At 64.1% G+C, this 115,343-nt stretch carries 95 protein-coding genes and 2 tRNA genes (2 of these 97 only partly in view); 55 read left to right on the forward strand and 42 right to left on the reverse strand.

What is annotated here, in order from left to right; translation table 11 throughout:
- Nucleotides 1–96, forward strand: the final stretch of a protein-coding gene (locus M2337_RS08485; protein ID WP_264588593.1) for a glycoside hydrolase family 9 protein. 2,370 nt of this gene lie to the left of the window's left edge; 96 of the gene's 2,466 nt are visible here — the last part of the coding sequence; the start codon falls outside the window, past its left edge; the stop codon is at nucleotides 94–96.
- Nucleotides 97–313: 217 nt separating this feature from the next.
- On the opposite strand, the gene M2337_RS08490 is transcribed toward M2337_RS08485, so the two are convergent.
- Complete coding sequence (locus M2337_RS08490) at nucleotides 314–910, reverse strand: 2-dehydro-3-deoxy-6-phosphogalactonate aldolase (RefSeq protein WP_264572215.1); 597 nt, start codon at nucleotides 908–910, stop codon at nucleotides 314–316.
- A gap of 46 nt (nucleotides 911–956) precedes the next feature.
- Complete coding sequence (locus M2337_RS08495; RefSeq protein ID WP_264569865.1) at nucleotides 957–1,967, reverse strand: sugar kinase; 1,011 nt, start codon at nucleotides 1,965–1,967, stop codon at nucleotides 957–959.
- A 142-nt stretch (nucleotides 1,968–2,109) separates the two neighbouring features.
- On the opposite strand from M2337_RS08495, the gene M2337_RS08500 reads away from it, so the two are divergent.
- The 4 genes from M2337_RS08500 (at nucleotide 2,110) to M2337_RS08515 (ending at nucleotide 6,319) form a co-directional block, all read left to right on the forward strand.
- Nucleotides 2,110–3,210, forward strand: coding sequence for a fumarylacetoacetate hydrolase family protein (locus M2337_RS08500; RefSeq protein WP_264569866.1), 1,101 nt, complete (start codon nucleotides 2,110–2,112; stop codon nucleotides 3,208–3,210).
- Nucleotides 3,207–3,971 (forward strand): SDR family NAD(P)-dependent oxidoreductase, encoded by a 765-nt coding sequence (locus M2337_RS08505; RefSeq protein ID WP_264569867.1) that lies wholly within the window; start codon nucleotides 3,207–3,209, stop codon nucleotides 3,969–3,971. The genes M2337_RS08500 and M2337_RS08505 overlap by 4 nt, the downstream gene beginning before the upstream one ends.
- 1 nt (nucleotide 3,972) lies before the next feature.
- Nucleotides 3,973–4,833, forward strand: a complete 861-nt coding sequence (locus M2337_RS08510; RefSeq protein ID WP_264569868.1) for an SMP-30/gluconolactonase/LRE family protein — start codon at nucleotides 3,973–3,975, stop codon at nucleotides 4,831–4,833.
- Between the two features lie 67 nt (nucleotides 4,834–4,900).
- The gene (locus M2337_RS08515; RefSeq protein WP_264569869.1) at nucleotides 4,901–6,319 is read left to right on the forward strand and encodes a sugar porter family MFS transporter; all 1,419 of its coding nucleotides are present in this window, start codon (nucleotides 4,901–4,903) and stop codon (nucleotides 6,317–6,319) included.
- Nucleotides 6,320–6,380: 61 nt separating this feature from the next.
- On the opposite strand, the gene M2337_RS08520 is transcribed toward M2337_RS08515, so the two are convergent.
- The 4 genes from M2337_RS08520 to M2337_RS08535 all read right to left on the reverse strand — a co-directional run bounded on the left by M2337_RS08520 (nucleotide 6,381) and on the right by M2337_RS08535 (nucleotide 11,623).
- Nucleotides 6,381–7,454, reverse strand: a complete 1,074-nt coding sequence (locus tag M2337_RS08520) for a LacI family DNA-binding transcriptional regulator (protein WP_264569870.1) — start codon at nucleotides 7,452–7,454, stop codon at nucleotides 6,381–6,383.
- Nucleotides 7,455–7,717: 263 nt separating this feature from the next.
- Nucleotides 7,718–9,028, reverse strand: a complete 1,311-nt coding sequence (xylA, locus tag M2337_RS08525) for a xylose isomerase (RefSeq protein WP_264569871.1) — start codon at nucleotides 9,026–9,028, stop codon at nucleotides 7,718–7,720.
- A 28-nt stretch (nucleotides 9,029–9,056) separates the two neighbouring features.
- The gene (gene xylB / locus M2337_RS08530; protein WP_264569872.1) at nucleotides 9,057–10,505 is read right to left on the reverse strand and encodes a xylulokinase; all 1,449 of its coding nucleotides are present in this window, start codon (nucleotides 10,503–10,505) and stop codon (nucleotides 9,057–9,059) included.
- 5 nt (nucleotides 10,506–10,510) lie between these two features.
- Complete coding sequence (locus M2337_RS08535; RefSeq protein WP_264572216.1) at nucleotides 10,511–11,623, reverse strand: glycoside hydrolase family 43 protein; 1,113 nt, start codon at nucleotides 11,621–11,623, stop codon at nucleotides 10,511–10,513.
- Between the two features lie 260 nt (nucleotides 11,624–11,883).
- Between M2337_RS08535 and M2337_RS08540 the strand changes: the two genes are divergently transcribed.
- On the forward strand, nucleotides 11,884–13,545 hold the full coding sequence (locus M2337_RS08540; protein WP_413716193.1) for a glycoside hydrolase family 43 protein: 1,662 nt from the start codon (nucleotides 11,884–11,886) through the stop codon (nucleotides 13,543–13,545).
- A 19-nt stretch (nucleotides 13,546–13,564) separates the two neighbouring features.
- Nucleotides 13,565–15,931 carry a glycoside hydrolase family 95 protein gene (locus M2337_RS08545; protein ID WP_264569873.1) on the forward strand — a complete coding sequence of 789 codons (2,367 nt, stop codon included), beginning with the start codon at nucleotides 13,565–13,567 and terminating at the stop codon, nucleotides 15,929–15,931.
- On the opposite strand, the gene M2337_RS08550 is transcribed toward M2337_RS08545, so the two are convergent.
- The 4 genes from M2337_RS08550 to M2337_RS08565 all read right to left on the reverse strand — a co-directional run bounded on the left by M2337_RS08550 (nucleotide 15,915) and on the right by M2337_RS08565 (nucleotide 25,310).
- The gene (locus tag M2337_RS08550; protein WP_264569874.1) at nucleotides 15,915–18,584 is read right to left on the reverse strand and encodes a glycoside hydrolase family 3 C-terminal domain-containing protein; all 2,670 of its coding nucleotides are present in this window, start codon (nucleotides 18,582–18,584) and stop codon (nucleotides 15,915–15,917) included. The genes M2337_RS08545 and M2337_RS08550 overlap by 17 nt on opposite strands.
- Nucleotides 18,585–18,630: 46 nt before the next feature.
- A complete protein-coding gene (locus M2337_RS08555; RefSeq protein WP_264569875.1) occupies nucleotides 18,631–20,634 on the reverse strand; it encodes a right-handed parallel beta-helix repeat-containing protein in 2,004 nt (667 codons plus the stop codon).
- A 162-nt stretch (nucleotides 20,635–20,796) separates the two neighbouring features.
- A complete protein-coding gene (locus M2337_RS08560; protein WP_264569876.1) occupies nucleotides 20,797–22,341 on the reverse strand; it encodes a tryptophan halogenase family protein in 1,545 nt (514 codons plus the stop codon).
- A 65-nt stretch (nucleotides 22,342–22,406) separates the two neighbouring features.
- Nucleotides 22,407–25,310, reverse strand: coding sequence for a TonB-dependent receptor (locus M2337_RS08565; protein WP_264569877.1), 2,904 nt, complete (start codon nucleotides 25,308–25,310; stop codon nucleotides 22,407–22,409).
- A gap of 364 nt (nucleotides 25,311–25,674) precedes the next feature.
- Here M2337_RS08565 and M2337_RS08570 point away from each other — a divergent pair, with 364 nt between their 5' ends.
- The 5 genes from M2337_RS08570 (at nucleotide 25,675) to M2337_RS08590 (ending at nucleotide 31,709) form a co-directional block, all read left to right on the forward strand.
- Entirely contained in the window at nucleotides 25,675–26,364 is a 690-nt protein-coding gene (locus M2337_RS08570; protein WP_264569878.1) for a SapC family protein, read from the forward strand.
- 13 nt (nucleotides 26,365–26,377) lie between these two features.
- On the forward strand, nucleotides 26,378–27,394 hold the full coding sequence (locus M2337_RS08575; RefSeq protein ID WP_264569879.1) for a cupin-like domain-containing protein: 1,017 nt from the start codon (nucleotides 26,378–26,380) through the stop codon (nucleotides 27,392–27,394).
- A 38-nt stretch (nucleotides 27,395–27,432) separates the two neighbouring features.
- Nucleotides 27,433–28,521, forward strand: coding sequence for an alpha/beta hydrolase (locus M2337_RS08580; RefSeq protein WP_319799429.1), 1,089 nt, complete (start codon nucleotides 27,433–27,435; stop codon nucleotides 28,519–28,521).
- The gene (locus tag M2337_RS08585) at nucleotides 28,518–30,473 is read left to right on the forward strand and encodes an NPCBM/NEW2 domain-containing protein (RefSeq protein ID WP_264569880.1); all 1,956 of its coding nucleotides are present in this window, start codon (nucleotides 28,518–28,520) and stop codon (nucleotides 30,471–30,473) included. Before M2337_RS08580 ends, M2337_RS08585 begins: the two co-directional genes overlap by 4 nt.
- Before the next feature lie 366 nt (nucleotides 30,474–30,839).
- Complete coding sequence (locus M2337_RS08590) at nucleotides 30,840–31,709, forward strand: OmpA family protein (protein WP_264569881.1); 870 nt, start codon at nucleotides 30,840–30,842, stop codon at nucleotides 31,707–31,709.
- 78 nt (nucleotides 31,710–31,787) lie between these two features.
- Here the strand turns inward: M2337_RS08590 and M2337_RS08595 are convergent, their stop codons facing one another.
- The 6 genes from M2337_RS08595 to M2337_RS08620 form a co-directional block, all read right to left on the reverse strand.
- Nucleotides 31,788–32,597 (reverse strand): FadR/GntR family transcriptional regulator, encoded by an 810-nt coding sequence (locus M2337_RS08595; RefSeq protein ID WP_264569882.1) that lies wholly within the window; start codon nucleotides 32,595–32,597, stop codon nucleotides 31,788–31,790.
- A 120-nt stretch (nucleotides 32,598–32,717) separates the two neighbouring features.
- Complete coding sequence (locus M2337_RS08600) at nucleotides 32,718–34,289, reverse strand: alpha-N-arabinofuranosidase (protein ID WP_264569883.1); 1,572 nt, start codon at nucleotides 34,287–34,289, stop codon at nucleotides 32,718–32,720.
- Nucleotides 34,290–34,371: 82 nt separating this feature from the next.
- A complete protein-coding gene (locus tag M2337_RS08605) occupies nucleotides 34,372–36,318 on the reverse strand; it encodes a sialate O-acetylesterase (RefSeq protein WP_264569884.1) in 1,947 nt (648 codons plus the stop codon).
- Nucleotides 36,319–36,402: 84 nt separating this feature from the next.
- Nucleotides 36,403–37,335, reverse strand: coding sequence for a Gfo/Idh/MocA family protein (locus M2337_RS08610; protein WP_264569885.1), 933 nt, complete (start codon nucleotides 37,333–37,335; stop codon nucleotides 36,403–36,405).
- Nucleotides 37,335–38,327 (reverse strand): AraD1 family protein, encoded by a 993-nt coding sequence (gene araD1 / locus M2337_RS08615; RefSeq protein ID WP_264569886.1) that lies wholly within the window; start codon nucleotides 38,325–38,327, stop codon nucleotides 37,335–37,337. Before araD1 ends, M2337_RS08610 begins: the two co-directional genes overlap by 1 nt.
- Nucleotides 38,328–38,399: 72 nt before the next feature.
- The gene (locus M2337_RS08620) at nucleotides 38,400–39,932 is read right to left on the reverse strand and encodes an aldehyde dehydrogenase (NADP(+)) (RefSeq protein WP_264569887.1); all 1,533 of its coding nucleotides are present in this window, start codon (nucleotides 39,930–39,932) and stop codon (nucleotides 38,400–38,402) included.
- Nucleotides 39,933–40,214: 282 nt separating this feature from the next.
- Between M2337_RS08620 and M2337_RS08625 the strand changes: the two genes are divergently transcribed.
- The 4 genes from M2337_RS08625 (at nucleotide 40,215) to M2337_RS08640 (ending at nucleotide 46,765) form a co-directional block, all read left to right on the forward strand.
- Nucleotides 40,215–41,591, forward strand: a complete 1,377-nt coding sequence (locus M2337_RS08625; protein ID WP_264569888.1) for a cation:proton antiporter — start codon at nucleotides 40,215–40,217, stop codon at nucleotides 41,589–41,591.
- 333 nt (nucleotides 41,592–41,924) lie between these two features.
- Nucleotides 41,925–42,185: a hypothetical protein gene (locus M2337_RS08630; protein WP_264569889.1), complete on the forward strand. Its 261-nt coding sequence runs from the start codon at nucleotides 41,925–41,927 to the stop codon at nucleotides 42,183–42,185.
- Entirely contained in the window at nucleotides 42,182–43,351 is a 1,170-nt protein-coding gene (locus M2337_RS08635) for a hypothetical protein (RefSeq protein ID WP_264569890.1), read from the forward strand. Before M2337_RS08630 ends, M2337_RS08635 begins: the two co-directional genes overlap by 4 nt.
- A gap of 108 nt (nucleotides 43,352–43,459) precedes the next feature.
- Nucleotides 43,460–46,765, forward strand: a complete 3,306-nt coding sequence (locus M2337_RS08640; RefSeq protein ID WP_264569891.1) for a DEAD/DEAH box helicase — start codon at nucleotides 43,460–43,462, stop codon at nucleotides 46,763–46,765.
- Nucleotides 46,766–46,896: 131 nt separating this feature from the next.
- Here the strand turns inward: M2337_RS08640 and M2337_RS08645 are convergent, their stop codons facing one another.
- Nucleotides 46,897–47,100 carry a helix-turn-helix transcriptional regulator gene (locus tag M2337_RS08645; protein ID WP_264569892.1) on the reverse strand — a complete coding sequence of 68 codons (204 nt, stop codon included), beginning with the start codon at nucleotides 47,098–47,100 and terminating at the stop codon, nucleotides 46,897–46,899.
- Between the two features lie 268 nt (nucleotides 47,101–47,368).
- Nucleotides 47,369–47,614 carry a hypothetical protein gene (locus tag M2337_RS08650; RefSeq protein ID WP_264569893.1) on the reverse strand — a complete coding sequence of 82 codons (246 nt, stop codon included), beginning with the start codon at nucleotides 47,612–47,614 and terminating at the stop codon, nucleotides 47,369–47,371.
- Nucleotides 47,615–47,775: 161 nt separating this feature from the next.
- On the opposite strand from M2337_RS08650, the gene M2337_RS08655 reads away from it, so the two are divergent.
- Together M2337_RS08655 and M2337_RS08660 are read left to right on the forward strand one after the other, a co-directional pair.
- Complete coding sequence (locus M2337_RS08655) at nucleotides 47,776–48,360, forward strand: hypothetical protein (protein WP_264569894.1); 585 nt, start codon at nucleotides 47,776–47,778, stop codon at nucleotides 48,358–48,360.
- Between the two features lie 14 nt (nucleotides 48,361–48,374).
- On the forward strand, nucleotides 48,375–48,665 hold the full coding sequence (locus tag M2337_RS08660; RefSeq protein WP_264569895.1) for an RNA polymerase sigma factor: 291 nt from the start codon (nucleotides 48,375–48,377) through the stop codon (nucleotides 48,663–48,665).
- Here the strand turns inward: M2337_RS08660 and M2337_RS08665 are convergent.
- Nucleotides 48,627–48,911, reverse strand: coding sequence for a conjugal transfer protein TraD (locus M2337_RS08665; RefSeq protein WP_264569896.1), 285 nt, complete (start codon nucleotides 48,909–48,911; stop codon nucleotides 48,627–48,629). The two genes, M2337_RS08660 and M2337_RS08665, sit on opposite strands and share 39 nt — an antisense overlap.
- Before the next feature lie 22 nt (nucleotides 48,912–48,933).
- On the reverse strand, nucleotides 48,934–49,236 hold the full coding sequence (gene traD, locus M2337_RS08670; RefSeq protein WP_264569897.1) for a conjugal transfer protein TraD: 303 nt from the start codon (nucleotides 49,234–49,236) through the stop codon (nucleotides 48,934–48,936).
- A 171-nt stretch (nucleotides 49,237–49,407) separates the two neighbouring features.
- On the opposite strand from traD, the gene traA reads away from it, so the two are divergent.
- The 6 genes from traA to M2337_RS08700 all read left to right on the forward strand — a co-directional run bounded on the left by traA (nucleotide 49,408) and on the right by M2337_RS08700 (nucleotide 61,773).
- On the forward strand, nucleotides 49,408–52,425 hold the full coding sequence (gene traA, locus M2337_RS08675; RefSeq protein ID WP_264569898.1) for a Ti-type conjugative transfer relaxase TraA: 3,018 nt from the start codon (nucleotides 49,408–49,410) through the stop codon (nucleotides 52,423–52,425).
- Nucleotides 52,422–53,135 (forward strand): DUF6118 family protein, encoded by a 714-nt coding sequence (locus M2337_RS08680; protein WP_264569899.1) that lies wholly within the window; start codon nucleotides 52,422–52,424, stop codon nucleotides 53,133–53,135. The genes traA and M2337_RS08680 overlap by 4 nt, the downstream gene beginning before the upstream one ends.
- A 330-nt stretch (nucleotides 53,136–53,465) precedes the next feature.
- On the forward strand, nucleotides 53,466–54,239 hold the full coding sequence (locus tag M2337_RS08685; RefSeq protein ID WP_264569900.1) for a nucleoside 2-deoxyribosyltransferase: 774 nt from the start codon (nucleotides 53,466–53,468) through the stop codon (nucleotides 54,237–54,239).
- Nucleotides 54,240–54,352: 113 nt separating this feature from the next.
- Nucleotides 54,353–55,477 carry an ATP-binding protein gene (locus tag M2337_RS08690; protein ID WP_264572219.1) on the forward strand — a complete coding sequence of 375 codons (1,125 nt, stop codon included), beginning with the start codon at nucleotides 54,353–54,355 and terminating at the stop codon, nucleotides 55,475–55,477.
- A 74-nt stretch (nucleotides 55,478–55,551) separates the two neighbouring features.
- Nucleotides 55,552–60,795: a hypothetical protein gene (locus tag M2337_RS08695; RefSeq protein ID WP_264588616.1), complete on the forward strand. Its 5,244-nt coding sequence runs from the start codon at nucleotides 55,552–55,554 to the stop codon at nucleotides 60,793–60,795.
- 3 nt (nucleotides 60,796–60,798) lie between these two features.
- Nucleotides 60,799–61,773 carry a DUF3800 domain-containing protein gene (locus M2337_RS08700; protein ID WP_264569902.1) on the forward strand — a complete coding sequence of 325 codons (975 nt, stop codon included), beginning with the start codon at nucleotides 60,799–60,801 and terminating at the stop codon, nucleotides 61,771–61,773.
- Nucleotides 61,774–61,890: 117 nt separating this feature from the next.
- Here M2337_RS08700 and M2337_RS08705 read toward each other — a convergent pair whose 3' ends face one another.
- The 6 genes from M2337_RS08705 to M2337_RS08730 all read right to left on the reverse strand — a co-directional run bounded on the left by M2337_RS08705 (nucleotide 61,891) and on the right by M2337_RS08730 (nucleotide 67,400).
- Nucleotides 61,891–62,928, reverse strand: coding sequence for a GNAT family N-acetyltransferase (locus M2337_RS08705; RefSeq protein WP_264569903.1), 1,038 nt, complete (start codon nucleotides 62,926–62,928; stop codon nucleotides 61,891–61,893).
- Between the two features lie 260 nt (nucleotides 62,929–63,188).
- Nucleotides 63,189–64,418, reverse strand: coding sequence for a tyrosine-type recombinase/integrase (locus M2337_RS08710; protein ID WP_264569904.1), 1,230 nt, complete (start codon nucleotides 64,416–64,418; stop codon nucleotides 63,189–63,191).
- A 164-nt stretch (nucleotides 64,419–64,582) separates the two neighbouring features.
- Nucleotides 64,583–64,657 (reverse strand) — tRNA-Glu (locus M2337_RS08715).
- A gap of 164 nt (nucleotides 64,658–64,821) precedes the next feature.
- Nucleotides 64,822–64,897 (reverse strand) — tRNA-Ala (locus M2337_RS08720).
- A gap of 191 nt (nucleotides 64,898–65,088) precedes the next feature.
- Nucleotides 65,089–66,546, reverse strand: a complete 1,458-nt coding sequence (locus tag M2337_RS08725) for a DEAD/DEAH box helicase (RefSeq protein WP_264569905.1) — start codon at nucleotides 66,544–66,546, stop codon at nucleotides 65,089–65,091.
- Nucleotides 66,547–66,854: 308 nt separating this feature from the next.
- On the reverse strand, nucleotides 66,855–67,400 hold the full coding sequence (locus M2337_RS08730) for a hypothetical protein (protein ID WP_264569906.1): 546 nt from the start codon (nucleotides 67,398–67,400) through the stop codon (nucleotides 66,855–66,857).
- A gap of 206 nt (nucleotides 67,401–67,606) precedes the next feature.
- On the opposite strand from M2337_RS08730, the gene M2337_RS08735 reads away from it, so the two are divergent.
- Nucleotides 67,607–68,401, forward strand: coding sequence for a response regulator (locus tag M2337_RS08735; RefSeq protein ID WP_181559218.1), 795 nt, complete (start codon nucleotides 67,607–67,609; stop codon nucleotides 68,399–68,401).
- On the opposite strand, the gene M2337_RS08740 is transcribed toward M2337_RS08735, so the two are convergent.
- Entirely contained in the window at nucleotides 68,398–70,059 is a 1,662-nt protein-coding gene (locus tag M2337_RS08740; protein ID WP_264569907.1) for a CHASE domain-containing protein, read from the reverse strand. The genes M2337_RS08735 and M2337_RS08740 overlap by 4 nt on opposite strands.
- Before the next feature lie 106 nt (nucleotides 70,060–70,165).
- On the opposite strand from M2337_RS08740, the gene M2337_RS08745 reads away from it, so the two are divergent.
- From M2337_RS08745 to M2337_RS08765, 5 genes are all read left to right on the forward strand, one after another.
- Entirely contained in the window at nucleotides 70,166–70,669 is a 504-nt protein-coding gene (locus M2337_RS08745; RefSeq protein WP_264569908.1) for a Dps family protein, read from the forward strand.
- A 122-nt stretch (nucleotides 70,670–70,791) separates the two neighbouring features.
- Complete coding sequence (locus tag M2337_RS08750; RefSeq protein ID WP_264569909.1) at nucleotides 70,792–70,965, forward strand: NepR family anti-sigma factor; 174 nt, start codon at nucleotides 70,792–70,794, stop codon at nucleotides 70,963–70,965.
- Nucleotides 70,966–70,996: 31 nt separating this feature from the next.
- Nucleotides 70,997–71,536, forward strand: a complete 540-nt coding sequence (locus tag M2337_RS08755; RefSeq protein WP_264572220.1) for a sigma-70 family RNA polymerase sigma factor — start codon at nucleotides 70,997–70,999, stop codon at nucleotides 71,534–71,536.
- 111 nt (nucleotides 71,537–71,647) lie between these two features.
- Nucleotides 71,648–72,013 carry a response regulator gene (locus tag M2337_RS08760; protein ID WP_264569910.1) on the forward strand — a complete coding sequence of 122 codons (366 nt, stop codon included), beginning with the start codon at nucleotides 71,648–71,650 and terminating at the stop codon, nucleotides 72,011–72,013.
- Nucleotides 72,014–72,163: 150 nt separating this feature from the next.
- Entirely contained in the window at nucleotides 72,164–72,433 is a 270-nt protein-coding gene (locus tag M2337_RS08765; RefSeq protein WP_181559224.1) for a GlsB/YeaQ/YmgE family stress response membrane protein, read from the forward strand.
- A 63-nt stretch (nucleotides 72,434–72,496) separates the two neighbouring features.
- Here the strand turns inward: M2337_RS08765 and M2337_RS08770 are convergent, their stop codons facing one another.
- From M2337_RS08770 to M2337_RS08780, 3 genes are all read right to left on the reverse strand, one after another.
- Nucleotides 72,497–74,740, reverse strand: a complete 2,244-nt coding sequence (locus M2337_RS08770) for an EAL domain-containing protein (RefSeq protein WP_264569911.1) — start codon at nucleotides 74,738–74,740, stop codon at nucleotides 72,497–72,499.
- A gap of 276 nt (nucleotides 74,741–75,016) precedes the next feature.
- A complete protein-coding gene (locus M2337_RS08775; RefSeq protein ID WP_264569912.1) occupies nucleotides 75,017–77,134 on the reverse strand; it encodes a peptidase domain-containing ABC transporter in 2,118 nt (705 codons plus the stop codon).
- Nucleotides 77,135–77,788, reverse strand: coding sequence for an HlyD family secretion protein (locus M2337_RS08780; protein WP_264569913.1), 654 nt, complete (start codon nucleotides 77,786–77,788; stop codon nucleotides 77,135–77,137).
- A gap of 446 nt (nucleotides 77,789–78,234) precedes the next feature.
- On the opposite strand from M2337_RS08780, the gene M2337_RS08785 reads away from it, so the two are divergent.
- Both M2337_RS08785 and M2337_RS08790 read left to right on the forward strand, forming a co-directional pair.
- Nucleotides 78,235–79,680, forward strand: a complete 1,446-nt coding sequence (locus M2337_RS08785; protein ID WP_264569914.1) for an FAD-binding oxidoreductase — start codon at nucleotides 78,235–78,237, stop codon at nucleotides 79,678–79,680.
- A gap of 125 nt (nucleotides 79,681–79,805) precedes the next feature.
- On the forward strand, nucleotides 79,806–80,579 hold the full coding sequence (locus M2337_RS08790; RefSeq protein WP_264569915.1) for a glycosyltransferase family 25 protein: 774 nt from the start codon (nucleotides 79,806–79,808) through the stop codon (nucleotides 80,577–80,579).
- On the opposite strand, the gene M2337_RS08795 is transcribed toward M2337_RS08790, so the two are convergent.
- Entirely contained in the window at nucleotides 80,576–82,522 is a 1,947-nt protein-coding gene (locus M2337_RS08795) for a PAS domain-containing sensor histidine kinase (RefSeq protein ID WP_264569916.1), read from the reverse strand. The two genes, M2337_RS08790 and M2337_RS08795, sit on opposite strands and share 4 nt — an antisense overlap.
- 231 nt (nucleotides 82,523–82,753) lie before the next feature.
- On the opposite strand from M2337_RS08795, the gene M2337_RS08800 reads away from it, so the two are divergent.
- The 4 genes from M2337_RS08800 to M2337_RS08815 all read left to right on the forward strand — a co-directional run bounded on the left by M2337_RS08800 (nucleotide 82,754) and on the right by M2337_RS08815 (nucleotide 89,785).
- Nucleotides 82,754–84,154 (forward strand): aldehyde dehydrogenase, encoded by a 1,401-nt coding sequence (locus tag M2337_RS08800; protein ID WP_264569917.1) that lies wholly within the window; start codon nucleotides 82,754–82,756, stop codon nucleotides 84,152–84,154.
- Nucleotides 84,155–84,669: 515 nt separating this feature from the next.
- The gene (locus tag M2337_RS08805) at nucleotides 84,670–85,962 is read left to right on the forward strand and encodes a flavin-dependent oxidoreductase (RefSeq protein WP_264569918.1); all 1,293 of its coding nucleotides are present in this window, start codon (nucleotides 84,670–84,672) and stop codon (nucleotides 85,960–85,962) included.
- Complete coding sequence (locus M2337_RS08810; RefSeq protein ID WP_264569919.1) at nucleotides 85,959–86,423, forward strand: DUF3237 domain-containing protein; 465 nt, start codon at nucleotides 85,959–85,961, stop codon at nucleotides 86,421–86,423. Before M2337_RS08805 ends, M2337_RS08810 begins: the two co-directional genes overlap by 4 nt.
- Nucleotides 86,424–86,578: 155 nt before the next feature.
- Nucleotides 86,579–89,785 (forward strand): autotransporter domain-containing protein, encoded by a 3,207-nt coding sequence (locus tag M2337_RS08815; protein ID WP_264569920.1) that lies wholly within the window; start codon nucleotides 86,579–86,581, stop codon nucleotides 89,783–89,785.
- A 42-nt stretch (nucleotides 89,786–89,827) separates the two neighbouring features.
- Here the strand turns inward: M2337_RS08815 and M2337_RS08820 are convergent, their stop codons facing one another.
- The gene (locus M2337_RS08820) at nucleotides 89,828–90,199 is read right to left on the reverse strand and encodes a winged helix-turn-helix domain-containing protein (RefSeq protein WP_264569921.1); all 372 of its coding nucleotides are present in this window, start codon (nucleotides 90,197–90,199) and stop codon (nucleotides 89,828–89,830) included.
- Between the two features lie 109 nt (nucleotides 90,200–90,308).
- Between M2337_RS08820 and modA the strand changes: the two genes are divergently transcribed.
- Genes modA through M2337_RS08835 form a run of 3 tightly spaced genes read left to right on the forward strand, consistent with a single transcriptional unit; the run spans nucleotide 90,309 to nucleotide 92,478 of the window.
- Nucleotides 90,309–91,091, forward strand: a complete 783-nt coding sequence (modA, locus tag M2337_RS08825; RefSeq protein ID WP_264569922.1) for a molybdate ABC transporter substrate-binding protein — start codon at nucleotides 90,309–90,311, stop codon at nucleotides 91,089–91,091.
- A gap of 6 nt (nucleotides 91,092–91,097) precedes the next feature.
- Nucleotides 91,098–91,763, forward strand: coding sequence for a molybdate ABC transporter permease subunit (modB, locus tag M2337_RS08830; RefSeq protein WP_264569923.1), 666 nt, complete (start codon nucleotides 91,098–91,100; stop codon nucleotides 91,761–91,763).
- Complete coding sequence (locus tag M2337_RS08835) at nucleotides 91,756–92,478, forward strand: ABC transporter ATP-binding protein (RefSeq protein ID WP_264569924.1); 723 nt, start codon at nucleotides 91,756–91,758, stop codon at nucleotides 92,476–92,478. The genes modB and M2337_RS08835 overlap by 8 nt, the downstream gene beginning before the upstream one ends.
- On the opposite strand, the gene M2337_RS08840 is transcribed toward M2337_RS08835, so the two are convergent.
- Nucleotides 92,475–93,047: a TetR family transcriptional regulator gene (locus M2337_RS08840; RefSeq protein WP_264569925.1), complete on the reverse strand. Its 573-nt coding sequence runs from the start codon at nucleotides 93,045–93,047 to the stop codon at nucleotides 92,475–92,477. The genes M2337_RS08835 and M2337_RS08840 overlap by 4 nt on opposite strands.
- A gap of 72 nt (nucleotides 93,048–93,119) precedes the next feature.
- Here M2337_RS08840 and M2337_RS08845 point away from each other — a divergent pair, with 72 nt between their 5' ends.
- Nucleotides 93,120–94,169 carry an aromatic ring-hydroxylating dioxygenase subunit alpha gene (locus M2337_RS08845; protein ID WP_264569926.1) on the forward strand — a complete coding sequence of 350 codons (1,050 nt, stop codon included), beginning with the start codon at nucleotides 93,120–93,122 and terminating at the stop codon, nucleotides 94,167–94,169.
- Nucleotides 94,170–94,179: 10 nt separating this feature from the next.
- Here M2337_RS08845 and M2337_RS08850 read toward each other — a convergent pair whose 3' ends face one another.
- Nucleotides 94,180–95,064 carry a helix-turn-helix domain-containing protein gene (locus tag M2337_RS08850; protein WP_264569927.1) on the reverse strand — a complete coding sequence of 295 codons (885 nt, stop codon included), beginning with the start codon at nucleotides 95,062–95,064 and terminating at the stop codon, nucleotides 94,180–94,182.
- 92 nt (nucleotides 95,065–95,156) lie between these two features.
- On the opposite strand from M2337_RS08850, the gene pobA reads away from it, so the two are divergent.
- Both pobA and M2337_RS08860 read left to right on the forward strand, forming a co-directional pair.
- Nucleotides 95,157–96,323 (forward strand): 4-hydroxybenzoate 3-monooxygenase, encoded by a 1,167-nt coding sequence (pobA, locus tag M2337_RS08855; RefSeq protein WP_264569928.1) that lies wholly within the window; start codon nucleotides 95,157–95,159, stop codon nucleotides 96,321–96,323.
- A gap of 156 nt (nucleotides 96,324–96,479) precedes the next feature.
- On the forward strand, nucleotides 96,480–97,121 hold the full coding sequence (locus M2337_RS08860) for an RBBP9/YdeN family alpha/beta hydrolase (RefSeq protein ID WP_264569929.1): 642 nt from the start codon (nucleotides 96,480–96,482) through the stop codon (nucleotides 97,119–97,121).
- Nucleotides 97,122–97,148: 27 nt separating this feature from the next.
- Here M2337_RS08860 and M2337_RS08865 read toward each other — a convergent pair whose 3' ends face one another.
- Both M2337_RS08865 and M2337_RS08870 read right to left on the reverse strand, forming a co-directional pair.
- Nucleotides 97,149–97,898 (reverse strand): SDR family NAD(P)-dependent oxidoreductase, encoded by a 750-nt coding sequence (locus M2337_RS08865; RefSeq protein ID WP_264569930.1) that lies wholly within the window; start codon nucleotides 97,896–97,898, stop codon nucleotides 97,149–97,151.
- A gap of 96 nt (nucleotides 97,899–97,994) precedes the next feature.
- Nucleotides 97,995–98,171, reverse strand: a complete 177-nt coding sequence (locus M2337_RS08870) for a hypothetical protein (RefSeq protein WP_264569931.1) — start codon at nucleotides 98,169–98,171, stop codon at nucleotides 97,995–97,997.
- Nucleotides 98,172–98,255: 84 nt separating this feature from the next.
- On the opposite strand from M2337_RS08870, the gene M2337_RS08875 reads away from it, so the two are divergent.
- The gene (locus M2337_RS08875) at nucleotides 98,256–99,908 is read left to right on the forward strand and encodes an alpha-glucosidase family protein (protein WP_264569932.1); all 1,653 of its coding nucleotides are present in this window, start codon (nucleotides 98,256–98,258) and stop codon (nucleotides 99,906–99,908) included.
- 220 nt (nucleotides 99,909–100,128) lie between these two features.
- Here M2337_RS08875 and M2337_RS08880 read toward each other — a convergent pair whose 3' ends face one another.
- Nucleotides 100,129–100,875 (reverse strand): glutathione S-transferase family protein, encoded by a 747-nt coding sequence (locus M2337_RS08880; RefSeq protein WP_264569933.1) that lies wholly within the window; start codon nucleotides 100,873–100,875, stop codon nucleotides 100,129–100,131.
- Nucleotides 100,876–100,925: 50 nt separating this feature from the next.
- On the opposite strand from M2337_RS08880, the gene M2337_RS08885 reads away from it, so the two are divergent.
- The gene (locus M2337_RS08885) at nucleotides 100,926–101,792 is read left to right on the forward strand and encodes an SDR family NAD(P)-dependent oxidoreductase (RefSeq protein ID WP_264569934.1); all 867 of its coding nucleotides are present in this window, start codon (nucleotides 100,926–100,928) and stop codon (nucleotides 101,790–101,792) included.
- A gap of 44 nt (nucleotides 101,793–101,836) precedes the next feature.
- On the opposite strand, the gene M2337_RS08890 is transcribed toward M2337_RS08885, so the two are convergent.
- Entirely contained in the window at nucleotides 101,837–102,748 is a 912-nt protein-coding gene (locus M2337_RS08890) for a TauD/TfdA dioxygenase family protein (RefSeq protein WP_264569935.1), read from the reverse strand.
- Nucleotides 102,749–103,047: 299 nt separating this feature from the next.
- On the reverse strand, nucleotides 103,048–103,461 hold the full coding sequence (locus M2337_RS08895; RefSeq protein ID WP_181559247.1) for a hypothetical protein: 414 nt from the start codon (nucleotides 103,459–103,461) through the stop codon (nucleotides 103,048–103,050).
- 629 nt (nucleotides 103,462–104,090) lie between these two features.
- Here M2337_RS08895 and M2337_RS08900 point away from each other — a divergent pair.
- The 5 genes from M2337_RS08900 to M2337_RS08920 all read left to right on the forward strand — a co-directional run bounded on the left by M2337_RS08900 (nucleotide 104,091) and on the right by M2337_RS08920 (nucleotide 107,570).
- On the forward strand, nucleotides 104,091–105,569 hold the full coding sequence (locus M2337_RS08900; protein WP_264569936.1) for an aldehyde dehydrogenase: 1,479 nt from the start codon (nucleotides 104,091–104,093) through the stop codon (nucleotides 105,567–105,569).
- 11 nt (nucleotides 105,570–105,580) lie between these two features.
- Nucleotides 105,581–106,462, forward strand: a complete 882-nt coding sequence (locus M2337_RS08905; RefSeq protein WP_264569937.1) for a hypothetical protein — start codon at nucleotides 105,581–105,583, stop codon at nucleotides 106,460–106,462.
- 17 nt (nucleotides 106,463–106,479) lie between these two features.
- A complete protein-coding gene (locus tag M2337_RS08910) occupies nucleotides 106,480–106,977 on the forward strand; it encodes a DUF3237 domain-containing protein (RefSeq protein ID WP_181559250.1) in 498 nt (165 codons plus the stop codon).
- A gap of 156 nt (nucleotides 106,978–107,133) precedes the next feature.
- Nucleotides 107,134–107,340, forward strand: coding sequence for a hypothetical protein (locus tag M2337_RS08915; RefSeq protein WP_264569938.1), 207 nt, complete (start codon nucleotides 107,134–107,136; stop codon nucleotides 107,338–107,340).
- Complete coding sequence (locus M2337_RS08920; protein ID WP_181559252.1) at nucleotides 107,337–107,570, forward strand: hypothetical protein; 234 nt, start codon at nucleotides 107,337–107,339, stop codon at nucleotides 107,568–107,570. The genes M2337_RS08915 and M2337_RS08920 overlap by 4 nt, the downstream gene beginning before the upstream one ends.
- Nucleotides 107,571–107,588: 18 nt before the next feature.
- On the opposite strand, the gene M2337_RS08925 is transcribed toward M2337_RS08920, so the two are convergent.
- Genes M2337_RS08925 through M2337_RS08935 form a run of 3 tightly spaced genes read right to left on the reverse strand, consistent with a single transcriptional unit; the run spans nucleotide 107,589 to nucleotide 110,689 of the window.
- Nucleotides 107,589–107,993, reverse strand: a complete 405-nt coding sequence (locus tag M2337_RS08925) for a nuclear transport factor 2 family protein (protein WP_264569939.1) — start codon at nucleotides 107,991–107,993, stop codon at nucleotides 107,589–107,591.
- Complete coding sequence (locus tag M2337_RS08930) at nucleotides 107,990–108,940, reverse strand: SDR family oxidoreductase (RefSeq protein ID WP_264569940.1); 951 nt, start codon at nucleotides 108,938–108,940, stop codon at nucleotides 107,990–107,992. The genes M2337_RS08925 and M2337_RS08930 overlap by 4 nt, the downstream gene beginning before the upstream one ends.
- A 54-nt stretch (nucleotides 108,941–108,994) precedes the next feature.
- Nucleotides 108,995–110,689, reverse strand: a complete 1,695-nt coding sequence (locus tag M2337_RS08935; protein WP_264569941.1) for an alkaline phosphatase family protein — start codon at nucleotides 110,687–110,689, stop codon at nucleotides 108,995–108,997.
- Between the two features lie 57 nt (nucleotides 110,690–110,746).
- Here M2337_RS08935 and M2337_RS08940 point away from each other — a divergent pair, with 57 nt between their 5' ends.
- From M2337_RS08940 to M2337_RS08965, 6 genes are all read left to right on the forward strand, one after another.
- Entirely contained in the window at nucleotides 110,747–112,894 is a 2,148-nt protein-coding gene (locus M2337_RS08940; protein WP_264569942.1) for a protein-disulfide reductase DsbD family protein, read from the forward strand.
- Between the two features lie 2 nt (nucleotides 112,895–112,896).
- Entirely contained in the window at nucleotides 112,897–113,640 is a 744-nt protein-coding gene (locus M2337_RS08945) for a TlyA family RNA methyltransferase (RefSeq protein ID WP_264569943.1), read from the forward strand.
- 114 nt (nucleotides 113,641–113,754) lie between these two features.
- Complete coding sequence (locus M2337_RS08950; protein WP_264569944.1) at nucleotides 113,755–114,303, forward strand: TspO/MBR family protein; 549 nt, start codon at nucleotides 113,755–113,757, stop codon at nucleotides 114,301–114,303.
- 38 nt (nucleotides 114,304–114,341) lie between these two features.
- A complete protein-coding gene (locus tag M2337_RS08955; RefSeq protein ID WP_264569945.1) occupies nucleotides 114,342–114,620 on the forward strand; it encodes an accessory factor UbiK family protein in 279 nt (92 codons plus the stop codon).
- 187 nt (nucleotides 114,621–114,807) lie between these two features.
- On the forward strand, nucleotides 114,808–115,314 hold the full coding sequence (locus tag M2337_RS08960) for a YbjN domain-containing protein (protein WP_181559260.1): 507 nt from the start codon (nucleotides 114,808–114,810) through the stop codon (nucleotides 115,312–115,314).
- Nucleotides 115,301–115,343 carry the 5' portion of a pyrroline-5-carboxylate reductase family protein gene (locus M2337_RS08965; RefSeq protein WP_264588594.1) on the forward strand. The gene runs 797 nt beyond the window's last position, so 43 of the gene's 840 nt are visible here — the first part of the coding sequence; the start codon lies at nucleotides 115,301–115,303; its stop codon lies beyond the right edge, outside the window. The genes M2337_RS08960 and M2337_RS08965 overlap by 14 nt, the downstream gene beginning before the upstream one ends.

The raw sequence follows: 115,343 nt of genomic DNA on the forward strand, positions 1-115,343 counted from the left end.
TTCTTCTGGGGACAGAATGAATATGTGATCTCCGCCGGTGCAGGATTTATCGAACTGGCGAACGCTGCGCATGAGTTGGCGAACCCGGAGCGGTAATCAGGGCTGAGACCGACCGCCCTTCAACCGTCACCCCGGGCTTGACCCGGCGTCCAGCTAACATTTTTGGGGCGCCCGTTTCGCCCGGCAAGATCGTGGCGGGAGGTCGGTCTGGAAAGAAAGCTGGACCCCGGGTCAAGCCCGGGGTGGGGGTGGGGTGTCAAACCCAGCAGTTATCTGTCAGTCAGCGCTTGCGTGACACGCCCCCCACAGGCGCTCAGTTCTCGAGCGCGCGCCAAGCTGCCACCATGGCATCGGCCCGCTGGCGGACCTGTGCTGCGTCCAGCCCGGGCTGATAGATCGATGATCCAATGCCGAACCCAGCCGCACCAACGCTGCGCCATGTGGCCATATTGTCCGGCCCGATGCCGCCCACCACCAGCACCGGAATGTCGGCGGGCAGCACCGCCTTCATTGCCTTGAGCGCCGCCGGGCTGTGCATCTCGGCGGGGAAGAGCTTGAGCGCATCGGCGCCAGCATCGATAGCGGCGAAGGCCTCGCTCGGGGTTGCGATGCCGGGCATGGAAAGCAGGCCGAGCGCCTTGGTGCGGCGGATCACCTGCGGGTTCATGTTGGGCGAGACGATGACGCGCCCGCCCGCCTGCGCGACCTGAACGACCGCGTCCACGCTCAGCACGGTACCGGCCCCGATCAGCGCGCCGCCGGGCAGGCGGGCGAGGGCGGCGATGCTCTCCAGCGGGCGGGGCGAATTGAGCGGCACCTCGATGCAGCGCAGGCCCGCCTCGATGAGCGCCGCCCCGATGGCGGGCGCCTCCTCGGGGGTGAGGCCGCGCAGGATCGCCACAAGCGGCATGTCGGCGATCTGATCGAACCACTGTGTCACAGGGATGCTCGCTTTCTCATCGGCGGACGTCGCCGGTTTGGCCGGGGTGGAATGCGGCGAGTTCCTCCGCGCTGATCGGGCTGAAATCGCCATGAACGAAATGATTGAGCACACAGAGCGCCAGACCGCGCTCGGCTGCGGTGGCGATGCCGGCATCGATATGCGCGATCACACCGGCGGCGAATGCGTCCCCGGTGCCGATCCGGTCGACGATCCCAGCGACTTCAACAACTTGCGTCTCGAAGCTGTCATCCGGTGTATCGAGGCGGGCGCAAAGGTGATGGAGCCCGGCATGGGTGACCACGCGATGGGTGGAGGCGATGTGGCGCAGATTGGGGAAGCGCGCGAAGGCTGCCTCGGCTGCGGCGCGGCGTCTGTCCACGTCCTGCGCATCGAAGGACTGGCCGAGCAGCATCGCAATGTCCCGCGCGCTGCCGAAGAACAGATCGGCCATCTCGACATGGCGGGCGAGGATCGGCGCGGGATTGTCGCACCAGCTTTCCCACAGCGTCGCGCGGAAATTCCCGTCGAAGGAGATCGGGATACCAGCAGCCTTTGCCGCCGCCATCGCCGCGAAGGACAATTTGTGGGCCTCAGGCGCAAGGGCGGGGATGATGCCGGAAAGATGCAGCATGGCCACGCCCTCCAGCGCCGCGGCCCAGTCACAACGCTCGGCGGGGGTGATCGCGAAGCTGCTGCCGGCGCGATCATAGCTGATCGCGGGTGCGCGCAGGCCGCTCCCCGGCATGAGATAGAATAGCCCCATCCGCCCGGGCGCGCGCTGCAGATGGCGCACGTCCACGCCGGGCCGGCGCAATGCGTCCAGCGCTGCATCGCCGACCGGCCCCGGCGGTAGCGCGGTGAGAAACGCGCTCGGCACGCCCAGCCGCGCCAGCGCCACTGCGACATTGGCTTCCGCGCCAACGAATCGCGCATCCAGCCGCTCGCTCTGGAACAGGCTCTCGCCGGGTACGGCGGAGAGGCGGAGCAGCAGTTCGCCGAAACAGAGGATGGGGCCGGGTGTCATCGTGTCTCTTGTCAACGCGTTAGAGGCACAGGAGTAGCCCCTCTTGACAAACAAGCGCAATAGCTCTTGATAGCGCTAACACACAGGGGCGCCCTCGGGGGGCGAGGGAGAGGAAGTGATACATCCAGAAGAGTCCGGCCCGATGCTGCCCGTCGATTGGGAAGAGGGCATGTTTCTGGGGCGAGCCGATTTTGGCGATGGCCCGAGCCCCGTGCTCGTCCGCCAGGGCGAACTGCTCGATATGGCGCACGTCTGGCCGACCGTCTCGGCCCTTGTAGAAAGCGGCGATTTTTCAGGCGCTGGCGGCACGTCGCTGGGCCGTTTCGATCCTGCATCCACGCGCTTGCTCAGCCCCGTCGATTTGCAATGCGTCAAGGCTTGCGGCGTGACCTTCGCTTTGTCCGCCATCGAGCGGGTGATCGAGGAGCGGGCGCGGGGCGACTGGAGCCGGGCGGCCTCGATCCGCGAGCGGCTTGAGTCGCGCATTGGCGGACAAATCCGCTCCGTCCAGCCCGGTACGCCGGAAGCCGCCTCTCTCAAGGAGGCGCTGATCGAGGACGGGCTGTGGTCGCAATATCTGGAGGTCGCCATCGGCCCGGATGCGGAGGTGTTCACCAAGTCGCCGGTGCTCTCCACTGTCGGGCCGGGCGCCGTGATCGGCATCCGTTCGGATTCTGCGTGGAACAACCCCGAGCCGGAGATCGTGCTACTGGCGGACAGCCTCGGCGCCGTCGTCGGCGCGACGCTGGGCAATGACGTCAATCTGCGCGATTTCGAGGGCCGCTCGGCCCTGCTGCTCGGTAAGGCCAAGGACAATAACGCCTCCTGTTCCATCGGCCCGCTGGTGCGATTGTTCGATGACAGCTTCAGCATCGATGATGTGCGCCGTGCCGCAGTGCGGCTGACCATCGCCGGAGAGGATGGGTTCGTGCTCGAAGGCGTGAGCAACATGGCGGAGATCAGCCGCGATCCGCTCGATTTGGTGCGCCAGACGTTGAGCGAGCATCAATATCCCGATGGCTTTGCGCTGTTCCTCGGCACGCTATTCGCGCCCGTGCAGGACCGCGACGAGCCGGGGCGTGGCTTCACCCACAAGGTGGGCGATGTTGTCACCATCGCGTCCGATAAGCTCGGGCGCCTGGTCAATCGGGTCGTCACCTCGCGCGATGCACCACCCTGGCAGCTGGGTATTGGCGCCTTCTACGCAAATCTGCAGCGGCGCGGTCTTCTGGAATCGGCATGAACAAGTCTGAGCAAACACAATACGCCGTCTATCCCAGCCTGGCGGGCAAGAACGTGCTGGTCACCGGTGGGGCGACCGGGATCGGGGCGGCTATCGTCGCGGCGTTTGCGGGCCAGGGCGCGCATGTCGCCTTCCTCGACTTCAACGACATTGCCGGCGCCGATCTGGCGCGTGCGCTGAGCGGCGCGCGCTTTCGCCATTGCGACCTTCGCAACGTCGCCGAGCTGGAGCGGACCGTCCGCGCGCTGGAGAGCGAGATGGGCGGGTTCGACGTGCTGGTCAACAATGCCGCCAATGACGACCGCCATCGCTATGACGAGGTGACCGCCGATTATTGGGACGAGCGCATGGCGACCAACCTGCGCCACCAGTTCTTCGCCGCGCAAGCCGTGGTTCCGGCGATGCGGGCGCGGGGCGGCGGTGCCGTCATCAATCTGGGCTCGGTGAGCTGGCATCTCGGCATGTCCGAGTTGGTGCTCTACCAGACCGCGAAGGCCGGCGTGGAGGGCATGACCCGCGCGCTGGCGCGTGATCTGGGCGGCGACAATATCCGCGTGACCGCCATCGTGCCGGGCAATGTCGATACCCCCCGCCAGAAGCAGTGGTATACGCCGGAAGGTGAGGCGGAGATCCTGCAGGCGCAATGCCTCCCGCGCCGCATCCAGCCGCGCGATGTCGCCGCGCTGGCGCTGTTCCTCGCCTCCGATGACGGCGCGCTGTGCAGCGGGCACGAATATTTCGTCGACGCAGGCTGGCGCTGAGATGCAGCCGGAGCCGATCCTTCCCCTGGGCATGACGCTCGGCGAAGGGCCGGTCTGGTGGGACGATGCCTTGTGGTTCGTCGATATCAAAGGGCACCGGCTGTATCGCCATGTGCCGACCACCGGCGCGCTGGCGGTATGGGATGCGCCGGACCAGATCGGCTGGGCGTTGCCTACGCGCAGCGGCGACATGATGACCGGCGTGCGCACCGGCCTGCATCGGTTCGATCCGCAAAGTGGCACATTTTCGCTGTTCCACGATCCCGAGCCGCATCTGCCCGGCAATCGGCTGAACGACGCCGCCACCGATACTCAAGGGCGGCTGTGGTTCGGCAGCATGGACGACAGCGAAGCCGCCCAGACCGGGTGCCTCTATTGCCTCGCCGGCGGGCAGTGCGCCGCCACGGTCGTGCCTGCTGTCGAGATCACCAATGGCCCTGCCATCAGCGCAGATGGGCGCACGCTTTATCACACCGACACGCTTGGCCGGAAAATCTGGAAAGTCCCGGTCGATGAGAACGGCACGGTCGGCGCGGGCGAGCTGTTCATCACCATCGAGAATGGTGCGGGCTGGCCCGACGGCTCCGTGCTGGATAGTGAGGGCTGCCTGTGGGTCGCCTTGTTCGGCGGCTGGGGCGTGCGGCGCTACGATCCGCAGGGTCGGCTGATGCAGACCATCTCCTTCCCGGTCGCCAATGTCACCAAGATAGCCTTTGGAGGGCCGGATCTGCGCACGGCCTATGCCACCACCGCGCACAAGGGGCTGGATGCTGCCGCGCGTGAGGCACAGCCGTTGGCCGGCCACGTTTTCGCATTCGATCCCAAGGTTGCAGGATTGCCGGTTACCCCGGCAGATATTTGACAGAAGAAACGCCGTCCCGGCCTCGGCTGGAGTCGGCAGAATTTTTGAGAGAGAGGAGGGGCTCGGCATGAGCGCTGAAACGCACGCCATCGGGCGAACCAACATCGGGTTCATATTCGCCATCGTGGCCATCGCCACCATTGGTGGCTTCATGTTCGGCTATGATTCCGGCGTGATCAACGGCACCCAGAAGGGGCTGGAATCCGCGTTTGACCTGGGCGCGCTGGGCATCGGCATCAATGTCGGCGCCATTTTGGTCGGCTCCGCGCTGGGCGCGTTTCTCGCCGGGCGCATGTCCGACCTCATTGGCCGTCGCGGCGTGATGATGCTGGCCGGCCTGCTCTTCCTCATCAGCGCGCTTCTGGCCGGTGCGGCCGGGTCTTCGGCGATGTTCATCGTGGCGCGGATCATCGGCGGCCTCGGCGTCGGCGCGGCCAGCGTGATTTCGCCGGTCTATATCTCCGAGGTGACGCCAGCCTCGATCCGGGGGCGCCTCTCCAGCATTCAGCAGGTGATGATCATCACCGGCCTTACCGGAGCATTCGTCGCCAACTTCGTGCTGGCGCGCTATGCCGGCGGCTCGACGGCGACCTTGTGGTTCGATCTGCCGGCGTGGCGCTGGATGTTTCTGCTGCAGGCGATCCCGGCGGCCATCTACATCCTGGCGCTGCTGATCATTCCCGAAAGCCCACGCTATCTGGTGGTCAAGGGCAAGGAAGAGCGCGCCCATGCGGTTCTCTCGCGGCTGTTCGGCCCCGAGGAAGCGACGCGCAAGGTGAGTGAGATCCGCGACAGCCTCGCTGCCGATCACCATCGCCCCCGCCTTTCCGACCTGATCGACAAGACGACCGGGCGCATCCGGCCGATCGTGTGGACCGGCATCGGCCTTGCGATCTTCCAGCAGTTCGTCGGCATCAATGTGGTCTTCTATTATGGCGCCACCTTGTGGGAGGCCGTCGGCTTCTCGGAGGATTATGCGCTGCAGACCAACATCCTCTCCGGCGTGCTCTCCATCGGCGCCTGCATCGCCACCATGTTCCTGGTGGACAAGATCGGCCGCAAGCCGCTGCTGCTTTTTGGATCGGCGGGCATGGCCGTCACGCTGGCGATCGTGGCCTATGCCTTCTCCACGGCGGTCACGGGCGCCGATGGCGGCGTGGTGCTGCCGGGCAGCAATGGCATCATCGCGCTGATTTCGGCCAATCTCTACGTGATCTTCTTCAACCTGAGCTGGGGGCCGATCATGTGGGTGATGCTGGGCGAGATGTTCCCCAACCAGATCCGCGGCTCGGGCCTCGCGGTGGCGGGGCTGGCGCAGTGGCTGGCGAACGCTCTCGTTTCGGTGAGTTTCCCCTCGCTGGTCATCAGCCCCGGCCTTGCGGTGGCCTATTTCGGCTATGCCTTCTTTGCCGCCGTCTCCTTCTTCTTCGTCCGCGCCATGGTGCGCGAGACCAAGGGACGGGAACTGGAGCAGATGGAAGGCTGATCGCTCACCCGACAGCACGCTCGGCCCGGTCACGCTTAGGCGTCGCCGGGCTGTTCGCTTTTCAGGGCTTGGGCTGGGGCGGGGGGCCGTCGCTCTCGCGCGCAATCAGCGTGTAGGGCGTCACGACATGCGGGTGGTCCACGCCCTTCGATGAGGCGTTGCGCATCCGGATTTCCCGGGTCAGCAGCGCCACCGCCTGCTGCGCCATATCGGTGATCGGCTGGCGGATCGTGGTCAGCTCCGGCCAACTGGTGAGCGCCAGAGCGGTATCGTCGAAGCCGCAGATGGTCAGCATTTGCGGCACATCGATGCCGCGCCGGTGCGCGACGGTCAGCGCAGCTGCGGCCATATCGTCGTTGGAAGCGAAGATCGCCGTCGGCGGCTCGGGCAGGTCGAGCAGGCGCGTGGCTGCCTCCAAGCCGGAGCGGAAGGTGAAGAAGCCCTGCTCGATCAGCTCGGGCTGCGGCGCAATGCCGTGCTTCTCCAGCGCGGAGCGATAGCCCTCCAGCCGTTCGGCGCTGGCCGTCTGGTTGGGGTGGCCGGTGATGAAGCCGATGCGGTGATGCCCGAGCAGGATCAGGTGATCGGTCATGGCGTGGGCCGCCGCCTTGTCATCGATGCTCACCGAGAGCGCCCAGTCCGGCGCGCGCCCGGTGGCGACCGCGACGACCGGCACGCCGGCGCCTTCCAACACGGCAAGGACGGAGGGGGAATCGCTCAGCGGCGGGGGCAGGACGATCCCATCCACCCGGCCCTTGAGCAGCGCTTCGATGGCCTTGTCCTCTGCGCCTTCCTCATTGCACTCCTTGACGATCAACTGCGCGCCGGTGCGGCTGGTCTCCGCCAATATGCCGACCAGAAACTCACTGAGATAGGCAAAGCTCGGGTTGGAGTGGAGCAGCCCGATGCGCGTGTCCTCCCCGCCGGCAAGCGTGCGAGCGGCGATATTGGGCGCGTAGTTCAGCTCCGCGATCGCGGCCTCGACCGCCAGGCGTTTGTCCTCACGGACGTTGGTGCCCTTGTTGATCACGCGGCTCACGGTCATCGGCGAAACGCCGGCCAGGCGGGCGACATCCTCGATCTTGGGGCCAGAGCTCTGCCGACGGGACGAGCGGGAACTGCGGTTGGTGACCATCGCCTGACTTGTTCGCCTTCCTATCCGGAACCGGGCGAGACCTCTCCCAATATCGTGCGGTCACCGCAACAGATAAGATGAAGGGGGCGATCTTGCTTTGGCTCCGCGTCGTTATCGTCTCGTCGTACCGATCTAGGGGCACGGCAATTTCGGTTTCGTTAGCGCCTGGGCGACAAGATAGCAAAAAAAGAGGTGGCCGCCGGAGCGACCACCTCATCAGTAACCTGACCCGGCGAAGAGGAAGCGCCCGGGTCCGGCATGGCTCAAATGAAGCGATTGACGAGATTTTCGATCCGCTCCTGCCGGCCGGAGGCAGGCTTGGGGTCGAGCGCGCGGGTCACGGCCAGATCGGCGATCCCGGCGAGGTCGAGCGCGGCGATCTCCTTGCCGAGCGGGCCATCCCAGCCCGCATAGCGCTGATTGCGCAGGGCATCGATGCGGCCATCCTCGATGATCGCGGCGGCATTCAGCAGGCCACGCGCCACCGTGTCGATGCCGCCGATATGCCCGTAGAACAGGTCCACCGGGTCGATCGACTGGCGCCGGACCTTGGAATCGAAGTTGAACCCGCCCGTGGTGAAGCCGCCGGCGCGGATCACCTCGATCATCGCCACGGTCAGTTCTTCCACCGAGTTGGGAAACTGGTCGGTATCCCAGCCATTCTGATGGTCGCCGCGATTGGCGTCGATCGACCCGAAGACACCCAGTGCCGCTGCCGTGGCCAGCTCATGCTCGAAGGTATGGCCGGCGAGCGTCGCATGGTTCGCCTCGATATTCACCTTCACCTCATTCTCGAGGCCATAGCGCTTGAGGAAGCCGTAAACGGTGGCCGTATCGAAATCATATTGATGCTTGGTGGGCTCGTGGGGCTTGGGCTCGATGAGGATCGTGCCGGAAAAGCCGATCTTGTGCTTGTGCTCGACCACCAGCGTCAGGAAGCGGCCGAAATTATCGAGCTCGCGCTTCAAGTTGGTGTTGTGCAGCGTCTCATAGCCCTCACGGCCGCCCCACAGCACATAGTTGACGCCGCCCAGGCGATGCGTCGCCTCCAGCGCATCGCGCACCTGCATGGCGGCGAAGGCATAGACTTCCGGGTCCGGATTTGTCGCGGCGCCGGCAGCAAAGCGGGGATGGCCGAACAGATTGGCGGTGCCCCACAGCAGCTTGCGCCCGCTCGAAGCCTGCAGTTCCTCCAGATGATCGATGGCCTCGGCGAGGTGGCGGCGATGCTCGGCCACGCCTTCGGCCTGCGCCATCACGTCGACATCGTGGAAGCAGTAGAAGGGGACATCGAGCTTCTTGAAGAAATCGAAGGCGACCGCGCGCTTCTGATGGGCGGCCGCGCTGTCATTGGCGCCAGCATGCCAGGGGCGGTTGAAGGTGCCGGCGCCGAACACGTCCGAGCCCGGCCAGCAGAATGCGTGCCAGAAGCACACGGCAAAGCGCAGATGATCCTCCATCCGCTTGCCGAGCACGACGCGATCCTTGTCATACCAGCGATAGGCCAGCTCGTCGTCGGTATCCGGGCCTTTATAGGCGATGGGGGCAATGTCTGCGAAATAGTCGGTGGCCATCAGGCGCTCCCTGTCGGTTTCAAGAATCTCAGCTCTGTGCGGCGCGAATGGCCGGGTAGGCGCGGCGGAAGGCCTCGCGCTTGGGCGCCAGTCGTTCGGCGGTCAGCGGGTCGGGCTCGATCACATGGGCGATCGGCGGCGTCGTGCAGATGTCGGCGGGTGCGCCGCCGGTTACGCCGATCTGCGCCAGGCGGGCCGCGCCCATCGCCGGACCGACTTCACCGCCCTTGAGGTAATTCAGGCGCGTGCCGAGTGCAGCGGCGATGATCTGGCCCCAATAGCGCGACCGCGCGCCGCCGCCGATCACGGCCAGTTCCTGCACATCGCTGCCGGCGTCGCGCAGCGCATCCAGCCCATCGGCAAAGGCAAAGGCAACGCCCTCCAGCACCGCCTGCGCCAGCCGCTCCGGCCCGCTATCATGATCGAGATTGAGGAAGGCGCCGCGCACCTGCGGGTCGTTATGCGGTGTGCGTTCGCCTGAGAGATAGGGGAGGAAGAGTTCCGGTCCGCACGCGGGGCCAACGGACTCCGCGCGGGAAAAGAGGTCGGCGGCGCCGGCTGCACCGGAGAGGCGTGCAGCAAAGTCTATGCACGACGCCGCCGACAGGTGCACGGCCATCTGATGCCAGTGTGCAGGCAGGCAGTGACAGAAGGCGTGCACGGTTCGGTCTGGATTGGGTTTGAACTGGTCGTTGGCGATGAAGATTACGCCCGATGTGCCGAGGGAAAGCAGCCCGTCGCCATCGCTGACGATGCCGATGCCCGCAGCGCCGGCGGCATTGTCGCTGCCCCCCGCGGCAACCGGAACGGGGGACATGCCCCAAAGCTGAGCGACATCCGCCCGCAACGTGCCGGTCAGCTCCGTGCCCTCGTACAGCGCCGGCATGTGCGCAAGGCTGAGGCCGGTCGCGTCCAGCAGTGCTTCCGCCCAGCGCCGCCCGGCGACATCCAGCCACAAGGTGCCGGCAGCGTCGGACATATCCGTGGCTTTGTCGCCGGTCATTTGCAGGCGGATATAGTCCTTGGGCAGCAGCACGGTGCGTGTGGCGGCGAAGGTCTCCGGCTCGTGCCGGGCGACCCAGGCGAGCTTGGGCGCGGTAAAGCCGGGCATGACGATGTTGCCGCCGATCGTGCGGAATGCGTCGGTCTTGTCTTCCAGCGCGATGCATTCGGCGTGGCTGCGCCCGTCATTCCACAGGATTGCCGGCCGCAGCGGCTGGTCGCCGGCGCCGAGTAGCGTGGCGCCGTGCATCTGGCCGGCGAGCCCGACGCCCAGCACGGCGCGCCGCACGGCGGGGTCGATGGCCTGCACCGCTGCGGTGGTCGCAGCCCACCACGCGGCCGGGTCCTGCTCGGACCAGAGCGGTTGCGGCCGCTGCACGGTGAGCGCTGCCGTTCCCTGGCCGACAACGGCGCCATGCTGGTCGATGACGACCGCTTTCACGCCGGAGGTGCCGATGTCGATGCCGAGGAACATGCCGGTCAGTCGCGGAACGGATTGATCGTCTGGATCGTGCCGTCGGCGTTGAAGGTCAGCTCGGTGACCTTCACGTTGCGCAGGTGGTTTTTGCCGCTCAGCTGCGTGTCATGATAGAAGAGCCAGGTCTTGCCGCCCCAATCCACGATGGAATGGTGGGTGGTCCAGCCCTGCACCGGTTCCATGATCTTGCCGCGATAGGTGAACGGACCATAAGGCGTCTTGCCCGTGGCGTAGACGAGGAAGTGCGTGTCGCCGGTCGAGTAGGTCAGGTAGTAAGTGTCGCCGCGCTTGTACATCCATGTGCCCTCGAAGAAGCGGCGATCATGGTCGCCACCAAGCAGCGGCTTGCCTTTTTCGTCGAGGATCACGGCATCGCGCGGCGCTTCGGCATAGCTCCTCATATCGGCCGACATTTTAGCGACCTTGGGCATGAGGGCCGGCTGGTCGTCGGCCTTGAGGTCGGTCACGCCGACCGCGGCATCATATTTGCCTTTGGCCCAGTTCTGCAGCTGGCCGCCCCAGATGCCGCCGAAATACATGTAGCTGGTCCCGTCCGTGTCCGTGAACACATTGGGGTCCATGGAGAAGCTGCCGGTAATCGGCTTGGGCTCGGCCTTGAACGGACCCATGGGCGTGCTGCTGGTCGCCACGCCGATGTGGAAGATGCCGTCCTTGTCCTTGGCCGGGAAGTACAAATAGTAGGTGCCATTCTTGAACGCGGCGTCGGGTGCCCACATCTGCTTGGCTGCCCAGGGCACATCCTTCACGTCCAGCGCGACCGGGCCGATCTTCACCGGGCCGCCGATCTTGTCCATCTCCAGCACGTGATAGTCATGCATGGCATATTGGTTGCCCAGGTCATCGTCCGGGATGCCGGCGTCGACATCATGGCTGGGATAGACGTAGATCTTGCCGTTGAAGACATGGGCCGAAGGATCGGCGGTAAAAATCTCCGTCACGAGCGGCTGGGAGAGGAAGCGCTTGCCGTCAGCTGAGATGCCATCCGATTCATGGGCCGCGCCAGTCGCGCCATTGTTTGCAGCGGCCGGTTCATCCGAGGAGCAGGCGGAAAGGGCGGTGGCGAGACCAAGCACGACAAAGCTGGTCCGGAACATCGGGACTTTCGACAAGGGGGCTCTCCTTCGTTTATCTTGCGCGCCGCTTATGACGATGTGGCGTCGTTAAGGTAGCGCTACCATTATGGATGTAGGGCGGTCAAATGGATTCCGCTCGCGCATGATTTTGTCCTGTTTGAAAGAGGATAGGTGCTCCTGCAGATAAACAGGGCTGGGCAAGAAGAAATGGGAGCGCTACCATTATGGCTCAGGGCAGCGAATCCGCACAGGATCAGCGTGGCGCCAAAAGGAGAGGGACAATGGAGATCGCGGCGGGACTGTGGGCGCGTGGGTGGATGGCCGCAGCGCTGGCCTTGATGCCCGCGGCGGCATGGGCAGGGCCGGAGGCCCGCTTTGCCAGCTTCGATTATGACGGCCAGTCCATCGAGCAGGTAACGGTCAAGCCCGGCGCCTACCGCAACCCCATCCTCTCAGGCTATTATCCCGATCCCTCGATCACGCGGGTGGGGGATGATTATTATCTCGTCACCTCATCCTTCGCGCATTTTCCGGGGCTTCCGGTCTGGCATTCGAAGGATCTGGTGAACTGGACGCAGATCGGCAATGCGATCGACCGGCCAGATCAGCTCAACCTTGCCGGCCGGGGCGTGTCCGAGGCCGTGTTCGCGCCGGACATCAGCTTTCATGATGGCACCTTCTACATCGTCAACACCTGCGTGGGATGCCGGGACAATTTCGTCATCACCGCCAAGAACCCTGCCGGCCCCTGGTCCGACCCCATCTGGCTACCGTTCGAGGGGATCGACCCGTCGATCTATTGGGAAGGCGACAAGGCCTATATCGTCAACAATCGCGGGCCGGATGAGACGCCGCGCTATGAGGGGCACCGCGCGATCTGGATTCAGGAATATGACTGGCGGGCCGGCAAGATGGTCGGGCCGAGCACCCAGCTCGTCAATGGCGGGGTGGACCTGAGCAAGAAGCCGATCTGGATCGAGGGGCCGCATATTCTGCGCAAGGATGGCTGGTATTATCTGACTGCGGCCGAAGGCGGCACCAGCGTTGATCACTCGCAGGTGGTGTTCCGCTCCCGCAAGCTGCGCGGACCTTATGTGCCGCACAAGGATAACCCCATCCTCACCCAGCGCGACCTCGACCCCGCGCGGCTCGATCCGATCACCTCCGCCGGCCACGCCAAGCTCGTCCAGACCCCGGCAGGTGACTGGTGGGCAACCTTTCTGGCGGTGCGGCCTTATGCCGACAACTATTACAATATCGGCCGCGAGACCTTCCTGCTGCCGGTCCAGTGGAAAGACGGCTGGCCGGTCATCCTGCCGCATGGCGAGACGATTCCGTTCGCGCCCAAGGCGCCCGCGCTGTCTCCACAGGTCCGGCCGCCGCTGCCGACCAGCGGCGATTTCGCGTATGCCGACAGCTTCGAGGGCGACCAGCTGGCCATGCAATGGGTTGGCGTCCGCACGCCGGATCACCCGTTCTATCGGCTGGAGCGTGGCGATCTGGTGCTGGCCAGCGCCGCACCGCTCGGTGACAAGGCCGGAACGCCCGCCTTCCTCGGGCGGCGCCAGCAGCATCATGTCGCGACGATGCGCACGGTCGTGACCTTCTCGCCGGAGCAGGAAGGCGACCGCGCCGGCCTTGCCGCGATGCAAAGCGACGATGCCTGGCTGTTCTTCGGCCTTACGCGCCTGAACGGCCAGGATGCGATCACGCTGTATACTCGCGCCAAAGGGAAGGAGCAGCTGGTCGCCTCCGCGCCTATCGCCAACCGGAGCCCGATGACTTTGACGATCCGCGCGAACGGGGGGACCATGTCCTTCCACTATGCCGGGGCAGGGGGCATGGGCCGGCTCGCGGCGGATTTGGATGCCCGGTTCCTCAGCACACAGGATGCCGGCGGGTTCACCGGCACCATCGTGGGGCCTTATGTCTGGACCCGCTAGCCGAAAGGACCGCTGAGCGATGGTCACGCGCCGCGATGTGCTCGAAGGCTCGCTGCTGCTCGCCGCCAATGCCTGTTTGCCGGGCGCCGCCGTGGCCGCGTCCGAGAGCGACAGACCCTTGCGCGACCGGCTTTGGTATCGGCGCCCGGCGACAGAATGGACGCAGGCCCTGCCGGTCGGCAATGGCCGGATCGGCGCGATGGTGTTCGGCGGCGTCGGCACCGAGCGGCTGCAACTCAACGAGGATACCTTATGGTCCGGCGGGCCTTATGATCCGGTCAATCCCGCTGCCCGTGCCGCCTTGCCGGAGGTGCGCAGGCTGATCGCGCAGGGAGATTACGCGCAGGCGCATGACCTCGCGAACCGCACCTTGATCGGCCAGCCGGTCCAGCAGATGGCCTATCAGAGCTTCGGCGATCTGTTGCTCAGCTTGCCGGGCGCCGCGTCCGCTACAGTCCCTGACGATTATAGGCGCGTGCTCGACCTCGACAGCGCCACGGCAACGACGACGTTCACGCTGGCGGGCACGCGTCACCGCCGCACGGTCTTCGCGTCCCCTGTCCGTCAGATGATCGTGCTGCGCCACGAGGTTGATGGCCCGGCGTCGCTCGATCTCGATATCGGCTTTGCGCCGGCGCAGGAGGCGCAGGTGAAGGCTCGCGACGGGCTGCTGCTCATCCGGGGGCGCAATCGTGGCGCGCATGGCGTCGACGGTGCGCTGAAGCTGGCAGGGCTGGTGCGCGTGATCCCGGAAGGCGGCTCGCTCACCGCGCAGGGCGATCATCTGGCGTTGCGTGGCGCGCGGGCAGTGACGGTGCTTATCGCGATAGCGACGAGCTTTCGCCGTTTCGACGATGTCTCAGGCGGCCCGGATGCGCTCGTGCGCAACTGGATGGTCGATGCGATGGCACGCAGTTACGATCAATTGCACAGCGAAGCGGTCACCGCTCACCGTCAGCTTTATCGCCGCGTCGAGATCGACCTTGGCGATGACAGCGCCGGCGCGCTGCCCACCGATGAGCGCGTGATCGCCGCGCAGAGCCGCAATGACCCCGGCCTGGCGGCGCTCTACTTCAATTATGGGCGCTATCTGCTGATTGCCTCGTCGCGCCCCGGCTCCCAGGCAGCGAACCTGCAGGGCATCTGGAATGAGAGCATCGATCCGCCTTGGGGATCGAAATACACGATCAACATCAACACGCAGATGAATTACTGGCCGGCCGAGATCACGGCCTTGCCCGAATGCACCGAGCCGCTGGTGCGGATGGTGCGGGAGTTGGCGGAGAGCGGCGCCCGCACTGCGCGGGAGATGTATGGTGCGCGCGGCTGGGTGGCGCATCATAACAGCGACATCTGGCGCGCCACCGCGCCGGTGGATGGCGCGCGCTGGGGCCTGTGGCCGACGGGCGGGGCGTGGCTGTGCACCCATTTGTGGGATCACTGGGATTATGGGCGGGACAAGACCTTCCTGCGCGATGTCTATCCGCTCATGCGCGGGGCGGCGCTGTTCTTTGTCGATACGCTGCAGGTCGATCCCGAGACCGGCGCTCTCGTTACCAGCCCGTCGCTCTCTCCGGAGAACGCCCATCATGGCGACATCGCGATCTGCGCCGGGCCGGCGATGGACCAGCAGATTTTGCGCGACCTGTTCGACCAGACAGCGCAGGCCGCCGATTTGCTCGGCATCGACAGCGCGTTCGCGGCGGAGCTTCGCGCCTTGCGTCGCCGTCTCGCGCCGGATCGCATCGGCGCGCAAGGGCAGTTGCAGGAATGGCAGCAGGATTGGGATGCGCAGGCGCCCGAGCCGGACCATCGCCACGTCTCGCATCTCTACGGGCTGTTCCCGAGCCAGCAGATCGATCTGGACGACACGCCAGCGCTCGCGGCGGCGGCGCGCCGCTCGCTGGAATTGCGCGGGGATCTCGGAACGGGCTGGGCGACGGCCTGGCGGATCAACCTGTGGGCGCGGCTTGGCGATGGCGACCGCGCCCACCGCATCCTGCGCTTTCTTCTCGGACCGGAGCGGACTTATCCCAATTTGTTCGATGCCCATCCGCCTTTCCAGATCGACGGCAATTTCGGCGGCACCGCTGGCATCGCGCATATGCTCATGCGCAGCCGGGGCGACGAGATCCATCTCCTGCCGGCTCTGCCCTCGGCTTGGCCGACCGGCGCGGTGCGGGGGCTGCGGGCGCGGGGCGCCTGCAGCGTCGATTTCAGCTGGGCGCAGTCCCGGCCGCGCACGCTCACACTCACCAGCGCGATCGATGCTGAGCGGACCGTCCGCTTCGGCAGCCAGCGCGTGATCGTGCGGCTGACGGCTAGCCGCCCACAGCAGGTCGACGTGAGCGGCTGGCTGGGCCTCCCGCCTATTTCGGCAGGGTGACGCCGGTGGCGATGGCAAAGTCCGCGCTTTGCACCGGCAGGCCACTATCGGGCTGAGCCGAGCCGACCGACACGCGATACGCACCGGGGAAGACCTGCCGCACGCCCTCCAGAGAGACCGCGCTCAAATCGCGCGGCGAGAGATCGAAGCTGATCTGGCGGGATTCACCGGGCTTTAGCTCCACGCGCTGAAAGCCACGCAAGGCGATACGCGGGGTGCCGGGCACATCCGGGAAATCGAGATAGAGCTGCGCCACCTCTTCGCCCGCTCGCTGCCCGCTATTGCGCACGGTGGCCGAGACCCGCACGCCTTGCGCGGCATCGCCGGAAGTCTGCACCCGCAGCGGCTCATATGCGAATTGCGTGTAGCTCAGCCCATAGCCAAAGCCATAGACCGGCGTGCCGGTGAAGTAGCGATAGGTCCGGCCGGCCATGCTGTAATCGCCGAAGGGCGGCAGCTCATCCACGCTGCGATAGAAGGTGAGGGGCAGGCGCCCGGAGGGATTGGTCTTGCCGGAGAGGACATTGGCGACCGCGAGGCCGCCATTCTGCCCCGGATACCAGGCCTCCACGATGCCCGCCGCATGGTCCTTCGCCCAGGCGAGGTTGATCGGGCTGCCGTTCATCGCCACGATGACCAGCGGCTTGCCCAGCGCGCGGGCCTTTTCCAGCATGTCAAGCTGCTCGGCAGGCAGATCGAGCGTGGTCTTGTCGCCTCCCTCGAAGCCCGGCACCTTCACCGGCGTTTCCTCGGCTTCGAGATCAGAAGTGAGGCCGACGACCGCGACGATCACGTCCGATTGCGCCGCAGCAGCGGCAAGCGCCGCATCGGCATCGGGCGAAACGCGCTTCCACATCAGGTCGATGCCGGTATTGATGTGCGAGGTCATCATGATCTCGATCGGGTAGCGCTTGCCCTTCTCCAAGGTCAGCGTCTTCATCGTCGGCAGGCTGTTCCAGCGCGAGTTTTTGAGGTCCACGAACGGCTTGCCGACGAGCAGCATCTCGCCGTTGGAGCCGGACAGGCCGAGCCGGTAGGTGCCGCTCTCCGGCGGCACGAGGAAGCCGGTCCAGACCACGCGGTGATGGTCGGAGACGTTCGCCAGATCGAGGCTGCGCCCGGCCACATCGGCCTCCCTGCGGGTCACGACCGGCTTGGTCTGGAAGGTCATCGCCTTGGTTGCGCTGTCGAACGTGCCCGGCGCGAAGCGGGCCGGCGGCGTCTGCGTGGGATTATAATAGCGCGCCAGCAACCCCGGCTTGCCATCCGGCGCGACGAGCGCCGTTGTCGGTACGCGGTCGCCGTCGGTAAAGGTCTCGGCGAAGGGGGCATGGTGGATCGTCGCGCCCGGCATCGCCTGACGAAGCCCCTCCAGCACGGATATCGGCGGGCCGGAGAGCGTAGAAGAATAATTGCCGCGCAGCACGCGGGTGGCATCCGCCAGCGGGCCGATGACGGCAATGCGGGCATCGGGCTTGAGCGGCAGCGCGCCATCATTTTTGAGCAGCACCAGGCTCTTTTCGGCGGCCTTCAACGCCAGCGCATTGTGGTCCGGCGCGCAGATGACGGATGGTGCGATGGCCGGGCGCGGCGCAAGACCGGGCAGGTCACCATTGCGCAGGCGTGCGGAGAACAGCCGCACGAGCGCGGTGTCGACATCGCTCTGGGTGATGAGATTGCGGTTCAAGGCATCAAGATAGGGCTGTCCAAGCCCGGCGGTGTCGCTCAGCGTCGCGCCATTGCACTCGCTATCGACTCCCGCGCGCATCGCGGCGGCGACGGCGGTGGCGGCATCCGGCGCGTAATGATGATTGCGGTTGATATCGGTCACCGCATCGCAATCGGAGACGACATAGCCCTTGAAGCCCCAGGCATCGCGCAGGTGTGTCTTGAGCAACTCGTCACTGGCGCACGCCGGCTGCCCGTTCACGCGGTTATAGGCGCACATGATCGATCCCGCTTGGGCGTCCACGATGGCGGCACGGAAGGCGGGCAGATAGGTGTCCTCCATATCATGGCGAGAGACGTAGACATTGGCGTGATGGCGCGTCGATTCCGGGCCGCTGTGCACGGCATAATGTTTGGGCGTCGCGATGATGTTGGGCCGTGCCGGGGCCGGCCCCTGCATGCCGGTGATGAACGCCTTGCCGATCTCGGCCGTGAGGAAGGGATCCTCGCCATAGGTTTCCTGCCCGCGCCCCCAGCGCGGATCGCGGAAGATGTTGATGTTGGGCGACCATGTGTCCAGCCCCGTGCCGATGCGCCCCAGGCGTCCGGTCTGCCGCGCCAGCGTGTGCAGGCCGCGCATTTCGACACTGATGATGTTGGCGACATCATGGACCAGCGGCGCATCGAAGGTGGCGGCGAGGCCGATCGGTTCGGGGAAGTTGGTGGTCGGCAGCGTGCCCATCGCGCCATGCAGCGATTCCGTCCACCAGTTGTAGCCGGGAATACCAAGGCGCGGGATCGCGGGCGCCACGTTGAGAAGCTGGTCCGCCTTTTCCTGCGGCGTGAGCTCCGCCACGATCTCCGCCGCCTGCCGCTCCGACTGCGCCATGACCGTGCCGGCGTCGTCCGTCTGAGCGGCCAGCGGCAAGGCGAACGCTGCAGCACCGGCGAGAATGAGGGCGCGTAGGGAGGGAGCGGCGGTCATGATCTGTCTCCAGCGTCTGAATCGGCGAAAGGATGGGGAAGGGCGGTCATGGCGCGGTGCCGTCCATCTGGACCCCGGCACGGGCGATGACGGCGCGCGCCTCGGGCGGCCAGGCCTGCCCGTTGACGGCAATGTTATCGGCGAGGTGGTTGTTCAGATAGGCTGACCAATTGCCATTGGCCTTGCCGCTGTTGAACCAGTTACCGGTCGCAAGATTGTTCAGATTGGTTCGGCGCGGCCGGGCGTCGTCCTGCGCATTGAGGTTCACCCATAGGCCGACGCCGTCGATGACATTATGGCGGACGGTGACGTGGCGCGAGCCTTCGTCCAGATAGACGCCGATGCCGCCGGGCACGTCATAAATGTGGTTTTCTGCAATCAGTGCGCCCGGATCGGCGGAGAGATGGTAGATCGCGCCGCCGTCCGGAAACCAGCGTTTCACGCCGTGAACGCGGTTGCCGAAGATCACCGTGTCGCGCAGGATCGTCGGCGTCTCATAGATGCGATTGCCGGGCTGGTCATAATAACCGCGCGCCCGCGTCATATAGGCGGTGTTGCCGCCGGGATCATTGGTCCCCCAGCCCCAGCCGACATCAATGCCATCATAAGGCGCATCGGAAACATCATTATGCAGGATGAGCGTGGCCGAGGCGTAAGTAACCAGAATGGCGGCCTGCTCGCGATAATCCTGCGATACCGTCTCGATGTGATTGTTGCGGATAACGATGTCGCGGACGGCCAGATCCGGTCTTGAGGGATGGTGGGCATCGACGGTCGTGCCCCCGACCATGATCGCCCCGCCAGCCAGCGGGCCGAAGCGCGAGCCACTGACCTCGATCGACTGCGCGGCAAGCCCGGGGCCGCGCATATTGGCTTCCGGGTTGTTGCCGATGCCGAGCGCGATCTGCCCCAGTTGCGCGAAGGTGACATTGCGGAACGTGATGCGGCGCGCGGCGGAAATCTGCACGGCGGCGGGCTGCTGGCGCCAGTGGTTGCGTTGCGCCTCGAACGCGGCACAGCCCCAGCTGCAATCGCGAATTGGATCGGCGGGATAATTGAAGATTTCGCCTGCGAGATAGCTCCCGCTCTGCTGGCTGGCATAGCCCTCGGCGCTGCTCGGCCCGCGCCAGCTTGTGTGGCGGAAGGCCAGCCCCTCGAAGAGAATGTCCGACACCGGCGCCTCCGCGCTCCCGGCGATCGTGATGAGCGCCTCCCGTCGCGGCACCACGATCTCATGGGCCTCGGGCGACTGGCCATCCTGCGGCTTGTAGTAGAGCACGCCTTTCGCCGGATCGGCGTACCAGTCCCCGGATGCGCGCATGAAGGCGAGTGCATTGGCGATGAAGAAGCGGGCCTTGTTCCCGGAGACCGGCTTGGCAAAGGTGTCGTAGCCGATCAGATTGTTCCGCCAGCCCGGCTGCTTGAGAAGAATGCGGTCGCCCTCGATCCGGTCGATGACGGCCCGTCGATCGGTGAAGAAGCCGGTGTTCTCCACCTCCATGCGGCTCTGGTCCGGCAAGCTGGCGAGAAAGCGCCACGCCGGATCGACGATTTGGATGCCCCAATCGAAAAAGGCGAAGGCGCTACGGGGCGCCTCGACAGCGGCGCGATGGGCGAGGCGGCCATCGACCCATAATTGGCGCGGATCGCTGCCCTTGCCGATCGACGCCGTCCAGATGTTGCGATCGCGGTCGGCGAGCGTCCAACCCTGCACGATCGACCCGCCGGAGAGCGTCGGCTGCGCGCCCGGCGCGGCTTCCCAGCGGACGATATGGCCGGCATGGCCGCCATCCTCCGCGCCAAAGTGCAACGGCGCGTCGAGGGAATAGACGCCGTCGGCGAGCTGGACGGTGACCGGCCTGTCGCGGTTCAGCCGCCGCACCGCCGCCTGCGCCTGCCCCAGCGTGCCGAACGGACGCGCGGCGCTGCCGTCGCCCGTCTCTGCGCCAATCGGCGCGACATGCAGCACCACCGGCTTGGCCTCCGGTCGCGGGGATATCTGCACATTGGCGAAGGCATCTTCCGAATTGGGTGCGCCCCGCGCAGGCATCGCGGGGATGATAGGCGTAGGCGGCAATTGCGCGGCGACCACGCACGGCCATCCGCAGATCAATGCGATCAGGACGCGAAGTGGTGGAAGAAAGGTAGCGCTACCCAATAAGCGTGGGACGTGGGGCCGAATGCCGGAAGCCTGTCTCATGCCCCCAAAAGCTCAGACGGGCTGGAGGCCGTAGTCGCGAATCTTGCGCAGCAGATCGCGATGGCGCGGGAGGCTGGTGCGCAGCCGGTCGGTCTGGCGGCTGTTCTCGCGTATCGCCTGCATGGCAACGGCGGCCTCGGGCGTCAGCGTTTCCGGTGCGACTTCTGTGCGGAAGCCCATGCCGTACAGCACATATTGGTAGCTCGCGGCGGGGAAGACCTCTTCGATGCGATCGAACTCGTCATGGAACCAAGGTGACTGGTAGCGCCAGAGGTGCAGCAGGTCCTGCAACCGGTCCGGAATGGTCTCCGGCAGCAGATTGTCGCGCCAGAAGGCGCTGTCGGTGCGTTTGGTCAGCACATAATGTAGCTTGAGGAAATCGATGATCCGGCCCCAGCGATAGCTGGTGGTCTCATTGAAACGCCGGGCGATGATGTCCATCACCTCGCGGCAGGCCGGCATCTGCTCGGCGATCATCTTGGCGGAGAGTTCCACTAGCACGATGGCGGAGGCTTCCAGCGGCTCGAGGAAACCGGCGGCGAGACCGACCGCGACGCAATTGCGCTTCCAGAAGATTTCGCGGTGACCCGAGCGGATGTCGATCTTCCGCAACGGAAAGTCCGCGCCCGCCGGGCCGAGATAGGTGCGCAGCTCGCGCTCGGCCTCGTCCTGCGTGATGTGGCGGCTTGAATAGACATGGCCGATGCCACGGCGAGAGGGCAGGCCGATGTCCCAGATCCAGCCGGCGCTTTGTGCGGTGGAGATCGTGTGCGTCGCGACCGGGCTGCTCTCGCTCTCATAGGGCAGTTGCACGGCCAGCGCGGTGTCGCAGAACAGGATGTCGCCGCAGTCTTTGAATGGCACGCCCAGCGCATCGCCGAGCAGCAGGCTGCGAAAGCCCGTGCAGTCGATGAACAGATCGCCTTCGATTTCGCCGGCCTGCTCGGTGTCGATGGCGCGGATGTCGCCATCCTCCGCCAGCAGCACTTGCCGCACATCGGCCAGCACATGCCGCACGCCCAATGTCTCGCAGCAATGGCGCTGGAGGAAGGGCGCGAACTTTCCGGCATCGAGATGATAGGCGTAGTTGGCGGCGCCTTCATATTCCGCCGTGGTGATGGACTTAGGCCCCAGATTCTCGTCGCAGATCACGCCCTGCGGACACACCGTGTCGCAAAAGCTCTGGCCCTTGCCGTTGGCGAGCCAGTGGGGGACGAGATTGACCCGGGCAAAACCCTCCGGGAGGACGAGCGGGTGATAATAGCCGTCGTCGGCCGCGCCGGTGGTCCAGCGGTTGAAGCGCGCGCCCTGTTTGAAGGCCGCGTCGCATTCGCGGAAGAAGTCGGTTTCGGATACGCCCATGGTCTTGAGCGTCGAGCGCAAGGTGGGCCAGGTGCCTTCGCCAACCCCGATGATCGGCGTGTTCGGCGATTCCACCAGCGTAACGGTGAAGCTGTGCGGGATGCGGCCACGATGTCTCGCCGCGATGATCCCAGCCGTCAACCATCCGGCGGTACCGCCGCCGACGATCACGATATTCTTGACCGGATGAACCATGACCACTCACATGAACGATGCGGGGGAGCGCAGGAGTGCGCTCCCCCGGCAAGAAGTCAACCCGATCAGTACTTCACGCGGACACCGGCCGAGAAGCGGCGTCCGTAGGAGAACACATCCAGCGTCTGATTGCTGAACCGCCCGTGCGTGCTGTAGGTCGAATTGTTGAGGTTGTTCGCCTCGACAAAGACCGTCGCGAAAGGCGTGACGTCATAGCTGGCCGAGGCATCGATCTGCAGTTGCTGATCGACATAGACCGGTTCCGCACCGAAGGTGCCGCCCTGATCCTGACCGAGCCGGACCAGATATTCGTCACGCCAGTTGAGGGCGCCACGGATCTGGAAACCGTCCTTGTCATAGAAGGCGATCAGGTTGGCCGACTTGGCAAGGCCGGTGATCGAGAAGGCCGAGCCGTCCGTGCTGGTGGGATCGTAGTTGCGATTGCTCCACGGGAAGGTGGCATTGGCCTGGAAGCCGAAGCCGCTCTCGCCAAAGACGTGCTGCACAGCGATTTCCACGCCCTTCACGGTGGCTTCCGGCCCGTTGACCTGGCTATTCACGTTGAAGCGCGCAATCCGGCCGGTGCTGGGATCGATTGCATCGTCGATCGACTGCACCGACACACCGCCGACCACGAAGTTGGTGATGTGCTTGAGGTAGAAGTTGGCCGAAACATAGGAGTTCCGCTGATAGTACCACTCTGCTGCCGCATCGAAGTTATCGGAGAGATACGGCTTGAGATCGGGGTTGCCGCCACTGGCCGAGAGGCTGCCCACGCGCAACGTTCCCAACGTGACGGTAGGACGCAGCGCGGCGAGGCCCGGGCGGGTGAGGGTCCGCGAAGCACTCATGCGCAGCAGGAGGTTGGGCATCACCTCCAGCTTCGCATCGAGGCTGGGCAGGAGGAAGGTGTAGTTGGAACTGCGCGAGATGGTCGTCGGATCGGAGAAGCCGTTGGTCCCCAAAGCCGGGTTCGGCTGGATGAGGGTCGGATCGCCCGACGGGATGGACAGGCCCAGCAGACGGCGCCCGATCGCGTTCGAGGTCAGATGCGTGCCTTCATGCCGCAGACCGGCCGTCAGGCTGAACGGCATGCCGCCCAGATCGGTGTCGAAGGTTGCCCGGAAGAAGATGGCATAGGTCTTCTCGCGGATTTCATACACGCTCGCCGGATCGAGCGTCGGTGCCACCGATCCACCCGAGGCTTCGAGCAGCTTGTAAACCTGATACGGATCATAGACGATGACCGAAGGCCCGAGATTGCCCTGATAGCCGGGGATCCAGTTCGCGGTGCTGATGATGCCCTGATAGACGCTGGCCGGCAGTGGCGCGATGCCGCCGCTTGATCCACCGGGGCGTCCGGAAGGCGTGCCATAGCCCGAGCGGCTGGCGAACACGCCATTGCTGAACGTGCTGGTGTTCTCGCCGTACAGCTTGTCTTCCATATACTGGCCACCGAAGGCCAACTTCACATTGTCCTGATCCCAGCGGAGCACGGCCCGCAATTGCTTGACGGTGTCGGCATTGTAGGGCGCGCCACGGACAATCACGTGCGAACCGATCACGCTCGTGTCGGTAAAGCGCGAGACATTGCCTGCCGGACCAATGTCGTGGATCTGCGGCAGATAGTCCTTGCTGGGCCCGAGGATCGTGACGCCGGTATTGGCTCCCAAGATGGTGGTGCCGCCAGCATTGGTGCCACCGTAACCGATGTCCATGCTGTCATTATAGCCGTTCCGGCCCGGATTGCGGGTGCTGCGGGAAATGAAGCCGTCAACGTCCAGCTTGAGATTCTCGCTGACATCCCATTTGACGTTCGCACCGATGGTGTTCGTCTCAAGAATGGTGCGGGTATAGTTTGCGTTGAAGTCCATCGGTGTGCCGAATTGCGAGAAATCGACGACCGTGCCGTTCTCGTCATACTTGACGTTGCGCAGGTCACTGCCGTTGAACCAGGCGGCATAGCCGAACGCATTGCTGTGCACGGTCTGACGGCTGAAATTGTCATCCACCGTGATGAGCAGATTGTCCGAAGGCTGCCACTGCAGGGCGATACGCGCATCGAGGCGCTCGTCCTTGGTATGGATCTGCTCGATGCCGGTTTGCTGCGGGAACCAGTTCAGCACCGAATTGCGATTTGAGGGCGTCGCCCAGGCGGCGCTGGTCGCATCGCTGGTCGGCGTGCAGGTCGGCACGTTCGGGCCGGCCTGACAGGGTGCGAAGTTGGCGCCGATCCAGCCCGGTACGAACACGCGGTTAGAGGTGGTGTCCGTGCGCTTGTAGTTGACGTTGCCGAGAATGCCGATGGTGTCATCCGCGAACGTGTTGGAAATCAGCAGGCCGGCAGACGGCGTCACATCCTTGCTGCGCGACTGGTACGAGCCGGAGGCGCGGCCGATGACCTGGAAACCCGGACGGTCGAACGGCTTGGGCATCTCCACATTGATGAAGCCGCCGATGGCGCTGGTGGAGAGTTCGACATTGGGCGTCTTGTAGACGTTCAGCCGCCCGACGAAGTCCGAGCCGATGGTCGTGAAGTCGACACCGCGGTTGCCGATGGCGGTGGAAATGTGGCGGCCATCGACCAGCGTGTCGATGAAGTCGCCGCCAAAGCCGCGGATGGTGACGCCGTCCGCCTCGCCACGGCGACCGTTGCGCTGCACGGAGACGCCGGGCAGGCGCTGCAGGGCAGCCGCGACGTTAGGATCGGGGAACTTGCCGATGTCCTCGGCCGAGATCGCTTCCACGACGCCGGCGGACTCGCGCTTGATGTCGAGATTCTGCTGGAGCGAGGCGCGGTAGCCGGTGACGATGATGTCTTCAGTCGATGCGCTCTGGGGCGCTGCGCTGCTTTGGGCCATCGCCGGTGCCGAGACGATCAGCGCCAGGGCACTGGGGGCGCCGAGCAGGACCGCCTTAAGAATTGCAGGACGATTGAGATAATCGAAGTTAGGCTGAATGCCTTTCATAACCCCCTCCACTTGTAATCATCGAACGGCTCCGCTGGCCGGTTTCCCGGACAGAAGACGCCACGAAACGGCATTGCTGCCGCCGGTTTTCACATGATGCGGATAAAGTGGTCCCTTGTCGGCGTGACACGTCACGCTTACACCCTCTCCAGACATCGTGTTTTTCTATGCTTGAACGTTAGTGCGAAAAGGTAGCGCTATCAAGCTCAAATTTTCGGTGTATATATGGCCCACCAAAGGGCTGGATTATTGACCGGAAACGTCCGATTCCTGCGGTGGATTGCAGCGATTGGAATTGCGGTGCGGAGAACGGCGTCAAGAAGCGCGCTCCCGCCATCGCAATAAAAATGAGGAGAGGGATGGCATGGAAGCAGCACTCGAAATTCTGGATTCGCGGGCCCATCGGCACCTGCGCCTGGGCGCAATTTCGGCGGAAACGCGCAATTTCGTGCCGGTCCTGCCGTCGGAATTTGCGGCGGCTGCGGCGGTCTGCCCGATTCTCTTTGCGAAGAACCCGGAAACCGGCGCTTTCTATGTCGGTGCCCTGTTCGGCTTCAAGGAAGGCGAAAATCTGCTGGTCGACTCGCATTCCGGCAAGGCGCCGTTCCGCTCGCTCGATGAGCAGCGTGAGGCCTTTTTCGTCTCCGGCGAGAATATCGCGATCGACCGGGCCAGCCCGCGCCTGAGCGAAGTGTCCGGCGAGCCTTTGTTCGATGAGGATGGCGGGGCGACATCGACCACGCGGCATATGCAGCGGTTGCTTGGGCAGATTGTCGCCGGCCAGCAGGAGGCCGAGCGCTTCATCGCCACGCTCAATCGCCTGGGCATCATTCAGCCGATCGATATCTCGCTGCGGTTCGACGATGGCGAAACCATTGAACTGGCGGGCTTGTACACGGTCAGCCTCGATCGGTTGCACGATCTTGACGATGCCAGCGTGCTGGCGCTGTTCCGCAATGGCGATCTTCAACTGGCTTATTGCGTCGCGGCGTCGCTCAAACAGGTCCCGGTGCTGGCCGAGCGTCGCAACCAGATGCTGACCCGGGCGGGTTGATCGGAGAAGTTCGATGGCCGCCGCCATTGCCGAACTGGACCAGGAGGCACTCACCGACGCCGGCGCTTTTCGGCGCCTGCTGGTCGAGCCCTGCCGGCCTGCGGTCATTCGCGGCCTGTGCGCCGATTGGCCCGTCGTCCGTGCGGCGGCGCGGGCGGACGGTGCGCTCGCGGACTATCTGGACCGTTTCGCCACGGACCGGCCGGGAGAAATCTTCGTCGGCGCGCCGGACATTGCCGGGCGCTATTTTTACGACGATGGCCTGGAGGGCTTCAATTTCGAGCGGCGCGAGGTGCCTCTGCGCGAGGGCTTGCGGCAGATCCTGGCGCGCGCCGAGACCTCCGGCGATGGCACGGTGTATATGGGCTCGCTGCCGACCAGCAGCTATGTGCCGGGCTTTGAGGCGGACAATGCCCTGCCATTCATGCCGCAGGGCGTGGTGCCGCGCATCTGGCTGGGCAACGCATCCCATGTGAGCTGCCATTACGACACGTTCGAGAATCTCGCTTGCGTGGTGGCGGGCCGGCGGTGCTTCACGCTGTATCCGCCCGATGCGATTGGCGACCTGTATGTGGGGCCGATCGACCACACCTTGTCCGGTCCGCCCGTCAGTCTCGCTGCTTCGGCGCCGGAGGGCGATCCCCGTTACCCCCGCATGGCGCAGGCCCGCGCGCGGGCCGTTACGGTCGAGCTTCTGCCGGGCGATGCGCTCTACCTCCCCAAATTATGGTGGCATCAGGTGGAGGCGACAGCGCCGTTCAACATGCTCGTCAACTACTGGTGGGATGCCTTCTCCGCCGGCCCGGATGCGCCGATGACGGCGATGATGCTGGCAATGATCGCCATCGCCGAGCGTCCGGCGGCTGAGCGGGAAGCATGGCGCGCTTATTTCGATCATTATGTTTTTCAGCGCGACGGGCATCCGCTTGCCCATCTGCCGGAGGCGCAGCGCGGACTGTTGGGGCCGCTGCGGCAGGGGAATTACGCGCGCATCCGGGCGCTCGTCATGCAGCAATTGCGCGGCGGCTGACTGGCGCCGCTGATAATCACCAAAACAGGAGGATGGGGATGACCATGAAGACAAGCGCAATTCACGCGGCCCTGCTGGCAGGTCTGTGCCTGGCGATGCCTGCCGCGCCGGCTCTGGCGCAGGTTGCCACCAACGCGCCGGCGCCGGTGCCGGGCGCGCCGAAGGTGACGCTCGAGCGTATCAAGGTCCATTCCCCGGCCATCGCAGGGAATCTGGAAGGCGAGTCTGCCGATCGCGATGTCATCGTCGTCCTGCCGCCCAGTTATGCCGCCAATCGGGCCAAGCGATATCCGGTCGTCTACGCTCTGCACGGCTATTCCATCGGCGCTGAGCAGTGGATCGGCGAAATCCATGTGCCGCAAGTGATCGAGGGTGCGCTGGCCAAGGGCGCGCAGGAGATGATCCTGGTCTTCCCGGACAGCAAGACCATCCACAATGGCTCGATGTACTCAAGCTCGGCGACAACCGGCGACTTTGAGCGGTTCATCTCGCACGATCTCATCGCCTATATCGACAGCCACTATCGCACGCTGGCGAGTCCGCAGAGCCGGGGCCTCGTCGGCCATTCCATGGGCGGCTATGGCGCGGCGCGGATCGGGATGAAGCACGCCGCTCAGTTTGGCGCGCTCTATCTGATGAGCCCATGCTGCCTGTCCGCGCGCGACGCCTTCGCGCTGGATGCGGCCGGGCTGGCGCAGGTGGCGGCGATCAAATCACCGGCTGACTCGGCGAATTTGCCATTCCCGCTGCGGGCGCAGCTTGCGGTCGGCGCGGCCTGGTCGCCCAACCCCAAGAAGCCGCCGCTCTATCTCGATCTCCCAAGCGGCGATGAGGCGCAGCGCAATGCCATTCTGGCAAAATGGGCGGCCAATGCGCCATTGGCCTTTGTCGACCAATATATCGGTGCGCTCAAAGGCTATGCCGCGATCGCGATGGACGTCGGTGATCAGGATAGTCTCAAGACCGACACCGAGACGCTGCACAAGGTCCTCGATTCCTACGGCATCGCGAACAGCTTCACCCTGTACGAGGGCACGCATACCAGCCATGTCGCGTTCCGATTCCAGGACCATGTGCTGCCGTTCTTCAGTACGCATCTGGTTGCCAAAGCCGGCGCGGCCCGATGACCCTCAGACATGCGTCCCGTCTGTGGCTGGCGGTAGGGGCGGCAGCGGCGGCGTTGGCAGCGATCCAAGCTGGCGCCCAGACAACCCCCGCCGCGTCGCCGGATGCCGCCCGCAGCGCTATGGTTGATCCGCTGGCGCCCACGGGGCGCTGGAGCATCTACAGCGGCGGGCATGCACCGCTGCCGCCAATGGGCTGGAACAGCTGGAACGCCTTCACCAGTGATATCGATGAAGCCAAGCTGATGGCCTCGGCCCGGGTAATCGTGGAGAGCGGCCTCGCCGCAAAAGGCTATCGCTACATCAACATCGATGATGGCTGGTGGCTCAAGCGCCGCCAGCCGGATGGGCGGATGCTGATCCGGACCGAGACTTTTCCCTCGGCGGCGATCGCAGGCGGCGGCAACAGCTTTCGGCCGCTCACCGACAAGCTGCACGCCATGGGCCTCAAGGCCGGCATTTATTCCGATATCGGCCGCAATTCCTGCGGGCAGGTGTTCACATCGACCTTCCCCAACCAGCCCGAAGGCACGGTGCTGGAGCGCGAAGTGGGCCTTTACGGCCATGTCGATCAGGACATCGCGCTCTACTTCAAGGAATGGGGCTTCGACCTCATCAAGGTCGACGCCTGCGGTATTCGCGGGCTGCCACCCAGCGACCCGCGCGTGAAGGCAGGGCAATATCGCGGCCTCCATCCGCTGATCGACGTGGAGTCGCTCGGGCGTACCGACATTCCGGCCGTCAAGGCGCTGTATGACGAGGTGCGGCAGGCGCTGGAGCGACATAATCCCGACCAGGATTATGTTTATTCGCTGTGCCTGTGGGGATCGGCGGACTCGCGGGCATGGTCCCGAACGGTCGGCAACATGTCGCGCACCAGCGAGGATATCTTCCCCACCTGGAGCCGGATGCTGCACAATCTCGACAGCGTCGCGCATCGCCCGCTTTATGCTCACCCCGGCTCCTGGAACGACCCCGACATGCTGTTCGTCGGCACCGGGGACTTCGACATGACCAACCCCGTCCGTGCGCGCTCGCACATGGCGCTGTGGGCCATGGTCAATGCCCCGCTGATCATCGGCTATGATCTGCGCAAGGCCTCGCCGCAGATGCTGGCGATCCTCGGCAATGAGCGGATCGTCGCGCTCAATCAGGACCCCGCAGGCAATCAGGCGGTGCTCGCCTTCGATTCGCAGGACGTGCAGATCTTCGTGAAGGCGCTTGCCGATGGCGACAAGGCGGTCGCGGTTTTCAACCGCACGGCAGCGCCCGCCAAGGCGGTGCTGACGGCGGATCATCTGAAGTTCGCGACCAGTGCGCCGGTCAGGCTCACCGATCTCTGGCAGGGCGCAGACCGTCAGTTCACGGGCGAGCAAGCCCTCGACCTCGCGCCGTATGAGACGCTGATCTTTCGCGCAAAGGGCGCGCGGCGGCTCGTTGGAGGGCTCTATCTTTCCGAGCAGCCGTCACGGGTCAATCCTGCGGAGGATGGCGTGGTCGTGCCGGAGGCGGACCCGCAGGTGTATCGCGGACTGCTCCCCTGGCGCGGGACCAAGGGTGGCGGCGAGCGCACGCAATATGGCGGCTGGGGCGGGGCACGGCTGGACCAGACGCCGTTCGGGCAGGCGCTATCCGTTGCCGGCACGCATTTCGAGACCGGCCTTGGCATTCTCACCAATTCGCGGGTGGAGGTGCGCAATGAAGGGTTCCGGCGCTTCGTCGCCTCCGTGGGAGTGGATGACTCCGCGCGCTCCCGCCAGCAGCCGGTGACATTCTTGGTCTACGGCGATGGCAAGCTGCTCGCGCGCTCCAGGCCGGCCCAAGCGGGAGAAGCGGCGCAGTCGTTCGATGTCCCCGTTGACGGGGTCCGCATCATTGAGCTGGTCGCCCGGACGGCGCAGGCTGAGCGCTTTCCCGACCCGGTGACCTGGGGTGATGCGGCGCTGATGGAATAGGCGCCGACACGCTGCCATGAGGCATGCCTTCGCTGTCCTCGCCGAGCGAGGCGGACCCTGTTGCACGTTCGTCGGTCATCGCATTTCTGTGCGCCTGCATCGCCGAGTTGAGTCGGCGCAAAGTCGTCCTGCCGCATGATCCACTCTGGTTACCGGTGGTTAACGTGGGGGGAGGGGAACCGTTCATCTATGCGCAAGGTTCCCCTGAACACGCAGGAACTCGTGGTGCTTCCTGCGCCGCATTGAAAGGTTCGGAGAGTTCATGACGGAGGGGTTTCTGACAGTCGAATACGCACCTCGCGAGCGGCGGTCGGATGATGCTGCGATCCTGCAGACCCCGGCCGATCGACGAGTAGGAGAAACGCAATGAATACCCTTTCCACCAGTTCCAAGCTTCTTATGACGCTGGCTTTGATGACCGGCGTGGCGTCCGGCAGCGTGCTCGCGCAGACGGAAACCGCGCCTGAGGCGGATGTCTCGACGACCGTTTACACCGATTCCGCCCAGATGACGGCGGGTCCGGAGATCGAGGGGATTATCTCTGCGCGCAATGGCGACCAGCTGCAGATCACCTCGACCGATGGAACGCGCAATACGGTTACCGTTAACAGTTCGACCCGCATTACGGCCAGCAGCGGCTTCCTTGGGCTCAACCGCGATCAGCTGGGTGCCGATCAGCTCCTGAACGGCCTGCCGGTCAAGGTCGACACGCTGCAGGGCGGCGGCGGTCTGGTCGCCAGCAAGATCGACCTCAAGAACCGTGATCTGCGCACGGCCGAAATGATCCGCAATGGCACCTCGCAGCGCTTCGAGGAGCAGACGGCCGCCACGGACGCCCTGCGCGCCCGCATGGGCGACATCGACAAGTATAACATCAAGAGCACGACCAACGTGAACTTCGACACCGGCAAGGCGGTGCTCTCGCCGATGGCCAAGCAGAACCTCTGCGCCACTGCCGCGCAGGCTGAGGCGACCGAGAATGCCCTGCTACTGGTGGTCGGCTATACGGACTCGACCGGCGACCCGGAATTCAACCAGACACTGAGCGAAAAGCGCGCGGCGAGCGTGCTCAATTATCTGCAGCAGACCTGCAAGTGGAAGCCATACCGCATGCTCGCCCCCGCCGGCATGTCGCTCTCCGATCCGGTCGCTGATAACTCCACGCCGGAAGGCAAGGCCCAGAACCGTCGCGTGGAAGTCCATGTGCTGGTCAGCAAGGCGGTCGACGGCGCCTAAGTCAGGATTGCTCCGGCCCCGTCCATCTCTGGCTCAGTCGAGCCGGCGGTTGGCGGGGCCGATCTGCGTCCGGAAGCGTCAGGGGAGGTCGCCTGGCTCGCCGTCCGCAGGACGCTGCATCGCCGCCCGTGTGTCATCGAGAGCGAGCTGCACGAGAACCTGCATGGCCTCCGCCGCCGCATCTGCGTCCCCGGCGGCAATCGCATCATAGACGCGCATATGATCGGGCACCGGGTCGCGCGGAAGGCCGACGGACCGCTGCTTGAACTGGGTCGTCCAGTTGACGGCCGCACCGATACTGGCGCTGAGCGTCATCAACACGGCGTTGCCGGTGCAGGCAAGCAAGGCGCTGTGGAAATCCCGGTCCGCCTCCCGGCCTTGCTCGGTCGCCAGCGTGAAGCGGCGCATCCGGGTCAGCGCATCCTTCATCGCGGCAACATCATTGCGATCCCGCCGCTTGGCGGCGAGGCGCGCGGCTTCCGGTTCGACGATTGCCCGCAGCTCGAACAGGTCGCGCACATAATTCACATCCGGCTCGCCGCCGAAGGCCCAAGCCAGCACCATCGGATCGAGCAGGTTCCAGTGACTGCGCGGCAATACGCGCGTGCCAGCCTTGGGGCGGCTTTCCACCAGCCCCTTGGCGGTCAGCACCTGGATTGCTTCGCGATAGGCACTGCGGGAGACGTCCAGCGCCTCGGCATTCTCAATCTCGCCCGTCAGCCGCTCGCCCGGCGCGATCCGCCCGGAGACGATGGCCGAGCCGAGATAATGGGCCACAGCCCCGCGGAGCCGGCGCCCTGACCCCTTGGCCGAGCGGGGGAGCCCGGTCGGGGTGTCGCCTAAACCTCCGTTCCCGGCCGTGCTGTTGTCCTGCGTGCTGATAGTCATGCCCCTGTTGCCGCCAGATCGTCTGGACGTTGCTGGAGGCTCAATTAGCGGGACTTGGGGCCTTGTGGCAACAGGAGGGCTGGCGCGGGCGCGATCATGCGCGCCCGCGCGGCTTCTTCATCAGGGTTCCAGCGCGATCACCGCGACGGACTTGGCTGGCATGTCGATCGTCAGCTTGCCACCGCGCACGCTGCCCGCAATCGGCTTGGGGCTGACGGTATTGGGGGCGGCGAAGCTGTTGATGCTGTCCACCTTTGGCGCGGTCAGCACATCGCCACGCGCCGAGCGCACGTTCAGCCCCGCGACGTTGACCGTCACCGGCGCGGCGCGCTGGGTGTCGACATTGGTCAGTGCCAGCCAGTATTTGCCCTGCTTGTCCTTCACGGCAACGGCATCGATGCGAGGCAGGGTGATGTCTCCATGCTGGTACGTTCCGGCCTGGAAACTGACCGGAATGAAGGTCGCATCCTGGAACGGCACATACATTTTGAAGACGTGATAGGTGGGGGTGAGCACCATCTTCTCTTCATCGGTGAGGATCATCGCCTGCAGCACGTTGATCATCTGTGCGATGTTGGTCAGCTTCACCCGGTCCGCATGGCGGGCGAAGATGTTGATGTTGAGCGCCGCGATAATGGCGTCGCGCAGCGAGTTCTGCTGCTGAAGGAAGCCGGGATTGGTGCCGGGCAGGGGCTTGAGCCACACGCCCCATTCATCGACGGCGAGCGAGACCTTCTTCTCAGGATCATATTTGTCCATCACCGCCGCATTGGCCTTGATAAAGCCGTCCATCCCAAGCGTTTCCTTGACCAGCCGGGCATAGGCGCCCTCATCGAAGGCGTCGCTGGGGTAGGAGGGCGGCCAGCCGCCGGTCGTGTAGCGGTGGAGCGAAAGGCTCTCGATCGACCAGGCCCAGTCGTGCTGCTTCCAGGTCTTCATCACCTCCTCGGTGTAGGCGGTATTGTCATCGCCCGGTCCGACGGCGACGCGCAGCATGGCATCGGGTTTTCCTTCACCCTGTTCGGGGTGATAGTTGCGCACGAAGCGCGCATAGAGCTTCATCTGGTCGGCATAGAATTCCGGCCGCATCGCCCCGCCGCAACTCCAGCTCTCATTGCCGAGGCCGAGATATTTGATCTTGTAAGGCTCGCGATGGCCATTGTCGGCACGCTCCTTGCCGGCCGATGTGGTGGGATCGGCGGTCATATAGGCGACCCAATCTGCCGCTTCCTTCACCGTTCCGGAGCCGACATTGACGTTGAGATAGACCTCAGCGCCCACCTGGCCGACGAAATCCATGAACTCGTCGGTGCCGAATGCGCTGGTCTCGACCGAGCCGCCCCAGTTGGAATTGATCGAGCTGCGGCGGTTCTTGGCCGGGCCTACGCCGTCGCGCCAATGATATTCGTCCGCAAAGCAGCCGCCCGGCCAGCGCACCAGCGGGGTACGAATGGCGCGCAGGGCGTTGACGACATCGGTGCGGATGCCGCGGACATTGGGAATCTTGCTGTCCTTGCCGACCCACACGCCGCCATAGATGCCGGTGCCAAGATGCTCGGCGAACTGGCCGAAGATGTCGCGGCTGATCGTCGCGCCCGGCTTGGTGGCGTCGATCCGCACCTCGACCGGATCGCCGGCGCGAGCCTGCGCGGCGGCGGGCGTGGTCGCGGCGGTGAAAGCCGGGATGCTCATGGCTGTGGCCAGCAGGGCCAATGTTGCAAATCTCAAAGTCTCTCTCCCCTATTTGAATGTCTTCAGTGCGAATGATCTTTTGTCAGGGCTGCGCCTCGCTGCGGATCGGCAGTTCAAAGCCGGGAACAGGCAGCGCGCGGGCATCGAACAGATTGACGATGGGGCTGTCGCCCCACGCATAGCGCACCCGGCTGGCGGCGTGGCCATCGTCCTCGAGCCATACGTCGGCTCCCGAGATGCGAGCCTGCGCATAGCGGCAGCTCTCCTGCGCATCGCCGCATAGCTCGAAGCCGATGGGCGCAGAGGTGCTCCACGCGGCGAGGCTGCCCTCGATCCCTGAGAAGCTGATCCTGATCCGCCCCTGCGTGCGCAAGGCTTGCATGGGCATCGGCAAAGGCGTTCCCTGCGCAGCCATGGCCAAGCGAGCGCCGAGCAGCGCCTTGTTGGCAGGGTGGATATCGGTGCGCTCGCCGATGTCGATGGCGGTCACCAACGCGGCATTGGCGTCACCGCTGACGAACGCGCGCTGGTCCTCGCGAATGGTCGCCCAGCCGGACGCCGCCGGCGCCAGCTGCGTGGGTCCATAATTGGCAAGCTGCACCACCAGCATCCGCATGTCCTTGCCGAACTGGTGACGCCATCCTGCGGCAAGCGCGGCGAGGCGGCGGGCATAGCCGGGCACGTCGACGTCGCTCTCGCCCTGATACCAGGCAGCCCCGCGCAGGGCGATCTGCCCGAGGGGCGCGACCATGGCATTGTGCATGATGCCGAGGCCGCCATTGCCGTCCCATGGCGGGCGCGGCGGGAAGCTGGGGACGGGGGCGATGCTGTAGCGCCAGCCTTGCGCGAGGGGGATCTCAGCACCGCCGGCGATGGCCAACTTCAACCGTTCCGTGCCGGTGGTGAAGCCGCCCTTGTCCCAGCTGTTGCTGATCGCGACCATGATCTCATTATCGCCCGCGTGGAGAAACGCAGGGGGGACGGCGTAGCGGCGCGCCTCGTCCCAGCTGAACGTATTGCCCACCGCGTGGCCATTGACGAAGGTCATGTCCATATCGTCGATGATGCCCAGTTCCAGCGTCGCGCCGGCCTTGGCCTGTGCGCCGGTCAGCCGCACGGTGCGGCGCAGCCAGACGGTGCCGGTGGCATCCTTGGCGAGCGGCGTGCCCGCCCAGTCGTTCCAAACGCCGATGGCGGGCACATCCTGCCAGCTGAGGATATCCGGCTTACGCCAGGGCTCGCTCCTCTCGGCTTCGTCCCGATACCAGCGCTCCCATTGCGGGGCGAAGGCGGTGATGGCGCCGAGCGGATCGGTGGCATGTTGGCGCAGCATTGCCAGATCGTCCTTGCCGTCCAGCGCTTCGGCGGCATCCGGCGTGAGCCAGGGCCGCAGCCGCGAGCCGCCCCAGCTCGCATGGATGAGGCCGATCGGGATATGCTGCTGCGCCCGCAACGCCTCGCCCATGAAGTAGCAGGCAGCGGAGAATTCCGGCGTCGATTGCGGCGTCGCGGCTGTCCATGCCGTCGGGCTGCCGAAGCGCGTTGCGGGCAGGCTGGCTGTCGCCTTGGGAATTTGCATCAGGCGCAGGCCGGGGTCGCCCGACTGCATGACGACCATCGGGCCGTTCAATGCTCGCGCGACCGGAAACTCCATGTTGGACTGGCCCGAGCACAGCCACACATCGCCGACCAGTAGATCGCGCACTGTCACGGCGCTGCCATCTGCGCCCGAGAGCTGAAGCGTCAGCGGTGTTTCGCTGGCCGGGCGGGGAGGGAAGCGCAGGTTGAAGGCGCCAGTGGTATCCGCAGTGGTTGTGGCCTGTTCAGTGCCGAGGGTCGCGCGGATTGTCTCGCCTCGGGCTGCGGTACCGGTGATGACAATAGGCGCGTCGCGCTGGATGACGGCCTGATCCGTCCAGACCGGGGAAAGCTGAGGGGCGGCCAATGCGCCGCTGGCCGTAAGCAGACAGCCGAGCGCCAGAACAGGTCGGGCATATCCCAAGCCCCGCCGCGCGCCGCAAACGCTCATCGTCCTCTCCCCACTCTTTGTTGGTAGCGTTATCATGATTGGCCGATCAGGATTCGGCAACCCCTTACAGTCAGATTTTCAGGCTCAATCCTCGAAGGCTTCCACTTGCACGCGCTGACCGCGCAGGAAGCTGTCGGCGACAATGCAGAGCGGCGCGGTGTCAACATCGCTGAGCCCATCGCGCACCAGCTCGGCGAAGCGAGCATAGAGGCCGGGATATTCGACATCGGGGCTCTCGACCGTGCCCTTGGGCAGGGAGAGCACGGCGCCACCTTTGGCCAGATGCACAGTGCCGGCGTCGGTCTCCACGATGATGTCCCAGCTCTGCGGTCCGGTCTGGCGCCAGTCGAGATCCATGTGGATCGGCGTGCCGAGCGTGTCGGACAAGCGCAGATCGGCGGCGATCGGCGCAGCCCGGTTCTCGGGGAATTGCAGGGTGGCATCCTTGAGGAACACCGGGCTGGGCAGGATCTGCGTGAGGATCGACAGCGCATTGATGCCGGGGTCGAACACGCCGAGGCCGCCGGGTTGCCAGATCCAGTCCTGCCCCGGATGCCACACGCGCACATCCTCGCGCCAGATGATCGAGACATGCTCGATCCGCCGCTCGGCCAGCCATTGGCGCGCCGGCTCGACGCCGGCGGCATAGCGCGAATGCCAGGAGGCGAAGAGGGTTACGCCTGCCGCCTCCGCCAGACCTTGCAGCGCAATGACTTCCGACAGGGTGGCGCCGGGCGGCTTTTCGAGGAACACATGCAAACCGGCCTCGATAGCGCGGGCGGCGAGCGTATAGCGCACCTGCGGCGGTGTGCAGAGCGCGATCGCATCCACCGCCGGGCCATGGGCGATCAGCGCCTCGAGGTCGCTGAAATGGGGGATATCGTCCAAGCCGGGGGGATGGCGGCTGACGGTCGCGGTCAGGGCGAAATCGGGATTGGCGGCGATGGCGGGAAAATGCTGGTCGCGCGCGATCTTGCCCACGCCCTGTAGCGCGATGCGAATGGGGCCGGCGCTCATTACAGCGCGCCCGGGCTGACGCTGGTCTCTGCCATGCGCGTGAGCGGGTTGGAGACCGGCAGCGTGAAGGGCGCCGCGCTGATCTCGAACACGTCACCTTCCTGCGCGCTCACGCCATCGCTGAAGGACAAAGTGGCCGTGCCGAAGAAATGCACGTGCAGGTCACCCGGCCGGCGGAACAACGCATATTTGAAGTGATGATGCTCAAGATTGGCGATGCTGTGGGACATGTTTGCCTCGCCCGAGAGGAAGGGCTTCTCCCAGATCACGTCATCCCCCCGGCGGATGCGGCTGGTCCCCTCGATATGGGTTGGGGAAGGGCCGAGCAGCAATTCCGGCCCGAGCGCGGCCTTGCGGAGCTTGGAGTGGGCGAGCCAGAGATAATTGTGCCGCTCGGTCACATGATCGCTGAACTCGTTGGCAAGCGCGAAGCCGAGCCGCCACGGCTTTCCGTCTGCATCGATGATGTAGATGCCGGCCAGTTCCGGTTCTTCGCCGCCATCCTGCGCGAAGGCTGGCATGTCCAGGGGCTGGTGCGGGCCGAGGAGCTGGGAGCCATCGCCCTTATAGAACCATTCTGGCTGCTGGCCGATCTGACCGGGCGCTGGCTTGCCGCCTTCCAGCCCTTCCAGGAAGATGCGCATCGAGTCTGTCAGCGTTTCGGCCTGCAGCGCCTGCTTGTGCATCTTGTCCCGCCCTTCCGCGGAGCCGAGATGGGTAAGACCGGTGCCGGTCATCAGCAGATGGGCCGGGTCTTCATGATCGATCGGCGCGAGCAATTCGCCGGCCGAGAAGGCGGCGGCGAGATCCACAGAGGCACCTTTGGCATAATGCTGCACGGTCTCCAGCAACGATTGGCGCCGGGCGAGGGCGTCCTGCGCCAGCGCTCGGATGTTGCTGCTGCCCTGCAGCAGCCAAGCCTCGTCATCCACGGCGAGAATCACGGATCGCGCGCCAGAAGGTGCCTGATGTTGCAGCAAACGCGTCGCCATTGGACGTCCTCTTCCATTCCTCATGCGCCGCGCGGGCGCCGGTTCGTGCTTTCTCGTCGGGGATTGCCGGCCTCAGCGACCGGCAAGCAAGGTGCCATCGTACAGGCGCGGGATGCCATCCCCCAGTGCGGTATCGCGCAGCGGCTCTGGCAGCACCGACTGGGCGAGGTTCTGGTAGCTCACCGGCCGCAGGAAGCGATCGATGGCGAGGCTGCCGACCGATGTGGTGCGGCCGTCCGACGTTGCCGGGAAGGGGCCGCCATGGACCATGGCGTGGCAGACCTCGACGCCCGTGGGCCAGCCATTGGCGAGGATACGCCCCACCTTGCGTTCCAGCACCGGCAGCAGCCGCGCAGCAAGCGGCTCATCCTCGGCGTCCATATGGAGCGTCGCGGTGAGCTGACCTTCGAGCGCCTTGAGGATCGCCATGACCTCGGCCTCATCGGCGCAGCGCACGAGGATGCCGCTCGCGCCGAACACCTCGTCGGCGAGATCGGGATTGGCGAGGAAAGCCTGCGCGCTGGTCTGGAACAAGATGGCGCCGCCGCTCGTGCCCTCACCGGGATCGCCACTGGCCAATGTCTCGATGGCCTCATGATCGGTTAGCGCCGCAACGCCTTTCCCATAGGCATCGCGAATGCCGGTGGTGAGCATGGTCTGTGGCGCGGCCGCTGCCACGCCCTCGGTCGCGCTGGCAATGAAGGCATCGAGCCCGTCGCCCTCCATGGCGATCAGCAGGCCCGGATTGGTGCAGAACTGGCCGGCGCCCATCGTCAGCGAGCCGACGAAGGCGGTGCCCAGCGCCGCGCCGCGCGCCTTGAGGGACTGCGGGAGAAGCAGAACCGGATTGATGCTCGACATCTCCGCATAGACCGGGATCGGAACCGGGCGGGCCTGCGCCAACTTGACCAGCGCAAGGCCGCCGGCGCGTGAGCCGGTGAAGCCGACCGCCGTGATGCGGGGGTCTTGGACGAGCGCGGCGCCGAGTTCGTGCGACGGCCCCATGATCTGGCTGAACACGCCTGCCGGGAGATCGCAGGCCTTCACCGCCGCCGTCAGCGCCTGCGCCATCAGCGAGGCCGTGATCGGGTGGGCCGGGTGGCCCTTGACGACGACCGGGCAACCCGCCGCGAGCGCAGAGGCCGTGTCGCCACCGGCAGTCGAGAAGGCGAGGGGGAAGTTGGAGGCACCGAACACCGCCACCGGGCCGAGCGGGATCATCCGCATCCGCAGATCGGGGCGGGGCAGGGGCTGCCGCTCGGGCATGGCGGGGTCGACGCGCAACTGCTGCCACCAGCCTTTGCGCACGACATCGGCGAACATGCGCAGCTGGCCCACGGTGCGTCCACGCTCGCCTTCGAGCCGGGCGCGCGGCAGGCCGCTCTCGCGCATGGCGGTTTCGATCAGGCCATCGCCCAGCGCCATGATCTCCTCGCCGCAACGCTCAAGAAAACGCGCACGATCTTCGCGGCTCGTCGCGCGATAGACCCCGAAGGCCTCCTCGGCGGCCGCGCAGGCGGCGGCGACATCCTGCGGGCCGTGAACGGGCAGCGGGTCACCATGAGGCGCACCGGTTTCGGCAGTGATCGAGCGGAATTCGGTCATGAGAGACTCCCTTTATTACTCCGACATATGAGGCCGGGCGCGCAAAGGCAACGGGGCGCGGCTGCGCTCGGGAAGTTTTTGTATCGCCGAATTTCCGATGCCTCCCCAGCTCGCCGGGCAATCCATAGGCAGCGCATAGCCGCTTTTTTGTTGGGCCAGACGCGTCCGTTGGCCATTCACAGGTGCTGCAGTCCCCGCTTCCAATGATAACGCTACCATGTTAGCCTCCGACCAAGCGCGGGACAAGCGGGCCATCGGGGAGGACACATGGAGCAGGGCGCGATGCAGCAATCGCTTTGGGGTGAACTGGGCCGTGTCTTGACGCCCCACGGCCCCGCCGTTCAATCCGCTGTGAGCTTCACGCCATCCGACTACAGCGTGCATTTCTTCCTGCAGATCGCCGTCATCCTTGTGACCTGCCGGGTGGTTGGATGGCTCGGCCGCACCCTGTTTAGGCAGCCGCAGGTGGTTGGGGAAATGATCGCCGGCGTCGTGCTTGGCCCGTCGCTCTTCGGCCTGTTCGCGCCGGATTTGCAAGCCGCGGTTTTCCCCAAGGAAACCAGCAACGTCCTTTATGTCGGCGCGCAGCTTGGCGTGGGCCTCTATATGTTTCTGGTCGGCTTGACGCTCCGGCTCGATCACGTCCGCTCAAAGGCGCGGGCGGCCGGCGCGGTGTCGGCGGCGGGCATCGCCGTGCCGTTCATGCTGGCGGCGGTGGTCACCCCCTGGCTGTTGACGATCGACGGGCTGTTCACGGCCGGGGTGGGGCGGGGGAGCGCCACCTTGTTCCTCGGCGCGTGCATCGCGCTCACAGCCTTTCCCATGCTGGCGCGGATCATCAACGAGCGCGGCCTCGCCAACACGTCGCTGGGCACGCTCTCGCTGACGGCGGGCGCCTTTGACGATGCCGCCTCCTGGTGCGTGCTCGCGGTCGTGCTGGCGACCTTCGGCGCCGGGCCGGGGGTCGCGGTGATCGCCATTGTCGGCGCGCTGCTCTATGCGGGGTTCATGCTGATTTGGAGCCCTCGGCTACTCGTCCCGCTCGGGCGTTTCGTTGAGGCGGAGGGCGGCATAAGCATGACGGTGCTCGCCATCGTCCTTGCGCTGTTCAGCCTGTCGGCGTTTCTCATGGACGCGATCGGCATACACGCAATCTTCGGCGGTTTCCTGCTCGGCGCCTGTATGCCGCGCGGGCTGATTGCGCTGGAAATCAAGCGCAAGGTCGAGCCGCTGGTGGTGGTGCTGCTGTTGCCGATGTTCTTTACTTATTCCGGCCTGAACACGCGGATGGACATGGTGAACTCCGTGCCGCTGCTCCTGACAGCGCTGGCGATTCTGCTCGTTTCGGTGATCGCCAAATTCGGGGCGTGCTGGGCCGCCGCGCGGCTGGCGGGGGAGGATCATCGCACGGCGCTGGGCATCGGCGCCCTGATGAATGCCCGGGGGCTGATGGAGCTCATCATCATCAACATCGGCCTGCAAAAGGGCATTATCGGTCCGACGCTGTTCGCGATGCTGGTGCTGATGGCCATCGTCACGACGGTGATGGCGGGTCCGCTGTTTGAACTGGTCTACGGTCGGCAGGCACGAGCACGCGGCGATCTGGCGGCGCTGGACGAGGCAAATGGTCCATCGACCGCCATGGCCCCGGCGGAGTGACGGTGGCGCGACCAGTGGGATGCTGCGCTTGATAATGTGGGAAAGTCTAAGTGGTGACCCCTACGGAAGCGGCAAACTGCAGGTAAGTAATTGATAGATAGTGATAATGGCTCTTGCGATGAGTATGATACCATCACACATACCATCAATTTTTATAGACATTGTGCGATAAAATGGGACGTTCACCTGCCGTCGTTAGTAGGCGGAACGGGCTCCCGGCGACAAGGACGCCCTTGGGCGGTGTCTAGGACCCAGCTTCCGTGCTCAAGTTCGCGTTAGGATTTGAGAACGCATCAGGAACATGGTATTTCCGACAATAGGGGAGATAGACCCATGTCGGAACTTACGGGAACACCTGAAGAGCGGCTCGTCAAAGTACAGGCAATCGCCGAAAGGCATCTGCCCGGAATCGTGTGCGAGCTTCAGGACTACAAGACGCAAATTGGCTGTGGCGCGCTCGACGAGCGTGGCATTCTGCATGATGTGAAATGGCGGCTGCGGGGATTGACCGAATGGCACGTCGATAACGGAGTGCGGTCGTTAGCGACGCATTTTGGACCGCGCGTCATGATCCATCGCGGTCGTCGAGCATGAGTGAATCGTCACCCCTGCCTGGAATGATCGCCGGAAATGCGGGAAAGCCAATCCTGCTGCCGGAAGTGTTGATCGACGGGGTGGCGGCGGAAGCTGTGCCGGCCGGTGCCAGCGGTAAATTCTTCGTTCGGTTGGCGATCTCCTCTGGAGAAGTGGGCTTTCATACGATCGCCGAGGGTCTCGGCCGTATCCTCGTGAGCCATGCCAGCGCTGCGGGATCCCCCTTCTCGTTGGACCGATCAGGAATGATCGTGCTGCTGATCCGCGAGGACAGATCGGCCGAACTGTGGGTCGATACCGCCGCAACGTCCCTCAACGTAATCGCTAAGCGGCCAATCAAAGCTGGCCAAGCTGTTTTTCAGTCGGATATTGCGGATATCGTCGGCATGGATTTTCCTTGCCTGGAGATCCGTGACACGGACGCCCTTGTGGTGCTCTTCCGAAAGGATTGGGGGTTCGGGCTGTATTTTGATTTCAACCCGGAAAAGAAGTTGGATCGGGAAGTCGCCTCACACCAGCTCGGACGGCTGTATCGCGTGCTTGCCTATCGTCATCTCTACGAGACGATGGCTGACCCTGCCATTGTCGAAAAGCTTATCGAGCGAGGCTGGTTTCCGTTCGTGGAAATCCTCGGCGACGAATTCAGAAATTTGGCGGAGCATTGTGCTGCTGGCTTCGCGATAGACGAGGCAGAAAATGCGCTACTTGCGGCATTCACGGACGCCCGATTGAATAACTTATTAGAGCGTTGGCGTGCCCGACCGCATTTCGCGGCGAGGATGCCGCTGCTCGAAGCGGCCCTGAAGCACTTCAAGGCCGACGAGCCGATCGCTGCGATTAAGATCGCCATCACAGAGATCGAGGGCGTGTTGCGATCAGCCTATATGAACGCGTCTGTCCCCAAGGCGAAAATACGTCACCTCTTGGATTTTGCGATCGAGTCCGCGGTTAGCAAATCGGGGGCTGGCGACACGCTGCTTCTTCCCGAAGCCTTTGCTCGCTACCTTGACGGATACACCTTCGCGCAATTCGATCCGGCCGGCGGGGCAACCCATGCTGGCTCGCGCCATGCCGTCGGTCATGGCGCTGCTGACGCGACTACCTTCACCAAGGCGAGAGCCCTCCAAGTGCTACTCACCGTGGATCAACTAGCCTTTTACACCTGATTGGCCCGTAACGGCTTTGTGCTTCAATGCCCCTTGTGGGTGAATGCTGGCGCTGACCTAGAAAAAATTGGTACCGTAACTATCCATTTGGAAAAATCGTCGGGGAACATGGCTCAGGACGATCTATTTGCTGAGGAGAGCACGCTGGAGCTTCCGGCGGTCCGCTACGGGCCGGTGCGCGTTGCAATTGGTGTCGTTGAAGCAATTTTGCGCCCGGCTTCCACCGTTGAAGCAAAGCGTGTCGGCGAAGTCCTCGTCTCAGCGCGCTTGAAGGAGCCTATCTACCAGATCGTTGATGGTGAGCGGCTGGTGGTCACGACGCGCGAGAACATCGCTCGTCCGAGCGAAGCCGACGGCGTTCTGCTGCAGAGCGAGAGCGGCAAGCTCTCGTGGTTGCACCACCGTCTCATTGAAGAACTTGAGGGCGCAGCTGCGAAGCATGGCTGGCCAGCGCTTGTCCGCAGGCGTGCTGAGCATTGGGACGGACGCTTTTCATTTCGCGCGGAGCAACCGAACGAGGATGGTAGCGTCGACGAGGATAAGCGCGGGCTTCGGCCGCCGCAACTCGGCGCACTGCACGCAATTGGGGCCCACTGGAGCATCAACATGCAGCCGGCGACCATCGTCATGCCGACCGGGACCGGCAAGACCGAGACGATGCTGGCGGCGCAAGCGGCCTACCTGCGCAAGCCATTGCTGGTAGTCGTGCCGTCCGACGCCTTGCGGTCTCAGACCGCGAGAACGTTTCTCACCTTTGGCCTTCTTCGCTTCTTGAAAGTGCTGCCGGACGACGTGCCGAACCCGATCGTCGGCCTCGTACGCAAAGTGCCGAAAACGACAGAAGACTTGGAGATTTTTGACCGCTGCAACGTGATCGTCGGGACGATGGACTCGCTAGCGGATAGCGCGGCCGAAGGTGTCTGGCCGGAAATTATCGAGCGGATCGGTGCGCTCGTCATCGATGAGGCCCACCATATCAGCGCCAAACGCTGGACGAGTTTTCGCGAGGCATTTTCTGGCAAACCGATCTTACAGTTCACGGCCACGCCCTTCCGCCGCGATGGGCAATTGGTGGATGGGCAGGTCATCTACTCGTACCCGCTGCATCGAGCGCAGCAGGATAAGTATTTCAAGCCCATCACCTTTGAGCCGGTCTATGAGACACTGGCCGCCAACGCCGATCAGGCGATCGCCGAAACGGCGGTGGCCCGCTTGCGGGAAGATTTGAGCCAAGGTCTCAATCATCTAATGATGGCCCGGTGCTCGCGCATCGAGCGGGCTCGGGCCGTGTTCGATATCTACAAGGCCCTAGCGCCCGATCTGAAACCGCTGCTTGTTCACTCAGACATGGGCGATACCCAGCCGGCGATCGATGCTTTGAAGGCCGGTGACAGTCGGATCGTCGTCTGCGTCAACATGCTTGGCGAGGGGTTCGACCTGCCGGAGCTCAAAGTCGCGGCGGTCCATGACCTCCACAAGAGCCTGGCGATTTTGCTGCAGTTCACCGGCCGGTTCACGCGTAGCGCTGCCGCGAATATCGGCAATGCGACCGTCATTGCGAACATCGCCGAGCCCAACGTATCAGAAGCGCTCGAGCGGCTTTACAGCGAGGACGCTGACTGGAACGAGCTGCTGAGCGAGTTAAGTTCGGCCGCGGCCCGGGAACATGCCCGGCTGGTCAAATTTCTCAACGAAGCGAAGCGCCTGGACAGCGGCCCAGACGATGAGGACGTGCCGATTTCACATAAGCTGCTCAAGCCCGGCATGAGCACATTGTTCTATCAGGCTGACAAATTCACCCCGAAGGCATTCCATGGCGGGCTTCCGTCCTCGATGGTTCCATATCGGGTTTGGCTGCACTCGCCTTCAAACACATTGTTCTTCGTCACGCGCTCCGAACCCACAGTCAAATGGAGCCGGTCGAAGTCCGTGAAAGATCGAACGTGGACGCTGTTCGTGCTGCATTACGATGCGGCGCGAAATCTTCTCTATCTCTCCTCCTCGGACAAAAGCTCGGCGTTTCCAGACCTAGCTACGGCGGTCGGGGCTGGAAAAATCATCAATGGGGACGTGGTGTTCCGGGCAATGGGTCGGATCACCCGGCTGGTCTTCCAAAATCTGGGCGTGAAGAAACACGGTCGTCGTAACCTGTCCTACGCCAGTTACACCGGCGCGGAAGTGGTCGCCGCCCTCAGCCAAGCGGAGAAGAGCGGTTCGCTCAAGGCGCTGTTGAGCGGCATCGGCTGGGAGGGTGGAAAGCAAATCACCATTGGTTGCTCGGCGAAAGGGCGGGTGTGGTCGCGCGAACAAGGTCCGATCCCGCGCTTCAATGAATGGTGCGAAGCGGTGGGTGACAAGCTGCTCGATAGCTCAATCGATACATCCAAGCTGATCGACAATGTGCTGCTGCCGACCGAGGTCACGACGCTACCGGCCATTGAATTGCTGAGCATCGAATGGCCCTACGAAATTCTGAGCCAGGCGGAGGAGCGAGTCGGGTTCAGCGACGGCGCGCGCGAACAGACGCAAACGATGTTTGAGCTTTGCATTACGGGATCTGACGTGTCGGCGAACACGATCGATTTTGAGATGATCGAAGCGACTTCTGGGAGTTGGGCATCGTTCCGATTTACACTGGGCGGGGCCGAGGAATTCAAGGTCGAGCAGATTTCGGGCAATCCCCTTGAGATCACAATCGGCAAGCTCTCCGCGCCGCTGGCGGCATATTTCTCGGAATACCCTCCGCTTTTCCGGTTCGTCGACCTCTCGGAGCTCGACGCGAACCTGCACATCGTGCCGCAAACGCCCTACGATCTTACGATTGAAGATGACCGGTTCGAGGTGTGGACGTGGAAAGACGTCGACCACACGAAAGAGTCGATATGGAAGGGCGGCGCGGTTCGCGAGGACTCCATTCAATGGCACGTCGCGCAGCAATATCTGGGAGAGGATTTCGACGTAGTCTTCGACGACGATGACAGCGGCGAAGCGGCCGATCTCGTCTGCCTGAAGGTCACTGAGGACGCCATCCGCATGGCGCTCGTGCATTGTAAGTTCTCGGGCGGTTCCATGCCTGGCGAGCGTGTGAAAGATGTGATCGAGGTCTCGTCGCAGGCGCTGCGGTCGGCTCGCTGGGTCGGAAAATTCCCGCAACTCGTGCAACATCTCAAGGCGCGGAACGAACCGGCAAAACGCGGTGGCCGCCCGTCCCGCTTTCTAAGAGGGGACGCAACCGATCTCAACCGGATCGTCAAACTCCATCGGTTCCGTCCGATCGGGACAGAAATCTTGATCGCGCAGCCTGGTTTGTCAAAATCCAAGCGAACCAAACCGCAATCGTCGGTCTTAGCGGCTGGTCTGACCTACGTGAAAGAAACCGTGGGCATCGACGTGACAATCCTCTGCAGCGAATGATGCTCTGCGCGCAGTCCGCTTTGCGAATTCGGTTAACCGGAGCGAGATGGCCGAAAATGAGGCGCGAAGCCGCCTTCACTCGGCCGACGTCTTAGCCGCGCTCTCGCCCCGGGAGAGCGCGGTAGCAGACATCATTCTGCGATATCACCTCGATAGGCCATCGGATCGGCGATCCAGCGGCTGACGGCGGACTCGTGCCAGCCTGCGCCGTGAATGCTGATCTTGACCTGCCGGGGAAAGGTGCCCTCACCCATCTTTCGATAGAGGGTCGTGCGGGAAAGCCCGGTGCGGGCCAGGACGGTCTTGAGACGAATGATCCGTTCGATGTTGGACATGGGCTGTACTTCCATACTCGGGGTTATCGAAGCTCCCCGGAACAGGATCGATAGCCATGGGACGAAGTGCAAGAGTGCCAAAAACGGTGCCGGTGTGCGGTGGCGGACTCTGGCGTCCCGTGGCGGCCACTGTCGTCCAAGCGCGGTGAAAAGAAATTTTCCCATGCCGTCCCGGTACGAGCAAATCGACCGTGCCGGCACGGATTTGGCGCTATCCACCCATCCCCTCGGATGCCGACTCGCCCGCGGCACCGACGCATAAAGCGGGTCAGCCCTTTGGCGGCTCAGGATTTTCCCGGCGCTGCAATTCATTCTCGACTGCTTCGCGAATGAACAGTGCAACCCGCCGATTGCCCACCAGCGCCTCAATTCGGCTGATCGTCTCAGCCGATAGCCTGACCGTCGTCGGCTTCATTCCAAGCGGTGGGCGTCCCATCGCCTCTTGGCTATCGGCCATGTCTGCGAACTCCAAGCCAAACAGGTTGACGCAACCGTTTATTTGAATATACGCCATCGTTTATTGGATAAACGGTGGCGTATATCGTGGCAAGGGCATTGAGCAAATCGGCCTGCGGCGATTCCGGCACCGCGAATCGCGCGGGAGCTACGGGATCGTGCCGCATCCGCTCCGTTGCATCCGCTTCATCCGCCCAGGATGCGGAATGGAAGGTTCATATGGCTGCCTCCACTTCACGCCGCGCGCTCCTTGGCGCATTGACGGGCGTCCCGGTGCTTGCTGCCCCGGCCACATCGCCCTGGGCTAAGGCCTTGGCGACGCTTCACGATCAGTATGCCAATCAACCGCCGGCCCTTGCTCGCACCAAGGCGGGGCGGAGCCTCAGCCGCTTCCGCTACCACAACGCCGAGAGCTTCTTTCTCGGCATAGAGAAAGGGGTTGTGCGGCATCCGACCGACAGGCTCTATCAGATCGGAATTGTGCTCCAGCTTGGGCTGAGCGCGCATCTACTCGATGTGGGTTTCGCCGACGCGTGGTGCGCCCGTCATATTGGCTTGAACGTCGCTAGATCGCTCGCCCACGCCAATGCGACGGGTCTCGGTTTCAAAACAACCGATATGGAACTGCTGGCGGCGATCCTCTCACCGTACGGCAAGTGGCGCAATGCGACTCCGCGCGACGTAGCCCCCGACTTTCCTTTCTCCACGGAGGAACTCCGAATGCTGACCCGCGCGCTGCTTGAACGCGTGCATCAGGTGACCGGTCATCCGCGCCCACGTGGTTGGCAGCATCGCTTACGGTGATGAAGGGGCGCGCTATGGCTGCCTACGGAGCGACCGTGAATCCCACCTCCGCCCGTGAGGTGATGGCGACGGCCGAGGAACTCGCACGGATGGAGGCAGCCCTGCTGACGCTGCCGCGTCTAACCCGCGAAGTGTTTCTGGCCCATCGGATCGACGATCTCAGCTATGCCGAGATCGCCGAGATCACCGGCCTCGGCGTGCGACAGGTCGAACGCAGAATGGCCGATGCCCTCTACGGCCTCCACTGTGCGCTGCAGGGCGGACGATTACGCCGCAGACGGTGGTGGGGCAGGCGGCGATGGTAAGGCAGCCGTAGCATCGCTTTTCGCTTGTGCTTCGGTTTCGAACGCGCGCCTGCCGCGCCGCGCCCACAGGGCGCGCGCGTGATCGCGTTCCTCACCTTGCAGATTGCCCGCGATGGACAAGAACGCGCCATAGAGCGTGGCGCGATCATCGCCGGTCAGTTCGACCAGCCCCGCCTTCACAATCAAGCCGCCCAGCTCGATCAGGTGCCGCGTGCGTTCCCGGCGCTTGACAACCCATTTGCGCATGTCGGTTCGTGCCTTCCTGGCCTCAAGCCGATGCGCCGCCGCCCTCGCGCTCCGCTCCGCCTTCCGGCTCCGCGCGAGGGCGGCGGCGAGACTGGCGTGTGACGCGAAAGAAGGCTGCACCCGCCTTGCGCCAGCCCTCCTTTGTCGCGGCGTCCTTTGTAGCCACCGCACTGATCAGCGCGCCCGCTAGCAGGTCAGCGTCGAGCGCATCGGCGCCGGTTGCCGTAGCCAGCTCGCCGAGCTGACGCACCCGGCGTTCCTTGAGCACCTTCACCTTGTCGGAGAGCGCTTTCAGCTCCGAATCGAAGTCCTTGGGTTTGCGCATCACAGTCTCCATTGCTGAGCGATGCGCTCATGATAATGGAACGGCAGGAATAATGCTGCAGAGTAGCTGGGGCTGTCTGAACCTACCCGGTCCATCACGAGAAGTTTTCTTGTGAGGGCGCGCTTATACGTCGTGCCGACGTACGCTTTGAAGTGTAAGTGGATTGCCGCCATGGCGATCTACCACTTCTCCGCCAAGATCATCAGCCGCGCGAACGGATCGTCGGCGCTGGCGTCCGCAGCCTACCGCTCTGCTTCGAAGCTGCACGACCAGCGGCTCGATCGCCATCACGACTTCTCGAATAAGGCCGGCGTCGTCCACTCCGAGGTGATGCTGACGGATGGCGCGCCCGAGCACCTCGGCGACCGCGAAACCCTCTGGAATGCGGTCGAGGCAGCCGAGCTTCGCAAGGACGCACAACTCTCCCGAGAGATCGAGTTCGCGATCCCGCGCGAGCTATCCCCTGAAATGGGAATTGACCTGGTGCGCGAGTTTGTCCGGCGCGAGTTCGTCGATCGGGGGATGATCGCCGACGTCAACGTGCATTGGGATGTCGGCGCGGACGGCGAGCCCAAGCCGCACGCGCATGTGATGCTGACGATGCGCGAAGTCGGAGAGGACGGTTTCGGCGCGAAGGTCCGCGACTGGAATCGCACGGACCTGCTCAACCATTGGCGTGAGGCCTGGGCCGATCACGTCAACGAGCGTCTGGCCGCACTCGATATCGATGCGCTGATCGATCATCGCTCATTCGAAGCGCAGGGGATCGACCTCGAGCCGCAGCACAAGATCGGCGCAGCCGCATCGCGCATGGTGGCGAAAGGCCTCAAGCTCGAACGCGTCGATGAGCATCGCGAGATCGCGCGCTCGAACGGCGAGAAGATCCTGGCCGAGCCGCGCATCGCGCTCGACGCGATCACCCGCACCCAGGCGACGTTCACGACGCGCGACCTTGCCATGTTCGCGCACCGGCATAGTGAGGGGAAGGATCAGTTCGACCAGGTGATGGCGGCGGTGCGCGCGTCACCCGAACTGGTCGCACTCGGCAAGGATGGTCGCGGCGAGGACCGGTTCACGAGCCGGGGCATGATCCAGACCGAGCAGCGTCTCGCGCGCGAGACGCAGGCGCTCTCCGAGCGCCAGCACCACCGCGTCGGCGAGCGGAATCGAGGGCGTGCTATCACGGGTGCCGAGCGGCGCGGTCTTGCACTTTCCGCCGAGCAGCGCTCGGCGTTCGAGCATGTCACCGACGCCAAGGATCTCGGCATCGTGATCGGCTATGCTGGAACCGGCAAATCCGCGATGCTCGGCGTCGCGCGCGAGGCATGGGAGCATGCCGGCTATCAGGTGCAGGGGCTCGCGCTGTCCGGCGTTGCTGCCGAGAATCTGGAGAACGGCTCGGGCATCGCCTCGCGCACCATCGCAAGCCTCGAACACCAATGGTCGCGGGGGCGGGAGTTTCTCTCTGCGAACCATGTGCTGGTGATAGACGAAGCCGGGATGATTGGGTCGCGCCAGATGGAGCGCGTGATTGCGGAAGCCGAGAAGCGCGGCGCCAAGGTCGTGCTGGTCGGCGATCCCGAACAGCTACAGGCGATCGAAGCAGGCACCGCGTTCCGCTCGATCGCCGAGCGGCACGGGGGCATCGAGATCACTGAGGTCCGTCGCCAGCGGGAGGACTGGCAGCGCGACGCCACGCGCCAGCTCGCCACCGGCCGCACCCCGGAGGCGCTCAATGCCTATCGCGAAGCCGGGATGGTGGTCGAATCGGAGACGCGCGCGGAGGCCCGCGAAGCACTGATCGACCGTTGGAACCGCGACCGGTTCGACGATCCGGCGCGCTCGCGCATCATCCTGACGCATACCAACGAAGAATGCGACGAACTGAATGGGCTGGCCCGGGATCGGATGAAGCGTAATGGGACGTTAGTCACTGATATTGCTGTCAAAACAACGCGCGGAGAGCGCTTGTTTGCGGCCGAAGACCGCATCATGTTCCTGCGGAACGAACGCGAATTGGGCGTCAAGAATGGCTCTCTCGGCACCGTCGAACAGGTTGATCGAAGCCGCATGGCAGTGCGGCTCGATGATGGACGGCACGTCGCGTTCGAGCTCAAGGATTATTCCGATGTCACCCACGGTTATGCCGCCACGATCCACAAGGCGCAGGGCGTCACGGTCGACCGTGCGCATGTTCTGGCAACGCCGGGGCTCGATCGCCACGCCGCCTATGTCGCGCTGTCGAGGCACCGCGACGCGTTGCATCTCCATTACGGCCGGGATGACTTCGCGGACAGCGACCGGCTCGCACGGACGCTGTCGCGCGACCGGCCTAAGGACAGTGTGCTCGACTATGAGCAGAGCGCGACCCGCTTTGCCGAGCGGCGCGGGTTCGACCGCTCGAGAATCCTCGACACGCTCGCGCGCGATAGGCTTGTTGATCGTAGCCACACGGCGCCCGAGCAACGGCGCGGTAGGTTCGATGGCCTTCGGCTGCGCGTTCCAGATGCCGCCGACGTGCCGACGCGCAGCCGGTTCGACGGGCTCAAACTTCAGGCGCCGCCCGAGCGGAGGGCGGCCGAGCGGGCGGGCGCTCTTGCAAACGTGGTCCAGCAATATGCTCGGACCGTGCAGGACATCGGCCGCATGACCGAGCAAGGGCTGTCTCCGCTGGAATATCAGAAGGTGGCGAAGGTGCAGGCGGCGCGGGCGCTCGACGCCATGCAGCAGCACGGTGCGCATGACCTTGAAGCGGTATTCGCGCGCGAGCCGGGCCTGGTGAGTGAGGCCGCCAACGGCCGGACGGCCAACGCCATTCGCCAGATGCAGCTCGAGACCGAGTTGCGCACCAATTCAGAGCTGCGCGCCGATCGCTTCGTCCAGACCTGGCAGCAACTCCGCGCGCAACGCGACAAGCTCGGCGGCTGGCAGAACGAGGACGCGCGCGGTGCAGTCGAACACCGCATGCGCGCCATGACGAAGGGGCTCGAAAAGGATCCTGCGCTCGGCGCTGCGCTTAGCCGCCGCGGCAGCGAGCTGCTCGGTCGCCAGTGGTCCCCGGAATGGTCGCCGGGAAGCCGCGACGGCGGCATCGGCGCGGCGATCGGCGATCAGGCGCGCACACGATCGTTCATCCAGCAACTGACGTTCTCGATCGAGCGAGGGCGCAATCTTGGAATCGGGCTATGAACGTGGAAAACACCATTCAGCCCGCCGACCACACCGACGATCCGGAAGTGGCGTTTGAAGCGATGAGCCGCAGGCTGGCGGGCCTGACGGCCGCCGTCGAAGGGTTCGCGGCGCGCCAGCAGGAACTGCACTCGCGCGACTACGGCCCGGACCTGGCCAAAATCCATTCCCTGTCGGGCGAGATGGTCGCCGCGATCAACAAGCTCGCGGCGAAACCGGGCGTTGCGTTGACGCCGGAAACACTTGCACCGCAGATCGCGAAGGCTGGCGAGGGGGTGCGCGCAGCCGATCATCAGGCCTGGGCCAGAGCCAATCGTGAGCTTGGCGCTGCGATCCAGTCGCTCAACGATGTGACGGCATCCGCGATGAAGGCCGACACGCAGAGGCACTGGATCATCGGTGCCGCGATCACGGCGCTGGTGATGGGATTTGCGTTCGGGATGATCGTTCCAACGAGGATCGCGCAGTCGGTGCCGGAGAGCTGGCATTGGCCGGAGCAGAGGGCGGCGCGGTTACTCCAGCGTAGTGAATGGGACGCCGGGATGCGGCTGTTGCAGGTCGCCGATCCACACCAGTTGCGCGCTTTGAATGTGGCGGCGAGGATGGTGGAGGATAATGCTGAGGCCTTGGCGGGTTGTCGTACCCGCGCCGCGCAATCTAAAAACGCTGTGAAATGCCACATTGAAGTGGCTGCGGCCACGGCTGACTGAAACTGCCGGTCACGACGATAAGTACCGATAGCAGTCCCGCAGCGTGCCAGGGCATGATGACGATGAACGAGCACCCGTTTGAAATGAGAGGGAGTGTAGATGCAGGGTTTGACGACCTGTCCGGTGTGCCAAGGGGCGTTCGGCCGATGCCGAGAGCGCGCGACACCTCGGGATGCGTCTGCCTTCGATTGCGACGGTTGTGGCGCGTTCGAGATTAGCCGGACGGCCCTGGTTACATGGTTCGAGCCCGACCGTCATCGCCTTACTGCGCTCCAACGCTCGGCGCTCAGTCATGCGTTGCGAACGGCGTCGCGTGGGACATCGCCCTTGATGATCACTACCGATTGGATGGAGCGCTTCTTGCCAAGCGCGAGGTTGCCGACGCCGGCGACGCAAGTCGCCAATCTCATCGCGCATATTGGCGATGCCGTGGCGGAGACCGGCGAAGGATGTTTCATCGACGATGTCGTCGATACGCCGCTCGTCGGGGCGTTCAACCGGACCATGTTCGACGCTCTTCTGAAAGAAGTTCGCGAACGCGGGTTGGTCACAGCGGTTGGCAAGACGAGCGTGCCGAACCCGCGGGATGTCGGCGTCCTTCAGGGCACACTTTTCGGTCTCTCGCTCGAAGGGTGGGAGCGATACGAAACCGAGAAGCGCGGCAAGTTTGCCGGCCGCTACGGCTTCATCGCGATGAAATTCGGCGATGCGGTGCTGGATCCGTTCGTGGAAGCCGTGGTGAAACCCGCAATCCGCGATGCGATCGGGTTCGATCTTGTTGATCTGCGTAATGTCTCGCGGGCAGGCGTCATCGACAACATCCTGCGGGCACAGATTCGTGATGCGGCCTTCGTGCTGGTCGATCTGACCCACGACAATGCCGGCGCTTATTGGGAAGCGGGATATGCCGAAGGGCTCGGCAAGCCGGTGATCTATCTATGCGAGCAATCGAAGTTCGATGCTGCGAAAACGCATTTCGATACCAACCATTGCACGACGGTGATGTGGTCGGTGGCAGAACCAGCCCCTTTCATCGAAGCGCTCGTCGCGACGGTACGGCGCTCGCTCAACCTGTTTCCCGACACGGTGGCCCCCGGCCATTGATTATGGCGAGCTTATCACATATTATAGAAATCAGATAAATTCTCCTAAGGTTCCTCGAATTGGACGCTCGTCTCAACCCTTATGCGCCAGGCGCCGGTACACCCCCGCCCGAATTGGCAGGGCGGGACGAAATAATCGAGCGCGCAGCAGTTGCGCTCGATCGTATTCGCGCGGGGAGATCGGCACGGAGCGTCGTGCTCTATGGACTGCGCGGGGTCGGCAAGACCGTCTTGCTGAACCGGATCCGGCTCGACGCCGAAGCCCGCGGGATCGCCAGCGTGCGGATCGAGGCACCGGAAGAACGATCACTGCCCGCGCTTCTCGCCCCTGCGCTGCGGGCCGCGCTCTTCCGGCTGCGCCGGATTGATGCCGCGAAAGCGGGCTTGGGACGGGCGATGAAGGCCCTGGCTGGCTTCGCGGGCGCGTTGAAGATCAAATATGCCGATATCGAGGTTGGCCTCGACATCGATCCTGAGCACGGCCTCGCCGACAGTGGTGATCTCGACACGGATCTGACTGACCTGATCGCCGCGGTGGCAGAAGCCGCCGCCGAGCGAGGCACGGCCGTCGTTTTGTTCGCCGATGAGCTGCAATATGTACCCGAAGATCAGCTCGCCGCACTGATTATGGCGCTGCACAGCGCGAACCAGGCGCAACTGCCGATTACGATGGTGGCCGCCGGCCTTCCGCAGCTGCTGGGGTCGATGGGCCGTGCCAAGTCCTACGCGGAGCGGCTGTTCGAGTTCATAGCGATCGACCGACTCGACGCTGACGCCGCGCGCGATGCACTCCGCCTCCCGGCGCTTCGCGAGGGCGTTGAGTTTTCCGATGAGGCGGTCGGCATTATTCTCAATAAGAGCAGCGGCTATCCCTATTTCCTTCAGGAATGGGGCAAGCACAGCTGGAACGTGGCGGACGATTCTCCGATCGATGGGGACGACGCCCGCCGGGCAACCGATGAAGCGTTGGCCGATCTGGACGCAAGTTTCTTCCGGGTGCGGTTCGACCGGCTGACCCCGGCTGAAAAAGGCTATATGCGGGCCATGGCAGAGCTCGGCCCGGGGCCGCACAGGTCCGGCGATGTGGCCGCGCAACTGGGGCGCCAGGTGACAACGGTCGCCCCGATCCGGAACACCCTGATCGCGAAGGGCATGCTGTACAGCCCGGCGCATGGCGATACCGCCTTCACAGTGCCGCTGTTCGACAGCTTCATGCGCAGGATCATGCCCTCGCCATGATCTACAGGACCGCTGCCGACATTCTCGAGGAAGCTGACCGGCGCGGCATGCGTCGGGCGTTTGTCGTGACGGCAATGATGCTCGAGATGGAGGCGGTCCAAAGCCATATCGACTATCTGGGCTCTGTCAGCGGCGAGGATGGCGCCGTCTACGAATGCGGGGTTTTCTCCGATCTCGGTCAGGATTGGCTGGTGGTCGTCACCGAAACCGGTGAGGGCACCCATGCGGCACTCAGCGCCGTTAGCTACGCTCATCGCGCGTTCGCACCGTTTGAGGTCATGATTCTGGTGGGTGTCGGCGGCTCCCGCAAAGAGGAGGCTCCGATCGGGAGCGTGGTCGCTTCCGACCATGTCTACATGCCGTACAGCGCGAAATATGGCGCGAAGGGTCGATCCAGTCGGCCTCGTTCGTTCCAACCGGACAGTCGCCTGATCGGCATCGCCAAGAAAGTGCGGCGGGAACGGAAGGGCTGGCCCAACCGGATTCGGGATCCGCTCGAATGCGTTCTGCCGGCGCGCGATGCCTATCCGGTCGATTATCCGCCGATCGGCCTGGTGAAGCCGATCGCGTCGATCGAAGCGGTGCTCGACGATCCAACTAGCGAACTCGAAGCCCTGATCGCCGAGGATTATGGCGATACCTACGTCGTCGAGATGGAAGGCTATGGCGCGGTCTATGCCGCGAGCCGGGAACGGACGCCGAGCATCGTGGTGCGCGGCGTCTCGGACATGACGCAGGGAAAGTCTCCAGAGGACGACGCGCTTCGGCAACCGATTGCAGCGGCGCATGCGGCAGCCTTTGCGTTCGAGATGCTGAGCCATTGGGGGCAGATCTATCCGCGATCGGCCGGTGGCGGTGATCCGGCGCCGGTGCAGCTCGGTGCGCCGGAAACCCTCGCCACGGCACCAAGCGAGATCGTGGAGGTCGCGGCTGATGTCACGCCCTTCGTCGCGGTCACGGAACCGGAAGCCGAGCCTTCCACGCCAACAGCGGCGCCACCGGTCAGCGCGGATGTGGTGATCAACCTCAACGCGAGGATGGAAGAGGCGACGCCTGAGTGGATCGCAACGCTGCAGACGGCGCTGCGAGAAATTTGCGGCACGGACGATATCCTAGTGGTTCGAGCGGCGGCGGGCTCGGTGCGGTTGTACGTCGCTGACCCAACCGGAGCGCTTCGAGCGGTCAACAGAGCACAATTGCGGGAAGGATTGCTGGCGAAGACCGACGTCGAGCTGATCGGCATGATGTCGGCGGCCGACGCAGAAGCGCTCGACGCCTCGATTGCGGACCTGGTGGCGGCATCAGCCGATCTCATGGCGTGGCCGCAGACGCTCCCTGACGGCGAATGGATCGAGCGCCCCGAACTGGAGACGTTGGTCGAACGCGTCGAGGGCCAGGTGTCGAGCACCAGCGTGGTGCTGGGGCCGCCAGGTGCTGGCAAATCGGCGCTGCTGGCAGCGCTGGCCCACCGCTATGTCGAACGGGGATGGCCGGTCCTCGGTATCAAGGCGGATGCGCTCGATCCCGATATCGCAACCGATGACGACCTGCGGGATCGGCTCGGACTGGACACGTCAGCAGGCACCGTCGTCGAACGGGTCGCATCGTTCCGGCCCATCCTGGTGATCATCGACCAACTCGATGCTCTCGCTGGCTATCTCGATATTCGGACGGCGCGGCTCAGCCTGTTACTCAATCTCGTGCGGCGGGTCGGCAGGCTCGACAATGTCCACGTGATCCTCTCGGCGCGTCTGTTCGAGTTCAATCACGACACCCGGCTGCGCGCTGTGCAGGCCGAGCAGGTGGCGCTGGCGCTTCCGCCCTGGAGTAAGGTTGTTGAGCTGCTCGATCAGCATGGCGTCCAAGCCGGCGGCTGGCCGCCCGATGCACAGGAGTTGATACGCACGCCGCAGGCGTTGTCGATCTACCTCCAGCTTCGCAGCAGCCGCGAGTCCGAGCCATTCGACAGCTACCAGGCGATGTTAGAGCGGCTCTGGGAAGAGCGGGTCCTGGCCGGCGAAGACGGCCCGCGCCGTGCCCGGCTGCTCGCCGATATCGCGGACCACATGGCCCAAGAGGAAAGCCTGTGGCTGGCGGCCGCCCGGTTTGATGATCACCGTGCGGATCTGAAGGCACTCGAAGCCGCCGGAATCCTGACTGCCGTCGATGGCAGTGTCGGATTCAGTCATCAGACGTTGTTCGATTTTGCACTTGCGCGCAGCTTCGCGCGCGAGCCCGGGCGATTGTCAAAATATGTGCTTGAGCGGCAGAGTTCGCTGTTCCTTCGGCCGAAGCTATGGGCCGGCCTTACCTATCTGCGTGGCGTCGATCGCAACGCCTATCAAGTCGAGCTCGAAGCGATCTGGACGGCACCGGACCTGCGCCGGCATCTCCGTTTCCTGTTAATCGACTTTCTCGGCCATGAGGCAGCGCCGACGGATCGCGAGGCGCTGCTGATGGAGCAGGCGCTCGCGCTCCCGGCCGAACGCTGGCGCGCCTTTCGCGCGCTGAGTGGTAGCCGCGGCTGGTTCGAGCGCTTTGCGCATAGCTTCATCAGTGAGGCGATGACGGCGGACGATCGATCGGCGGACCGGATGATGGAAGTGCTGTCGCGCGCTTGGCCATTTGCGTCGGCGAAGGTGGCAGATCTGGTCGCGGACCGATGGCTGCCGGAGCCGGCCTATGATGCCCGCGCTTGGGTGGTCGTTCAGAACGCGACCGATTGGACCGATCAGGTCACCGACATTGCCTGCACTGTGGTCGACCGAACCGACATCGCGCCAATGATGATCGACCATGTAGTGGCGACGATCGGGATCGACCATCCCGAACACGCATTGCGCTTGGTCCGGACCCGGCTTGAACGGCAACTTCGAATCGCAGAGAGCGAGGCGACCGAGAAAGCCAAGGTCCCCAAGCCCAAATTCGACAACCATGAGGAGCACTTTGCGTGGTTCATCAAGAATGACCCCAAGGACCCGATCAAGAAGCTGATCGAGGAGCGCCAGGAGTGGGACAGCCTGCCCGCACTGGCCGAGCAGTCTCCGGTTGTCTTTCTTGATACGCTCTGGCCCTGGTTCCGCTCGACGTTCGAAACGCTCGCCCGCTTTGCCGAGGGACGGGAAGGCTATCTCGGCTATCCGTTAGCCAGCGAGGGTCACTTCCATTTTGATGAGGAGCAGGCCGATGGCCTGCCCGAACCGGCGCTGCTGCACGCGCTTCGCGTCGCGGTTGAGCAATGGGCCGCAGCTGACAAGGAGGCCTTTCTTGCCTGGGTAAATGTGCAAATGGGGATCGCGCTCGCGCCTGTGCAACGCCTCGTTGCCCACGCTTTCGCTCATCTCCCCGTGCTCTACGCCAAGGATGCGTTGGTCTATCTTCTCGCTGATCGGCGCCGTTTCTGCCTTGGCACTGCCGGAACGTTGAGCAGCACCACAAAAGGCCTGGTCGCGGCGTCGGCCCCTCATTGGACACCAGAGGAGGTCGCCCGCTTCGAAGCGGCGGTGACCAGCTTTGCGCCGCCGCCGCCGGACCAGGCGACACCGGAAGAACGCCGGTCCTGGCGACGTGTGCTTCGCCGCGTCCAGCTCGACTTGTTGCGAGCGCTTCCGAAACACCAGATGAGTGCTGCCGCACGTAAGCGCGTCGCCGAAGAGCAACGTGTTTTTGGGAGCCGTGACATTGGCTCTCGCTTCACCGAAGCGCGGATGATCGGTTCGCCGATGGATGCCGATGTGATCGCGCGCGCCAGCGACGACGACATCGTCGGAGCCTTTGAAGCGCTGCCAGACGTGACGGGGTGGGATCACCCGCGCAGTTTCATGGTTGGGGGTAACATTCAGCTGTCGCGCGAGTTTGCGACTTTTGCCGCGCAGGACCCGGCCCGCGCGCGCCGTATCCTCGATCGTCTTGGACCCGAAACCGGCACCCGTGCCGCCGGCTATGTACTCGACGCGATCGCGGAAGGCGCCAGTGGTGATGCAGTGATCGCGCTTCTGGAGGATGTCACCAATCGCGGCTTTGACGGGGAAGAATTTCGCGGGTCGGCCGCGCGTGCCATCGAAAAGCTGGTGCGGCGCAGAGTGCCGGTCCCCGATGCCATTCTGGAGTTGCTCGAACGGTGGCTCGTGGAGCCAGCGGCAAAGGACGCCGGGGATGAAGGTCATGCGGCGGACAATGAGGACATCTTCGATAGCGCGGTCGATGAGCTGACCGAGACCTCCGACTCCGATGGCGACAGCGACAGCCTTCTGGAGAGCCTGGTCTGGGGGCATGGCGGTCTGTCCATTGTCCCGGGCGGTTCATATCCGATTGCCGAGGCGCTCACTCGGGCTCGCTTAGCCCGTAAGGAGGGCGACCGACTTATCGACACGCTGGAGCGGTATCTGGCCTGTGACAAGGGCGTTGAGAATTGGGATCATTTGCTGCCGTTCCTGCCTCATGTGGAAACAGCCGATCCGGCGCGGCGAACGGCGTTTCTGGGCCGGTTGTTCGACGAAGTGCCGGGCCTCGTGGGTACCAAGATGGCAGCGCATTACCTCGCGAACGCGCATTGGAATGAAGCTGTGTTCGTGGATGCACAGCTTGACCGCTGGCGGGATTCAGGCAGCCGTCGTGCGCGGATGGCCTATGGCGAGATTGTGGCTATCGCCGCTGTTGTGCAGCCGACACTCGATTGGGCGCAAGCGCGGCTCGAGATTCTCCTCGACAACGTCGCGATGGAGGATGCGCGGGTCGGAGCCGTGCATTCGGCCGCCAATCTGTGGGCCGATCCGAAACATCGATCGCGCGCGAACCCGATCCTCGTTCGTGGGTTGGAGCGCGGTCCCGCTGCGGTCTGGCCGGCGGTATTTGACGTGTTCCGGCTGGTAGACGAGCTTTCGCCCGATGCCGAGACGGCCGCTCTTCTGACGACGATCGCCGATCGCCTGACGGGCGAAGCCCGGGTCGACGCCACATTTGTCGTGGAGCGCCTCGCCTCGCTACTTCCGCACCAGGCGCTTTTGATTGCGCGGGTGTCCGAGCGTCTGATCGAGCATTGGCGCGATGATCTGGGGAATATTCAGACAAGCACGGCCTTTGCCGCTGCTGACCTCGTCAATCTGGCTGTCACGCTTCACCGTTTGGGACCGGAAACGCGGGATGTTGGAACATCGCTGTTCGAGCTCCTGATCGAAATCGAATCCTACGCGGCAATGGAAACGCTGGAGGAGATCGACAGCCGATTTCGGGCGCGACCGGCACCGTCCCGGCGTCGTTTGCCGAGACGGCAGGCGCAAGCGCGGCGATCCAGGCGGCGCGTGACGCGCCCGGCTTAGAGTGTGACTATCGAAATCTTCATCGACGACAGCGGGAAGAACGACCCGCCGGTCTTTGTCCTTGGCGGCGTGATCGGACGACAGGAGGGCTGGTCGGCCTTCGCGGACGATTGGGCGATGGTCCTGGCGACCCATCCAGCAATTCCACACCTCAAGATGAAAGATGCGAACGCCAGGCGCGGCGCGTTCAAGGGAATGAGCACCGAGGATCGGGATGCCAAGTTGGTGGCTCTGGCGGCAGTCATTCGCAAGCATGCGCTGGCGACCATCTCGGTGACCGTTCGGCATGAGGAATATAGGCAGATCTTCGAAGGGCGCATGATGCGGTGGATGGACCGGCCCTATCAGATGCTGTTCCATCTGATCATCGCCACCACCTATAAGCTGCGTAACGAGCTCGGACTCACCCACAGGGCAAGTTTCGTGTTCGACCGGCAGCTGGAGCATGAGGCTGCGCTGCGCGAGTCCTTCGTCGCGATGAAAAAGAATATGCAGCCTGACCTCGAGGCGTTTCTGGCCGATGATCCGCGGCACGCCGATGACAAGGACGAACTCCCCCTGCAAGCTGCCGACATGGTCGCATGGCATGTGCGGCGGTCGTGGAAAGACTGTGTTTCGGCCCTTCGCGCCGCGTCCGCTGCCGGGCCGATTCTTGCCGACCTTCCGGGCAAGCACGATCTGTTCAACGCCGAGACGCTTCAGTTTCTCGCCGGGGTCGCCACGAAAACCGTGCGCGACTTGAATACTGTGTTCCCCTATGAAGCGGACCGCATAGCGGAGACGTTCGACACAGCGGCGACCTGTGCAAATCTGCATCTGATGGCAGATGCATGGCCCCTTCAGCCGGTCGAGCTTATTTCCTTCCCGGCCATCGGAACCGCAAAATATCTGCTTGTGAATAGCTGTGCTGAGTTCTGCAGTCCGCATCTGCACAAGCGATTAGAAAACAGGTGCCTAGGAGCGGCTTCGGTGGCGTGATGCCGTGTTCGAGGACCGCAAAGGGAACCGGCGACCCACAGCTTTTGCACGCGACGCCGAGATAGATGCTGCCCGGCTTGAGGGCGAATTCGATTGCTCGACCGATCGGCTCCAATTTCATTGGCCTCCTCCCGCATAGGTGGTCGGAGATCTACCATATAGGGTGAGCATGACGGCTGGATTGAGCAGCGACTGATAAGGCTCGCCTTGCACGATGAAGCCATTCTCCTCCAGGATCGGCTGCATCTGATCGGTCTTCGTCGTGGCGTAGAGCCCGCTGGTGGGCACGGCCTCGACGGCCGCGGCGACGAGTGTGCGGGCATGCCCCTGTCGACGATGGTCCGGATGAACGACGATCCAGCCAAGTTCGAGCGGAAAAGCGTCTGCCTGCTGCGAAACCGTTGCCTTTTCGAATTCACCCCGACGATGCGCGGTGAACGGCGTCTTGATGGCCGCGGTGCCGATGATCGTATCACCCTGACGAAGCATCACCAGCGCGGCAGCGCGATCGACGAGTCCGGGCAGCGTATCAGGATTGACCTCTCCGGCGGCTGCGACGAACGCGGCAAAGGCCTCTTTCTCTGATGGGGATAGACGAGCCGGATTTTCAGTTATGACAGTCACGGCCGGGTCGTGCGCTGGCGGCGCCATGAGCTGAGGTGGCTGCTCGTAAGCGTCGAGTTGCCATGCACCCTGATAGCTCGCGATGATGCCGTCGCTCGGGACGGGCATACCCGCAATCACAGCGATCTGACCGAGGCAGCGGCTTAAATGCCCGCGTAAGATTTCTAGGCCATCGAAATATCCTTGGCGCACATCTTCCGGTCGATGAAAATCCGCAAAACGCGGATGAGGGGGGGCGTCGTCCGCACGCCGCAGCAATTCCTCGTACGTCATAAACTGACGAATCCCGGCAGCCATTGCGTCAAGAAGCAGAAAGAGCGGTCCGTCCTGGAGATCGGCAAGCTCAACCTCCTTATCGACGATGAGCTGCCGTATCTCGTTGAGCGAGGCCAGCGCATTTTCGATGCAATCATCGCAGCATTCCCAGGCCGACAACACCCGGCGGTCGCGCAGCCGCAGAACGATTCTGCGAGCGACTTGGCGTTCGCGGTCTTTCGGACTGACGGCAATGCTGACGAACGGCAGGTTCAACGTGACATCGCCGATCCTCCCCGCGACCTGCCGACGGGCTCGTCCAAGTAGGTCAACGAGATCAAATCTGAATGGAATTTCTCCGCTCGTCATAGCGGGAAGATAGGTGTCTCAGGCCTCATCCGATAGAGTGATTATCGCAGACTCAATCCTTGCGTGAACCGCCCGCCGCCCCGTGAACGTGTTCCCGTTCCGACGACTATCCGCGAACTTTTTTCCCATACCTACCAGTCCACTAATGGCCCATTAGCCGCCGGCATTTATCGCCTTTTTTCTTTCCCGATCTTACCTTTGAGCACCTTCGCGCCGTCGCGGAGGAAATCGAGATGGTCGGACCAGTGCTGCATCATCTTGACGCGCTCGTCCCAATATTCGCCTCGGGCGTAGGCTCGACGGACGGCGTTGTTGTCGCAGTGGGCAAGCTGCCGCTCGATCGCGTCAGGATGCCATAGGCCCATCTCGTTCAAAAGCGTCGCCGCCATTGCCCGGCAGCCGTGGCCGGTCATCTCGTCCTGAGCGAAGCCCATGCGACGCAGCGCCGCGTTGATCGTGTTCTCCGACATCGGCCGATCCACTGACCGCAGGGAGGGGAACAGGAAACGGCTATACTCCGCGTCGTGCTCGATGGTTTTGAGGATGGCGAGCGCTTGGTGGGAGAGGGGGACGGTATGCGCCCGCCGCATCTTGGTCTTGTGCGGCGGGATCGTCCAAAGCGCCTTGTCGAAATCAAAGTCGCTCCATTCGGCATGGCGCAGCTCGCCGGGCCGCACGAACACATGCGGCAAGAGCCGCAGCGCCGCCTTTGTGTTGGGATGCCCTTCGAACGCCTCGATGGCGCGGAGCAAGCCGCCTGCTTCCTTGGGGCCGGTGATCGCGGCGCGGTGGACCGGCTTGGGGGCGATCAGCGCGCCGCGCAGGTCGGCGGCAACGTCGCGTTCGGCGCGGGCCGTGGCGATGGCGTAGCGGAACACTTGGCTGCATGTGCTGCGTAGCCGCTTGGCCGTCTCGTACTTGCCCTTGCCCTCCATCTTGCGCAGCATGATCAGCAGCTCCTGCGCGGAGATCGCGGCGATAGGGCGCTTGCCGATCGACTCATTGATGAAGTCGAGCAGCCAGCGCAGCTTCTTCATCGTGACCGCCGAACGGCCTTCCTTCTCGGCCTTGGTCAGCCATTCGTCGGCGACCGCCTTGAAGCTGTTGGATGCCGTCACGGTCGCGGCCATGCGTTCCAGCTTGATCTGCTCGGCCGGATCGTCGCCCCGCGCCAGCACCTTGCGCGCGGCATCGCGCCGCTCGCGGGCGTCGGCAAGGCTGGTGTCGGGCCAGGTGCCGAATGCCAGAGTCTTCTGCTTGCCGAGATGGCGATAGTTCATCCGCCAGCAGCGGCCGCCCGAGGGCGTCACCAGCAGATAGAGGCCGTCGCTGTCGGCTAGCTTGTAGGGCTTGGCGCGACTCTTGGCGCTTTTGAGCGCGAGGGCGGTCAGGGCCATGATGGTATCTCCCGATCCGGGGCCGGCGAGCTACCATCGAACATACCATCAAAATGTTGGTATCTGGTGGTATCCAGCCGATCCGATCGGGATGCTTATACCACGAAAAAATCCCAGAAAGCAGCCATTTATGGCATCTTCTGGCACCCTCTGGGAGGGCTTGTTGGTGACCCCTACGGGAATCGAACCCGTGTTTCAGCCGTGAAAGGGCCGCGTCCTAACCGCTAGACGAAGGGGCCATCCATGTCGGTCCGTTGCGGAGCCGTCATCAGGTCCGGCGCCTATGCCGTGGGATGGCCGGAGTGGCAACCCCAAAAAGGCGGACCGGTTCACAGAAAATGCGTCTTCCCCCGCGCGGCTTAAGCCGGGGAGGGAGCGATAGCGTGGCTGGAAGAAAAATCCCTGGTGGAGCTGAGCGGGATCGAACCGCTGACCTCGTCATTGCGAACGACGCGCTCTCCCAACTGAGCTACAGCCCCCAGGGAGGGCTGCCTATAGGCAAGGCCCGCGCCGATTGCAATCGGGTTTTGCGTGTTGGTGGCGGGTCGCGTCTCGATAGCGACCTGAGTGTCGGATAGCACCGAAATCGCCGGTTCGCGCACCGCCAGTTGGCAGGCATGGAGGCGCGCTGCCGCGTCCCCGAGCCTTCCCGTCTGTATCGTCGGCAGGTTTAGTTGTCGAAACCTACGGAGAGGAAATCCGGCATGGGGCCGTTCCATCCGTCATCCGGCTCCTGATCCGCGCGATTGCGTTGCTGCGGGGCCTTGGGACGCTCAGCGTCAGACCGTGCATCCTGACGCCGTGGCTGGGGCTGGCGATCTTCACGCGCAGGGCGCGCATCCTCACGGGCGGGGCGTGCCTCGCGAGCTGGCGATTCGGTTTCACGATCACCCTTGGCGTCGGCGCCACGCTCGCGCCGAGCCGGTGCCTTCGCCGGACGCTTGGATGCGCCTTTCGCGCCACCGCGACGATCGCGTCCGCGCCCTTCGTCCTCACCATCGTCGACGGCCTGCGTGCCCATGTCGAGGCGCGGGATTTTCGTGCCGATCAGCTTCTCGATATTTTCGACAGCTTCGGCATCGCTGTTGGTGATGAAGGTGAACGCCTTACCGGTCGCGCCGGCACGGCCAGTGCGGCCGATGCGGTGCACATAATCGTCCGGATGCCAGGGTGCATCGAAGTTGAAGACGTGACTGACGCCTTTGATATCGAGCCCGCGCGCGGCAACGTCGGAGGCGACCAGCAGGTTGATCTCGCCGGACTTGAAGCGATCCAGCTCCGCGATGCGCGCGGCCTGATCGATATCGCCGTGGATTTCGCCAGACCGAAAGCCGTGGCGCTTGAGGCTTTTGTTCAGCTCCCGCACCATCGTCTTGCGATTGCAGAAGATGATCGCGCTCTCGGCGCTCTCGCTCCGGAGCAGCGAGCGCAGCGTCTCGCGCTTGGCCCGCTCGGCGACGGGCACGAGCATCTGCGTGATGTTGGCGCTGGCGGTTGCCGGCCGCGCTACCTCGATGGACTTGGGATTGCTCAGGAAGCGATCCGAAAGCTTCTTGATCGGCGGCGGCATCGTCGCCGAGAACAGCAGCGTCTGCCGGTTCGCGGGCAGCTTGGTGCAGATGTTCTCGATATCGGGGATGAATCCCATGTCGAGCATCCGGTCCGCTTCGTCGATGACCAGCAGCGAACAGCCGGTCAGCAGGATGTTGCCCCGCTCGAACAGGTCCATCAGGCGACCAGGCGTCGCGATCAGCACGTCGACGCCCTTTTCGAGCGCCTTGATCTGGTCGCCCATCGAGACGCCACCGATGAGCAACGCCATCGAGAGCTTGTGGTATTTGCCGTATTTCTCGAAATTCTCGGCGACCTGCGCCGCGAGTTCGCGCGTCGGCTCGAGAATGAGGCTGCGCGGCATCCGGGCGCGGCTGCGGCCCTGAGCCAGAATGTCGATCATCGGGAGGACGAAACTGGCCGTCTTGCCGGTGCCGGTCTGCGCGATACCGATGATGTCCCGCATCATCAGGACGGAGGGAATTGCCTGCGCTTGAATCGGAGTCGGCTCTGAATACCCCGCCTCGCCGACGGCTTGCAGCAATTCGTTCGAAAGGCCGAGATCGGCAAAGGGCATCAGAATTCCGTGAATAGAGGGCGCGTGACTCTTGTGGATCACACGGGCAACCGCTTGCGCCATGATGAAGGCGGGCGCGGATGTCAAGATTTTCTAGGGATGCGGGCGCTCTTCGAGGCTTTGTCACGGCCCGCGTCTGCGCGACCCTGGCCTGTCCGAGGCGAAGGAGGGGATCTGGCACCACCGGGCTAGCAGCATCTAAAATAGCCTGATGGTGCCAGATCTGCCCGTTAAACGAGCCATAGACGGGTTCGTTCCGGCCTTCGAAAACTTTCTCGCTTAATTTGGCAGAGAATGGTTTTCGCTTATTAACCCTCTGAAGAATCGTCTGATTCTTCAGTGTCTTGCTGCGCGCGCCATGCGAGATATCCCACCGTCGCAGCGGTCAGTCCGACGGCAACGAGCAGGGCGGGGTGGCGGCGGACGAACCGGGCGGCCGGCGAAGCCGCGAGCCCTGAGGGTTTCATGCCGGGCACATGATCGCGCACATTCTCAACGAGGGATTTCGAGCCCTTCGAAACCTTGCGCGCTGTGTCCTTCCCCAACCGGGATGCCCGGCGGCCGGCCTCGTCCGCCAGCGTTGTTGCCCTGGCAAGACCACGCTCGGCAATATCCTCCGCGCGGGAGCGAAGCGTTATGATCACGTCGCGGCCGTCTTCCAGAGGCGTGGAACGGTTTGTGCGAATGTGCATGCTTAACTCCTCGTGATAACCTTCCTGAACCCAACGGTGGTTCGGACGGATGGTTCCTGTTCGCCGCGCGGGCACGGGATCAGCAAAGAAGAGAAGAGATAATGTGGGGTGGTTGACCGGTTTCCGCACTTTGGGGGGTGAGGAGGAGCGGAAACCGGTCAAGTGACGCTGACATTATCGGGGGCAGACTAATGTCAATGCTGATCCTCAAATGCACCTGAATCGCGTTGGTTCCCGAGGTTTGCAAAAATAAATTTCTTGTGGGGAACCCTGTCGAAACCGTACATTCCGCGTACTTTTGGTGCTCCACCGCGTCATGCGGTGTTCTTGGTTGTGGGCGCTGGCTGAAATGCAGGAGACACGTTCATATGGCTCTATCCGACCTTATCGCGCGGCAACTTCCTTATCTGCGGCGATATGCTCGAATTCTGACGGGGTCTCAGTCGCTGGGTGACAGTTTCGTGCGGGAGCTTCTGGAGGCGGCGTTGGCCGATTCCAGCCTGCGCGAGCAAATCTCCACATCGCGTACCGGGCTGTTCAGTGCCTTCTCGCGCATTTACGCTTCCGCCGGTGCTGAGCTGTCGATGAGCGGCGGCCTTGGTTCGGATGAGGGAACGGCTGCCAGCAATCGGCTGGAACTGGTCACGCCGCTGGCACGTCAGGCGCTGCTGCTGAACGCCGTGGAAGATTTTTCGGAAAGCGAGATCGCTGAGATTCTCGACTGCCCCGAGGACGACGTTCGCGAAATGATCGACAGCGCGCTGGCGGATATCGATTCCAGCAGCCGTCTGAATGTGCTGATCATCGAGGATGAGCCGCTCATCGCCTTCCAGATCGAGGAGATCGTGACCTCCATCGGCCATGTCGCGGTGGGCACCGCTGCGACGCACGCGCAGGCGGTAGCGCTGTTCGATCAGCACCGGCCGGATCTCGTGCTGGCCGATATTCAGCTGGCGGACGGCAGTTCGGGGATCGATGCGGTCAATGAGATCCTGGGCAAGTTCTCGGTCCCGGTGATCTTCATCACCGCCTTCCCGGAACGCCTGCTCACCGGCGAACGCCCCGAGCCGACCTATCTGATCACCAAGCCGTTTAGCGACGACTTCGTTCGCGCGACGATCGGGCAGGTTGCGTTCTTCGGGTCCACGGCGCCGCTGCGTTAAGCGGCGCCATCCTTCCTGCGCAACTGGAACGATTTCGGTTTGCGCAGGGGGATGTCGAACGTGCACATGAGGCCGCTCGACAAAAAGTCGATGCGGATCGGCGTTCCCAGCTCGTGGGCCAAAGCTCGCTCGATCAGGTTCAAGCCAAAGCCGCGCTTGACCGGCTCGACGACCGGCGGACCGCCGCGCTCTTCCCATGATACCGAGATCTTCTCGTCGCCCACCGACCAGTGCAGATGCACTTCGCCCTGATCGGCGGACAAGGCGCCATATCGTGTCGCGTTGGTGAGCAGTTCGTGCAGTGCCAGGCCGATGGACAGCGCGTCGTTGGGCGAGATCAGCACATTGGGGCCATCGGACACGATGCGACCGCGGGCGTGGCCATGCGATCCCAATTGCGTCTCGATCAACGCCTTAAGGTCCGTTGGCCCCCATTGCGCGCCATCCAGCAATGAGTGGCTGGCAGCCAGCGCGCGCACCCGCTCCATCAGATTGTCGGCAAAGCTATTGATGTCGGTCGCGTTTCGACGGGTGAGGGCGATGATTGACGTGACGTTGGAGAGCGAGTTCTTCACCCGGTGGTTGAGTTCGCGCACGAAGGCGGCGCGTTCCGCCTCGCGCTCGGCCTGCGCATTGACGAGCGCGACGAGATCCTCGTTGCGGCGCTGCACGAGCAGGATGTAGGCGAGCAGCAGCATCGAAAAGGAGACGCCGCCGACCAGCACGACCAGTGTGAGGGGGTAGAGCCAGTGCTCGCCGGCCGGATAGAAGCGCACGGACCATTGCTGGTCGAACAGGGAAAAACGCTGCTCAAGCGGCCTTTCCACTCGCTCGCTGTCGCCGGCTGCAAAGATGCGCTCCTGCCCATCCGGGGTGGTATCGAAAATCTCGATCCTGCCGGTTTCCAGCAGGGACGGTTTCACGGCAGCGCGAATGAATTCCTCGACCCGAATGGCGCCATAGATGAAGCCATTGACTGGGCCCTCATCATTCTGCGCGACCGGGAGCAGAACGACGATGCCGGTGTTGTGGTCGGCATTCTCGTCGACCTTCAGCTTGACCGGGTCTGTTGCGGCCATCGAGCGGGTGCGCAGAGCCCGGTCGATGGCAGCAGCGCGCCGTGCGTCGCTGTGAATATCGAAGCCGAGAACGCGGCGATTGGCCAAGGAATTGGGCTCGACGATGGTGATGATATACATCGGCTGCTTGGATTGCGCGGGGGCCGGGTTGACGGCAAAGTTCTCATATCCCGCTTCCCGCATTCTTGAGGTCAATTCCGGCAATTCCGCGGCGGTGGTGTGGCGCGCCCAGCCAATGGCCACGACACCCGTAAAATCATAATCCTGGCGGAGGCGGGTGATGAAGTCGCGAAAGAACTCGGGGCTGACCCCGTCTGCGCTGAGAAAGAGTGCGCTGGTGGCCTGGAAATAGGCGGAACTGGCGGCTGCCTGCCGCTGCAGAGCGGCCACGATCTCCCCGGCCTGCATGACGGCGGCCGCTCGCCGCGTCCGCTCGGACGCGACTTCGACGGACCAGGCACTGGCCCCAACAAGCGTGAGCGAAAACAGGAAGACCCCGATCGGCGTCGCCCGGGGATACTCTCTTAACCAGCTATCGAAGCGTCGCTTGGCACGTTTGCCAATATCCCAATTCACCATGAACCCAAATTACCAAAGAGGTGCCAAAGCGCCGTGATCCGTTAGATCGGAACTCTTTCCCCTTGGGATCGTTCCCCCACTCGTACGCCCCCAGCGGAGATCAGTGATGGCGAATAGCGCCCTGAATGCAAAACCGAAAGATGCGGCCTTCAACACCGGGATCGATCGGCAGAATGTCGATGCGATTGCCGACAAGCTTGCCGATGCTCTGGCTGACAGTTTCTCGCTGTATCTCAAGACGCTGGGTGTACATTGGAACATCGTCGGGCCGAGCTTCTTTGGTCTGCACAAGCTGACCGAAGCCCAATATGAGGATCTGGCGCTGGCCATCGACGCGCTGGCGGAGCGCATTCGGGCGCTTGGCCACATCGCTCCTGCAGCCTTTGGCGACTACGCCGAGCGCAGCGTGGTGGAGAGCAGCAAGACGGTCCAGTCCTCCGCCGAGATGATTGATGCGCTGATCAAGGATAACGAAGCGGTCGCCCGGCGTCTTCGTGAGGCTGTCGCGGTCGCCGAAGAAGGCGACGATGTCTTTAGTGCAGACATGTTGACAGCTCGCATCGGAAAGCATGAGGAAAATGTCTGGATGTTGCGCGCTGTCGCGGCGTGAGCTGCGCTCCGGAACGCACATCAGTCACTTTACGAGGGGGCGGGAATTGGATTTCAGAGGTTTTGGGAACGGTTGTGCAGTCACATCTCAACAATTCTATATTCTGCGAGGCAAGTAGGGGCATGTCCAGCACGCCTGAAAAGCCCGGAAAGAACTCCGTGCAGCGCAGTGGTCGCGCAAAACCCGTTTGGGCCGAAGGCTTGAGGCGGATGTACGATGAAGTCGTCGACGAGCAACTGCCGGACGATTTCGTGGCGCTCCTCAAGAAGCTGGATAAAAGCGGTGACAGCCAGTAACATCCCGAAAAATTATGATTTTCGTACGGAGATGACCGGCGTTCTTCCGCACCTTCGCGCTTTCGCGAGAGGCTTGTGCGGTCGCCCGGACTATGCCGACGACCTCGTTCAGGAGACGATGCTCAAGGCTTGGGCCGCGCGGGATTCCTTCCAGCCCGGCACCAGCATGCGCAGTTGGACATTCGTCATTCTGCGCAACGTCTATCTGAGCGAAGCGCGACGCAACCGGTTCCGCGGCGATTATGATCCCGACCTTGCCGAAAAGCTCCTGAGCCAGCCCGCGGGGCAGGAAGATGGCCTGCACATGGGCGATCTTCGGGCCGCAATGATGCGCCTGTCGCCCGAACGTCGCGAGGCTTTGCTGCTCGTCGGGGCGGGTGGCTTCAGCTATGAGGAAGCCGCGGACATCGCCCAATGTGCGGTCGGCACGATGAAAAGCCGCGTCGCCCGCGCTCGCCGAAGCCTGGAAGACATGCTGGGCGACGAGGGTGAGAAGGGCGGGCGCTCGAAGAGCCGCGCCGTCTCCCACACGGAAATGCTGGCGGATCTCGACAAGGTCGCCAGCCTTTAACCTCGAAACAAGCGTAAAGACCCGCACTTGGTTCGGTCCATCGCAACGCTGTGGATCGCCTCGGGCGGGTGCGCATAGTCATCCCGTCAATCCTTGCTAACAGGCTCGCCCTTGTCGCCACGCCCCCACGCCGTTCTTCTGGTCGAAGATAATCCGATCATCGCGATGAATACCGAAGCCCTGCTCGAAGACCTGGGCATCACGGATGTGCGGGTGGCCGCCAACCTCGCCGAGGCGCTGGCATTCGTGAACGAGGTCGCGTTCGATTTCGGGCTGCTCGATATCAAGCTAGGCGATGAGGAAGACAGCCTTCCCGTCGCGGCGCGTCTCGCGGACAGGGGCATCCCGTTCGCCTTCGCCACCGGCGCGGGTGACGCCATGGACGGGGCGGAGCATCGGAACGCGGTCGCCATTCTCAAGAAGCCCTATCGCCTCGAAGACTTGCGGCGCGTGATCGAGGCGCAATTGGGCCTGTAACTTGTGTAAAGTTACGGCCGCACGATCGGCCCATGTCGCGCCCTGCACTCCATTCAAGATGACGGCCTTTGTCAACTATCCGTTCAGCAAGAACGGAACGAATTCCTCAGACAATTGTTTTGCCTTCAACATCACTGAGGGAGACGGAATATGGGCCTTATCATTCTTCTTATTGTCGGTGGCATTGTTGGTTGGCTTGCCAGCCTGATCATGCGCACCGATGCCCAGCAGGGCATTTTGCTGAATATCGTGGTCGGTATTGTCGGTGCGGTTCTTGCCGGCTTCCTGCTGTCGCCGATCCTCGGCGCCGCCCCGATCACGTCGGGCGTGATCAATCTGACCTCGATCATCGTTTCGCTGCTTGGCGCCATTGTGCTGCTCGCGATCGTCAATCTGGTTCGTCGCGGTTCGGTACGGTAAATAGACTGAGATGAACGCGAAAAAGGCTCCGGGTCTTCGATCCGGCGCCTCTTTCGTTGCCTGTTATGCTGCGGTAAGGGCGCTCTTGCGGGCCCGGCTCGCAGCCTTGCGGTTCGCCGCCTGCAGATTGGCGAGAAAGTCGGGAAGCGCCACCGGGCGACCGATATGATAGCCCTGGATGATGTCGCATTCCATCGCGGCCAGTGCCTGCAGGACGTTCTCGTCCTCCACGCCCTCGGCAACCACCTGCATGTCGAGTTCATGGGCCAGCTTGATGGTGGAATTGATCAGCACCGCATCGCTGCGGCTGGTGAGGATTTGCCGCACGAAGCTCTGATCGATCTTGAGTTCCGAGGCTGGCAAGCGCTTGAGATAGGACAGGGTCGATTGGCCGGTGCCATAGTCATCGATGGAGATATGCACGCCCATCGCCCGGAGCGACTCGAGTTCGGCGATGCCCTGTTCGTCCGCCATGCTGGCCGATTCTGTAATCTCCAGCGTAAGATTTTCGGCAGGCATTCCGTAGGTATCCAGCAGCAGGCGAAGCGGCGCCTCCAGCTTGTTCTTGCCGACCATGCGCATCGAGAGATTGACTGCGACCGAGAGATTGAGCGGCGCGAAGTCGGCAATGGCGCGTTCGAGCACATAGAGCGTCAGCCGCTCGATCCGCCCCGCGTCCTCGATGGCGCGGACGAACCGGTCCGGCCGGATGAAGCCGCGCTCGGGGTGGATCCAGCGGATCAGCGCTTCGGCGCTGGTGATGCGATTGCCGTGCAGGTCCAGCTTGGGCTGATAGGCAACCCACACATCGCCGCGGCGCAATGCCTGCTCGAACTCGTTGAGGATGGAGAGCTTCCAGAACAGCTCGTCCTCCTCGGTCTCGTAGCGCTCCCACAGTATGCCGCGATTGGTAGCGTTGGTCGCCGCGAGGACTGCCTTGGGAATGGCTTCGGACACGCTCATGTCCGGCTTGTCGCAGAAGCCGGCGTGCAAGGTGATGTCGACCGTGAGCTGTTCGACCTGAACCCCCGGCGCGAACAGCGCTTCCAGACCCTCGAGACTGTCGACCACCTGAGGCACATCCTCCCGGCTCCGCCAGGCAAAGCTGTGATTGTCGATCTGGTAGATCCGCTCGTGGCCTGCGGCGAGGATGAGGCGGTCGCGGATTTTGGCGAGCAGCGTGCCCTGCGCCGCCAGGCCAAGCAGCGCCGTCGTCTCCACATAATTGCGCAGGCTGACAACGATCGTCACGCCTTCTTCGCCCTCGTTGAGAACCATGGCGGCCAGATTGGGGAGCCCCGCTTCGGCCGACTTGGTGCTGCGATCCAGCAAGGCCTGCGCGACACTGAGGAGCGACTGTGCGACCAGCGCCGCGACCAGCGTAAGGATCGCCGGGCCGACATCCGGCCGCCAGAGCGTCAGATGTTCCGTGTAAATCTGCGCGGGCACCAGCCCTATGGTCCCGGCCAGATAGAGCGGATAGCGAAAGCGGGGCTTGAGCAGGAAGGAGAGGCCGATCAGCGCCAGCGCGAGCACCATAGCCGGCCACGGCCCGACCTCGACCGGCAGTCCGGCGATCAGCGTCTCTGCTGCGGCGGCAAAGACATAAAGGCTGGAGAGCTTCTCATGATAAGGGACATTGAACTGGTCGCCGAAGCCGAAGGCGTCGATGCCGACCAGGACCTTCTTGCCCTTGAAAAAGTCCTTGGGGAATTTGCCCGCCAGCACGTCCGAATAGGAGATATGGTCGATCTGGTTCCACCAATAGGACCAGTCGATGGGGAAGGAGCCTTCACCCGGATAGTTGGTGCCGGCAAGCGCCTGGGAAATATCGCGCAATTCCGTACCCAGGACCGGAGCATTGAGCACCAGTCGCCGATAATATTGGTCGGGATCGCTATGCAGCCACACGTTGACGGGCGTGACGTAGGGCAGCAACGCCTCCGTCGGCAGCGCCTCGTAGGTTGCCCGCCCATTGGAGCGATTTTCCAGCAGCGCGGCCAGATAGACATCGGCCTTCGAGGCTGCGAGCGCCTTGATGAGCCGGTCGTCCTGCGCCGGGTCCGCTGCGGGTTGGTCGAAAATGATATTGGAGACGATGCGCTCGGCGCCTGCGCGATTCAAGGCATCGATCAGCTCGCCATGGCGCCCGCGCGGCCAGGGCCAAGTGCCCAGCGCCTTGATGCTGGGCGTGTCGATCTTAACGATAACCAGCTCGCCGCTCGGCTTCTTGGGGAAGTGCTGGTAGCGCTCGGTGCGGGTCAAATTGTCCAGCGACGTGCCGGCGCCACTCATCATCACGATCATGCCAATGAGGCATGCCGCGGCGAGGATGAGGCTGCGAGCCGACCGGGTCAGTCTCGCAAGGAGGCGCAATCGCAACATTGGTCCACACTCGGGCGGTTCAGTCGCCAGTGGACGTCAATGTCAGGAAACTATGAACAAGTTGTTCACAAGAGATGGAAAGGCTTGTGTGAGGGGCAGGCAGGGAGGTGCGGCAGCGGTCTTCGATAGCTTGGGCCGACTGTTCGTCGCGACGCGCTAGCGCACCGTCTGCGATATGAAACCTGCGTTATGCTTGCTCTAGCCTGTCGTCGACCGCGGCTGACTATCGCTCGTAACCACCCCGTTCTCCACCCTGATCACCCTGTCGGCGGCGGCAATCGTCTCCGGCCGATGGGCGATAATGAGCCGGGTGATGCCCAATGCAGCCACGGCGCGATTAACCATGGCCTCATGCTCCAGGTCGAGATGGGCAGTGCCTTCATCGAGTAGCAGCAGCGCCGGCTGACGGTAGAGCGCGCGGGCAAGGAAGATGCGCTGTTTCTGTCCGCCAGACAGGGTTGAGCCCATATCCCCGACCAGCGTCTCGGTCCGCATCGGCATCGCCTCGATGTCCTCGAGAATGGCGGCGGCTTTGAGGCAATCCCGCAGGCGATCAGAGTCGATCTCCCCAAATGCCGCGACATTATTGGCGATGGACCCGGCATAGAGCACGTCGTCCTGCAGCACCGCAGCGACATGCTGGCGAAAGGCGCGGCGGCCGAACTGCGGCAGTGGCTGGCTGTCGATCAGCACCTCCCCCTTGGTCGGATCGATCAGCCCGAGGATGATCTTGGCAAGCGTCGTCTTGCCGCTGCCGGAAGCGCCGGTGATCGCGACATGATCGCCCGGCTCGATGACGAGATCGACGCCCCGCAGCACCGGCGGATCGTGCGGGCCATAGGAGAAATGCACATCGCGCAGTTCTATCCGGCCGGAGAAGTCGGCATGGTTGAGCGGTTCGGCAAAGCCTGCGTCCTCCTCGCTCTGCACAATGTCCGCGAGCTGATCGAGGTGGAGTTCGAGCAGGCGAAGCTTGACACCTTCATCCAGAAGGGACTGGCCGGCCTGCACAAATTGCGTGCGAAAGGCGAGATAGGCGAACAGGGTGCCGAGCGTGAGGGCGCCATCCATATTGGCGCGTACGGCGACGAAAATCACGATCACCAGTTCCAGCGCAGGGATCATCGTCTTGGCGGTCTCGTGCCAGGCCTTGACGCGCTCGTGCTGGTAGCGCGCGCCGAGCGCCTCGGTCAGGCGGTTCTGCCAGTAGCTGTGGCGCATCGCTTCGCGGCCGGCGAGGCGCAGCGTGACCATGCCGCGCAATGTCTCGATGAGCGTCCCCTGTTCGCGGGCGAGGGCCTTCACATATTCCGCCTCACGCTGCTTCTCGCGCGCGAGCAAGGCCAGCCGAACGCCTGAATAAAGGATGAGGCCGACCAGCGTGATCGGCGCGAGTTCGGGCGCGATCAGGAACATCATCACCAGGGTGAGGACGGAGAGCGTGCCATCGATCAGCGCGAGCGGCGCGCTTTCGATCAGGAAGCGCTGGATCGGCAGCACCGATTGCACACGGGTGAGGATGTCTCCCACCTTGCGCTTCTCGAACCAGGCGATGGGCAGGCGGAAAAGATGGCGGACGATGTTGGACGTAATGCCGAAGGAGAGCAGGGCGCCCGAGGACAGCAGCACATATTTTCGCAGCAGCGCGGCGCCGGCGCCGATGAGGGCGAGCGCGCCGAACCCCAGCGCGAGTGTCAACAACAGGCCGCCATCCTGTGCCGGCAAAACCTCATCGACAGCGGTGCGCAGATAGAAAGGGCTGGCGAGAATGAAGGCCTGCATGACGATCGAGAGGATGACCGTCTGCGCAAAGGTGCGGCGGGCGCCGGTCATGCCGCTCCAGAGATCCCGAAAGCGCAGCCGCCGTCTGGCCCGGACGGACTGGAAGTCTTGGGACGGGCGCAGTTCCAGCGCGACACCGCTGAAATGGCGTCCAAGCTCGTCAAACTTGTACCAACGCGCGATGCCGACCGGGTCGACGACATAGGCACGGCCCGGCTCGACCCGTTCGAGCACGACGAAGTGATTGAGATCCCAATGCAGAATGGCGGGGAGATGGAGCAGATGCAGCCCGGGCAGATCGAGCTTTAGCGGGCGCGCCAGCAACTGCATGTCGTCTGCGGTCTGCATCAGTTGACGCAGGGTCATGCCGCGCGCGCTCACGCCGAAGCGCTGGCGCAGGGCATTGAGGTCAAGCTCATGTCCGTGCCAGTTGGCGATCATCGCCAGCGAGGCGAGGCCGCATTCCGCTGCCTCGGTTTGCAGGATCGGGCGCATGCGCCGCCGACCCACAAGCTTTGCGATCAGGGCGCTCATCTATTGCTCGTTGCGGGAAAGCACGGGGCCGAACAGCCAGCGCCACAGGCGGACACGTTCGACGAGAATGGTCGCCGTGACAGGTTGCCCGTCAATTGCCGTGACCCTGCCGTTGCGTGGCTCAGCGCCTTGCGTCGTCAGTTGAATCTCGACCGGGACCGATATGTTGCCCGGCTCCATGTGTGTCGCGACCGCCGTGATGGTGCCGCTCAGCGCCATAGCGTCTGCGCCCGCAAGCGACACCCGCGCCTGCTGGCCCTGATGAACATCATCGATCTGTGCGAGCGGGACGGTCACGCGGGCCGTCCATCGGGAGGATGCGTTGGACCGGGCGGGGGCAATCGCATTCGACATGTGCAGGCTTCCCTCGGCCTTGATGGTGAGGCTGAAGCTGCCGAATGCAAGACAGGCGCCGCCAGCACAAACAAGGCCAAGCAGCAGCCAGCCGATTGCCTGCCAGCGCAATGGCGGAACCAGAAAGATGTCCCCATGCAGTCGGTTGTGATGATCGAGTGCTTGTCGCCTGAAGAGTGGCATCCGGTCCCCCCGGGCGGCTTTTAGGATGCTCTCATGACCCGAGGCGATGAAAAAATGCCGTGTCAGGTCATGGCAAAGAAAAACCGGGCGGACGATCGCATTTTCGTGCGCGCCCACCCGGCCATAGGATCAATCTGATCGTGGCGACCAGAAGCGACTGACAAATCAGCCGCGAATGCCACCGCTCGATTCGTGGCTCGGATCACCGCCCGCAACCAGATCGATTTCCTGCTCGCTGAGTTCTTCAACGATCACTTCGTTTACCATCGACGACTCCTGTATTTGGTCGGATCACCCGACCTCGAGGACAATAAACTATGGTTAACAAGACGTAAACCAAGTTTACCTTTTTGCACTTAAGGAGCCGCTTGCGTGGCAATTCCACTAAAAATCACAGAAATTTAGATACTTAACAGAATTTTGACGGGCCTCGCTAATCGACGGCCGTCTCACGGTGAAACAGAGGCGGCGCTCGCGGCCGATTTCATGATTCGTTCTATCGCCTTGGCCTATGCAGGGCGCCGCCGGGCGCTATGTTGTGGCTGCAAGAGGAGAGAGGCCTGATGACCCAAGCAACGCTGGACGAGCGCGGACAAGGCTTCGCGGACGAAGCCCAGCGCGGTGCCAATGTCATCGCGCGCCTCCGCCAAGCCTTGGGCGCTGATATCGTGAAGGATCGGACGGACGGCGATTTCGCGCGCCATGTCTCTGATTTCACGAATGTCATGCCGGCGGACATTCCGCTCCCCGGCATCGCCTATCCGCGCACGACCGAGCAGGTCTCGCAGATCATGGCGATCTGCAATGAGGAGCGCTGGCCGGTCGTGCCACAGGGCGGCTTGACCAGCCTGTGCGCAGGCGGCCTCGCGGATCGACCCTGCTTGTTGCTGTCGCTCGAACGAATGCGGGGCATCGAGGAACTGGACGAGGCTGGCCGCACGATGACCGTGCAGGCGGGAACGGTGCTGGAGACCGTTCAACGCGCCGCCGACGAGGCCGGCTTCCTGTTCCCGCTCGATCTTGGCGGACGCGGAACGGCGCAGGTCGGCGGCAATGCGGCCACCAATGCTGGCGGCAACCGCGTGCTGCGCTATGGCATGATGCGCGATCTCATTCTGGGTGTGGAAGCGGTGCTGCCGGATGGCACGATCATCTCGTCGCTCAATGTGATGATTAAGAACAACGCTGGTTACGATCTCAAGCATCTCTTCATCGGCAGCGAGGGCACGCTTGGTGTCATCACCCGGCTGGTGCTGAGGATGTTCCCCAAGCCGCGCAGCGCCTGCACCGCCGTGGTGGCGGTCGACGATTATGCGGCCACGCTGGAGTTGCTCAAACAATGCAATTCGGCGTTCGCGAGCACCTTGTCCGCCTTTGAGGTGATGTGGCCGGATTTCTACCAGATCGGCACGACGGCGCTCGGCCGCCAGCCGCCCTTGCCGCACGGTTACAGCGTCTATGCGCTGGTCGAGGTGCTTGGGACCGACCCGGAACGCGATCCCGAGCGGTTCGAGGAAGTGCTGGGCGGCATGATCGAATCTGGCCTGGTCAAGGATGCCGTCATCGCCCAGTCGGACAAGCAGCGGCAGGAGATCTGGGCGGTGCGCGATTGCCCTGGCGAGTGGCACAAGGGCGTGCACTGGCCGCAAGTGGCCTTCGATGTGAGCCTGCCGACGCGCAAGATCGGCGATTTCATCCCTTATGTACGCAATCTGCTGCTGGAGCGCTGGCCGGACTGCGTGACCGTTTTCTTCGGCCACCTCGCTGATTCCAACCTCCACCTCTCTGCGCGCGTCCCCCGCGACCCGATGCCCGAGCATGAGATGGAGGCGCTGGTTTACAAGGCGGTCGGGGAATGGGGCGGCTCGATCACCGCCGAGCATGGCATCGGCAGCATCAAGCGCGACTTTCTCCACCACTGCCGTACACCAGAGGAACTGGCGCTGATGCGCACGCTCAAGCGCGCGATGGACCCGAACAATATTCTCAACCCGGGCAAGGTGATCTGAAGCGCTGGCTCGGCTCGGGCGCCTTTGCGATTCCTTAAAGGGAGAAGCCCAGTCTATAGGCCCGTTGAGGGCCGGAGCGAGTCGCGGCTGATCATCCATTATCCAGTCGAGAAGGACCGCAGCCGATGGTAAGCCCAACCCCCGCCGGTCATGCTCTGCTCGATGCGTTCGATGTCATCCGGATTATCAATCTTCCCCATCGGGCCGACCGGCGCCGCGAGATGGCCGCGCAGTTCAGGCGTCTGGGGCTGGACCTCGATCATCCGAAAATCGCGTTCTTCACGGCGAAGCGCTTTTCGGATGCCGCAGGGTTTCCGACGCCGGGAACGCGAGGGTGCTTCGATAGCCATATGAGCGTGTTGCGGGAGGCGGCGGAGGCGGGGCATCGATCCGTTCTGGTGCTGGAGGATGACTTCGATTTCCATGACCGGATCGAGACGGTTCTGCCGGCCGCTCTGGCCAAGCTGGGCGAGGTGGAATGGGACATCTTTTTCGGCAGCCTTCTGCCGGGGCAATATGAAGCGACCGAGCGCCCGCTTGAGCTGATCCCACCCGGCAAAGGGCTCGCCGGATGCCATTTCTACGCGGTGCGTGGAGACACGATCGGTTTTGCCGCTCACTATTTGGCAGCGATGCTGGAGCGCCCCGCAGGCGGGCGGCATCCGGATGGCGAGCCGATGCATTATGATGGGGCGCTGTCTGTCCTGCGCAACCGCCATCCGGAACTGCGCACCTATGTCGCCAACCCTGACCTTGGGCACCAGCGCCTCTCGCGCACGGACATCCACGATGTTCGCTTTTATGACCGCCTGCCGGTCCTGCGTACCTTCGCATCGTTACTGCGCCGGGCGATCCGCCTGAGCGGGCGGACCCGGCAAATGGGGCGCAAGTCCGTTTAAACCGCAGGGGTGGGGCGATCCTCCCTGCAACAGGCCTGGTAAATGGCCTTGGCGAGCTGGTGCTCGCCAAACGGTTTGCTCAGGCGATGAATCTGCCCTTCTGGCAACACCAGCCCCTCGCCATATCCGCTTGCGATGATGATCGGCATGTCGCTCTGCACGGCGGTAATGGCCGCGGCGAGGTCCGTCCCGGTCATGCCGGGCATGGCTTGATCCGTGATGACCAAGTCGAAGCCGCCATCCTTGAATTTTGAAAGGGCATGAGCGCCGTTGACTGCGCTGACGACCTCGTGCCCCAGATCCTCCAGCAGCGCGACCGTGTTCATCAAAACCAGTGCATCGTCATCCACCGCTAGGACACGACATTTGGCTTGCGGCGGCAGCGGCGGTTCCTTCGCAGCGGGCGTGGTGGCCTGTGACTGCTCGGCGGCCTGCGGCAGCCACAATTGCGCCGATGTCCCCTTGCCCGGCGCGCTGGTGAGCGTGAACGCGCCACCGATCTGGCGCGCAAAGCCATGGATCATGGGGAGGCCAAGGCCCGTGCCCTTACCGACGCCCTTCGTCGTGAAAAAGGGTTCGGTCGCGCGCCTGAGCGTCTCGGCATCCATGCCGATGCCGCTGTCCACCACGGTCAGGACCACATAATGCCCCGCCTCCAGATCGGAGATCTCGTTGCTCCGCACGGTCTGGCGGTTCGCCTTGATGATGATCGCGCCACCGTCCGGCATGGCATCGCGCGCGTTCACGGCGAGGTTGAGGATGGCCATTTCGAGTTGATTGGCGTCGGCTTTCACCGCCTGCAGTCCGAGTGGAATGATCATGCTGACGGGCCATTCTGGCCCGATGGTGCGCTGGACCAGTTCGGTCATGCCGCGCAGCAGTTCGGGAATATGCACTCGGCCGATGGACAGCTCCTGCCGCCGTGCAAAGGCGAGCATGCGCTGTGTGAGCGTCGCGCCCCGATCGACGGCCTGCATGGCATTGTCGAGCAGGCGTTGCGTCTCGGCCTGTTCCGGAATGCGTCTGCGCAGCAGGATGAGGCTGCTGTTGATCGCCATCAGCAGATTGTTGAAATCATGCGCCACGCCGCCGGTGAGCTGGCCAAGCGCTTCCATCTTCTGAGCCTGGCCCAGCGCCTCGCGCGCTTCGTCCAGCGCGCGCTGGGCTGCCTCCCGCTCCGTGACGTCGCGGGTGATCTTGGCGAAGCCCACCAGCGCCCCCGTCTCATCGCGCAGCGCCTCGATGACGACGCTCGCGCGGAAGCGTTCGCCGCCCTTGCGGACGCGCCAGCCCTCCGCCGTGAAACGACCGTCCGACCGCGCGGTCTCCAAGGCGCGTTGCGGCTCGCCGGCCGTGCGATCTTCTTCCTGATAGAATTGCGAGAAATGCTGCCCGAGCACCTCGTCCTTGCGATAGCCCTTGATCCGCTCCGCACCGGCATTCCAGCTGGAAACCATGCCCTCAGGGTCCAGCATGTAGATGGCGTAATCGGTGACGGACTGGACGAGCAGGGCGAACTGTTCTTCGCTTTTACGCAGCGCCTGCTCTGCGAGTTTGCGCTCGGTAAGATCACGGGTGATCCCGGCATAGCCGATCAGCGCGCCGTGTGCGTCGCGAACCGGATCGATGACGACGTGGGCCCAGAAGCGCGAGCCATCCTTGCGTAGTCGCCAGCCCTCGGATTCGTGCTTGCCCTGCGTCGCGGCGATCTCCAGCGCGCGCGCCGGCATGCCCTTTTCCACGTCTTCGGCTGTGTAGAAGCGCGAAAAATGCACGCCGATAATGTCTTCCGGCCGGAAGCCCTTGAGCTTTTGCGCGCCTGCGTTCCAGTTCGTGATGTGGCCCGTGCGATCCAGCATGCACATGGCATAATCGGTGATGCTTTCGACCAACTGCCGATAGCTCTCCAACGATGCTGCCCTGAGGTCTTCGGATGCCTGCACGTCTCGAACCCGCCGTCTATTCCCAGTTATGCGCCACAACGCGCGAGCATCGACCCCTGTTCCTTCATTTCTGGGCGCAAGTCGAGCGTGGGGCACGCAAGACAATTGCATCCGGCGGTTCCGCAAGGCAGAGGGGAGCCGCGCCGCCGCAAGCATTTGGTCTGATCATTGCCATCCGGCCTCATGCGAGCGCGCGACACTGGTCTTGAGAGAGAGAACTGGAGGAACGCCATGGAGTTTAGCCGCAACAATCCGATGACGGGCGAGGTCGCATCCTCGGCGACTGCGATGAAGGCCGCCGATATCGCGCCGATCGCCGCCAAGGCCGCGGAAGGGTTCCAGAGCTGGTCGGTCATGGGGCCGAATGCGCGCCGCGCTGTGCTGATGAAAGCCGCCTCGGCACTGGAATCGAAGAAGGATGCCTTCGTCGAAGCGATGATGGGCGAGATCGGTGCGACGGCGGGCTGGGCGATGTTCAACCTCGGCCTGGCTGCCAGCATGATCCGTGAGGCTGCCGCGCTCACCACCCAGATCAATGGCGAGGTCATCCCCTCGGACAAGCCCGGCTGCCTCTCCATGGCGCTGCGTGAGCCGGTTGGCGTCATCCTCGGCATCGCGCCGTGGAACGCGCCGATCATCCTCGGGGTGCGCGCCATCGCCGTGCCGCTCGCCTGCGGCAATAGCGTCATTCTCAAGGCCTCCGAATCCTGCCCGCGCACCCATGCGCTCATCATCGAGGCCTTTGCTGAAGCCGGCTTCCCCGAGGGCGTGGTGAACGTCGTCACCAACGCGCCGGAAGACGCGGCCGATGTCGTCGGCGCGCTCATCGATGCGCCGCAGGTCCGCCGTATCAACTTCACCGGCTCCACCGCCGTCGGCAAGATCATCGCCAAGCGCGCTGCCGAGCATTTGAAGCCCGTTCTGCTCGAGCTGGGCGGCAAGGCACCGCTGGTCATTCTGGAAGATGCCGATCTCGATGAAGCGGTGAAGGCCGCGGCCTTCGGCGCGTTCATGAATCAGGGCCAGATCTGCATGTCCACCGAGCGGATCATCGTGGTCGATGCTGTTGCCGACGCCTTCGCCGCCAAGTTCAAGGAGAAGGTCGCCTCCATGCCCGTGGGCGATCCGCGTCAGGGCAACACCCCGCTCGGCGCGGTGGTGGACGCCAAGACCGTGGCGCATTGTCAGAGCCTGATCGAGGACGCGCTGGCCAAGGGCGCGACCCAGCTCACCGGCGGCGAGACGACGCACAATGTGCTCATGCCCGCCCATGTCATCGACAAGGTGACGCAGGACATGAAGCTGTTCCGCGATGAGAGCTTCGGGCCGGTCGTCGGCATCATTCGCGCCCGCGACACCGAGCATGCGGTCGAACTGGCCAACGACACCGAATATGGCCTCTCGGCGTCGGTGTTCACCAAGGATATCGCCAAGGGCCTCGGCATCGCGCGGCGCATTCAGTCCGGCATTTGCCATGTCAACGGCCCGACCGTGCATGACGAAGCACAGATGCCCTTCGGCGGCGTCAAGGGTTCGGGCTATGGCCGCTTCGGCGGCAAGGCCGGCATCGACAGCTTCACCGAGCTGCGCTGGGTAACGGTGGAAACCCAGCCGGGCCATTTCCCGATCTGATCGGGGTGCGATCATAGCGCCAAGGAGCCCGCGCCTTCCGAGAGGGAGGGGCGGGCTTCTTTCGTTTGGCTTACCGTTTTCATTCCCGTTCGTGTCGAGCGAAGGCGAGACACCAAGACCTGTGAGAGCCGTGTCTCTACTTCGCTCGACACGAACGGCGGGCTTTGTGCTGTGGAATGCCGCGCCGGTCCTGCTTCTTTCAGTGCTCCTGCGCAGGCAGGAGCCCAGGGCCCAGCCGCAGTGGCCTTGCGCCCTGGGTTCCTGCCTTCGCAGGAACACGGCAAGGTTCAGCAACAACGTTAAGCCAGTGCTCCTGCGCAGGCAGGATCGCAGGGCTCAGCCGCCCGACCATCGCGTCCTACTTCTGACCGCCGCCACCCCGCAGCAGCCGGCATACGATTGATCCCACCACATTGCCACTGCGCCCCCACGACGGTACAGCGCTCCCCTCGGGCAGATGAGGCGTCGGCGCGGGACGCCTGGGTTAGGCCCGCACGGAAAGGGCAATATTCTCGATGACGCACGACCATGTTTTGATCGCCGGTGGCGGCATTGGTGGCCTCGTCCTGGCGCTCACGCTTCATCAGATCGGTGTGCCTTGCACAGTGTTCGAGAGCGTGCGCGAGTTGAAGCCGCTCGGCGTGGGCATCAACATCCAGCCCAATGCCATTCGCGAGCTGGAAGACCTCGGCATAAGCGAGGCGGATCTGGACCAGGTCGGCATTCCGGCGCGGGAATGGGCGCTGGTCGGGCTGAATGGCCGCGAGATTTATTCCGAGCCGCGCGGCAAGGTCGCCGGCTATGACTGGCATCAATATGCCGTCCACCGGGGCGCCTTCCACCTGATGCTCTGCCGCAAGGTGGTTGAGCGGCTCGGCCCGGAGGCTCTGAAGCTTGGCCATAAGGTGACCGGCTATCGCAAGCGGGCGGAGGGTGGCGTCACCGCGCTGGTCGATCTCGCCGGCGGCGGCAAGGTCGAGGTCGATGGCACCCTGCTGTTCGGAGCCGACGGCATCCATTCCAGCGTCCGCGCACAGATGCACCCGGATCAGCCGCCGATCCACTGGGGCGGCACGATCATGTGGCGCGGCACCGCGCGCGGCGTGCCGATCCGCACCGGCTCGTCCTTCGTGGGCCTTGGCACCAGCCGCCACCGCGTGGTGATCTACCCCATCTCGCATCCCGACGAGGAGGGGCTGGCCGATATCAATTGGATCGCCGAGAAGACCTACGATACCGATCATGACTGGCGCAAATCCGGCTGGTTCCGCCCGGTCGAACTCGCCGAATTCGCGCATGAGTTCGACGGGTTCGTCTATGACTGGCTGAACCTGCCGGAGCTGCTGGCCAAGTCGGATGTCGCTTACGAAAATCCGATGATCGACCGCGATCCGCTGCCCACCTGGGTCGATGGTCCCGTCGCGCTGATGGGCGATGCCGCGCATCCCATGTATCCGACCGGCTCAAACGGCGCATCGCAGGCCATCGTCGATGCGCGGGTGATCGGCCGTGAATTGCTGGCGCATGGCGTAACGCCGGCCGCGCTGCGCGCCTTTGACGAGAAGCTCTGCGGTCCCATCGGGCAGGTCGCCATGCGCAATCGCGGCTCCGGCCCCTTCGGGCTGCTGGAACTGGTGGAGGAGCGCTGCGGCGGTGCGTTTGAGGACATTGAGGATGTGTTGCCGGCAGCCGAGCGCTCTGCCTTCATGCTCGCCTATCAGCAGGCGGCTGGCTTCGCGCGCGATACGCTCAACGCCGCGCCGCCCACCATTGAGCCGGGCGCGCTGGTCGCAGAGGTCGCAGCATGACGCTGCCCGCGCCGGGCCTCTCGCACGTCTGCGATTTCGAGATCCGGCTCGATCCTCCGCATGAGATGGGCATCACACCGGCTGGCACACGGCGGATCATCCCGGTGGTCGGCGGCACGGTGACAGGGCCGTTGCTCAATGGCACGCTGCTGAACGTCGGCGCGGACTGGCAAACCGTGCAACCCGGCGGCGTGGCGCAACTCGATGCCCGCTATGCCATGGAAACGCACGACGGCGCGGTCATCGAGATCGTGGGCGTCGGCATCCGCCATGCCTCGCCCGAGGTCGCGGCCCGCATCGCGTCCGGCGAACAGGTGACGCCGTCCGACTATTACATGCGATCTTTTATTCGGCTGGAGACGGGCCATGGGGGGTACGACTGGGTAAACCGCGCCCTGTTTGTCGCGACAGGCGGCAAGGTCGGCCCGACGGTGCGGCTTTCGGTTTATAGGATCGACTGAGCGGAGAGCACTCTCTGTTTCGATACTGATCGAGGCGTGAGGAAAGGGGCGTGCGCGGTTCGTCGCATAACCCTAATAACGGAAAGAATTTTTAACTTCTGTTAACCTCCGGCCTCCACTTGCGGGATCACCATACCAGCAAGGGAATCGGGGATTTGCTAAACAATTTCAAACATGTTGCCTTCGGGGCAGCAGCGCTTCTGCTCGCCTCCGCGTCGACCACTGCGATGGCGTCGTCGGGTGACGTCATTATCGTTACGAACAGCACGGGCCCGAATGTCAGTGCATCAAACGGCCTCAAAGAGCGTCTGGAGGCGGCTGGCTACTCGGTCACGATCCAGCAGGACGCCGCCAACATCAACGGCAGCAGCCCGATCGCGCAGGTATGGGACGTGCGTTACGATGCCGCGCTCTCGGGAGGCGAGCAGACCGATTATTTGACCTACCTGAGTAACGCGGGCGGGCTTTTTCTTCTGGGTGAAAACCCGGGTCAGGCCCTGCGGAACAATTCCATTTCAAGCTTCATCAGTGCTGCCGGTGGCGGCAATGTCACGGTCGACGCCACTGATGTGACAAACCAGTATGTAACCGATCTGTTCAACGGCAGTGGGTTGATCGTAGCTGATGCAGTCACGGAGTTTTTTGTGCCCTGGGCGGGCGCATTCACGAGTCCAGGCACCGGAACGTTCTTCACAACCACGGGCCCGAATGGGACCGGATTTGGCACCGGTCTAGCCTTTGGCGCCGGGTCGCTGGCTAATGCGCCTGCCGGTCGTTTGCTAAGCTATCTTGATGTTAACACGTTCCAGGCGGCTGCCTGGACGGATACGCCGGCTCTGCGCTCGCTGGTAGACCGGATGATTGGCTTCGTCGCCGGTGATTTCCAGATTGATCCCAACCTGCCGCCAGTCGGCGGCACCCCTGTCATCGATGACAGTCAGCCGAGCTTCAACTTAGGTGACAGCGCGGCGACCGGCAGCACGATCAGCTTCGATGGCGGCACGCTGGATCTGACCGGTGGTAGCGATCCGGCCAATCTGGTGACGGCGGACGTTTCGATCACCGACAATGGGGCGTTTATCAATACGGCCGGCAATAGCGGCACGTTTGCGGGCACCATCATCGGTGTCGGCGGGCTGATCGTTTCCGGGCAAGGCTCGCTCGCCTTGACCGGCACCAACACTTTTGAGGGCGGCACGGTGATCACCGACAGCTCCACCGTCGAGATCGCCAGCGCGGATGCGCTGGGCACTGGCGGCGTGGTGCTGATGCAGGGGCGCCTGCGCTTCGGGGCGGACGGCACGGTCAATGTGCCCGTCAACCTTATGGCTGGCCTCAATGCCCTTGATACGGGCGCCAACGACGTCTCGATGGGCGGCGAAATCACCGGCAGCGGCAGCTTCGTGAAGACCGGAAGTGGCACGCTCGTGCTGACCGGCGCGAACAGCTACACCGGCGGCACCACGATCGCTGCCGGCACGCTGCAGGCCAGCAGCACGACGATCGGCACCGGCAATGTGCTTAACGCCGGCACCTTGGTGATGGACCAGTCTGTGGATGGCAGCTTCGGTGGCGCGGTGGCTGGCAACGGCAATCTCGTCAAGACTGGCAGCGGTACCCTGACTTTGACCGGTGCGAACAGCTACACTGGCGGCACCACGATCGCAGCCGGCACGCTGCAGGCCAGCAGCACGACGATCGGCACCGGCAATGTGCTTAACGCCGGCACCTTGATGATGGACCAGTCTGTCGATGGCAGCTTCGGTGGCGCGGTGTCTGGCACCGGCAGCTTCGTCAAAACGGGCGAGGGCAAGTTGAACCTCACTGGCACCAGCAGCTACTCCGGCGCGACCATCGTGGAGGAGGGCCGGCTGGCCGTGAATGGCTCCATCGCCAACTCCGGCGTGATCGTCGAGAGCGGCGGATCGATCGGCGGCAACGGCACGGTGGGCGGCCTCATCGTGCGCACCAACGCCACGGCAGCGCCTGGCAACTCGATCGGTCAGCTTCAAGCGGCCACCACTGTCCTGTTCGAGCAGGGCTCGGTGTTCGAGGTCGAGGTTGATGCCTCAGGCGCGAGCGACCGTGTTGTGGCCTCGGGCGTCGCTACGTTGGAAGGCGGCACCGTGCAGGTGCTGGCCGCCAATGGCGATTACCGCCCGCACACCAGCTACCAGATCCTCACGGCGGCTGGCGGCGTTGTCGGCGAGTTTGAGGATGTGACCAGCAACCTCGCCTTCCTGCTGCCAAACCTGACCTATGGCGCCAATGCCGTGACGCTGACGCTGACCCGCAACGATGTCCAGTTCGCCGATGTCGCCGTGACGGCCAACCAGCGGGCCACCGCGGTGGCCCTCGGCACCAGCTTCTCCGCCGCGACCCCGGTCTATCTGGAACTGGTCGGCGAGTCCGCTCAGGGTGCGCAGGCGGCTTTCGACAGCCTCTCGGGCGAGGTCCATGCCTCCACGCTGACCGTGGTCGCGCAGCAGGCGGACGAGATGCGGCGGGCGCTGCTCTCCCGCATGGCGGCGCCTGCCGGAGAAGGCCTGACGCTGTGGACGGACGTTCACCGCTCCTGGAACCAGCTCTATGGCAACCGCAACGTAGCGGACGTTTCGAGCGATGCCTATGGCTTCCAGGTCGGGCTGGAGACGCAGATGGGCGCCCTGCGCATCGGCGTGGCCGGCGGCTATGCGAATGGCGATGCCTCGATCGGCGCGCGCCAGTCCCAGGCGGATACCGAAACCGTCAGCGGCGCAATCTATGCCGGCGGCGACTTCGGCCGCCTCGCCCTGCGGGCCGGCGCAAGCTATAGCGACTACGACTTCAAGACGCGTCGTACTGCTGTGGTTGGCGATATCGCCCAAACGCTGACCGCCAATTATGGCGGCCGCGCGATCCAGGCATTCGGTGAAGCCGGCACGGCGGTTCCGCTCGGCATCGGCACGGTAGAGCCGTTCGTTGGCGTGAACGCGATCTGGCTGAAGAACGATGCGTTCACCGAGGCAGGTGGTTCGCTCGCGCTGACCGGTGAAGAGAAGGAGCGTCGCCGCGCCTGGGCCACGCTCGGCCTTAAGGCCAGCGTTCCGCTCAATGTTGGATCGCCGGTGAGCATCGGTGCGAAGCTGGGCTGGCAACATGCGCTGACCGGCCGGTCGGTCGCGTCCGATCTCGCCTTCGTGGCGGGCGGGCAGGACTTGCGCATCGAGGGCGTGCCGCTCGCACGCAATGCGGCGCTGGTCGATGCGGGCATTCGCTGGTCGGCCACGCGCAACCTGAGCCTAGGCGTCACCTACACCGGCAGTATTGCCGACCAGGGCCAGTCCCACGCCGCGCGGGCCGTGCTCGCTGCGAGCTTCTGAAGACAGACAAAGGATCGGGCGCGACACAATGTCGCGCCCGGTTCATTTCCTTGCGGGGCCGTTCATCAGATCGATGAGGTCTTGCGCATGGGCCATTCCGGCCGCCTGCACGGCCGTTTCGAGCTGCCGATAGGCTTCCAGGACCGCCCGGCCATGATCGGTGAGGCGCGATCCGCCGCCGCTGGCGCCACCCTTGGCGGTTTCGATTAGCGGGGCGCCCCATCCTGTGTTGAGAATATCGACCATGTCGCGGGTGCGGCGATAGCTGGTTCCGATCGCCCGGCCTGCCGCCGCGATCGACCCCGTGCGCGCGATTTCCGCGAGCAACTGCGCCTTGCCCGGCCCGATGGCGATCACACCATCGGCGATCACCTGCGCCTTGATCTTCAGCGTCGTTCCGCCGTCCTCACCCACGCCTTGCCGACCTCCTCTGCGCGCCTCCGTGCGCATGCAGGACACTTGACACAGCGCCCCGCAGACGTCGATGTGCGCAATGTTATACATCGATCGAAGGGCGGACCTCATGACTCATCTGCTGCGCCGTTGCGCCGTGCTGCTCGGCCTGCTGGCGCTGGTCGCGTGCGGCAAGCCCGAGCCGGCGCCGCAGATCGCGGCTGCTGCCGACCTGCGCCTCGCGCTGACCGATGCGGCGGCGGCGTTCGAGAAAGAGACCGGTGAGAAGGTGGTGCTCAACTTCGGTGCCTCGGGTAATCTCACGCGGCAATTACAGCAGGGCGCGCCGTTCGAGCTCTTCCTCTCCGCCGATGAAAGCTATGTGACGCAGCTCGCCAAGGCCGGCAAAACTCGCGACGAAGGCCGGCTCTACGCCATCGGGCGCCTGGCGCTGATCGCGCCTAAGGGCTCGCCACTTAGGCTCGATTCGCAGCTTGCCGGTCTGCGTGAGGCGCTGGCGCGCGGGGACATCAGCCGCTTTGCCATCGCCAATCCCGAACATGCGCCTTATGGTCGCCGTGCGCAGGAGGCGCTGGATCATGCCGGCCTGTGGAAACCGCTTCAAGATAAGCTCGTGCTGGGGGAAAATGTGTCGCAGGCGCTGCAGTTCGCCACGGAAGGTGGGGCGCAGGGCGGCATCGTCGCGCATTCGCTGGTGCTCGATCCTGCTGTGAAGGGCAGGGCGGCCTATGTGCTGATCCCCGCCGACTGGCACACGCCGCTGCGCCAGCGCATGGTGCTGATGAAGACGGCGGGGCCGGTGGCCGAGCGCTTCTATGCTTATCTGGCCGGGCCTGCTGCCAAGGCGATCTTCGCCAAATACGGCTTCACCCTGCCGGCCGGAGCACTCTGACCGGCGATGGACTGGCAAGCGCTCAATCTCTCGCTCCTGCTCGGCGCGCTCACCGTCGCGATCCTGCTGCCGCTGGCGCTGGTGCTCGGGCGCTGGCTGGCGCTGGCGGGCTTTCGCGGGCGGGCGGTGATCGAGGCGCTGGTGACGCTGCCGCTGGTGCTGCCACCGACGGTGATCGGCTTTTACCTGCTCTCCGCCATGGGGCCGCAAAGCTGGGCGGGGCGGGTATGGAGTGCGCTGTTCGGTAGCGGGCTGGCTTTCAGCTTCGAGGCGATCCTGCTCGCATCAGTGCTGGTCAATCTCCCCTTTGCCGTGCAGCCGGTGCAGCGGGCTTTCGAGAGCATTGATGCCGATTTGCGCGATGCCGCGGCGACCTGCGGCCATTCGCTCTGGCACAGCCTGTGGCGGATCGAACTGCCGTTGGCCTGGCCGGGCATCCTCACCGGCGCCGTGTTGACCTTCGCTCATACGCTGGGCGAATTCGGCGTGGTGCTGATGGTCGGCGGATCGATCCCCGGCAAGACGCGCACGCTGGCGCTCTCGCTCTATGATCGCGTGCAGGCGTTCGACATGGCGTCTGCCAATGAGATGGCGCTGCTGCTGATGGCGGTCTCGCTGGTGGCGGTCAGCCTTGTTTTCCTGCTGGGGCAGAGGGGGCGCCGACATGGCTGAGGCGAGCGGGGAGGGCGTGACTTTGCATCTGCGCCATCATGCGCCCATCGCGCTGGACGTGGAGCTCACTCTGGCGCGTGGGCGGACCTTGGCGCTCGTCGGTCCCTCGGGTGCCGGAAAAACCTCCATCTTGCGCGCGATTGCGGGGCTGCTGGCGCCTGCTAGCGGACGGATCAGCGTCAACGGCCAATGCTGGCTGGATACCCACGCCGGCGTGCAGATGCGCGCGCGGGACCGGCATGTCGGCTTCGTGTTCCAATCCTACGCCCTGTTCCCGCACATGAGCGCGCGGCAGAATGTGATGGAAGCATTGCTGGATATCCCGGCGACGCAGCGGCAGGGGCGCGCGGATGCGCTGCTTGCGCAGGTCCATCTGGGCGGGCTGGAAGACCGGCGCCCCCGTGAACTCTCCGGCGGTCAGCAGCAGCGCGTCGCGCTGGCCCGGGCGCTCGCGCGCGATCCGCAGGTGCTGCTGCTCGATGAGCCTTTTTCTGCCGTGGATCATCCGACCCGCCGGGCGCTCCATCGCCTGCTGGTCGAATTGCGCGCCCGCTCGGACATTCCCATCATCCTCGTGTCCCATGATGTGCGCGATGCCGCCGATGCTGCCGACGAGGTCGCGCTGGTGCTGGATGGCCGGATCGTGGAGCAGGGCGATCCGCATACCCTTATGAGCGCTCCGCAGAGCCGCTTGTCGCGCTGGCTTGCCGGCTAAGCCTGGCTGGCTACCTCCGGAAAGCCAGCCACCAGCGCATCCAGCCCCGGCTCGAAGCTCCCTTCAAAGTCCAATATGCGATCGAGGAAACTGTGCATCGGCCCGTTCGCCTCGAAGGCCGACCAGCCCAGCACGAAGGAGATGACTGCGGCCTGCCGGGCAAGAGCGTACTGCTGCGGCAGGCCCAGCGCCAATAGTGGCGCGGCGATGCGGTGCGCATGGACCGCTGGGTCGGCCTCCGCCGGCGGGCGAGAGACTGCGCAGAGCAGCGCGCCATCGCGATGAGCAAGGAAGCTGCGTCGCAGAGCCCGCCCGAACTGTCGCAGCCAGTCGCGCCAGTCCTCGGCGTGGGTAACGTCCGCATAAGCCCGGCCATGAATGCGGCGGGCCATCAGACCCAGCAACTCAGCCTTGTCCTTCACGTGCCAATAGATCGCCGGGGCTTGCACATTGAGGCGCGCGGCCAGCTTGCGCATGCTCAGCGCGTCCAGCCCGTCGGCCTCCAACTGGGCAAATGCCGCGTGCAGCAAGCGCTCGATATCCAGCGGAACGGAGATGGGGGAAGCCATAGAGGATCATTGACTCCTTAACAGCGTTAAGTCAATTTGCGTGCAGTGGTTGAAGCTGGAGAGGCGCCTGTCATGGCCTATGTTCGCAATGCCTGGTATGTCGCGGGATGGTCGCATGAACTGGAGGCGGAGAAGCCCTTCGCCATCTCGATCCTCGGCGAGCGGATCGTCATCTGGCGCACGGCGTCCGGCGCGCTCCACGCATTGGAAGATCGCTGCGTCCACCGCCTCGCGCCGCTTTCGCTGGGGCGCTGTGAAGGCGAGCGGCTGCGCTGCATGTATCATGGCCTGCTGTTCGATGCAGACGGGCAGGTCGTCGAGATCCCCGGCCAGGCGCAGATCCCGCCGCAGGCCCGCGTGCGCCGCTATGCCGTGGTGGATCGCCACAGCTGGCTGTGGGTCTGGATGGGCGATGTCGACGCGGCCGATGAGCGCCTGATTCCGCCCGCCGTGGGGCTGGACCACCCCGATTACATTCTCGGCCATGGCCACCTCGATTATGCGGCGGAAGCGCGGCTCATCAACGACAATCTGCTCGATTTCAGCCATTTGACCTTCGTCCATGCCGAGAGCTTCGGTTCCGGGCCGCAATTTGCCGAGACGCCGGCGCGGATCACGCCGCTTGAGCGGGGCATCCGCTATGAGCGCTGGACGGAGAACGCCATCGGATCGGCCTCGCGCCGCAGCCCAGAACCGATGGACAGCTTCATGAGCTATGATTTCCTCATTCCTGGCATCCTGCTGATGACCGGCGGTGTCTTCCCGCTCGGTACCGCCAAGGCTTGCGACTATGGCCAGCCGGATCTCTCTCAGGCGGTGAGCGGCGTCACCTTCACCAGCCAGGCGGTGACGCCGATGCGCGACAAGAGCGCGCGCTATTTCTTCTCCTGGGGGCCGCATCGCAGCCATGGTGACGAGGCGCTGCGCGACGTTTTGATGCGCATGGCCGATCAGGCCTTCGCCGAGGACAAGGTGATGATCGAGGCCCAGCAGCGCGTGATCGACGATACGCCAGAGGTGCAGGTGATGCCCACCGTGCACGATCGCGGCGTGACCCTGTTCAATCGTCTGGTCGAGAAGCTGGCGCGACAGGAGAGCGGGGCGGAGCGGGCGGCCGCCTGACCGGTACGTCTCACACGTTCTCACGCCGTTTCTCCAGGCCTGGTGCCCGTCCGGTCATCCGCTTGTAGAAGCGCGAGAAGTAGGATGGGTCGTCAAAACCGAGCTCCGCCGCCACCTCGTAGCAGCCGGCATTGGTGAAGCGCAGCAACCGCCGCGCCTCAAACAGCAGCCGGCGGTTGATGATCTGCAGCGGCGTCATGCCGAAGCTGGCCTGTGTCTGGCGCGAGAGCGTGCGGACCGTGCAATGCAGCCGCTGCGCATAATGCTCGATCGGTCGATGCTCGCGATAAGTCGCCTCGACCATCACGCGAAACCGCTCGGCTAGGGTAGACCGCGCGGTATCCGGCGGTGCGCCGGCAGCAAGGGTCGTGCGTAGCCAGGCTTCGGCAAGCGCATGATGCAGCCGCTGGCCATTGGGTGCGAACCGGTCCTGCTCGGCCTCGACCAGCGCGGTGCCCAGCGCCTCCAGACGCGCGGTCAGCGCTGCGTCCGGTCGCAGGATCGCCGGCGTCCGGAGATGTTGCCCCAGCGCATCCTGCCGCGTGAGACTGTCCACAAAATCCTGTGAGGCCGTCACGACAAATCCCTCGACATCGGGCGAGAAGCCGAAGCCATGCACAATTCCGCTCGGCGCGCAGACCAGCAAAGGACCGGCCTCCCGCCGATCCTCACCCGCAAGATGCAGCCGCACCTCGCCCCGCGCCACGAACAGCATCTGCGTGAGCGACGCATGGGTGTGGGGCGCGATTTCCCAGTCATAGCGCCGGCTGCGCACGGCAATCGTCTCGGCGTGGAAAAAGTCCTCGCGCCGTGCCGCCTTGTCCTCGCCATAGAGATCGTAAGCTGGGATGATCGCTTCGCGGGAATGGTGTGGAGGATGGGGGAGGGAAGTCATGTCCGGAAAATACCAGAGCTTGTCGCAACTGTCCCTTCCCAAATGCGCGCCGTCATGCGGATATGCGGCCAAGAGTCCGCGAGGAGGATGGAATGACACAGGTGTGCATCATTGGCGCTGGGCCGGCGGGTCTGCTGCTAGGGCATCTGCTGCGGGCTGAGGGCATCGATTGTATCGTGCTGGAGCGCCAGACGCCCGATTATGTGCTCGGCCGCATCCGCGCCGGCGTGCTGGAGCGCGTCACCGTCGAGCTGATGGAACGACTTGGCCTCAATGCGCGGCTGAAGGCCGAGGGCCTTGTGCACGATGGCTTCAACCTGGCCGATGGCGAGCGGCTGATCCGCATCGATATCGCCAAGCTCACCGGCGGCCATGTCGTCGTCTACGGCCAGACCGAGCTGACCAAGGATCTCATGGATGCCTGTGACGAGCGCGGGCTGGAGGTCGTCTATGGCGCTGCCGATGTCGCCCTGCACGAGATCGAGAGCGACACGCCTTATGTTACCTATAGCAAGGACGGTCGCGAACACCGCGTGGATGCGCGCATCATCGTCGGTTGCGATGGTTATCATGGCCCCAGCCGTCAGGCGATCCCGGCCAGCGCCGGCCAGTCCTACGAGCGGGAATATCCCTTCGGCTGGCTCGGCATCCTCGCCGATGTGCCGCCCTGCAATCACGAGCTGATCTACGCCAATCACGAACGCGGTTTCGCGCTGGCCTCCATGCGCAGCGAGACGCGCAGCCGCTATTATGTCGACGTGCCGCTGACCGAGAAGATCGAGGACTGGCCGGATGAGCGCGTGTGGGACGAGTTGGCGATCCGCCTCGGGCCGGATGCCGCGGCGCACATCACCCGGGGCCCGGCGTTGGAGAAGTCCATCGCGCCACTGCGCTCCTTCGTCTTCGCGCCGATGCGCCATGGCAGCCTGCTGCTCTGCGGCGACAGCGCCCATATTGTGCCGCCCACCGGCGCCAAGGGCCTCAACCTTGCCGCCAGCGACGTGCATTATGCCGCCTCAGCGCTCAGCGCCTTATTCAAGCGCAACGATGCCGATGCCGTCGCCGGCTATTCGGACAAGGCCCTGGCCCGCGTCTGGAAGGCCGAGCGGTTCAGCTGGTCGCTGACGCGCCTCATGCACCGCTTCCCCGAAGACGGCCCCTTCGAGCGCGCCATGCAGGTTGCCGAACTGGATTATATCGCCGGCAGCGTCGCCGCGCAGACCAGCATCGCCGAGAATTATGTGGGACTGCCGGTGTAATCAGTAACGGCATCGTTCATGGGGGAACCACGTGGCCGCATCAGCGCACGCTCCACCGCAATCATATTGTCAACTTAAACGTTAGACATTAGACCGTGAGACGATCGGGACGTAGACCGAGCCGACTGATCTGCCCTGAGAACAGGAGTTTTGATCATGGATCATGTGACATCCACATTGTCGACCCCGCTGGTCCTCACCGTACCGGGATTGGACGGCAGCGGCCCCGCGCATTGGCAGAGCATTTGGGAGCGTGAGAGCGAGGAGTGCGTCCGTGCCGACCTCGGCAATTGGGCGCGGCCCAACCGCACGCATTGGGTGAGCAAGCTCAATCTGGCGATCCGCAGCGCGGGCCGGCCGGTCATTCTGGCGGCGCACAGTTTGGGGTGCCACGCCGTCGCTGCCTGGGCTGCGATGGAGCGGCCGGACTTCGGCTATCCGGTTGTCGGCGCGCTGCTCGTTGCGCCGCCCGAACTGGATCTGGCACCGCTGGATGAGCGGCTGGAGCCGTTCGCTCCAGCCTCGCGCGCGCCATTGCCTTTCCCCTCGATTTTGGTGGCGAGCCGCGACGATCCATACATCCAATACCACCGGGCAAGGCGTCTCGCCCAGTTCTGGGGCAGCCGCTTTGCCGATGCCGGCGCGGTCGGCCACATCAACGCGGCGTCTGGCCTGGGGGGCTGGGGGTTCGGGCGTTTTCTTCTCGCCCGGCTCCACGGGGCAGGGCGCAAAGATAGGCACGGAACCGCCGCTTCGGTCTGGCCGATGGAAAGCGCGAGCGTTGACCTGTCGGCCTGATCCTGCTCGAAGGCCCAACTCCCGAGGCTAAAGCTCGACGCAGCCGCCGTCCACATACAGGTCGATGCCGGTGATGAAGCTGGCTTCGTCCGAAGCGAGGAACAGCACCGGGCGAGCGATTTCCTCCGGCGTGCCCATGCGCTTCATCGGGATGGCGTCGATCATCATCGCGCGCATGCCCGCCATGGCCTCGGGTGGCAGGCCGGAGCGGTTGATGATCGGCGTTTCGGTGGGGCCGGGGCTGACCATGTTGACGCGAATGCCCCGCCCGATCAGCTCAGCAGCGAGCGTACGCGCCACCGCGCGCAGCCCCGCCTTCGCCGCCGCATACATGGCATTGCCAGGCACTGCTGCGACCGACCCGATCGAGCCGGTGATGACGATGGCGCCGCCCGGTGTCTGCCCCATCAGCGGTAGGGCCTTCTGAACGGCAAAGAAGCAACCGCGCAGATTGACGCTGTGCACCTCGTCCCACTGCGCCGGCGTCACCTCTTCCACGGAAGCGAAAGCACCGATTCCGGCATTTACGAACAATATGTCGATCTGCCCATGGGCCGCGCGGATGGTATCCAGCACGGCATCATTGCTGTCGATCTGCGCGATATCCGCCTGAAAACCCTGCGCGCCGGGAATCGCCGCCACGGTTTCGTCGATGGTCGCCTGCGACCGCCCAGTAAGGAACACATGTGCGCCCTCGGCAGCAAATCCTTGCGCAGCAGCACGCCCGATCCCGCTGTTGCCGCCAATGACGAGCACCACCTTGTCCTGAAACCGCATCGCTCTCTCCCGTTGATTTTGTCCGGAGCCTAAACGGATGAGGGCGAAAGGCAAATGAGGGATTTGAGGCTATCCCTCGGCGAGCATTGACCGCCTTCATTCGACCACTTTCAGCACCTGCATCCCCTTGGTCCGGCTGGTGAGGTGATATTGGCGGCAGAGAGCGCAGCGATAGGGGCGGAGCGTAATCGTTGCGCGGAGCGCCACCGCGCGGGCGTCCGCTTCGGTGGCATAGCGCTTCTTTTTGGCGCAAATCCCAGCTCTTGTTCGCATTCGTCCCTCGTTCCGGGTGGCTTGCAGGCTGACGGCTATCCGACGCAATTGCCAGCGCACGACTTCCCATGCAGTTTGGCGCGGATGAGCGAGAATCACCAGCCTGCCGCCACCAGCCTTCCCGTCAGCCAGCGCGATCCCGAGACGCTGCCCTGGTGGCAGGGCGCGGCTATCTACCAGATCTATCCGCGCAGCTTTGCTGATTCCAACGATGACGGCGTCGGTGATCTACCGGGGATCACGGCGCATCTGGATCATGTCGCCAGCCTGGGCGTGGACGCCATCTGGCTCTCGCCCTTCTTCACCTCGCCGATGCGGGACTTCGGGTACGACGTTGCCGATTATTGCGATGTCGACCCGATCTTCGGCACGCTCGCCGATTTTGACGCCCTGCTGGCCCGCGCCCATGAGCTGGGACTGCGGGTGATCATCGATCAGGTCTTTGCCCATACCTCTGATCGCCACCCCTGGTTTCAGGCCAGCCGGGCTGACCGGCAGGGCGATCATGCCGGATGGTATGTCTGGGCTGATCCCAAGCCGGACGGTGCGCCGCCATCGAACTGGCAGAGCGTGTTCGGCGGCCCTGCCTGGACCTGGGATGCGCGGCGGCGGCAATATTATTTCCACAACTTCCTGCGCGAGCAGCCGCAGCTCAACGGGCATCATCCGCAAGTGCAGCAGGCCTTGCTCGACGTTTCGCGCTTCTGGCTGGACCGAGGCGTCGATGGCTTCCGGCTCGATGCGCTCAACTTCCTGATGCACGATCCGCGCCTGCGCCCCAATCCGCCGCACCCGAACCAGGCTGGGCAGCGCACGCGGCCGTTCGACTATCAGCAGCGCCGCTACAATCAAGGGCACCGCCATATTCCGCGGTTCATCGAGCGGGTGCGCGCGCTGATGGACAGCTATGATGACCGGTTCACCGTCGCCGAGATCGGCGGAGACGAGGCGCTGCGCGAGATGAAGCTCTACACCAGCGGCGAGAACCGGCTGAACACTAGCTACGGTTTCGATTTTCTCTATGCCGACGCGCTGACCCCGCGCGTGGTGGCGGATGCGATCGGCCAGTGGCCGGACCGCACCGGCATGGGCTGGCCGAGCTGGGCATTCGAGAACCATGATGCGCCCCGCGCCGTCACTCGCTGGCTGGCGGACGAGGTGGGCGCCGAGACGCGGGCGCGGTTCGCGGCGATGAAGCTGCTGCTGCTCACCTGCCTGCGCGGCAACATCTTCCTCTATCAGGGTGAGGAACTGGGACTGACGCAGGTGGATGTGCCGTTCGAGGATTTGCAGGATCCCGAGGCCATCGCCAACTGGCCGCTGACCCTCAGCCGCGACGGCGCCCGCACGCCGATGCCGTGGAAGGGTGACGCGCCTCATGCCGGCTTTTCGAGCGTGAAGCCGTGGCTGCCGGTGGGGGCTGACCATCCGGCCCTGGCTGTCGACAAGCAGGAGGCAGAGGAGGGATCGTTGCTCCATCTCACCCGCGCGCTGTTCGCCTTCCGCAAGGGGCAGCCCGCTTTGCGCTGGGGCGCCATCCGCTTTCTGCAGGTCGATGAGCAGGTGCTGCTGTTCGAGCGGCGCTTTGGCGAGCAGCGCCGGCTTTGCCTGTTCAATCTGGGGGCTGAGCCTACGCCTTGGCCCAAGCGGCTCGGTCGGGCGGCGCCATTGATGCAGGTCGGCGGCGCAGGACAGGGCGATCTGCCGGGCTATTCGGGCTGCGTTCTGGAGCCCTGAGCGCCTGCGCTTGGGGCCTGTCTGGGGAGATCGCTTGTCCGTCAGCCGGGGCAATCCGGTATCGCTGCAGCACGAAAACGGCCGGGAAGGCCGGGCTGACGGACAAGGCCATCGCTCTCATGCATGAATTAGCTTAACCGGAGCCTAACGGGAACTTTCGCGATCCAAAAATGTGCAAAAAGGCTCGGTGACCCGCAGCAGAAGAGGCGGCGGCGTGCCTTCAATCCTTGCGGGAGACCATGCCGGTGTGGTCCGGCATCGCAAGCGCTGCTGCCACGCCTGGGCGGGCCTTCATCCGCGCCATCCACGCCATGGCTTGCGGCGTGTGGGTCTCGTTCCACAGGTCGGGGTAGCTGCGCGGCATGGAGACGGCCATGGCGAAGACGGCGATGTCGGCCAGCGTGAACATGCCGCCGACCAGCCAGTCATGGCCTGCGAGCGCGCTTTCCACCCGGTCGGTCACGTCCTCCAGATTGGCGCGCCAGCCCTCAAGCTCTCGCTCGGAGAAGCCGCCCTTGGCCGCCAGCTCCCATTTGTCGCGCTTTTCCTTGAGCGGGATGCGCTTGAGTCGCGCCTCGAACTCGCCCTCGGGCAGCGCCTTGGCCATGCCGGGGATCACCCGATGCCAGGCGAGGAAGGAGAGGGACGGGCGGAACACCTCATCGACATATTTGGTCCAGATGCGCATCTGCCCCTGCAGATAGGGATCGGCCGGCTTAAGCGGCGGGCCATCGAAGGCGTCGTCGATATATTCGTTGATGACCGTCGATTCCGTCAGCACCCGGCCGTCGTGCACAAGCGTCGGCACCTGTCCGGCTGGGTTGATCGCGACATAGGCCGGCGCATGCTGCTCGAACTTCATCAGGTTGATGTAATGGCTGGTGAAGGGCACGCCTTTCTCATGAATGGCCTGCAAAACCTTCAGGCTGTTGGAAGCCGGCTCGCCATGATAGAGGTCCACGGTCATTGGTTGTAAATCCCCATAATAAGAGTGGTAGCCATGAGGCGAGGAGAGGCATGAAGACAGTAGCAGGCACGATGGCCTTCATCACCGGCGGTGCGAGCGGCATCGGCCTTGGCATGGCGCGCGCCCTGGCGGCGCAGGGCGGCAAGGTCGCGGTGTGCGATGTGCGCCCCGATCATCTGGGGCAGGCGGCGCAGGTCGCGGCGGACGAGGGCTGGGCGGATCGCTTCCGCGCGCTCCAACTCGATGTGCGCGACCGGGACGCCTTTGCTGCCGCGATGGACCAGGCCGAGGCCGCGCTCGGCCCGCTGCAGATTCTCATCAACAACGCCGGCATCGGCATCCAGGGCCCGGTCGATGAAGCGACCTATGCGGATTGGGACTGGGCCATCGGCGTCAATCTGATGGGCGTGGTCAACGGCCTCGTTTCGGGCCTGCCGCGCATCAAGGCGCATGGGCTGGGCGGGCATATCGTCAACACCGCCTCGCAGGGGGCGATCATGCAGGCGCGGGCCACGCGCGGCGTTTACGCGCCGACCAAGGCGGCGGTCATTTCCATGACCGAGCATCTCAAGCTGGAGCTGGATGCGAAGGGCAGCATGGGAGGCGGCGCGATCGGCGCCACGGTCGTGTGCCCCGGCCCGGTGCGCACCAATATCGAGGAAACCGAGCAGCACCGCCCGGCGGAGTTTCAGGTGGATACACCCTTCCGCCACCGGGATGAAACGCCGCCGCCCGGCGCCTTGCCGCCGACGGCGCCGGGTTTCTGGCTCGACCCGTTGACTGTTGGGGAGATGACCGTGGACGCGATCCTCACCGGCAAGCTCTATGTCATCACCCACCCGGCCTTCATTGGCTCGGTGAAGGCCCGCCATGCCGGCATCGAGGCGGCGATGGCGGAGGATTATCTGCCGCGCTGAGGCCATGGCGCCACTCAACGCCCAGTTGAGAACCGCACAGGCGCTCAGTGCGCGGCCTCGGCCTGACGCCGGCGGAACTCGTAGGTGTCGCCTTCCTCGCCGCTCTCATTGAGCGTCGCGCGGCGCATGTCGCGGCGATACTGGTCGGTTTCCAGCGGCGTCGCGGCGTGCAGGGCATAGCGATTGTCCCAAATCACGATGTCGCCGACCGTCCACTGATGGCGGTGGATATATTTGGGCTGCGTCACATGAGCGTACAGCTCTTCCACAAAGGCATGGCCCTCATCGTCGCTCATGCCGACCACGCCCACGCAATGCCCGCCGACGAACAGTGCCTTGCGCCCGAGCGGCGCCTCACGCACCAGCGGATGATGCACCGGTGGCATCGGCATCGCGGCCTTCATTTCCTCGGTAACCTCAAGCCCCGCATATTGGCGGCCGCGCCAGAAATCGTGGATGCCAGTCATGCCATCCACTCTGTCCTTCTTCGCCTGCGGCAGATCGTCATAAGCCGCGCGCAAATCGAGGAATAGCGTGTCGCCGCCAACCTCCGAGGGCGGGCACTCCACACCGCGCAGCATCGACCATTTAGAGGGCAGGGGGTTGAACGAGCTGTCGGCATGAAAACGCTCGGCACCCTTGGCGATGTTCGCATTGGCCGGGGTCAGCGGCTTGATATTGCCATCAGCATCGAGATTGCCGGCCGAGAACAACTCCGGCGCGATCCGGCCCGCCGGGCGCTTGCCATAATTGGGCGGATATTCCAGCGGCCCGAACAGCCGGGCGAAGCGGATATGCTCCTCATCCGTGATCTGCGCGTGCCGCACGACGCAGACGATGTGCTTGTCCATCGCATCCTGCACAGCCTGGCGCAAATCCTCGGTCGGCTCGGCCTTGAGGTCCGCCCCGACGATCTCGCCGAAGAACAGGGGATGAAGCTGATTGACGGTGATCATGGGCATCCTCTCTCGTCTTTCCCGCCTGTGCTTGCTTGAGTCTGCGGCGGTTATCGGCGCGGAGTGTGAGCCGGTTACAGGATCGAGTCAATATGGTTGGATTTTGCAATCATTGTAGGGCTTGGTGTTTCGTGCACGCCCCCGTCATTCCCGCGCACGCGGGAAGCCAGCAGTAACCTCGCCATGATGCGCAGCAATGATCCATGGTTTGCCAATCCAGAAGCGCCCCTCAAAAGCCCTTCCTCTTCACAGGAGGAGAAAAAAGCAGCGCTGTGAGAGACTGATAAGTTGTCGTTTTCTCATTGGGTCCAAGACCAGAAGTAGAGAGCATTCCGCTCGTAAACAGCTCCGGTTGAACCTTCGATTATCCCATTGGACCACTGGGTTTCAGCATAGCCACTTGTCTCATTGTTGAAGGTCGTCGGCCAGAAAGTTGCGCCGCACAAATGTTGGTCTGATGGAACTGGCCGGACAATCCGATCCTTTGGATCAAAGCGCCGACGTACGAAATCGTCGGCTTCCTCAGGCGACAATTCTACCCTCATGCACATGTGATAGTCGATCGCACCGATGCGGTAGATGTCCAATGGCTTGAGCAGATAGCGGGCGGGCAAGCTCCAGCGCATCGGTTCGATGGATATAACTGCCACGATAGCCAATGCTGCGGTTAACCACAGAAGCGCCCAGCAGCGATTGAAGGATCTGACGGTCACAATGCCACTCTGCCAAACGGAAGGAATGCCGGCAATGTCGTATGGGCCGGTCGTCGACTTGATGGGCGCGTCGCAGCGCGGCGGTCTCCTCTCCGCGGGATCCTCTAAGTCAATTGGCCCTCACTGATCAAAATGATCGCCGCGATTGCTGTAGCTGCTATGCCAGTCGATCCAACGACACCAATCAGTCCGACAACGCCAAATGCGGCGTGTCCGCTTTGGAAGTCTCGATGGATTTTAACGGCGCAGTAGATGGCGTTGCAGAACAGTCCCACGAGGATCAAAGGGGCAAAGACCATTTGTGTTTCTCCGGTGGATCATTTCAAAGGCCTTTCAGTATCACTCTAGGCCAATGAAATGCAGCCCTTCGACTGGATCAGGACGAACCGGTGTTAGGGGGGCAGCTTTTGATTGACGCCTGACACCGCGAACCACTGTAAGGGCCGCGCTACATTCTTCCAGACAAAGTCAACCTCTCCGCTCATCCATCACCGCTTTCCCCTTGCGCACCCGCCCGCAATCCTTAGCATCCGCGCCATCGAATCCGGCGGCGTGCAGGTCGCCAGAATCCGGGCAGTCCGCTCCCCAGAAGGCGGCGGCGCCGGGCTATGAATTGAAGGAGAGAGAGCGTGGCAGGACATAATCCCGAAGGCGTGTTCGTGAAGGAGCCCGGCAAGGTCTGGATCAACGGGCAATGGCGCGCGCCTAACAGCGGGCGGTTCATCGAGCTGGTTTCGCCGAACACCGAGCAGGTCGTCGGTGCCGTGGCGGAAGCCGATGAGGCGGACATGGACGCTGCCGTTGCCGCCGCCCGCGCTGCCTTCGACCATGGCCCGTGGCCGCGCATGAGCGTTGCCGAGCGCAACGAGATCATGAAGAAGATCACCGCACATCTGCAGAGCCGCGCGAGCGAGTTGGCCAAGGCCTGGACCGCGCAGATGGGTGGCCTCGCGAGCTTCGCGCCCGGCATGGTCGCCGGCGCAACCATGCAGTTCGATCAGACCCGCGAGGTGGGTGCCAACTTCCAATATGTGCAGCAGCGCGAGACGCAGGCCGCTGCCGCTGCCTATCTCGTCTATGAGCCGGTCGGCGTGGTCGCATCCATCGCGCCGTGGAACGGGCCTTATGGCATCATGGCCTCCAAGGTCGCCAATGCGCTCATCACGGGCTGCACGGTCATCATGAAGCCCTCGCCCGAGACGCCGCTGGAGGCCTATATCATTGCCGAGGCGTGCGAGGCGGCGGGCGTGCCGGCAGGCGTCGTCAATCTCGTCTGCGGGCATCGCGAGGCGAGCGATCACCTTGTCTGCAATCCCGGCGTGGACAAGGTGAGCTTCACCGGCTCCACCGTGGCCGGCAAGCGCATAGCCAGCGTGTGCGGCGAGCGGATCGCGCGCTGCACACTGGAGCTGGGCGGCAAGTCCGCTGCCATCGTGCGCGACGATTTCTCCGCCGAGGAGACCGCCAAGCTGATGACGCAGACGATCAGCCTGCTCTCCGGGCAGGTCTGCGCGATGCTCAGCCGTCTGATCGTCCCGCGCGGCCGGCAGGACGAGATTGCCGACGCCATTGCGGCGGAAATGCAGAAGGTGAAGATCGGCTATTCGGACGATCCGACGACGCAGCTCGGTCCGCTTGCCATGAAGCGCCAGCTCGAGCGCGTGGAAAGCTACATCGAGGAAGGCAAGAAGACGGCCGATCTGGTGACCGGTGGCAACCGCCCCAAGCATCTCAACCAGGGCTATTTCATCGAGCCAACGCTGTTCAAGAATGTCGATAACAAGTCGAAGATCGCCCAGGAGGAAATCTTCGGCCCGGTCCTCAGCATCATCCCGGTGGATAATGAGGAGGAGGCCATCGCCGTCGCCAATGACAGCAATTACGGCCTCTCGGGCTCAGTGCTGACCAAGGATGCGCAGGCCGCGTTCGACGTCGCCCGGCGCATCCGCACCGGCGGCATCGGCCAGAACGGGCTGAAGGTCGATTGGGGCCTGCCTTTCGGTGGCTACAAGCAGTCCGGCATCGGCCGCGAGGGCGGTGTGGACGGGCTGATGGCCTATCTGGAGGTCAAGGCCATGTACATGGACGCGCCGGTCAACGCGGCGTGAGCCAAAAGGGGATGAGCCGCGCGGCGCTATATGACGCGGCGGAGGCCTATCTCGCGGCGCTGGGGCGCAAAGACCCCGGCGCCGTGAACTGGGCGCCGAACGCGTTCATCACCGAGAATAATGTCCGCCTCCAACCGGACGATGGCCTGTGGGGCACCATCGAGCGGCTGGGCGACTATCGCCTGATGTTCGCCGATGAACAGACGCGACAGGTCGGTTATTTCGGCACGGCAGTCGAGCCGCTGGATGAGAGCGCATACACCGTGCGCCTCGGGCTGGACGAGGGGGGCGGGGTAGCGGAGGCCGAGACCATCGTGGTGCGGCAGGTGGACAGCTCGCCGGTGTTCGAGAACCAGCGCTTCTATGACAAGCCTATCCTGAATGCTGCAGTCGAGGAGCCAGTCTCCCGCGCAGAAATGATCGCCTTGTCAGATGGTTATTTCGAAACCTTGCAGCGCAATGACGGGACGATCCGCACGAAATTCCACCCCGATTGCAACCGCGTCGAAAATGGCGTGCAGACCACCAACAATCCCGAGTTCGCCAAGCTGGTGCCGGTCGCCGGACTGCCGTGCGAGGCGCAGTTCCGCACCGGCAATTACCGTTATGACGATCGCCTGCGCGGCCGCCGCTTTCCGCTGGTGGACGAGGAGCGGGGGCTGGTGCTGGCTTATGGCTTCATCGATCATTGCGGGCGGCTTGATCATTACACGCTGACCGACGGCACGCAGGTCCGCTCGCACATCCGCCGGCCGCATAGCTACTATCTCGCCGAGCTGTTCAAGATCGATCACGGCATGATCTGCCAGATCGAAGCGAATTTCATCACTGTGCCCTATCATATGCCCAGCCCGTGGGATGCCCGCCCGGAGGTGGGCGCCCGCGCCGCCTGATCGTCCAAGGAGCCGCAATGTCCTTCTCGACCCTCGACCAGCCCGTGCTTGAGTTCGCCTTCGAGTGCCGCCTCATGTTCACGCGGGTCTTCGGCGTGCCCAATGTCCATAATGGCGGCTTCCGCTCGGCGGTGCTCGTGGATGAAGGGCATTTCGAGGGGCCACGGCTGCGGGGGCGGGCGGTGCCCAATTCCGGCGGCGATTACGCCCATTTCCGCGATGACGATACCGCCGTGTTCGATGCCCGCTATCTGCTGGAGACGGACGATGGCGAGATCATCTACATGCAGAACAAGGGCTATCTCTGGGGTCGCAAGCCGGACTCCATGGCCAGGCTGCGGGCCTGGGCCTTCGAGGGCGGCGAGCCGGTCGCGCATGAGGATTATTATCTGCGCGCGCAGCCGACCTTCGAGACGAGCAAGGGCAAATATGACTGGATGACCCGCCATGTCTTCGTGGGCGTCGGTGAGCGCAAGCCGGACGGCAATCTGGTGCGCTATTATGCGCTGACCTGATCCACGCGCGGTGCGCCGGGCCGTTGCCGGGGCGATTGCGTGCGACAGATGACACATTAGCTGCTAGGGCGACGCCATTAGCGCGAACCCTGCTCGCAAGCTGTCGCGATAACTGAGAGACCGTCGTGCTCCCGCTTGCCGTGTCGGGAGACGCTCATGGAAGATTTCAATCGCCTTTTGCACGATCAGCAGCGCGCGCTGATCGATGCCCAGTTCGCCGGCTGCAACCAGCGCCATCATGCCGCGCGGGAAGCCGCATGCTCTGTGTCCGCCCGCATCAAGGCGCATCCCTATCCCTACCGTCTGCGCTCGGCCACGGCCATGCGCGCGGTGTTCGCGCAGCAGGGGAGCCTCGCCGCATGAGCCGCGTCGTCATCCTCGCCGCCCCGGAAGCGGATGTGCTGGCTTATTGTGCCAAGGCTGGCATCGGCCTTTCGGTGGTCGAGCCACTGCCCAGCGGCCAGACCCGCGCGGTTCTCAACAATGTTATCGATGCCGACAAGGTGCGCAAAGGCATGAAGGCGATGGTCGTCAGCGGCCCGGTCGCGCGCTCGCCGCTCTATGTGAGCCGCACGCAGTCGCCCTATCGCTAAAGCGGGTCGCCGCGCCGGTCAGCCGGGCGGTGGCGCCAGCGCGCAGGCCACGTCGGCGATCAGCCCATCGCGCAGGGTGTAGAAGATGAACTGCCGCATCTCCTGCACCTCGCCGGCCTTGATCGGGAACAGCCCGCCCGCGCCATTGGCATCGAGCGTCGCCCGGTCGAGGTCGCGATAGGCCTCGATGCGCACGATGGCGTCGACGGCCGTCAGGGTGTCGCTCGACGCGAAATTGAGCACCCGCACGCTCTCATGAACATGGGCGTGGAGGAAGCTGTAGAAGCGCTTCATGTCCTCGCGGGATTGCAGCGCGACGCCGAAGAAGCGCATGTCCATCGGCTCCGCGTAAAAGTCGCAGACCGTGTCATAATCCTTGGCATTGAACGCCGCGAGATAGCGCTCGTAATCGGCGCGGTTCATGCCGGTTGCGCCGCCGCAGCGCCACGAGCTGCTTCGGCCAGCATCGCGCGATTTTCCTCGACCATCTGGCGGACGGAGCGGGCCGGGCGGCCGGTCAACGTCTGCACGTCATCGGTGCGCAATTCCAGATAGCCCTCGCGGATCGCGCGGCCGAAGGTGACCATGTCGTCGCTGTTCCAGGGAATGCCACTCACATATTGGTCATCGACCGGGCGCCGGGGAATGCCCATACTGTCGAAGATGGCATATTGCTGCGCGTCGTCGACGGGAATGTGCTCCACCGGGCAGCCCGTGATCTGCGTGATGAGCGCGGCAACCTCGCCAAAGGTCTGCAGTTCCGGCCCGGTGATGTTGTAGATCTTGTTCTCATGGCCGGGCGTCGTCATCGCGGCGACCGCGCAGTCCACGCAATCGTCGCGCCAAACCATGGCTTCGCGCCCCTCGCCGGCATTGCTGAACCATTTGCCGGTGGCCAGCACGTTCGGCCCGGCCATCAGGATCATGGCGTCGGCATAATGCGCGTCGCGCAGCGCCGTCCACGCCATGCCGGAGGCGCGCATCGCCTGTTCCGTCTCGATATGGTCGTGGCGCACTTCCGCCGGGTTGTTCGGGTCATCGATGCCGATGAAGCTCGTGTAGAGAATATGGCGGACGCCGGCGGCCGCTGCCGCATCGATCGCCGCCTTGTGCTGGACGACGCGGGCCCCGACCCGCGTGCCGGAGATGAGCAGCATTTTTTCCGCGCCCTGCACGGCGGCGGCCAGCGTTTCGGGCTTGTCATAATCGCCATAGCGCACCTCGCAGCCCTGCGCGGTACGGTCCGCCAGTCTGTCCGGCGAGCGGCTGATGAGGATGAGCCGGTCTGCCAGCCCTTTCTCGATCAGCCGATCCGTGGCGGCCCGGCCATATTGGCCCGAGGCACCGGTAATGACGATCTTGCCTGACATGCGTTTAGCCTCTCCTTTTCCGGTCTTGCTTGTTGCGACCGATTCAGAGCCAGTCTAGCGATCCTGCGGGGCAGGGCAACGGGTCGCCGGGCCGGGATCGAGATCGAGGCAGCGGCCATCGATCCGGTCGGCCGGCAGGGTGACGCCGATCTGCGCCGCGAGGGTCGGGAGGATATCCACCGTCTCGACTGCCTGGGGCTGCTCCATGTGCATCAGGCCTTTGCGCCAGAACAGCATCGGCACCCGGCGATCATAGCCCCATGGGCTGCCATGGGTTGAAACATAGCCCGGCGCCGGCGTGGCAATGGGCATGATGCGCGGCTTGAGTAGAAGGACGAGATCGCCCGACCGCTCGGGGTCGTAGCTCGCCTTGGCGATCGTCGCGAGTGACCAGCTTTCCGGCGATCCGGCGGGGGCCGGCGCGGCCTCGATATCCTTGCGGGTGAAGACGGCCTCCACTTGCCGGTGGCTGGCGTAGAAGGCCTTGGCCTCGGCAATGACGCGGGTGCGCTGGGCGGCGGTCAGCGCGGCATTCACATAGATGTCGCCAAAGGGATTGGTGCCGAGCAGCAGCGTGCCCTGCGCGACGGTAATGCCGGTGCGCGCGCTGATCGCGGCGCTTACGGCACTCGGGTACAGGGCCGGGTCCGCGCGCTCGGCATCCGCGATGGCCTGCTCGCGAAGCCGCTCGGGGATGTCCGGCCCGCCATGGTCGGCGGTGAGCATCACCATATAATCGAGGCCGGTCGCATCCAGCCGATCCAGGAAGCTGGCGAGGGCATCGTCCAGCGCGAACATCTGGATGCACATCTCGGCGCCGCGATTGCCGTAGCTATGGCCGATATAGTCGGTGGCCGAGAGGCCGACGATCAGCAGGTCGGTGGTGTCGCCGCGCCCGAGCTGCTGCGCCTCCAGCTGCTTGACGGCGAGCGCCAGAACGGCGGCATCGGCTTCCGGCGATGTGCGGAAGGCGCGAACATCGCCACCGGCGCGGGCGAAATGCCCGTCACCGACGCTGAGCGTGTCGGTTAGGCGGACGGCGCGGTCATTGGTCTTGCAGAAGGCGGGCACGTCCATCGCCGGGCGGGGCTGGTCGAAGGTCTTGCGCACCCCGGCGTTCACCTGCTCGATCAGAGGCGTCAGCGGCATTCCTCGATAGCTGGTGAAGCCATTGCCGCCCCACCACCAGATTTGGTCGACCACCGGCCCGCCCATCATGATCGCCGAGCGATCCTTGCCGGAGACGGACACTACCTTGGCCGCCGGATTCTGCGCCTTCATATAGCCGCCGAGAGTCGGCACGCGGAGCATCTTCACGGACGGGGCATAATCCCGCGAGCTCGTGCCGGGCACGTCGGGGTCTTCGGCGCAGTAGACGGTCTTGTCGGCGCGGGCGATCTTCTGGTCGATCCAGTCATTGCCGATGATGCCGGTGCGCGCGGGGCGGCTGCCGGTCAGGATGGTCGAATGACCGGGGCAGGTCTCCGTGGCAGCGTGGCCCTGATAGCCATTGGGGAAGACGATGCCCTGCTGCAAGCGAGCCAGGCCGCCGGTGAAGGCGCTGCGATAGGCGCCGAACAGGTCGGTCGAGAACTGGTCGACGGAGATGACGACGAGCAGCTTGGGTGGGCTCTGCGGCGCCTCGGATGTGGGAGTAGCGGGCGCGGCTGGAGTCTGCGCGGGCTGGGCCAGCGCCGGGCCACTCAGGGCCAGCGTTGCGGCAAGGCACAGGCAAGCAGGGAAACGCATAGATTCTCCTTGGGGTCGGGGCGGCGCGCGCTTACAGAACGGCCAATGATCCGTTTCATGGCTTTTCCTGTGCGCCGGCTCAATGGCGTTTTGATGACGCTAGGGGTTCTTCTGGCAGCATTGCTGGTTGGCCCAGCCGCTTTTGCGCAATCTGCGGCCCCAGCCGATGGCGGTGCGTTCGGGCAGCGCGGGGCACCGAATATCACCGCGAGCCTTATCGCCGAGACGGACCGCCCGGCGGCCGGGAGCACCGTCACCCTCGCTATCGTGATGAAACCCAAAGCCGGCTGGCATGGCTATTGGGGCAATCCAGGCGATGCCGGGCAGGGGATGCAGGTCGCCTGGGATTTGCCGACAGGCACCGGCCTGAAGATCGGCGATTTCCGCTATCCTGTGCCGGATCGGCTGCTGATCGCCGGGCTGATGAACCATGTCTATGAGCATGACTATGCCGTGCTGGTCGATCTTGCGGTGCCCGCGGGCCTGTCGGCTGGCACCGTCTTGCCGGTGCGCGGCAAGGCGCGGTGGCTGGCCTGCACGGACGCGATCTGCGTGCCGGAGCAGGGCGAAATCGCGACCACGCTGACCATTGGCGATGGCGCCACGACGGCAGCCTCCCGCAAGGTCTTCGACGGATTTCGCGCGGCACTCCCCCGTCCGCTCGATCAACCCGCCCGTTATGCGGTGGCCGGCGGGACGCTGAGCATTGCCGTCCCCTATCCGCAAGCGGCGCCGATGGGCGCGCCATGGTTCTTTGCGACGACCCAGGACGTCGTGCGCTATGCGCAACCGCAGACCGTGCGTCGGGCAGGCGACTGGCTGGTGGTCGAGGTGGGGCTGGCCGAGGACGCGTCCGTGCCGGCTGCGGTCGAGGGCGTGCTGGCGGTTTCGCCGGGCGTCGCGCTGGCGATCAGGGCCACGCCCGGCGCGGTGCCCGAAGGGGGCGAGCGGCTGACCGTGGCGCCCGATGGCGCCACAACGGCTCAGCCGGCCGCGAAGACCGGCCTTGGCGCGGTCCTGCTGATCCTCGGTGGCGCCTTTCTGGGTGGGCTGATCCTCAATGTGATGCCGTGCGTGTTCCCGATCCTCAGCCTCAAGGCGATCAGTCTCGCCAAGGCGGGCGGGGATGAGCGGCAGGCCCGGCGCGATGCGCTGGCTTACACTGCCGGCATTCTCGTCACTTGTCTCGCGCTCGGGGCGCTGATGCTGGCGATCCGGGCCGGCGGTACGCAGGTTGGCTGGGCCTTCCAGTTGCAGGACCCGCGCGTGATCGCGGTGCTGCTGATGTTGATGGTGGCGATTACGCTCAATCTTCTCGGCGGGTTCGAGATCGCATCGCTTTCGGTCGGGCAGGGGCGGGCCGGGCAAGGCGGGCAGGCGGGCGCATTCTGGACCGGCGCGCTGGCCGCCTTCGTTGCGACGCCCTGCACCGGGCCGTTCATGGGCGCCGCCATGGGCGCGGCGCTGGTGCTGCCCTGGCCGCTGGCGCTGGCGGTGTTCGCCGGGCTCGGCCTTGGTCTGGCATCGCCGTTCATCGCCATTGCCTGGGTTCCGGGACTGCGCCGACTGATGCCGCGCCCGGGCGCGTGGATGACGCGCTTCCGGCGCATCATGGCAGTGCCGATGGGGCTGACGGCGCTGGCACTGCTCTGGCTGCTCTCGCGGCAGCTTGGTGCCGGCGGTGTGCTGTTAGGCGTACTGCTGGCGGGCGGCGTGATCCTGGCCCTGCTGCTGCTGGGGCGTCGCCAGCGCGCCGGCGGTGGCGTCAACTGGGCCTTGGGTGGGCTGGTCGCCGTGCTGTTGAGCGGCGCTGCAATCGCCGCGCCTGCGCTGGTGCGCGGGGATCGTCCCGTAGCGGGCGAAGGGCTGGTGGGCGAGCCGTTCAGCGAGGCCCGGCTGGCCGCGCTGCGGGCGCAGAACAAGCCGGTCTTCCTCTATTTCACGGCGGACTGGTGCCTGACCTGCAAGGTCAATGAGGCCAATGCCATCGATACGCAGGCGGTGCGCGAGGCCTTCGAGGCGGGCGGGGTTGCCCCTATGGTCGGCGACTGGACCAATGCCGACCCGGCGATCAGTCGCTTCCTCGAAGCACATGGCCGCTCGGGCGTACCTCTGTACCTCTTCTATGCACCCGGCGCTGCGACGCCGCAGGTCCTCCCGCAAGTGCTGACATCCGGCACGCTCACCGCTTTGGCGAAACGTTGACCATGGCCAAGAAGCGCCTCGATCAATTGCTCGTCGAGCGCGGCCTTGCCGAGAGCCGCACCCGCGCGCAGGCGCTCATCATGAGCGGCAATGTGCTGGTCGGCGACAAGACTGTGGACAAGGCGGGGCAGGCGGTGCCGGAGGAGGCGGAGATCGTCCTCAAGGGGCGGGATCACCCCTGGGTCTCGCGTGGCGGCCTCAAGCTGGCGCACGCGCTGGAGGCGTTTGGCATCGATGTGACCGGGCTGGTGGCAATGGACGTAGGCAGCTCCACGGGCGGCTTTACCGACGTTCTGCTCACCCGTGGCGCAGCGCGGGTCTACGCCATCGACAGCGGCACCAACCAGCTTGCGTGGAAGCTGCGGCAAGACCCCCGCGTCATCGTCCACGAGCAGACCAGCGCGCGCATTCTGACGGCCTCCCATGTGCCCGAGCCGATGGACATCATCGTCTGCGATGCCAGCTTCATCAGTCTCGCCAAGGTGCTGGAGCGCCCGCTGACCTTTGCGGCGCCAGCCGCCCGGCTCGTCGCGCTCATCAAACCGCAGTTCGAGGCGGGGCGCGAAGAGGTCGGCAAGGGCGGCGTGGTGCGCGATCCCGAGGTTCACGCCCGCGTCTGTGCGGAAGTGGAGGCCTGGCTGGCGGCGCAAACGGGATGGCAGGTCACCGGCCTCACCACCAGCCCGATCACGGGGCCGGAAGGCAATGTGGAGTTCCTGATTGCCGGCGCACGCGTGCCAGGATGAAGCAGGCGCGATCCTCTCCCGTGCAATCGGCATGCGGGAAGGGCTGGCGCGGCGCAACGCCATCGTTAAAGTCATGTCAACGCTGTGGGGATTCGGCATGAAGTGGGAGCGCGCGTGAACCAGATTGCATCGCGAAGTCAGTTGCGGATGTCCTTCCTCCGCTGGGCGCTTGTCACCATCCCCGCCATCGAGTTTCTCGGCTTTGTGTCGGGCTATCTGTCCAACAGCGGTTATGACAATCGCTGGTTCGATGCGCTGAGCAAACCGGCATTGGTGCCGCCCGGCTGGGTGTTCGGCACGGTGTGGCCGACCCTCTATCTGCTCATGGCCCTGGCGCTGGCGATGATCCTTCACGCGCGCGGCGCGAGGGGGCGGGGGCTTGCCATCACGCTCTTCATCGTCCAGCTCTGCATCAACCTCGTCTGGTCGCCCTTGTTCTTCGGCGCGCATCAGGCGACGCTGGCTTTCTATCTGATCCTCGTCATTCTCGTGCTGGCCACGATCACCACCATCCTGTTCGGGCGGATTCGGTCTGTCGCGGCGTGGCTGATGGTGCCCTATCTTTGCTGGTTGGGCTTTGCGAGCGGGCTCGCCTTCGATATCGACCGGATGAACCCGGATGCCGAAACCCTTGTTCCGGCCGCCGTGCGTACCCAAATCTAGGCGATGGCCGCCATCAGCGGCGGCGAAGGATCAGACCCATGCAAAGTGAAAACCGCTTTTTCGACGACCTGTCCAAGATCATCAACGGCGCCGCCGGCACCGTGGCCGGGGTGGGTCGCGAGTTTGAAAGCAACGCCCGGGAGCGCGCGCGCGAGTGGATCGGCGGGCTCGATTTCGTAAGCCGCGAGGAGTTCGAGGCGGTCAAGGCCATGGCGGCGCAGGCGCGCGAGCAGGTCGAAGCACTCGAGGCGCGGCTGGCTGCGCTGGAGGGCGGTGCGTCAAAGGCCGGCAAGCCGTCGGACAAGGCCGCAAGCTGAGTTTTCGACCGGCTATCCCGCATTTATCCACAATTTATTCACAGCAACATATCGCATTCCGGACAGGTTGGGCACGGCTTCGCTGCCGCCTGCCTTTCCGCTCGCGCCGTGTCGTGCTACGAAGGGCTGTCCAGCAGGGGCAGGACGGCGCTGGCCGTTACAGGAAGTGGACTGACGGTTTTTGAGTATGATCGACCGGGATGAATTTACAGGCGGCGAGCAGGAAGCCGAGCCGATCGATATGCTCGCGGCCTATTTCGAGGCGCATGACTGGCCCTTCGAGCATGTCGGCGAGGACGAGCTGGTCGCGCGGCATCGCGGCAGCTGGACCGAATATGAGGTCCGGGCGATCTGGCGTGACGATGACATGGTGCTGCAGCTTCTCGTGCTGCCGGACATTCGCGTCGCCGATGATAAGCGTCTGGCGATCTGCGAAACCATCGCCCTTATCAACGAGCAGCTTTGGCTGGGCCATTTCGAGCTGTGGTCGGCGAGTAGCACGCTGCTGTTCCGTCATGGCGCCTTGCTCGGCCCCAGCGGATCGCTGACGCTCGATCAGGCGCAGTTGCTGGTGGAAAGCGCAATCGACGAGTGCGAGCGCTTCTACCCCGTCTTCCAGTTCGTGCTGTGGGGCGGCAAGAATCCCGCTGAAGCCATGGCCGCCAGCCTGATCGAGACGCATGGCGAAGCCTGAGGCTGGCCCGATGTGGCCTTCGCACCTTC

The organism is Sphingobium sp. B2D3A (genome assembly GCF_025961795.1).
Classification (GTDB): Bacteria; Pseudomonadota; Alphaproteobacteria; order Sphingomonadales; family Sphingomonadaceae; genus Sphingobium.

Bases quoted from the DNA above. Each gene is read 5' to 3' on its own strand.
- M2337_RS08505 (WP_264569867.1), top strand. From the start codon at position 3,207: ATGAACAAGTCTGAGCAAACACAATACGCCGTCTATCCCAGCCTGGCG.
- M2337_RS08640 (WP_264569891.1), top strand. From the start codon at position 43,460: ATGGCTCAGGACGATCTATTTGCTGAGGAGAGCACGCTGGAGCTTCCG.
- M2337_RS08835 (WP_264569924.1), top strand. From the start codon at position 91,756: ATGGCTGAGGCGAGCGGGGAGGGCGTGACTTTGCATCTGCGCCATCAT.
- M2337_RS08540 (WP_413716193.1), top strand. From the start codon at position 11,884: ATGGAGATCGCGGCGGGACTGTGGGCGCGTGGGTGGATGGCCGCAGCG.
- M2337_RS08810 (WP_264569919.1), top strand. From the start codon at position 85,959: ATGACGCTGCCCGCGCCGGGCCTCTCGCACGTCTGCGATTTCGAGATC.
- M2337_RS08885 (WP_264569934.1), top strand. From the start codon at position 100,926: ATGAAGACAGTAGCAGGCACGATGGCCTTCATCACCGGCGGTGCGAGC.
- M2337_RS08875 (WP_264569932.1), top strand. From the start codon at position 98,256: ATGAGCGAGAATCACCAGCCTGCCGCCACCAGCCTTCCCGTCAGCCAG.
- M2337_RS08605 (WP_264569884.1), bottom strand. From the start codon at position 36,318: ATGAGCGTTTGCGGCGCGCGGCGGGGCTTGGGATATGCCCGACCTGTT.
- M2337_RS08740 (WP_264569907.1), bottom strand. From the start codon at position 70,059: ATGGTGAATTGGGATATTGGCAAACGTGCCAAGCGACGCTTCGATAGC.
- M2337_RS08860 (WP_264569929.1), top strand. From the start codon at position 96,480: ATGGATCATGTGACATCCACATTGTCGACCCCGCTGGTCCTCACCGTA.
- M2337_RS08575 (WP_264569879.1), top strand. From the start codon at position 26,378: ATGGCCGCCGCCATTGCCGAACTGGACCAGGAGGCACTCACCGACGCC.
- M2337_RS08785 (WP_264569914.1), top strand. From the start codon at position 78,235: ATGACCCAAGCAACGCTGGACGAGCGCGGACAAGGCTTCGCGGACGAA.
- M2337_RS08495 (WP_264569865.1), bottom strand. From the start codon at position 1,967: ATGACACCCGGCCCCATCCTCTGTTTCGGCGAACTGCTGCTCCGCCTC.
- M2337_RS08870 (WP_264569931.1), bottom strand. From the start codon at position 98,171: ATGCGAACAAGAGCTGGGATTTGCGCCAAAAAGAAGCGCTATGCCACC.
- M2337_RS08585 (WP_264569880.1), top strand. From the start codon at position 28,518: ATGACCCTCAGACATGCGTCCCGTCTGTGGCTGGCGGTAGGGGCGGCA.
- xylB (WP_264569872.1), bottom strand. From the start codon at position 10,505: ATGTTCCTCGGCATCGACATCGGCACCTCCGGCGTGAAAGCGGTCGTC.
- M2337_RS08940 (WP_264569942.1), top strand. From the start codon at position 110,747: ATGGCTTTTCCTGTGCGCCGGCTCAATGGCGTTTTGATGACGCTAGGG.
- M2337_RS08935 (WP_264569941.1), bottom strand. From the start codon at position 110,689: ATGCGTTTCCCTGCTTGCCTGTGCCTTGCCGCAACGCTGGCCCTGAGT.
- modA (WP_264569922.1), top strand. From the start codon at position 90,309: ATGACTCATCTGCTGCGCCGTTGCGCCGTGCTGCTCGGCCTGCTGGCG.
- traD (WP_264569897.1), bottom strand. From the start codon at position 49,236: ATGCGCAAACCCAAGGACTTCGATTCGGAGCTGAAAGCGCTCTCCGAC.
- M2337_RS08635 (WP_264569890.1), top strand. From the start codon at position 42,182: ATGAGTGAATCGTCACCCCTGCCTGGAATGATCGCCGGAAATGCGGGA.
- M2337_RS08545 (WP_264569873.1), top strand. From the start codon at position 13,565: ATGGTCACGCGCCGCGATGTGCTCGAAGGCTCGCTGCTGCTCGCCGCC.
- M2337_RS08745 (WP_264569908.1), top strand. From the start codon at position 70,166: ATGGCGAATAGCGCCCTGAATGCAAAACCGAAAGATGCGGCCTTCAAC.
- M2337_RS08880 (WP_264569933.1), bottom strand. From the start codon at position 100,875: ATGACCGTGGACCTCTATCATGGCGAGCCGGCTTCCAACAGCCTGAAG.
- M2337_RS08775 (WP_264569912.1), bottom strand. From the start codon at position 77,134: ATGAGCGCCCTGATCGCAAAGCTTGTGGGTCGGCGGCGCATGCGCCCG.
- M2337_RS08555 (WP_264569875.1), bottom strand. From the start codon at position 20,634: ATGCCTGCGCGGGGCGCACCCAATTCGGAAGATGCCTTCGCCAATGTG.
- M2337_RS08590 (WP_264569881.1), top strand. From the start codon at position 30,840: ATGAATACCCTTTCCACCAGTTCCAAGCTTCTTATGACGCTGGCTTTG.
- M2337_RS08565 (WP_264569877.1), bottom strand. From the start codon at position 25,310: ATGAAAGGCATTCAGCCTAACTTCGATTATCTCAATCGTCCTGCAATT.
- M2337_RS08840 (WP_264569925.1), bottom strand. From the start codon at position 93,047: ATGGCTTCCCCCATCTCCGTTCCGCTGGATATCGAGCGCTTGCTGCAC.
- M2337_RS08535 (WP_264572216.1), bottom strand. From the start codon at position 11,623: ATGTTCCGGACCAGCTTTGTCGTGCTTGGTCTCGCCACCGCCCTTTCC.
- araD1 (WP_264569886.1), bottom strand. From the start codon at position 38,327: ATGGCGACGCGTTTGCTGCAACATCAGGCACCTTCTGGCGCGCGATCC.
- M2337_RS08805 (WP_264569918.1), top strand. From the start codon at position 84,670: ATGACGCACGACCATGTTTTGATCGCCGGTGGCGGCATTGGTGGCCTC.
- M2337_RS08660 (WP_264569895.1), top strand. From the start codon at position 48,375: ATGGCTGCCTACGGAGCGACCGTGAATCCCACCTCCGCCCGTGAGGTG.
- M2337_RS08945 (WP_264569943.1), top strand. From the start codon at position 112,897: ATGGCCAAGAAGCGCCTCGATCAATTGCTCGTCGAGCGCGGCCTTGCC.
- M2337_RS08550 (WP_264569874.1), bottom strand. From the start codon at position 18,584: ATGACCGCCGCTCCCTCCCTACGCGCCCTCATTCTCGCCGGTGCTGCA.
- xylA (WP_264569871.1), bottom strand. From the start codon at position 9,028: ATGGCCACCGACTATTTCGCAGACATTGCCCCCATCGCCTATAAAGGC.
- M2337_RS08750 (WP_264569909.1), top strand. From the start codon at position 70,792: ATGTCCAGCACGCCTGAAAAGCCCGGAAAGAACTCCGTGCAGCGCAGT.
- M2337_RS08570 (WP_264569878.1), top strand. From the start codon at position 25,675: ATGGAAGCAGCACTCGAAATTCTGGATTCGCGGGCCCATCGGCACCTG.
- M2337_RS08685 (WP_264569900.1), top strand. From the start codon at position 53,466: ATGATCACTACCGATTGGATGGAGCGCTTCTTGCCAAGCGCGAGGTTG.
- M2337_RS08925 (WP_264569939.1), bottom strand. From the start codon at position 107,993: ATGAACCGCGCCGATTACGAGCGCTATCTCGCGGCGTTCAATGCCAAG.
- M2337_RS08770 (WP_264569911.1), bottom strand. From the start codon at position 74,740: ATGATCGTGATGATGAGTGGCGCCGGCACGTCGCTGGACAATTTGACC.
- modB (WP_264569923.1), top strand. From the start codon at position 91,098: ATGGACTGGCAAGCGCTCAATCTCTCGCTCCTGCTCGGCGCGCTCACC.
- M2337_RS08580 (WP_319799429.1), top strand. From the start codon at position 27,433: ATGACCATGAAGACAAGCGCAATTCACGCGGCCCTGCTGGCAGGTCTG.
- M2337_RS08725 (WP_264569905.1), bottom strand. From the start codon at position 66,546: ATGCCCTTTGCCGATCTCGGCCTTTCGAACGAATTGCTGCAAGCCGTC.
- M2337_RS08710 (WP_264569904.1), bottom strand. From the start codon at position 64,418: ATGGCCCTGACCGCCCTCGCGCTCAAAAGCGCCAAGAGTCGCGCCAAG.
- pobA (WP_264569928.1), top strand. From the start codon at position 95,157: ATGACACAGGTGTGCATCATTGGCGCTGGGCCGGCGGGTCTGCTGCTA.
- M2337_RS08595 (WP_264569882.1), bottom strand. From the start codon at position 32,597: ATGACTATCAGCACGCAGGACAACAGCACGGCCGGGAACGGAGGTTTA.
- M2337_RS08510 (WP_264569868.1), top strand. From the start codon at position 3,973: ATGCAGCCGGAGCCGATCCTTCCCCTGGGCATGACGCTCGGCGAAGGG.
- M2337_RS08490 (WP_264572215.1), bottom strand. From the start codon at position 910: ATGCCGCTTGTGGCGATCCTGCGCGGCCTCACCCCCGAGGAGGCGCCC.
- M2337_RS08625 (WP_264569888.1), top strand. From the start codon at position 40,215: ATGCAGCAATCGCTTTGGGGTGAACTGGGCCGTGTCTTGACGCCCCAC.
- M2337_RS08665 (WP_264569896.1), bottom strand. From the start codon at position 48,911: ATGCGCAAATGGGTTGTCAAGCGCCGGGAACGCACGCGGCACCTGATC.
- M2337_RS08650 (WP_264569893.1), bottom strand. From the start codon at position 47,614: ATGGCGTATATTCAAATAAACGGTTGCGTCAACCTGTTTGGCTTGGAG.
- M2337_RS08960 (WP_181559260.1), top strand. From the start codon at position 114,808: ATGATCGACCGGGATGAATTTACAGGCGGCGAGCAGGAAGCCGAGCCG.
- M2337_RS08890 (WP_264569935.1), bottom strand. From the start codon at position 102,748: ATGATCACCGTCAATCAGCTTCATCCCCTGTTCTTCGGCGAGATCGTC.
- M2337_RS08520 (WP_264569870.1), bottom strand. From the start codon at position 7,454: ATGGTCACCAACCGCAGTTCCCGCTCGTCCCGTCGGCAGAGCTCTGGC.
- M2337_RS08735 (WP_181559218.1), top strand. From the start codon at position 67,607: ATGGCTCTATCCGACCTTATCGCGCGGCAACTTCCTTATCTGCGGCGA.
- M2337_RS08600 (WP_264569883.1), bottom strand. From the start codon at position 34,289: ATGAGCATCCCGGCTTTCACCGCCGCGACCACGCCCGCCGCCGCGCAG.
- M2337_RS08915 (WP_264569938.1), top strand. From the start codon at position 107,134: ATGGAAGATTTCAATCGCCTTTTGCACGATCAGCAGCGCGCGCTGATC.
- M2337_RS08765 (WP_181559224.1), top strand. From the start codon at position 72,164: ATGGGCCTTATCATTCTTCTTATTGTCGGTGGCATTGTTGGTTGGCTT.
- M2337_RS08630 (WP_264569889.1), top strand. From the start codon at position 41,925: ATGTCGGAACTTACGGGAACACCTGAAGAGCGGCTCGTCAAAGTACAG.
- traA (WP_264569898.1), top strand. From the start codon at position 49,408: ATGGCGATCTACCACTTCTCCGCCAAGATCATCAGCCGCGCGAACGGA.
- M2337_RS08920 (WP_181559252.1), top strand. From the start codon at position 107,337: ATGAGCCGCGTCGTCATCCTCGCCGCCCCGGAAGCGGATGTGCTGGCT.
- M2337_RS08645 (WP_264569892.1), bottom strand. From the start codon at position 47,100: ATGTCCAACATCGAACGGATCATTCGTCTCAAGACCGTCCTGGCCCGC.
- M2337_RS08850 (WP_264569927.1), bottom strand. From the start codon at position 95,064: ATGACTTCCCTCCCCCATCCTCCACACCATTCCCGCGAAGCGATCATC.
- M2337_RS08610 (WP_264569885.1), bottom strand. From the start codon at position 37,335: ATGAGCGCCGGCCCCATTCGCATCGCGCTACAGGGCGTGGGCAAGATC.
- M2337_RS08515 (WP_264569869.1), top strand. From the start codon at position 4,901: ATGAGCGCTGAAACGCACGCCATCGGGCGAACCAACATCGGGTTCATA.
- M2337_RS08910 (WP_181559250.1), top strand. From the start codon at position 106,480: ATGTCCTTCTCGACCCTCGACCAGCCCGTGCTTGAGTTCGCCTTCGAG.
- M2337_RS08680 (WP_264569899.1), top strand. From the start codon at position 52,422: ATGAACGTGGAAAACACCATTCAGCCCGCCGACCACACCGACGATCCG.
- M2337_RS08905 (WP_264569937.1), top strand. From the start codon at position 105,581: ATGAGCCGCGCGGCGCTATATGACGCGGCGGAGGCCTATCTCGCGGCG.
- M2337_RS08800 (WP_264569917.1), top strand. From the start codon at position 82,754: ATGGAGTTTAGCCGCAACAATCCGATGACGGGCGAGGTCGCATCCTCG.
- M2337_RS08695 (WP_264588616.1), top strand. From the start codon at position 55,552: ATGATGCTCGAGATGGAGGCGGTCCAAAGCCATATCGACTATCTGGGC.
- M2337_RS08790 (WP_264569915.1), top strand. From the start codon at position 79,806: ATGGTAAGCCCAACCCCCGCCGGTCATGCTCTGCTCGATGCGTTCGAT.
- M2337_RS08560 (WP_264569876.1), bottom strand. From the start codon at position 22,341: ATGGTTCATCCGGTCAAGAATATCGTGATCGTCGGCGGCGGTACCGCC.
- M2337_RS08930 (WP_264569940.1), bottom strand. From the start codon at position 108,940: ATGTCAGGCAAGATCGTCATTACCGGTGCCTCGGGCCAATATGGCCGG.
- M2337_RS08655 (WP_264569894.1), top strand. From the start codon at position 47,776: ATGGCTGCCTCCACTTCACGCCGCGCGCTCCTTGGCGCATTGACGGGC.
- M2337_RS08755 (WP_264572220.1), top strand. From the start codon at position 70,997: ATGACCGGCGTTCTTCCGCACCTTCGCGCTTTCGCGAGAGGCTTGTGC.
- M2337_RS08955 (WP_264569945.1), top strand. From the start codon at position 114,342: ATGCAAAGTGAAAACCGCTTTTTCGACGACCTGTCCAAGATCATCAAC.
- M2337_RS08620 (WP_264569887.1), bottom strand. From the start codon at position 39,932: ATGACCGAATTCCGCTCGATCACTGCCGAAACCGGTGCGCCTCATGGT.
- M2337_RS08845 (WP_264569926.1), top strand. From the start codon at position 93,120: ATGGCCTATGTTCGCAATGCCTGGTATGTCGCGGGATGGTCGCATGAA.
- M2337_RS08500 (WP_264569866.1), top strand. From the start codon at position 2,110: ATGCTGCCCGTCGATTGGGAAGAGGGCATGTTTCTGGGGCGAGCCGAT.
- M2337_RS08865 (WP_264569930.1), bottom strand. From the start codon at position 97,898: ATGCGGTTTCAGGACAAGGTGGTGCTCGTCATTGGCGGCAACAGCGGG.